The following is a 115343-nucleotide window of genomic DNA, read 5'->3' as shown; positions in this document are numbered from 1 at the left end:
CAGGACGGCGGGTGGCGTGGAGCCGGCCGGGGCAGTGGTGACCCGAAACGCATTGTCGGTGGCCACGGTGACCTCCGACGCACTGCCGGTACTCGACTCGTTGGACAGCACCGCCCACAGCCCGATGCCCACGGCGATGGCGATCAACACGACGGCGGCGCCGATCTTGAGGAGCATTGAGCGGCGCTTCTCCGCCTTGCGGGGGTCGACGATGACCTTCTTCGAGTTCTGGGCCATGGGGTGCTGATGCCTCTGCTTCGTGGTGTGGACGGTTTCGTGGTCGGATGCTTCCCCGAACAGGCTACTTGGTCGGCCCACCGGGCCGACCCGAGGCCGGGACAAACATGGGATGTTAGGTTCTTTGGGTGAGCGATGTGATCCCGCCGCCGCCCCGAACCAGCGAACTCGTCGTCGCCCGGATGCAGGAGTCGATCAGTAGCGGACGGTGGCCGGTGGGGGAGCGGATTCCGTCCGAGCCGGAACTCGTGGAGCAGTTCGGGGTGGGGCGGAACACCGTCCGTGAGGCGGTCCGGGCGCTCGAACACGCCGGGATGCTCGTACCGCGGCGTGGTGACGGCACCTACGTCCGCAGCGCCAACATGCTCGCCGCCGCCATCGCCCGGTGTGCTTCCGAGCGGCGGCACCACGAGTTGTTCGGCGCGCTTCAGGCCATCGAGCTCGAGGCGGCCGCGTTGGCGGCGACCGGCGCGGATCCGGCGCGCATCGCGGATCTGCGCACCTGCCTGAAGCAGGCGGAGCAGGCTCTCGCCCGTGGCGATCTGACGGCGTACACCCAGGCCGACATCGCCTTTCATGCTGCGGTCGTGGCCGCGTCAGGCAATGGTCTGCTGGTGGAACTCCATGGCGGCATCGTCGAGGCGATGCAGCAGATGTGTCCGCGGCTCGTCGACGCCACGGCGGTCGACGGGGAGCATTCCCCGGGGCCTCGGGAACTCGTGGCGGCGGTGGCGGCCGCCGACCCCGCCGCGGCGCGCGCCGCAGTTCATCTCTGCCGCGACCACGTCCGGCGCCTACTCAGGTGATCTCGAAGTCACGCAAGGGGCCCGAGTAGCGTTTGCGGGGTGGGCGCCGGAACTCGCCGGAAGCGGTGCCGGTGTGCACCCCTATCGCGGCCATTGCGGTGAGCATGCCCACACCGGCGGCGACGCCGTCAATGACCGGCGCCCCGATGGCGGCACCGATCCGGTGGGCGAGATCGGCCATGCCGGCGCATCCGAGGACGATCGCGTCCGAATCGTCGGTGCTCAGCGCTGCGGCACAGGACTTTTCCAGGATGTCCGCGGTCGCCGGATTCGTCTCGAGTTCGAGCACCGGGATGTCGCAGGCGTGCACGCCGCCGCAGTGACCGGCGAATCCGTAGTGGTCGACCAGATCGATTGCCCGACCGATGGTCCGGTCGAGGGTGGTGACGATGGAGAACCGGCGGCCCAGCGGGGCCGCCAGATGCATTGCCGCCTCGGCGATCCCGAGAACCGGAGCGTCGGCGATCTCCCGGGCGGCGTCGAGGCCGGGATCGCCGAAGCAGGCGATGAGGTAGCCGTCGCAGCCCGGGTGGTCGTTGATGGCGCGCAGCAGGCCGGGTACCGCGAGCGCTTCGTCGTAGTGACTCTCGATCGACTCCGGGCCCATGGTCGAGGTGACCGCGACGATCTCGCAGTCGGGCCGGGCAACCGATCGCGCGGCGGCGGCGATGACGTCGGTCATCGCCGCCGCGGTGTTGGGATTGATGACGCAGATGCGCATCGCGGGTGGTACCTCCGGTCCGGGGTCGGTTCCGGTGCCGGCCGCGGTGTCATCGGTGTGCACGGTGCCGGCCGATAATGCTGACATGTGGAATCTCCCTGGTGGTCACGTCTCGGGGCGGACGTCCAACGCGGCGGCGGTCTCGATGACGGCGCTCTCGAGGCGTCGATGGTGCGCCTGGGCCACCTCTAGAACCGCCGCGGTGTCGCCGGCGACGAAGCCGTCGAGCATGGTCGCGTGGTCGTCGTTGAGCGCGTCTTGGATGGCGGTGTCCACCGAACGCATGACCTGGAATGGTTCGGTGAGATCCCAGGTGGCCTCGAACATGTTGAGCAGCCGGGGCATTGCGCAGGGCGCAGTCAGTTCGCGGTGGAATGCCCGCGAGATCTCGTGGAAGGCCTTGCGGTCGCTGTACTTGACGGCGGTGACGAGCTCGTCGTGATGGTGTCGGGCGCGCTCGATGCCTGCGGCATCGATGCGGGCCACCGCCTGCGCCAGGGCGGCCTGCTCGAGAGTGCCGCGCACGAAGTAGATCTCGCGTAGCTCGTCGACCGACAGCTGACTCACGTGGTATCCCGCGTTGCGTTGATGCACCACCAGGCCCTCACCCACCAGCGTCTTGAGAGCTTCGCGCACGGGTATCGGACTGACCTGGAAGGCATTGGCGATCTTGCCGGGAGACAGTTGCATGCCCGGCGGTGCACCGCCGGACAGGATCAGTCGCCGCAATTCCTCGCCGACATTCGCACGTGCGCTGTGCGAACGCGTTTCGACCATCTGGGCGATCAGCTGCTCGGTCATCCGGGAGCTCATCGCCGGACTCCGGCGGTCCGGGACGGGTGCGCGTGAATCCAGCCGGCCACCGCCTCGGTGAGGATCTGCTGATTGTGTCGTTTGACGATCTCGTGGCCTTCGTCGTTGAACAGCAACAGTTCGGCGACGGCGCCGCGCGCCCGCAACTCGTCGACCATCTGTTGGGATTCGCTGACCGGGACATTGGTGTCGTGGGCCCCGTGGACCACCAGTAGTGGCGCGCGCACCTCGCCGATCCGGTGGATCGGGGAGAGGTCGGCGAGGAGTTCACGGTCGGAGTCGGGATGCCCGTACTTGGTGTAGGCGGCCACCGCGATCCATGGTTCGGTGTTGCGGAAGAACGACTCCAGGTCGCTCATACCGCAGATCGCGATCCCGGCGGCGAACCGGTCGGGATGAAAGGTCAGGCATGCCAGGGTGAGGTAGCCGCCGTAGCTGCGTCCCGAGCAGTACAGTGCGTCCGGATCGGCGATGCCATGGCTGACGAGGTGATCGGCGCAGTCGGCGGCGTCGTCGATCCCGGCGTAGCGGCCGTAGCGGTCGTCGGCATGCGAGAACAAGCGGCCGAACCCCGACGAGCCGCGCACATTCGGTGCGAACACCGTGATTCCGGCGTCGACCAGCGGGCCGAACAAGAAGTTGTACTCCGGTCGCGTCTGCGCCTCGGGCCCACCGTGAAAGTAGACCAGGGTGGGACGTGGGGCCGCCCGACGTGCTTGGTCCGCCCGGAAAAGCCACCCGGACAACGGCATGCCGTCGCGTGCGAAGAACTCCACCAGTTCCGGGCGCAGCGTGGACGACGGACCGGCACCGACGACCACGTCGTCACGCACTGCGACCACCTCCCGGGTGGTCGTGTTCACCAGATGCACCAGCGGAGAGTGCTGCGGGCTCGAGACGGTGACCGCGATGAGTTTCCCGGCGGCACTGATCGACAAGTGGTGCGCGACGTCGCCGGGCAACGGGATCGGTTCGTGCAGGGTCTGATCGGGCAGGGTGAGGATCTGCAGTTCGCTGCGACCGGAACGGTTCCACAGCAGCGCAACGGTGGACTGGTCGTGGGACACCGCGAATGTGTCGACGCCGATGTCGGGTCGTTGCGCCAGCACCCGGAAGCGGACGCCGTGCTCGGCGACCTCGACGCCGAGCAGCCGGGGGAATTTGGCGTCGAAGTCGCTGACCACCAACGCCTGTACGCTGTCGAGGTCGCGCTCCTCGTCCTGCGGTGGTCCGACGAAGACGAGGGACGGATGGTCGAAACCCTGATCCAGGATGTAGCCCTGATCGGTGACCGAACCGGGATCGTTCGGCAACAGCGGGGTCATGGTGATGTCGTCGTCGACAGTGTCCATGCGCCGCCGGACCAGCAGCATGTCGCGATAGCCGCGCGGACCCACCCGCACGAGCGTCGCGCCCTTCCACGAGTCGATGAGGGCGCCGCCGACGCGGACGTCCAACGTCATCGTGGTGCCCGTGCCCGGATGCACGCGCAGGCTGTGCGCGGTGCCGTCGGGTTCGGTGGCCGTGATCAGCACCCAGTCGGTGTCCCAGCCGACCAGCGACACCGTCCCGAACGAGCGCCCGTCGGGGCGGGTGGCGCCGACCCGAAAGGCCGTGTCGTCCTCGGCGTCGGTGGTGACCACCCACACCTGGTGGTGTTCGCCACCGCTCGGTGCGATCTCCACGGCCAGCCAGCGGCTGTCGGTGGAATGGATCACCCGGCGCACCGGGCCGTTGGCGCGCAACCGCACCCAGCGGAGTTCGCCGACGCCGTCGGTGGACAGCGACCGCTGTGCCGCGCGGGGGTAGCCGTCCCCGTCGTCGACGATGTAGGCGAAGGCCGAGCCGTCCGGCGAGACCGATGCGCCGTAGGTGTGCCATCCCCGCTCGTCGAACCGGACCGGGCTGGTGGGCGCGGACGCCCGCGGATCGATGGTCGGCCCGGACGCGAAAGGTTCGCGTGCGGTCATGGAGCGGTGATCGCTTCCATACTCTGCAACCACATCTCCAGCAGCGCGACCTGCCAGAGCTCGTTGCCGTCGAGGGTGGTGCGGATTCCGTTGGGGTCGTCGAAGAGTCGGTCGAGGGCGGCCGGCCGGTACAGCCCGCGGTCGACCGCCGCGCTCGACCGCAGGGTGTCGGTGACGAGGTCGAGCAGTCCGCCGTCGAGATGCCGGATCCCGGGCACCGGGAAGTAGCCCTTGGTGCGGTCGATCACCGCGGCCGGCAGCATGGACCGGCTGGCCTGTTTGAGGACTCCCTTGCCGCCGTGGGCGAGTTTGAGATCCGGCGGACACGTGGCCGCGAGTTCCACGAACTCGTGATCGAGGAACGGTACCCGCGCCTCCAGCCCCCAAGCCATGGTCATGGTGTCGACCCGCTTGACCGGGTCGTCGACCAGCATGACCGTGGTGTCGAGGCGCAGCGCCGCGTCGACCGCGGTCCGAGCGCCCGGCGCGGACTGGTGGGCGAGCGCGAATTCCCAACTGGGGTCGTACTCGGCGTCGACGTGATACCGCTCGTCGAGAATGTCCAGCACGGCCCGGTGGCTGCGATCGAAGAAGGCGTTGGCATAGGCCTTGGTGGTGTCGGCGCGCGGGGTGTCGCGCAGCGGCGGGTACCAGGAGTAGCCGCCGAGGATCTCGTCGGCGCCCTGCCCGGACTGCACCACCTTGATCGACTTGCTGACCTCCTCGGAGAGGAGGTAGAAGGCCACGCAGTCATGGCTCACCATCGGTTCGCCCATCGCGGCGATGGTGTCGGGTACCGCCGGCAGTAGTCGGTCGGTGCCGATGTGGATCTTGTGGTGATCGGTGGCGAAGGTGTCCGCGATCAGGTCGGAGTAGGCGTACTCGTCGCCGGATTCGCCCCCGGCCGAATCGAAGCCGATGCTGAAGGTGGCCAGGTCGTGCTGCCCCTGTTCGGCGAGCAGCGCCACCACCAACGAGGAGTCGACGCCGCCGGAGAGCAGCACACCCACCGGGACGTCGGCGACCATGCGCCGCCGCACCGAGGTGCGCAGCGACTCCAGGATCTCGTACTGCCAGCGGCGTTCGTCCCAGTCGGCCCGATCGGGATGCGGCTCGAAAGCCGGTTCCCAATAGCGTCGTTCGATGCTGCGGCCGTCGGGTGTGATGGTACGGACGGTGGCGGGAGGCAATTTCCGGATGCCGTTGTAGATCGTGTGCGGTGCCGGGACCACCGCGTGGAAGCTGAAGTAGTGGTGCAGCGCGACCCGGTCGATCGACGTGTCGACATCGCCGGCACGCAGCAGCGCCTGCACCGACGACGCGAAGCGGAGTCGTCCGGGCGTCTCGGCGATGTAGAGCGGCTTGATACCCAGTCGGTCGCGCGCGAGGGTCACCGTACCGCTGTCGGTGTCGACGACGGCGAAGGCGAACATGCCGATCAGGTGATCGACGCAATTGGGTCCCCAGGCGTGGAAGGCCTTGAGGATCACCTCGCTGTCGGCATGGGAGAAGAAGCGATAGCCCTTGGCCTCGAGTTCACGGCGCAGCTCACGGTGGTTGTAGATGCAGCCGTTGAACACCAGGGCCAGCGCCAGCTCCGGGTCGACCATCGGCTGACCACCGCGTTCGGTGAGATCGATGATCTTCAGCCGCCGATGCCCCAGGGCCACCGACCCCTTGGCGAACACCCCGGAACCGTCGGGTCCGCGTCGGGTCATCTCGCAGGTCATCGCATCGACCGCGGAGATGTCCGGAGATGTTGCGTCGAAACGGATCTCGCCACATACGCCGCACATGTCTCAGTCCTCTCCTGTTGCTCCGACACCCTGGATCCAGGTGTCCTTGCCGCCGCCGCCGCGCGACGAGTTGACAATCAAGCTGCCGGCCGGGGCGACGCGGGTCAGCGCCGCCGGCGCGACATGCGCGGTGATCTGGTCATCGTCGTCGCGTAGGTGGATGAACACCCGGAGGTCGACATGATGAGCATAGAAGCCGTTGCCGTCGAATGTCGGATGCGTGGACAACGAGACCACTTCCTGGGCGATGTAGCGCTCGGGTCGGCCCAGGAGATCCTCGCGGCGTCGGGCCAACTCGTCGTCGGTGGCTTCGGGGCCGATGGTGATGCCGGAACCGCCAAGTCCGTCAATCGGTTTGACGACGAGGTCGGCGAGGTTGGCCAGCACGTGGTCGCGTTGATGACGGTCGGCGCACAACCATGTCCGGACCTGGTCGAGGAGGGGTTCCTCGCCGAGGTAGTACCGGATCATCGCCGGTACGTGACTGTAGATGGCCTTGTCGTCGCCGACGCCGTTGCCCAACGAGTTGGCGATGGCGAAGCGTCCCTGTGCCAGCGCGTCGAGCATCCCGGCCCGGAGCGGCTCGTCGTCGTGGCCACGCGAGGACAGCAGCATGTCCTCGTCCATTCGGACGTAGGCCGTGTTCACGGGCAGCCGTCTCGTGCCGTGGTGGCAGATCACGCGCGGCCCGTCCGCGCCGGTGTCGACCGAGATGTCCTCGGGCGTCGTCACCCTCAGGCCGGCCCCCTTGGCCAGCAGGGTGTGCTCGAACCAGGCGGAATCGGTCCAGCCGGCACTGAGCATGATGTCGATGCCGTCGGGGTGCGGTTGCGGGGGCGCCGCCGCGGTGATCGTCGCGGCGAGCATGTGCGGTACCCGGGACACCGACAACGTCGTCTCCGGCATGGGGAGTTCGGGCAGGAACTGGGCCATCAGCGCGCGGTTGGACAACGCGTAGGCGATACCCGACGGCACCCGCAGATTGTCCTCGAGGACGACGAACTGCCCGGGTGCGGGGGAGACGAGGTCGGTGCCACTGATGTGGGCGCGCACCCGCTGCCAGGACGGGATCCGCCCCGTCTGCCGGTACCCCGGTGCACGATCGAGGGCGTCGGGGCCGATGATGCCGTCGGTGATGATGCGCTGTTCGCCGTAGACGTCGACGAGGAATGCGTTGAGGGCGAGGGCACGCTGCCGCAGTCCGGTGCACAGTCGTGTCCAGTCGTCGGCGCCGATGTAGCGCGGCATGACGTCGAGCGGGAACAGTTGGGCCCGGTCCTGGCCGCTGACGCGGAAGGTGACGCCATCGGTGCTCTGTTCGCGTTCGATTCGGAACTGTCGTTTGCGCAGTTCGACCGCGCCCAGGTCGGCTGCCGCGGCCAGTAGTTCGGCGTATCCCGGCCGTGGTTTGGCCGCGGTGTCCACGGCCTCGTCGTAGGACAGCCGGCCGGGGACCTGCACCGACGGCACATCGGTGGGAGGTCCGGGGCGGGGATAGCCGTGCAGGAGCCGACCCTCTGGGTCGTCGGGCAGCGCTGTGTGTGCCAGCGTCCCGGCGGTCTCGGCGAGCAGGCTGTCCACGACGACGCTGAGCCGACCCGTGCTACGCAACATACGTCGTTGCCGGGCCGATGAGCTGCCGGCCCCGATCGCCGCGCCGGTCAGTTCGACGACGGTCTGCCAGTCCCCGGTGTCCTCGAGTACCGGCCGCAGTAACGTCGTGAGCGCGGTGACGACGTCGTTTGCCGCCCGCGGCACGGCCTGGGTGACGTCGATCAGATCCCCTTCGAGTCCCGCCCGGGCGGCCTGCCAGATGGCCGCCCGGTACAGCGTCGGAGAGGTCGGCGACGCCGGCTGGTCGAGGCGATCGGCCTCCCGGATCACGAGTGCGCGGAAGATCGCGGCGATCAGCGTGATGGTGTCCACCGACGGACAGCTGTCGCACACCCGCAACTCGAGGGTCTGCACGTGCGCCGAGGGACGGACGTCGAAGTACACCATGCCGGGATCGGTGATGACACCGCTGCTGATCAGTCGCTCGATCTCGACGTCGTAGTCGGCGGCGGTCGCGACTTCGGGGAACAGGCCGGTGGTCGGCCAGCGCTGCCAGACCAGCGTGCGGACGCTTGCATAGCCGGTGTCGGAGCCGTCGGCCCAGAACGGCGAGCTGGCCGAGAGTGCGAGCAATGTGGGCAGGTGCGGGGTGAGCCGGGTGGCGATGGCGACCGCCTCGTCGCGATCGACGACGTCGACGTGGACCTGCGTACCGCAGATCAATTGTTCACGGGCCAGCAATTGGTAGTCGGCGAGCATCCGCCGATACCGCGGGGTCTCGGTCACCCGCATCTCGGTGGGGACCGCCAGCGGTACCGATCCGGCCGCCACCACACCCATGCCCAGCGTTCGGGCCGCGTCCACCAGGGTGCGCCGGTGGGTGCGCAGGTTGTCGCGCAGATCGGCGAGTTCGCGATAGACGCCACTGTTGGCCTCGATGACGCAGCGCTGGAGTTCGTCGACATACGGGCCGCCCGAAGGCAGGATCTCCAGCAGCTCCGGAGCGCGCGTCGTCAGGCGTGAGGTCCGCAGATCGACCAGGTGGAATTCCTCCTCGACACCGACGCGCCGCACCCCGTGACCGAGGTTGCCGCGCTCGATACCCACCGTCATCGTCCCAGCGTAGAAGCATGTTGCGGTGTGGGCAGAGCGAACGATTCAGGTGCGGGGAGTGACCCAGGTGGTGATGTCGCAATGCACCACTTCGGTGCCGTGCTTGTCCAGGACGCTGACGTCGACCACCACATCGGTGCCGTCGACGAGGCGGCCGAAGTCCACCTCCGTGGTCAGCGTCGCCTCGGCGGTCAACCTGGTGGTGGCCTTGGTCAGGTAGTGGGTCGACATCGCCTTGGGTATCCACCGATGACTCGGCGGGGTGGTCGCCTCCATCAGCATGCCCATCGCCGCCTCGGCCAGATTGCAGGCGGCGATCGCGTGGAAGGTGCCGAGGTGGTTGTGCACCCCGAACCAGTTCGGGCCGCTCACCCGGCAGTAACCGGGGCGCATCTCCGACACGTACGGCAGCACCGTGCCGAAGTATGGCACCCGCGCGACCATGCCCAACGAGAACAAGGTGTGGCCGACGACGTTGTCGGGTAGGCGGCGGCGCAGGGCGTAGGTGGGGGAGGTCATGGCCCTTACCTTACCCGTCGGTAAGGTGAGGGTGGTTCGCCGACGGAACCCTGTTTCGCGTCGACAGAACCCGGAATTTCGCCGAGAGAACCTAGAGCGGGGTGCGTCGGGCCCTGCTCGGGGCGGTTCTCTCGGCGAAATTCCGGGTTCTGTCGACTGCCGTGCCAAGACTTGGCGGGTTGGGTTCTGTGCGGATTTGAAGTTGGGGGGCGACCTGGTGCATACTGTTCGGGTTGCCTTGACCGGTGGACGCAGGATCACTGCGGCCTCGATCGGGTGAATGACTCCCAGGCCCCGGATTCCGGGCCAGGGCGTGTTCCGCGTGCGCCGATGTCGGCCCACGGTCACGACACGCCCGACCGCGGGTGCCGGAGCACAGCCGGTTCGCTCATGTGGCGAACCAACGTACAACGATAGATGAACAGCGTCGATCCCCGAATCTCACGCGGGTGGTCATGTGTCCAGCGGCGAATTGCGCCGGCCTGCCCTTCGGGGCGGCATCAGGTCACGCGGTGTTTGTCTGTCGAGAACAACTGACGGAAGAGGACACAGCGTGGCGGGACAGAAGATCCGCATCAGGCTCAAGGCCTATGACCACGAGGCGATCGACGCTTCGGCGCGCAAGATCGTGGAAACCGTGACCCGTACCGGGGCACGCGTGGTCGGCCCGGTGCCGTTGCCCACCGAGAAGAACGTCTACTGCGTCATCCGTTCGCCGCACAAGTACAAGGACAGCCGCGAACACTTCGAGATGCGCACCCACAAACGACTCATCGACATCCTCGACCCGACGCCGAAGACGGTCGACGCGCTGATGCGCATCGACCTGCCGGCCAGCGTCGACGTCAACATCCAGTAGGCGGGGGGCGAGAAGAAATCATGAGCAATCAGAGCGCGACCAAGGGAATTCTGGGCACCAAGCTCGGGATGACCCAGGTCTTCGACGAGAACAACCGTGTCGTCCCGGTGACGGTCATCCAGGCCGGACCGAACGTCATCACCCAGCTCCGGACCGCCGACCGCGACGGCTACACCGCCGTGCAGCTGGCCTACGGCGCCATCGACCCGCGCAAGGTCAACAAGCCCGTCGCCGGCCAGTACGCCAAGGCCGGTGTCACCCCGCGCCGTCATCTCGCCGAGATCCGCATCGCGGACGTCTCGGAACTCGAGATCGGCCAGGAGCTGACCGCCGAGATCTTCGAGAACGGCACCAAGGTCGACGTCACCGGCACCTCCAAGGGCAAGGGATTCGCCGGCGCGATGAAGCGCCACGGCTTCTCCGGTCTCGGTGCCAGCCACGGCGCGCATCGCGTGCACCGTGCACCCGGCTCGATCGGTGGCTGCGCCACCCCGGGTCGCGTGTTCAAGGGCATGCGCATGGCGGGTCGGATGGGTAACGACACCGTGACCACACAGAACCTGACCGTGCATGCGGTGGATGCCGAAGCCGGTCTGCTGTTGATCAAGGGCGCGATCCCCGGCCGCAAGGGCGGCATCGTGGTGATCCGCGACGCAGTGAAGGGTGGTGCGACCAAGTGAGCACCGAAACGACAACCAAACTGACGCTGGACGTGAAGTCGGCCGACGGCAAGACCAACGGCACCGTTGATCTGCCCGCCGAGCTGTTCGACGCGCCGGCCAACATCTCGCTGATGCACCAGGTGGTCGTGGCCCAGCAGGCCGCGGCCCGCCAGGGCACCCATGCCACCAAGACGCGTGGCGAGGTCAGCGGTGGCGGCGCCAAGCCGTACCGCCAGAAGGGCACCGGTCGCGCCCGCCAGGGCTCGACCCGCGCACCGCAGTTCGCCGGCGGTGGCACCGTCCACGGTCCGCAGCCGCGCGACTACAGCCAGCGCACCCCGAAGAAGATGAAGGCCGCCGCCCTGCGCGGTGCCCTCTCGGACCGGGCACGCAACGAGCGCATCCACGTGATCACCGAGCTGGTTGCGGGGCAGACCCCGTCGACCAAGTCGGCACGGGTCTTCCTCGAGGCGCTGAGCGATCGTCGCAAGTTCCTGGTGGTGCTCGGCCGTGAGGACGACACCGCGTGGAAGAGCGTCGCGAACCTGGGCAACGTGCTGCCGATCGCGCCGGATCAGCTCAACACCTACGACGTCCTGGACTCGGACGAGGTCGTGTTCAGCGTCGAGACGCTCAACGCGTTCATCGCAGCGAACCAGAACCAGAAGGAGGCGTGAGAATGGCTACGCAGGCCGACCCGCGTGACATCATCCTGGCGCCGGTGATCTCCGAGAAGTCCTACGGACTCATGGAAGACAATGTGTACACCTTCCTGGTGCACCCCGAGTCGAACAAGACCGAGATCAAGATCGCGGTCGAGAAGATCTTCGACGTCACGGTCACCAGCGTGAACACCGCCAACCGGCAGGGCAAGCGCAAGCGCACCCGCTTCGGCTACGGCAAGCGCAAGAACACCAAGCGCGCGATCGTGACCCTGGCCGCCGACAGCAAGCCCATCGAGATCTTCGGAGGACCGGTCGGCTGACCGGGACTCGCAGAACTGAGGGACTAGAACATGGCTATTCGTAGATACAAGCCGACGACCCCGGGTCGTCGTGGTGCCAGTGGCGCCGACTTCGCCGAGGTCACCCGTGACCATCCGGAGAAGTCGCTGGTTCGCCCGTTGCACGGCCGCGGTGGACGCAACGCCCACGGCCGCATCACCACCCGGCACAAGGGTGGCGGTCACAAGCGCGCGTACCGCGTCATCGACTTCCGTCGCAACGACAAGGACGGCGTCAACGCCAAGGTCGCCCACATCGAGTACGACCCGAACCGCACCGCGCGGATCGCGTTGCTGCACTACGTGGACGGCGAGAAGCGCTACATCATCGCCCCGCGCGGCCTGAACCAGGGCGACGTTGTGGAGAGCGGTGCCGGCGCCGACATCAAGCCCGGCAACAACCTGCCGCTGCGCAACATCCCGACCGGTACCCAGATCCACGCCGTGGAACTGCGTCCGGGTGGTGGCGCCAAGATGGCCCGCAGCGCCGGCGCAGCGATCCAGCTGCTCGGCAAGGAGGGCACCTACGCCACCCTGCGTATGCCGTCCGGCGAGATCCGTCGCGTCGACGTGCGCTGCCGCGCCACCGTCGGCGAGGTGGGCAACGCCGAGCAGAGCAACATCAACTGGGGCAAGGCCGGCCGTATGCGCTGGAAGGGCAAGCGCCCGACCGTGCGTGGTGTCGTGATGAACCCGGTCGACCACCCGCATGGTGGCGGCGAGGGCAAGACCTCGGGTGGTCGCCACCCGGTCAGCCCGTGGGGTCAGCCGGAAGGCCGGACCCGCAAGAACAAGGCCAGCGATCAGATGATCGTTCGGCGTCGTCGCACCGGCAAGAACAAGCGATAAGCACAGGAGGGAGTTAGAGAATGCCACGCAGCCTCAAGAAGGGCCCGTTCGTCGACGACCACCTGCTTGCCAAGGTGGACACGCAGAACGAGAAGGGCACCAAGCAGGTCATCAAGACCTGGTCGCGCCGTTCGACCATCATCCCCGACTTCATCGGTCACACCTTCGCCGTCCACGACGGTCGCAAGCATGTGCCGGTGTTCGTCTCGGAGTCCATGGTCGGGCACAAGCTGGGCGAGTTCGCCCCCACCCGTACTTTCAAGGGTCACATCAAGGATGACCGGAAAGCGAAGCGCCGGTAATGACTACGCAGACCGATAATCCCACGGCCAAGGCGACCGCACGGTTCGTGCGCGTCACCCCGATGAAGGCACGCCGGGTGCTGGACCTGATCCGCGGCAAGAACGTGGACGAGGCCCTCGACATCCTGCGGTTCGCCCCGCAGTCGGCCTCCGAGCCGGTGTACAAGGTGCTCGCCAGCGCCGTCGCGAATGCGGAGAACAACCTGGATCTGGACCGCCGGAGCCTGGTCGTCGCCACCGCGTTCGCCGACGAGGGCCCCACGCTCAAGCGGTTCCAGCCGCGTGCACAGGGTCGTGCGTTCCGCATCCGCAAGCGCACCAGCCACATCACCGTCGTCGTCGAGAGCCTTCCCGAGAAGGCCGCCGGTGGCCGCGGACGCTCACGTCAGCCGAAGAAGGGAGCTCAGTAGTGGGCCAGAAAATCAACCCGCACGGCTTCCGTCTGGGCATCACCACCGACTGGAGTTCGCGGTGGTATGCCGACAAGCAGTATGCGGACTACGTGAAAGAGGATGTCGCCATCCGCAAGCTCCTGTCCACCGGACTCGAGCGCGCCGGCATCGCCAAGGTGGAGATCGAGCGCACCCGTGACCGGGTTCGCGTCGACATCCACACCGCCCGTCCGGGCATCGTCATCGGTCGCCGCGGCGCCGAGGCCGACCGGATCCGTGGCGACCTGGAGAAGCTGACCGGCAAGCAGGTGCAGCTGAACATCCTCGAGGTGAAGAACGCAGAGTCCGAGGCCCAGCTGGTGGCCCAGGGCGTCGCCGAGCAGCTGAGCAACCGTGTGGCGTTCCGCCGCGCGATGCGCAAGGCGATCCAGTCGGCGATGCGTCAGCCGAACGTGAAGGGCATCCGGGTCCAGTGCTCGGGTCGCCTGGGCGGCGCAGAGATGAGCCGCAGTGAGTTCTACCGCGAGGGACGCGTGCCGCTGCACACGCTGCGCGCCGACATCGACTACGGACTCTACGAAGCCAAGACCACCTTCGGCCGCATCGGCGTGAAGGTCTGGATCTACAAGGGCGACATCGTCGGCGGCAAGCGTGAGCTCAGTGCAGCTGCGCCGGCCACCGAGGACCGTCGTCCCCGCCGGCCCAGCCGGCCCCGTCGCAGCGGTGCCTCGGGCACCACTGCCACGAGCACCGACGCGGGACGCGCGGCGGAGGCTCCGGCAGAAGCGACCGCGGGTGCTGGTGCGGCCACTGAGAAGCAGGAGGGCTGATCATGCTGATCCCCCGTCGGGTCAAGCACCGCAAGCAGCATCACCCCAGCCTGAAGGGCCAGGCCAAGGGCGGCACCAAGGTGACGTTCGGTGACTACGGCATCCAGGCTCTGGAGGGTGCGTACATCACCAACCGTCAGATCGAGTCCGCTCGTATCGCCATCAACCGGCACATCAAGCGTGGCGGCAAGGTGTGGATCAACATCTTCCCGGACCGTCCGCTGACCAAGAAGCCTGCCGAGACCCGCATGGGTTCGGGTAAGGGTTCGCCGGAATGGTGGGTGGCCCCGGTCAAGCCGGGTCGCGTGCTGTTCGAGATGACCTACCCCAACGAGGAGACCGCTCGCGAGGCCCTGCGTCGCGCGCAGCACAAGCTCCCGATCAAGACCCGCATCGTGACCAGAGAGGAGCAGTTCTGATGGCACTCGGAGTGGCAGCCAACGAGCTGCGCGAGCTCAATGACACCGATCTGGTCGATCGTCTGCGTGAGTCGAAGGAAGAGCTGTTCAACCTTCGTTTCCAGATGGCCACCGGCCAGCTCGACAACAACCGCCGTCTGCGGACCGTGCGTCGCGAGATCGCTCGGATCTACACCGTGATGCGTGAGCGTGAGCTGGGTCTGGCGTCGGGACCGGATGGTGATGACGCATGAGTGAGGACCAGAACGTGAGCGCAAGCCAGAACGTCGCGAGCGACCCGCGTGCGAGCCGCAAGGAGCGGATCGGTTACGTGGTCAGTGACAAGATGCAGAAGACCATCGTGGTCGAGCTGGAAGATCGTACGCGGCACCCGCTGTACGGCAAGATCATCCGGACCACCAAGAAGGTCAAGGCACACGACGAGCAGGAAGTCGCCGGTATCGGCGACCGCGTGCGGATCATGGAGACCCGCCCGCTGTCGGCGACCAAGCACTGGCGCATCGTCGAGGTGCTGGAGAAGGCCAAGTAAGGCGTTCTCCGACGCGAGAAGTACACCGAGCGGCCCGTTCCCTTCAGGGGAGCGGGCCGCTCGGCGTCGTCAGGCTGACGACGCCGGGCACCGGGCGGCGTGTTGTCGGCTGCGGCATAATCCGACCATGCTCATGGGTCGGTCCGCGGGTGCCTCATGACCGACTCCGCCATCACCGTCATCTGCCTGCTGGTGCTGCTGTGGGCGGTACTGTCGCGGTTGCTGACCCGCCACGACGTCACCGGCCCACTGTTGTTCGTGGTGGCCGGCTACCTGCTCGCCAACCCCGACTGGGGCCTGCTGACGGTCGACGTCGACACCTCCATCGTGCACACCCTCGCGGAACTGACGTTGGGTCTGGTGCTGTTCACCGACGCCTCGCGGGTCGACGTCGGCAGGCTGCGCCGGGCTGTGCGACTGCCGGCGCGGTTGCTGCTGGTGGGCTTGCCCTTGACGATCGCGCTGGGCACCGTCGGCGCGGAGGTGCTCTTCGGCCAGTTCGGTTGGGGGTTGGCGTTGTTCGTCGGTGCCGCCCTGGCCCCCACCGACGCGGCGTTGAGCGTGCAGGTGATCGACGACGAACGCATCCCGCGACGCCTCCGGCTGTCGCTGAACGTGGAGAGCGGGCTCAACGACGGGATCGCCACGCCGGTGGTGACATTGGCGATCGCGCTGGCGGCGACCGCGCTGGGCGTGGGTGGCGCCGAGGGCATCACGCTCGGCGAGGCCGGCATAGAGCTGGCCGTAGGCGTGGCGACCGGGCTCGTCGTCGGGGGATTCGGTGCGTGGGCGATCAACGTCTCCGCGTCACGAGACCTCTCGTCACCCAAGACCCGGCAGATCGCGGCGCTGGCCGTCGCGGTCGGCGTCTTCGTCCTGGCGGTCACCATCGAGGGCAACGGATTCATCGCCGCATTCGTCGCCGGCATGACATTCGGATACGTCCTCGACCGCGACCGCGTCGAGGACGCTGCGACCAGGAAGGCCACGACCACGAAGGCCACGACCGGGAACGCGGCGACCGACGCGGGCCGCAGCCGCCGGGAGGACTCCACCGTCCTGGAGGTGCTGCCCGAACTCGGCGGTGAGTTGCTCGCCCTGGTGGTGTGGTTCCTGTTCGGCGCCATTCTGATGCCCCTGGCATTCCACGTCGTCGAGGCCGGCGATCTGGCGCTCATGGCCGGGTACGCGCTGCTGAGCCTCACCGTGTTCCGGATGGTCCCGGTCGCGGTGTCGTTGCTCGGCGCGGGTCTGCCGACCCGTGATGTGTTGATCCTGGGCTGGTTCGGCCCGCGCGGTCTGGCATCGGTGGTGTTCGCCCTGCTCGGTGTCGAACAACTCGGCACCGACCCCAGTGCGCAGGCCGCGGTCGCGGCGATCGGGGTGACCGTGCTGGCCAGTGTGGTGCTGCACGGAGCGACCGCCGGTCCGGTGGCCCGCCGGTATCCGCAGGACGAGGCGGCGGCAGGCAGGTCCGATGACGGACATGTGCGGTTGCGGTCCAGTGGCGTGCACCGGTGGCGCCGATGACGGACCGGTCATCCGGGTCCGGCACCGAGCGCCGTGGGCGTGCGCCGTCGCCCCTCATCTATGAGATCAACACCTGGGTGTGGCTCGCCGAACTGGCCGACCGGTTCCACCCCGATGGTCGTCGGAAGCCACTCACGTTGGCCGGCGTGCCCGACGAGATCTGGGACTCCATCGCCGCGGCCGGGTTCGACGCCGTCTGGCTGATGGGGGTGTGGCGGCGCAGCGCACGCGGAGTCGAGATCGCCCGCGGTGATCGCCCGCTGATGGACTGGTTCGCCGAGACGATGCCGGACCTGCGGGCCGACGACATCGTCGGATCGCCGTATGCGGTGCGCGAGTACGTCGTCGACGATCATCTCGGCGGACCCGACGCTCTGGCGACCGCGCGGCGAGCCCTCGCCGACCGCGGAGTGGCGCTGTTCCTCGACTACGTTCCCAACCACCTGGCCCTCGATCACCCGTGGGTCCATCGACATCCGTCCTGGTTCGTCGGGGGAGACCGGGCCGATCTCGCCACCGACGACGGCAGGTTCACCGAAATCGGCGATCGGGTGGTCGCGCACGGCCGCGACCCGCATTTCCCGGCGTGGACCGATGTGCTGCAGCTCAATGCCTTCGATCCGCGCGTGCGCACGGCCACTGCCGCCGAACTACGTCGGATCGCGACGCAGTGTGACGGCGTGCGCTGCGACATGGCGATGCTGCTGATGAACGAGATCTTCGCGCAGACCTGGGGTACGCGGGCGGGCCCGGCACCCACCGACGAGTTCTGGCCGGACATCATCGACACCGTTCGGGCCGAACACCCGCAGTTCGTGTTCATCGCCGAGGCGTACTGGGATACCGAGGCCGCGCTGGTCGCGCAGGGCTTCGACCACTGCTACGACAAGACGCTCTACGACATCCTGCGCGATCAGCCCGACCTGCTGGGGCGTCGGCTGCGGACGACCGACCACGATCGCACGCCGGTCACCGCACTGCGGTTCATCGAGAACCACGACGAGCCACGCGCGCCGGAGGCCTTCGGCGACCGTGACCGGCAGGCCGCGGTGGTGACTCTCACCGTGCCCGGAGCCCGGCTGATTCATCACGGCCAGCTCACCGGCCGCCGACGTCGCCTGCCGGTCCAACTCGGCCGCAGCCACGACGAGCCGGTCGATGTGGAGCGAGCACTGTTCTACCGCGCGCTGCTCGGCATCCTGCGCGACGAGGCGTTCCGGACGGGGAGTTGTCGGTGGTGTGACACCTCCGAGTCGGCGCCCGGTGTGCTCGCCTGGACGCGCCGTGCCGAGCGGAGTTGGCTGATCGTGGTGAACACCCTGGGCGCCGAGGTGGCGGGGCACGTCAGACCCGAGCTGTTCGAGCCGTCGCAGGACGATCCCGAGAGCGCGCCGGCGGGCCGGCGGATGGTCGATCGGTTGTCCGGCGAATGGCTGCCGGTCGCCGACGACGGGCTCGTCGAGGTCCGACTGCCACCGTGGGGTGCGATGGTGCTGCTGGTCGCCGACCGACCGGAAACCGGGTGGGTGCGGTGGCCAGGCCGACGCGTGGCAAGCTCGTGACCGAGACACGTCAGACGAGACCGGGTGAGGCAGTGGCCGCGGCAGCGACGATCGCCACCACGCCGAGACACCAGGCGTGGTGGCCGGCCTGGCGCCGGCGGCTGATCGGGCCGGCCGACGACTCCGATCTGGCACGCATCCGGCGTTTCGGCGCCCGATTCGTCGGTGCCGGCCTGCTGATCTTCCCGGCGGCATTGACCCCGCTGATCGCGTCGCAGGTCGAGGTGACCGCCGCGTGGTGGCCACCGGCGAGTGTCCTGTTGGTGGCGCTGCCGGCGGTGCTCGTCATCGTCGCCACCTACCGGCCCCGCCTGACCCACCTGACCATGCTGGCCACGGCGTGCAGCGGCGGCCTCCTCCTGGCCACCGCGCTGTGGTTCGCGGCCTGGTCCGGTGATGTCGCCGCCGACGGAACCACCTGGAGTGTGTGGCTGGTGCAGTTCCCCGGGGTGCCGGGTCTGCTGTTCGGATTGAGTGGCCATCCGCGCGTCGCGCTGGCCTACATCGTCGGCGCGACGATCTTGACGCAGACCGCCAACCAGCTGGGTCTGACCGGGCAGATCCGAGCCGAGCTGTACCTGGGTTCACTGTTGACCATCGCCCTGACAGTGGTGTTCCTGGCCGTTGCGGTGGTGACGGCACGAACCGCGCAACTCCTCGACGACACCCGCGCGAGCGCGATCGAGTCGGCGGCCGCGTCGTCGGCGGCGGCCGCCGAGGAGGCCGAACGCGCACGGTTCGCTGCGTTGATCCACGACAAGGTGATCGCGATCCTGCTCGCCATCGACGTCGGCCGGCCATCCGGGAGGCTGGTGGCGCAGGCGGTGTCGGCCGTACAGGAACTCGATCGTCGCGACGACGATGACGCGATGCCCCGGACGCTCGACACCGACGAGTTCGCTCGGCGGATCAGAATGGCGATCCGATCGACCGGAGTGGCGGTGGAGCAGGAACTGTCGATCGCATCCGGTTCGGCACTGCGCTATCCCGCCGAGGTCGCGGCCGCCATGATCGACGCGATGGCCGAGGCGATCCGCAACCAGGCGCGCCATGCCGGCGACGACGCCTCCGGCCTGGTCGTCGGCGACCTCGGTGAGACCTCGACCATGCTCGCCGTCGTCGACGACGGCTGCGGCTTCGACGAGACGGAGGTTCGTCCGGAACGGCTCGGGCTGACGTTCGGTATCCGCCGGCGGATGGCATCGGTGCCCGGTGGTTCGGCCGTGGTGCACAGCACGCCGGGACACGGCACCACGGTGGTGCTGCGATGGGACCCGACCAACCGGCCGCACCTGCACCGTCGACGGAGCTGATGCGTGATGGTCGGGCCTGACATCGCGCGGCGCGCATCGGCCGGCCCGACGGTCGACGACACCACCGACCTGTTCGGGCTGCGCTCGCCGCTGGTGGTGCGTGCGCTGCTCGTCCTGGGCGTGATCTATGTGGTCGTCACGGTGGGGACCTGCTGGAGCATTGCCTCGGTGTGGAGTTGGATCGGGTTCGGTGCCGCCTTCCTGATCTTGGCGGTAGACCTGGCCGTACTGACCCATGTGCGGGGTGATCCGGTGCGGGCATGGACCACGATCCTCGCCTTGGGACTGCTGCTGGGCGGGACCGCGCTGGCCTGGTGGTCGGTACCCGGCGCGACGTTCGAGCCCGTCCAGTGTCTGCCGGCCGCCATCACGGGCGTGGTGATCCTGGCGTTGCTGGTGGTCCGCGGACGGATCGGCGCGGCCTGGGTCGGTGCTGTCGGGATGAGCCTGTCGGCGGGGACCTGGGCCGCGGCGCTCGGACTCGGCTTCGCTGCCGGCCTGGTGTTCACGTCGTGGGTGTACCCGGTGATGTTGTTCGCGTCGCTGTTCGGCGTGATGTTGCGGCCTCTCGCCGACACCATCCGCATGCTGCGTGCCCGCGCGGTCCGCCATGCCTCGGAGTCGGCGGCGTCCGGGGCTGCCGCCGTGGAGCGGGAGCGGCAACTGGCGCTGCTGGACCGGCAGGCGCGGCCGCTGTTGGAGCAGGTCGCGGCCGCGCACGATTTCACGCCCGACGAGGTGATCCGCGCACGACTCGTGGAAGCCGGATTGCGCGACGGTATCCGGGCGCCGGCGTGGCAGTCGGCGCGCGTGCGCGCCGCGGTGTGGCAGGCCAGACAACGGGGTGTGGCGGTTGTGCTCCTCGACGACGGTGGCCTGGCGGACGCCCCCGCCCTGCAGTCGCGGCTCGACGAGCTGCTGATCGCCGAGTTGGCGGCGATGGGGTCCGGGCGGGTGACGGCACGGGTGATGCCGCCGGAGCGGCCCGCCCGCGCCAGTATCGTGCTCACCGATCGGTCCGGCGTGCGACGCTACGTCTGTGCCCAGAACGGATACATCACCGGTGGGGCCGGCCCCGATGCAGGCGTCGAACCCACGTGAGGACCGGCGCGGGATGAGCGGGGCCGCGCGACGACTGTGGACGGCCACCCGAGATGGGTTCGGGCGGGGGCGATCGCGCGTCGACGACTCCGATTCGGCGCGGCTCGAGCGGGTGGGCACCCGTTTCGTGGGGTGCGGACTGCTGGCCTTCAGCGTGGCGCAGACACCGGTCGCGGTGCGCAGCGCCCACCTCACCGCCGCCTGGTGGACACCGCTGAGCGTCGTCCTCGTGGTGGGTCCGGCGCTCGCGCTCGTCGTCATGACGTTCTACCGACAGCCCCGCGGCCTGACCTGGCTCGTCGGGGCCTGCGCCCTGGGCTACCTGGCCGCGACACTGCTCTGGTTCGTCGCCTGGCTCGGCGTGCCCGACGACACCGACCGCTACTCTGTGTGGCTGATCCAGTTCCCCTCGGTGGCCAGCATCGCGCTCGTGCTGGTGAACCGGACGCGGTGGGCGGTTGCCAATCTGGTCGTCGCGACATTGTTGGTGCACGCCGCCAATCAGATCGGACTCGACGGTGCGGCGCAGCCGCGCGAACTGCTGAGCGCACCGCTCACGATGGCGCTGAGCGGGGTTTTCATGGCCGTCGCCTATGCGACCTCCCGCAATGTCCGGGCCCTGGACGCGCGGCGGGAGGCCACCATCACCGCGGCCGCCGCGACGGCCGCGGCGGTGGCGCGCGAAGCCGAACGCGCACGGTTCGCCGCGGTGATCCACGACCGGGTGATCGCCTCGCTGTTGGCGGTCGAACAGGGACGTCCGGATCGACGCCTCGTCGGTCAGGCGGCGTCGGCGCTCGACGAACTCGACCTCGGCGACGACCGCGAGTCACCGCCGGTGGTGGCGCCGCAGCTCGTGCAGCGGGTGCGTCAACTGGCCGACGAGGTGGGCGGCGAGGTGACGGTGGCGTTGCCCGCACCCGGACCCGACATCGGCTACCCGGCCGAGGTATGCAGTGCGATCTGCGGAGCGGTCGGCGAGGCCTTGCGCAACTGGGGTAGACACGCCGGCGCGGGCACTCGATGCACCGTCGACGGCGACCTCGATCAGGATGCGATATCGATCAGGGTCACCGACGACGGTGTCGGCTTCGACCCGGTCGCCGTCGGTTCCGAACGCTACGGGGTGGCCGTCGGCATCCGCGGCCGGATGGACGCGGTGGCCGGCGGTTTGGCCGAGGTGAGCGCGGCCCCCGGCGCAGGTACCCGCATCGTCGTCGGTTGGCGGCGACCGTGACCTCCACAGCCGACCCGGGCCGGGCACAGCCGACGGCGCCACCTCAGCCCCGCACCCATCAGCCCCGCACCCCGGCCGCCCCCGACGACTCGGTGGACCTGTTCGGTCTCGACTCGGCGCCGGTGATCTGGTCGCTGGTGGTCTTCGCCGGTGCCTACATCGTGGTGGCGGTCGGCGCGGGTTGGGAGATCCGGTCGTGGACGAGCTGGGCGGGGCAGGCGGTCGCTCTCGCGATCTTCGGTGTGGCAGTCGCGTTGGTCGTCGGTTCGCGTGGGCCGCGCACTCCGACACTCGTGGCGGTCATCGCGACGGTGCTCGTGGTGGGGGCGCTGGGGCTCTCGTTGTGGAATCTGCCGGTGACGGCCTACCGCACCTTGCAGACCTCTCCGCCGGTGTCGGCGATGACCGTGGTGTTCACCATGCTCGCGCTGCATCGCCGGCCGATCTTCGCCTGGGTGGGTGCTGTCTGCGGCAGCGTCGTCGCCGGGCTGTGGGGGGTGTCGCTGGGGTTCGGCTATGCCGGCGGTGCCGAGAGCACCTACTTCTGTTTTCCGGTGCTGGTGATGGCGACGCTGTTCGTGTTGATGGCGCCGCCCGTGGAGGCCCGGATCCGGTCGTTGCGGCAACGCGAGATCGAGCAGGCGGAAACCGAGGCGGCCACCCGCGCCGGCTCCGCGGAGCGCCGGCGACAGTTGCGTCGACTCGACCAGGGGGCACGGCCGATCCTGCGGTGGATCGTCGACGGACACACGTTCACCACGGCGGAGGTCACCGACGCCCGGCTCACCGAGGCGCAGCTTCGCGACGGCATCCGGGCCCGGGCCTGGGAATCCACGGAGGTACGGGAGGCCGCCTGGCAGGCGCGGCGACGTGGCGTGGCGGTGCTGCTACTCGATGACGGGGCGCTGGACGCCCCGGGCGACGCCGCGTTGGCCGTGCGTCTGCGACAGCTGCTGGTCGCCGAACTACAGGACGCGCGTGCCGGTCAGGTCACCGCGCGTGTGCTCCCGTCGGGACGAGACGTGATCGCATCCATCCTGGTGACGAGCAATGGTGGCGTTCGACGCATCGAGTGTCGGGGCGACGGAACGGTGCGTGTCGACTCGGGAACCCTCAACTGAGTTCGCCGTCGAGCCATCGCAGCAGGTCCGGTGTCGGTCTGCGGGCGGCATCGGCATACTCGGGGTGCTTGCGCAGAAAGGCCGCCACCATCGGGCACACGCCCACGATCACGAATCCGTCGGCGCGAGTCTCGTCGAGGGCACGGCGGATCAGGATCGTACCGAGCCCGCGGCCCCCGAATTCCTCGGCCACCTCGGTGTGGAAGAACACCCGCTGCCGGGTGTCGTCGGCGTCACGTTCGCGATAGGCCGTGAACCCCGCCGTGACCGGACCCGATGACGTGGCGTCGTCGACGGCGATCTCGAAGCGTTGGGCAGTGGGTTGATGGGTCACGGTGACCGCGGCACCGGTCTTGTCGGTGGTCATGGTGACGACGATACGGCGCGGCGATCCGGTCGCCGGGGCGAGCTGTGGTGACCGGTACGATCAGGAACATCGATCTCGATGCGCACCATCTGGGTCGCGCGGACGCTGCGGCGCCGACGCGGATCGGCCCCTGGCTCGAACGCTGACTCGCCGGCGACCCCGGTGACGAACGCACCACCCACACGAGAGGAATGACAGAGCAGATGACCAATCCGTTCGACGACGAAAACGGCCGCTTCTACGTCCTGGTGAACGACGAGAACCAGCATTCGCTGTGGCCCACGTTCGCCGACATCCCGGCCGGCTGGACCAAGGTCTTCGGTGAGGACAGTCGGGCGGCCTGCCTGGAATACGTCGAGAAGAACTGGACCGACCTGCGGCCGAAGAGCCTGATCGACGCCATGGAGGCGGACCGCGCCGAGCGCGCCGCCGAGTGACACGCCGACAAGGGCAGCCAAACCAGGAGGAAACCGCCGCGCCCCGGTGACAGACGCGAGCTGAACTGTCATCATTTCCTCACAGGGAACCAGTCGGGTGTGAAGTCGGTGGTTCTCAGGTGCTCCGAAGGCAGGTCAGGCATGGTCGGCGAACATGGACCGTGGGAGACCGCACGATTACGTGCGACCCGTGACGAGATCGCGCGCAGGGCCGAGGTCACCCCGACCCTGACGGCCGTGCGTGTGCACGGCGAGTCCGCCACCTACCGGGATCTCGCCGGCGCCCTTGTCCGGTACGGCCGGGTCTCCGAACACAACGGCCTGGGGCTGGGCTCCACGATCGCTGCCGCGATCCTGCACTGTCTGCCGCGCATCGGCAGACTCGGTGAACCGTCGGCAGTGGTCTACACCGTCTGTCAGGTCCTCGATTGGCTCGCGCGCGACCTCGACGACGGTTTCGGCGGTCTACGCGCCATCGGTTGATGCGATTGTTGCGTGGTCGGCCTTCGGCTCAGCGCGCGGTCGCCGCCTTCCGATAGCCGCGGAGCGCGGGATACAGGCACACCCCGATGATCCCAACGGTCCAGATCGTCACCTTGATCATGTTCTCCGCGATGGGCCCGCCGGCCGCCAGCGATCGCATCACCTCGATCGTGGGTGTCATCGGCTGGTTTTCCACGATGGGCTGCAGCCAGCCGGGATAGGCGTCGATGGGGGAGAACCCCGAATTGAAGAACATCAACACACTCGACACCAACGAGAGCAACGGGACGAGTGGGGCCGACGGACTCGAGCTGACCGCGAGCGCGAGCACGAGAGTGGCGTAGGAGACGCCGAACATCAACGCCACCCCGAAGATGCCGGCAACCGACCAGAAGCCGCCGGTGATGTCGAACCCGATGAACGAACCGACCACGATCAGCAGCGCCGTGACCAGGACGATGCGGAACATCTCGCTGAGCAGGCGGGAGGTCAGGTCGGCCGCGCGGTTGATGGGCAGCACATACAGGCGCGCCAGCAGACCGGTGCCGCGCTCCTGATTGAGCCGGATACCGGCCGCGACGGACCCGAACATCGCGCTCACCAGGATCACCAACGGGACGGTGCCGTAGGTGCTGTCCTGGCCGGTGGCACTGCCGATCGCGTCACCGAGGACGACCTTGAACATCAGCAGTGTCAGGATGGGCACCAGTACCAGCTGCAGGAACGTGGCCTTGTCGCGCACCATCACCGACAGCTGACGCCACGACAGCACCCCGCTCTGGGTGAGCCAGGCGCGGACCGTGCCCTCGCCGGGTGCCGCGACCGGCGGAGCCGTCTCCGGCCGCTCCGTCGCACCCGGCTCTGCTGCCGAGGACCAGGTCGCTGCCGAACCCTTGCTCGATGATCCGGTGGGTGTCTCTGCGGGCACGGCGGTCATCGCACCGCCTTGCGGATGCCGAGTCCCGTCAGGATCACCCCGGCGATCGCGAGCCCGACGCACCACCAGATGGTGGGCGTCAGGATCTCGAGCGTGGCCGTGCCGTCGCTGAGTGCCCGCATCGATGTGGCGAATTGCGAGATCGGTTGATTGCGGACGAACGGCTGGATCCACTCCGGGAACTGATCCTCCGGGACGAAACCGGTGGAGAGCAGGCCGAGGACGAGGATGGGCAGCGACAGCGCCTGGCTGGTCGCCTCGGGGCTGTTCGACAGCAGTCCGAGCGCATCGGCGAGCACCGCGATCAGCAGCCCCACGGTCAGCACCACGGCGAACAGGCCGACCGTATCCAGTACCGAACCCGCTGCGCGCCAACCCATCACCAGGCTGGTGAGGGCGGCGCAGATGACCGAGATGACCAGCAACACGCCGTTGGTGCCGAACCGGGCGAGGGTGGGGATCGCGACGGGCATCGGCATGGTGCGAAACCGGGTGTTGATGCCCTTGGTGGTGTCGACCGATGCGCGCATCGCCGCCGAGGACGCCACGAAGCTCACCGATTGCAACGAGATGATCGGCATCAGGAACGCGGCGTAATCCATGGTGGGATCGGCATCCATGATCGACCGCAGTGGCAGGTAGAAGCAGATGGCCAGCAACACCGGCGCGACGAACGCGAAGATGATCTCGCCGTTGCGGATCATCGCGCGCAACCCGCGGGCGGTGAGCGCCCACCACTGCGCAAACGCGTGTGTTCTGGGGCGGCCCACCGTCACCTGCGTCCGGACAGCCGATGAGGTCGCGCGCGGTGCCACGCCGGACTGGCCCACCGGGGCGCGGTGCACGCCGGCCCGGTGCATTCCGGCCTGATGTATTGCAGCCTGGGGCATTCCGGCCGGGGTCGCGTCGGTGGACGTCATGCCGGTTCGTCCGCGGGCTTCGGTGACGAGGCGGGAGTGGCCGCCCCGGGGTCGGTCAAGGCGAGGAAGACCTCGTCGAGGCTCGGTCGGCGCAGTGCGACGTCGGAGAGACGGATACCCGCGCCGGTGGTGCGGTGCACGATCTCGACGAGGGTGTCCGCGCCGTCGGGTGCGGGCACCGCAACCGAATTGGGGGCCGCGTCGTCGGCGTCCTCGCCGACCGGTGCGTCGGTGAGCAGGTCGTCGAGGCAGGAGATCAGCCGAGGCAGGTCCTCGGGGGCGGCGGGGGTGACGTCGTAGTGGGATGCGCCGGTCGCGGATTTGAGTTCATCGGCCGTGCCCGACGCGATCACGCGGCCGCGGTCGATCACCACGATGTGGTCGGAGAGGGTGTCGGCCTCTTCGAGGTACTGGGTGGTCAGCAGCGTCGTCACCCCCTGATCGCGCAGCGATTCGACGAGCTTCCACACCTCCTGACGGCTACGTGGGTCCAGGCCGGTGGTGGGCTCGTCGAGGAAGACCACCTCGGGTTGGGTGACGAGACCACAGGCGATGTCGATGCGGCGCCGCATACCGCCGGAGTACTCGCCGACGCGACGACCGGCAGCGCGGGTGAGGTCGAATGAGGTGAGCAGTTCGTCGGCACGGGTGCGCGCAGCGGATTTCGACAACCCCATCAGCCGCCCGAACAGGATGAGGTTGTCACGGCCGGACAGCGCTTCGTCGAGGGCCGCGAACTGACCGGTCAGCATGATCGACCGCCGCACCCCGGCGGCATCGGACACCACGTCGTGTCCGGCCACCGTCGCCGTGCCCCCATCCGGTTTGAGCAGCGTGCACAGCATGTTGACGGTTGTCGTCTTGCCGGCACCGTTGGGACCGAGCAAGGCGAGGATCGAACCCTTGGCGACCGAGAAACTGACCGACTCGACGGCGACGTTGTCGCCGAATCGTTTGTGCAGTCCGACCACGTCGATCGCGGCCGGGATCGACGGCGCGACGGTGAGGTCTGCGTTCTCCGACCGCGACTCGGCGGGGGCCGCCGGTGCCCGCTCGGCTCCGGACGGTACGGCGGTGGCTGCGGTGGCGCTGTCGTCGGTGCGGCCGTCCGCGGCCGCAACGGTGGCAGGGGGTGGAGCGGCCGGTACGGCCTCCGGTCGTGCGGAGTCGGCGGCGTCTGTGTCCTCGGGAGTCGCGGCGTCCTGGGTATGTGCGACGTCCTCGGGAGCTGGGGCACGGGTGTCGTCATCGGCCGGGGAGAGGATCTGCCAACTGTCGGCGACGGTGTCGGCGGTATCGCCAGTGGTGGTGTCGGGAGCGGACGTGTCTGCCGGGTGGGTCGTCGGGGACTCGGACCCGGTGGCTGTCGGAGTGAGCGGGGGAAACGCGACCGTGGGCGACTCGTCGCCGGTCACCTTGGCGTGCCGCGCCCGGCGTGGCCGGGACCCGTTGTTCGCAGACACTGCCGGCGGCGGCGTATCCGAGTGAGCCGACCGGTCCGAGTTTCCGTCGGTCCCGGCAGGGGTGACCTCGAGGTCCCCAGACGTCAGCAGATCGGCGGCCCGACCGACATCGACGGGTGCGCGGGGCGTCTGGAAGGTCGTGGACCTGTGGGACGGCTCGGCCATCGACTACTCCTTTCGGGCCACGTCGGTTGCCGGAGCACACGGCCGGTTGCTGTGGGCGATGCTACCCAAACAATCGACACGCCCTGGGACAATGTCGTCGCCGGATACCAAAACATTACTTTTCGCCAGGTCCGGTTCCTACGTTCGGACGACGCGCCGGGGCCGCGCGTAACGATCCGGCGTTCAGATACGAAATTCATCTGTGAACTAGTCGTTTGCCGGCAATTCAGACGATTCGGTGCGGGCTCAACCATTCAACCGAATCATGGTGAAGTAGGAATTGAAGGGTGGATAATGACGCACACTGTTGCGAGGGAACCCGGTTCCCGCGGAACAGACAGCCCGCAACGGTCGTTGCGACGGTCAGATCGATCGGCGCAGGATCGGGCTTGCCGATGAGTCGCTGGATCAGGCTGGCCGACGAACTGGAAGAGAGAGGCGATGGGGTCAGCACATACTTCGCGTGATGCCAACGAGACGGAGCCGGCCCCTCTCGAACTCACCGCTGCTCAGCGCGGTATGTGGTTCGCGGAGAACCTTTCTGCCGACTATTCCGTTACCGTTGCTCAGTATCTCGACATCCGCGATGCCGGACGGGAACTCGATCGCGAACTCTTCCGCCGGGTGACCGTGGAGAGCGGTCGGGCCCGGGAATCGGCTTTCACCCGCATCGTCGAGTCAAATGGCGTCCCCATGCAGATTGTCGACCAACAGATCGACAATGATCTCGATTTTCTCGATTTTCGCGATCAGCCCGATCCGGTTGCCGCAGCGCATCAATGGATGAATGACGACTATCAGCGACAAATGGATCTGCGCGCCGACCGGCTGGTCGTTTCCACGCTGATCCGGGTCGCCGACGATCGGTCGTTCTGGTACGTGCGCGCGCACCACATCGCGCTCGACGGATATGCCGGTCTCATGTCCGTCCTCGACGTCGTCAATCGCTACAATTCAGCGCTCGCCGGTGAGGAGTACGCCCCGAAGCGGGGAGCGAGCCTGGCCGAACTCGTCGCCGACGACATCAAGTACCGCGAGGGCACGCGACGTGCCGCCGACCGGGCCCACTGGGTGGAACGGGTCGCGGACCTCCCCGAGCGGGTCACGCTGGCGCAGCAGGCCGCAGCCGCCGCCCTGTCGCCGCGCAACCTGGTCGCCGGTGCCCAGATGAGCGCCGATGCCCAGGCACAACTCGACCGCGTCGCCGCCGAGCTCACCACCTCGTCGGCAGTGCTGCTGACGGCCGGCTTCTCGGCCTACCTCGCGCGCATGGCCGGCACCGACGATGTGGTCCTCAGCCTGCCGGTGACCGGGCGTTCCACGGCGAAGATCAAGAACGCCGCCGGCATGCTCGCCAACATGCTGCCCATCCGGGCGCGCGACGTATCGCGGCTGTCGATGCGCGATCTCGTCGAGCAGAGTCAGCTCGAACTCACCGGTGCACTGCGCCATCAGCGCTACCGCTTCGAGGACATCCGCATCGATGCCGGTCTGGCGGATGCCAACACGGCGTCCTTCGGTCCCATCGTCAATCTGATGTTCTTCGACAAGCCGATCGAGATGACCGGCGCCGACGTCGAATACCAGATCCTGACCTCAGGCATCCTCGAGGACCTGCGGCTGAACGTGTACCAGGCCAGCCCGGGCGCACGCCTGGTGGTCGACTTCCACGGCAACCCGCACCTGTACACCGAGGATGAACTGCGTGGTCATCTCGAGCGGTTCCTGATGTTCCTCTCCCGGCTGTTCGACGACCTCGACACCCTGATCGCCGACGTCGACCTGCTCGTGGCGGGCGAGCGTGACGAGATGCTCGCGCTCGGAAGCGGTCCCGAACTCGCGCTCCCCGAATCCGTCGACCACCTGCTGACCTCGTTCGAGCGCCGGGTGCGCGACCACGGCGACCGTGTCGCCGTCGAATTCGAGGACCGGCAGTGGACGTATGCGGAGTTCGACCGGCTGCGTGCGGTGATCGCCGCACATCTGCGCACCGCGGGAGTCGGTCATGGGGACCGCGTGGTGGTGTCTCTGGATCGCGGGCCGGAGCAGGTCGCGGCCATCTATGCGGTGCTGAGCGTGGGCGCGGCCTATGTGCCGGTCGACCCGACCCAGCCCGACGAGCGGCGGCGCCTGATCGTCGAAACGGTGTCGGCGCCGGTGGTGATCGACGCTGCGCTGCTGACCGAGATCGGTGTCGACGCGGTGGCGCGCGATGCAGCGGCGGCGCACACCCCCGCCCCCGTCGCCGCGGCCGGCGGGTCCGACGAGGCCGCCTACGTGTTGTTCACCTCGGGATCGACGGGTACGCCGAAGGGGGTGCAGGTCTCGCACTCGGCGGTGCTCAACCGGCTCGCCTGGATGCAGACGAACTATCCACTCTCCGAACGGGATCGCGTGCTGTACAAGACGCCGTTCACCTTCGACGTCTCGGTCTGGGAGTTGCTGTGGCCGTTGGCCGAAGGCGCACGGATGGTCATCGCCCGTCCCGATGGCCATCGCGATCCCGCGTATCTGCTGGATCTGGTCACCCGCCGCGAGGTCAACGTCGCGCACTTCGTCCCGTCGATGCTGGACGTGTACACCGAGGTGCTGCAGAACGAGGGTCACGAGACGTTGCTGCCGGCCACCGTCCGTCGGGTGTTCACTTCTGGCGAGGCGTTGCCGCGGCTGCTGGCCGACCGTGTCCTCGACGGATCCACCGCGGAACTGGTGAACCTGTACGGCCCCACCGAGGCTGCGGTCGACGTCACCGAACACCGCGTGGGGGCCGGTGACGGCCCGGTACCGATCGGTCGTCCGGTGGCCAACACCGACACGTATGTACTCGACACCCGGCTGCGTCCGGTGCCCACCGGTGTCGCCGGTGAGCTCTACCTGGCGGGCTGTCAGCTGGCCGACGGCTATCTCGGCCGGTCCGACCTCACCTCCGATCGCTTCGTCGCCGACCCGTTCGGCGAACCCGGTGACCGGATGTACCGCACCGGCGATCTGGTGCGCTGGGATGCGCACGGTGAACTGCAGTACCTGGGCCGCACCGACTTCCAGGTCAAGATCCGCGGGCAGCGCGTCGAGCCGGGCGAGATCGAAGCCGTTCTCGACGCCATGCCGGGCGTCGACGCCGCGGCCGTGGTGCCCCGCACCGACCTGGGCCCCGGCCCGATACTGGTGGCCTACCTGCGATCCGATGACGCCTCGGTGACCGAGGCCGCGGCGTTGTCGTGGTGTCGCCGTCACCTCCCGTCCCACATGGTGCCGTCGGCGGCGGTGCTGCTCGATCAGTTCCCGGTGGGCACCGCGGGCAAACTCGATCGCAAGAGTCTGCCGGCCCCGGACCTGAAGCCGGTCGTCGGTTACGAGGCGCCGCGCACGCCGGTGGAGACAACCCTGGCGACCCTGATCTCGGAGTTGCTCGGTGTGGAGCGGATCGGATTGCGCGACAATATTTTCGCTCTGGGCGGCGATTCGCTGATGGCTGCCCGGCTGGTGTCACGGGCGCGGGTGGAGCACAACGTCCGGGTCGATCTCACCGATGTGTTCACCTCGGTGGACGTCGGCGAGATCGCCGAGCGCTCCCGGTCGGGCGGGGCCGATGGGCGTCCCGCGCTGACGCGGGTGGACCCACGGCCGGAGATCATCCCGCTGTCGCACGCGCAGACCCGACTGTGGTTCGTCAACCGGATGGAACCCGGTGCCGGCACCTACAACATGCCCGGTGCGGTGCGGCTGGGTGCCGATGTCGATGTCGCCGCGCTGCAGCAGGCACTCGGCGATCTCGTCCAGCGCCACGAGACCCTGCGCACACGATTCGGGTCCCATGGTGGGGAGCCGATGCAGGAGATCCTGGATGCTGCCGACGCGCTCACCTCGGTGGACTCCGAGGTGGCCGATGTCAACGGTCGCCTCGATGAGCTGATCGCGGCCGAGGCGGCGCGGGGATTCGACCTCGCCCACGAGATCCCGTTCCGGGCGCGGATTCTGCGAGATGCCTCCGGTTATGTCGTGGTGGTGGTGCTGCATCACATCGCCGGTGACGGCTTCTCCCTCGTGCCGTTGATCCGCGACCTGTTCGTCGCCTACACCGCCCGCCGCGACGGTGTGGACAATCCTCTTGCGCCGCTGGATGTCCAATACGCCGATTTCGCGATGTGGCAGCATCGTCTGCTCGGCACTCCGGAGGCACCCAGTTCGATCGCGACCGAGGGGCTGACCTTCTGGGAGCAGGAACTCGCCGGCCTGCCGGGGTTTCTGCCGCTGCCCACCGACCATCCGCGTCCGCATGTGGCCACCGGCAGCGGGGGATATGTGGACACCACCATCGACCCCGACCTGGTCGCCGGCGTCCGCGCGCTCGCACGCGACCACAATGTCACCCCGTTCTCGGTGCTGCACACGGCGTTCGCCGTCCTCCTCGCCCGGTGGGCCGAGGTCGACGAGGTCGCGATCGGTACCGCCGTCGCCGGCCGCGATGAACCCGAGACCGCCGACCTGGTCGGCATGTTCGTCAACACGGTGGTGTTGCGCACCGCGGTCGCGCCGGGTGACACGACCGCCGAACTGCTCGATCGCGCCCACTCCACCCGTACCCGGGCGATGCGGCACGCGGCGATCCCGTTCGAACGGGTCGTCGAGGCCGTCGCCCCCGAGCGGTCGGCGGCACATACGCCGCTGTTCCAGGTCTCACTCACCATGCACCCGGGGCAGGCACGTGCGCTCGACGAATGGGCGGACTCGGCGCAGATGCTCGACGCCCGCGTGCAATCAGCCAAGTTCGATCTGTCGATCACCGTCACCGACCATGTCGGGGATTCCGGCTTCGACGTCGAACTCGCCTACGCTGCTGACCTTTTCGAACAGCGGACCATCGAGCGGGTGGCCGATCAGCTGGTCACGGTGCTGCGCACGATGGTGGCCGAACCGACCCGGCGCGTCGGCACCATCGATCTCGTGAACAGCGCCGAACTCGCCGCCCTCACCGAACACCCCAAGACGCCCGCGATTCCCGAGACGCTGCGTGATCTGCTGTTCAACGGTCTGGTGCAGGCCAATCCGTCGGGAGTCGCGGTCAGTGGCGCCGGCACGATCACCTGGTCGACGCTCGAGGCCGGCACGAATCAACTCGCGCGTGAGCTGATCAGTCGCGGCCTCGGGCCCGGTGATGTGGTCGCGCTGTGCATTCCGCGTTCGCACCTGTCGGTGATGGCGATGCTGGCCGTCGCCAAGTCCGGTGCCGCATTCGTCAGCATCGATCCGGCTCATCCGGCAGGCCGTCTCGCGGAGATCCTCGCCGACAGCGAGGCCGCCCTCGGGCTGACCGTTCTCGAGGTGTCGCAGCGGGCGCCCGAAGGTGTGGAGTGGCTCTCGATCGACGACGAGACGATGGAACTGCAACTCGCCGGACACAGCGGCGCGCGCGTGCGCGACGACGAACTGGTTCGCACTCCGGTCATCGACGATCTGGCCTACCTGATCTACACCTCAGGTTCCACCGGCAAGCCGAAGGCGGCCGCGCTGAGTCACCGGGGCCTGGCCACCGTGGTGGCGAATCAGAAGAAGATCCTCCGACTGGATCAGCGGTCCCGGGTGTTACACGTCGCGTCCCCGAGCTTCGACGCCTCGATTTTCGAGATCTTGATGGCGATGTGCACCGGAGCCGAACTCGTGGTGAGCCCGAACGGTGTCTATGGCGGTGACGAACTCGCATCGGTCATCGATCGGCACCAGGTCAGCCATGCGGTGATGACACCGTCGGCGCTGGCGACGCTGGAGCCGGCCGCGGTGCCCAGTCTCGCCCGGGTGATCAGCGTCGGCGAGGCCTGCCCGCCGGATCTGATGCGGCGATGGGCACGTGCGGGTCGCGCGTTCTTCAATCTCTACGGCCCCACCGAGGTGACCATCTGGGCGACGGCCGCCGGACCCCTGCACGAAGGGGACGAGGTCACCATCGGCCGAGCGGTTCCCGGAGTCGGTGCGCTGGTGCTGGATTCGTCGCTGCGTCCGGTGCCCACCGGTGTTCCCGGCGAGCTCTATCTGTCCGGTATCCAGCTGGCGCAGGCCTATCACGGTCGGCCGGATCTGACCGCGACACGATTCGTCGCCGACCCGTTCGGTGCCGGCGCACGCATGTACCGCACCGGTGACCGAGTGGTCCGCACCACCTCGGGTGCGCTGCGGTACGTGGGACGCACCGACTTCCAGCTGAAGATCCGTGGACTGCGGATCGAACCCGGCGAGGTCGACGCCGCCATCGCACGCCATCCGCTGGTCAGTGAGGTCATCAGTCTGGGCGTGCCCGGACCCGGCGGCGACGACGTGCTCGTCGCCTACGCCCGCCTGGCCGACGGCGCCACCGCGGACCCGAAACGCATCCTCGAGCAGGCGGCGGCACACCTGCCCGCCTACATGGTGCCGCACTCGCTGGTCCTCGTCTCGGAGTTCCGCCTCACCACCTCGGGCAAGATCGATCGCAGATCGCTTCCACCGGTGGACTTCTCCGCGTCCAGCGGCTATCGGGCGCCCAGTTCGCAGATGGAGACGGTCGTCGCGGGCGTCTTCGGGCAGGTGCTCGGGCAGGATCGGATCAGCGCCGACGCGGACTTCTTCGACCTCGGCGGCAGTTCGCTGTCGGCGACCAAGGTCACCTCCCGGCTCTCGGCGCTGCTCGATCGGCCGGTGCCGGTGAAGATGCTGTTCGAACGGCCCACGGTCGCCACCCTGGCCCAGGCGCTCGCCGCCAGCCCGACGGGTCACGGCGCGCCGCCACTGCTGGCGCGCAGCCGTGCCGAACTGGTGCGCGTGTCGGGTATGCAGCGCGGGCTGTGGCTGATCAACCGCGCCGACCCGGCGTCGGCGGCCTACAACGTCGCGATGGCGCTGCGGCTGACCGGTGATCTCGACGTCGCGGCGCTGCAATCGGCCACCACCGATCTCGTCCGCCGGCACGAGTCGCTGCGCACCACGTATCCGATGATCAACGGCGAACCGATCCAGGTGATCCTGCCCGCCGACGTCGTCGAGAGCGAACTCACCGTGCAGGTCCGCGAGGTGGGTTCCGCACTGGGGGACGCCATCGGCGAGGTCACCGGCGAAGGATTCGACATCACCACCCGGCCGCCGGTGCGCGCCGTGCTGTTGCGGGTGTCGACCACCGAGCATGTGCTGGTCTTCGTCATTCATCACATCAGCGCCGACGGTGCGTCGATGTCGCCGCTGGCGCGCGACCTGATGACCGCCTACGGGGCGCGGAGCACGGGTGCCGAACCGGCATGGAAGCCCCTGCCGGTGCAGTACGCGGACTTTAGTCTGTGGCTCTCGGAGCGTCTCGCGGTGACCGACGCGGACGGGACCACCGAGGAGGATCGTCAGCTCGCCTACTGGGATGAGCGGCTGGCCGGTGTGCCGGAGCGGTTCGATCTGCCACACGACCGTCCGCGGCCGAAGTCGCCCACCTTCCGCGGCGAAGCGGTGGATCTGGAGATCCCGGCGGCTGTGGTCGCCCAGCTCGAAACAGTTGCCCGGCAACACCACACCACGTCATTCATGGTGATCCACGCGGCGTTCGCGGTGTTGCTCAACCGGATGTCGGGCGCCACGGACCTGGTGATCGGCACCCCGTTCGCGGGCCGCGGAGAGCAGAGCCTCGACGACGTGGTCGGCATGTTCGTCAACACCCTGGCGCTGCGGACACGCATGGATCCGTCCGAGCGGTTCGTGGACCTGTTGGCGCGGGTTCGAAACGAGGACCTCGCCGACATGTCGCACACCGACGTCGCCTTCGACAACATCGTGGCCCGGGCCCTGCCCAAGCCGCCGACGTCGTACAACCCGATCTATCAGGTGATGTTGGCCTTCCAGGACGTGGAGTTCCCGACGCTGCAGTTCGACCGGCTGACGGTTGCGCCGATCGGAGAAGAACTGACGTCGGCGAAGGTAGACCTGCAACTCACCCTGTTCCCGAATGATCCTGAGCGGGACAGTCGTGGCGGCGGCATGCGGGCGCAGTTCCTGTATGCCACCGACCTGTTCGAGCACGCCACCATCGAGCGTCTGGCAGCCCGTTACGTTCAGGTACTCGAATCGGTCACCGCCGATCCCGAACTCCACGTCGGCGACGTCAGCATTCGCCTCGACGACGAGGTCCTCGCCGGCGCCGTCGACGACACGGTGGCCGAGACGGCACTGGCCGACCTCGTCGCGCAGGCGGCGGCCGACGACCCGACGGCGATGGCCGTCGCCGGTCCGCCGACGCTCAGCTTCGGAGATCTCGACATGATGATGCAGGCAATGAGTCCCACTGCGCCCGACGCGGACTCCGCGTTGACGATGGCGGCGATGACGTTGATCCCGGGTCTCGCGGAGGCCGGTCCGGACGAGTTCGACGCGGTTCTCGCCGAATTGCGCGAACGTGCCGGCCGGGCACTGGGCGTGGGTGACCATACGACGGATTCCACCGAGGCGGAAGGCAGCGAACGAACGTGACAGGGATCGGTGTGGGCGCGGTGGACATCTCGACCGTGTGGGGACGACGACCACCGACGCGGGACCTGATCACCATAGCGGCGCAACGCGAACCGCAGTCCGTCGCACTCGACGCCAACGGCGTCACCGTGTCCTTTTCGGAGCTGTCCACCCGGGTGTCGGCGACCGCCTCGGTGTTCGAGGCGCGTGGCATGGACACCGAGGCCGCGGTCAGCGCCATCGTGACCGCACTGATTCCGAAGGATGGGCTCGATCCGGCCGGGATCGCATCGGCGATCCGGACGGCCACCGACTCCATCCGGGAGCGCGCCTGCGCGATTGCCGGTACCACCGACTGGCGGTCGTTGCCGGGCATCTTCCGCTCCGCGGTGCACCGCCACACCGACCGGGTCGCGGTCACCGACCTCGACGGCGGAGCGCTGACCTACGGCGAACTCGACGATCGTTCCGACCGGGTCGCCGCCGGACTGCTCGCCTCCGGCGTGACCGCCGGCGCGGTGGTGGGTCTGGCGACCCCGCGCACCGTGGACGTGATGGTCGCGATCCTGGGCATCCTCAAGGCCGGCGCGGCATACCTGCCGCTGGACACCTCGCATCCGGCCGATCGGTTGGGCTTCATCGTCGACGACGCGGCCCCCACACTGGTGATCACCGACCACGACGGCAAGCAGGCGCTGGGCTTCCTCGACGTCGCGCGGCACACGATCGAGGAACTGATCGAGCACCCGAACGCCGGTGCGGCGCCGCTGCCCGCCGAGGTGGATGATCGCACCGCGGCGTACCTGATCTTCACCTCGGGTTCCACTGGACGTCCCAAAGGCGTTGTGGTGGAACACCGTAGCGTCGTGGCGTTGATGGCGGCCGCACAGCAGCACTATGGCTTCACCGAGAACGACGTGTGGACGATGTTCCACTCCTACGCCTTCGACGTCTCGGTGTTCGAGATGTGGGGACCGCTGCTGTTCGGCGGACGGCTGGTCGTTGTCGACTTCCTCACCACCCGCAGCCCCGACGAGTTCGCCCGGCTGCTGACCACCGAATCGGCGACCGTCGTCTCCCAGACGCCGTCGGCCTACTATCAGCTGGCCGCCGCAGTCCGGCCGGGTGCGCCGAACGACCTCGCCGAGAGCGTCCGCTACATGGTGTTCGCCGGTGAGGCACTGGATTTCGCACAGGTGAAGCGGTGGTACGCCGATCGGCTGGCCAGTGCGGGCCGCGTCGGCCCGGTGCTGGTCAACATGTACGGCATCACCGAGACCACGGTGCACTCGACCTTCCGGGCGCTGGACCCCGATTTCGTGGAGACCGCCAAGGGCTCCGACGTCGGTACGGGACTGCCCGATCTGATCATCCACCTGCTCGACGACCGTCTGCGACCGGTCCCCGACGGTGTGCCCGGCGAGATCTACGTCAGCGGCACCCAGGTCACCCGCGGCTACCTGGGCCGACCAGGTCTCTCCTCGATCCGGTTCGTCGCCGATCCGTTCGCCGCCGACGGAACGCGGATGTACCGATCCGGCGACCTGGCCATCTACCGCGACGGCACCCTGGAATACCTGGGTCGCTCCGATGCCCAGGTCAAGCTACGTGGCTTCCGCATCGAACTCGGTGAGGTGGAGACCGCGCTGCTGTCGACCGACGGGGTCGACGCCGCCGCGGTCGCGGTGAAGCGTCGGGACAACGGCGACGAACTGCTGGTCGGGTACGTGGTGCTCGAGACGCCGGAGGCGGCGACGCCATCGGACGTGCGGATCGCGGCAGCGGGGTCGCTGCCCGGCTACATGGTGCCCGACGTTGTCATGGTGCTCGATCAGCTGCCGCTGACGGTCAACGGCAAACTCGACCGGCGAGGCCTGCCCGAGCCGCAGATCACCGGGGCCGCAGAGTATGTCGCACCGAGCACCGAGACCGAGAAGATCCTCGCCGAGATCACCGCCGACGTGCTGGGCCTCGACCGGGTCAGCGTCGCCGAGTCCATCTTCGATCTCGGCGGGAACTCGCTGGCCGCGGCGCGTATCGTCGGGCGCGCCGGTGAGGCGTTCAACGTCGACCTGTCGGTGCGCGACGTGTTCGACCTGCCCACGGTGCGTGGACTGGCCGAGACGATCGGCGGTCGCGGCGTGGGTATCGCGCCCGTGTTGCCCGCCGAGCCACGGCCGCCACGCATCCCGCTGTCGTTCGCCCAGTTGCGGATGTGGTTCATCAATCAGTTCGACCCGGCTGCCTCGACCTACAACATCCCGATGCTGCTGCGGCTGACCGGGCCGGTGGATGCCGACGCGCTCCGGGTGGCGCTGAGCGACGTGGTGATCCGACACGAGGTCCTGCGCACCGTGTTCCCCGCCGTCGACGGTGTTCCGGTGCAGGTGATCTCGCCGGCCGACGAGGTGGCCGCACGCTTGGACTGGGCGGTCGTGTCGTCGGAGGCCGACCTCGAGGCCGCGATCGGCGCCGGCTTCGACGTCACCGAGCAGTGGTCGGTGCGCGCCCGGCTCTGGCAGGCGGGCGACGACGAATTCATCTTCGGGCTCGTGGTCCATCACATCGCCGCCGACGGCGAGTCGATGGGGCCGCTGGTGGCAGACCTGGTCACCGCGTATGCGGCCCGGGTGGCCACGGTCGAACCGGAGTTCGTACCCCTCGATGTCCAGTTCGCCGACTTCGCGATCTGGCAGCACGAGGTACTCGGCTCCGCCGACGACGCGGATTCGACGGTGGCGCAGCAGTTGTCCTACTGGGACAGTCAACTGCGCGGCCTGCCCGACGTCCTGGAATTGCCCACCGACCGGCCGCGGCCGGCGGTGGCGACCCAGCACGGCGCACAGGTCGGCTTCGAGGTCCCCGGGTGGGTCGTGGACCGGATCGGCGTGATCTCCCACGAATACGGTGTGACGCCGTTCATGGTGGTACACGCAGGACTCGCAGTGCTGTTGGCGCGCTTGTCGAGCTCCGGGGACATCGCGGTCGGCACCCCGATCGCCGGCCGCGGCCAGCGGGTGCTGGACCCGCTGGTGGGTATGTTCGTCAACACCCTGGTGCTGCGGTCGCCGATCGACGCGTCGATGTCGTTCGCCGAGTTGCTCGATCAGGTGCGGTCCACCGACCTCGAGGCGTTTGCGCACGCCGATGTGCCGTTCGAGACGGTGGTCGAACACCTGCAGCCGGTCCGGTCGGAGTCCTTCGCACCGCTGACCCAGGTGCTGTTGTCCTTCGACCAGTCGGTACTCGCCGAATTCTCCACCGGTGTCCTCGCCGAGGACGTCGCCGGGGTGTCGGTGAGTTCGGTACCGGTCGACGAGATCCCCGCCAAGGTCGACCTCACCATCGGGGTCACCGATGCCGGAGATCGCTGGCAGGGCACCCTCATCTACGCGGTGGATCTGTTCGATGCCGACACCGCCGAACACATCGCCGCCCAGTTCGTCCGCGTGCTCGATCAGCTCACCGCCGAACCGACTGTCGCCGTGGGGGACGCCCATCTGCTCGACGACGACGAGGCCGCCGCACTGCTGCCCGTCACCGGCGCGGCGGGCGCCCCCGCCGCGCATCTCGCCGACGTGTTCACCGATATCGCCCGTCGGCATCCGGATCGTCCGGCGGTGTCCGACGACACGGCCGCCGCGCTGACCTACGCGGAACTCGACGCACGGTCCAATCGGCTCGCTCGCTGGCTGATCGCGCGTGGCGTGGCCACCGAATCACTGGTGGCGCTCGCAGTCGGACGATCCACCGAACTGCTGGTGGCGATGTGGGCGGTGGCCAAGACCGGCGCCGGGTACCTGCCGATCGATCCCGACTACCCGACCGAGCGCATCGAGCACATGCTCACCGACTCGCAGGTCCGCATCGGGCTCACCACCGAGCGGGTGCACGACCGGTTACCGGCCGGCCCGGACTGGACCACCGTCGAGGCGCTCGCCGCCGATGTCCTCGACGCCCTCGACCCGGCACCGCTGCGTGCCGACGAACTCCGCACCGCACAACATCTCGACGCCACCGCGTACGTCATCTACACCTCCGGATCCACCGGCGTGCCCAAGGGCGTGTCGGTCACCTATCGCGGCATCCACAACTTCGCCACCGCCGAGGTCGCCCGATTCGGCACCGACCCGTCGGCGCGGGTCCTGGGCTTCGCGTCCCCGAGTTTCGACGCCTCGATCCTCGAATGGCTCCTGGCCTCGGTCGCCGGCGCTGCGCTGGTCTATCGGCCCGACGGCGTGCTCGGTGGAGACATGTTGGCGGAGTTCATCACCGAGCAACGACTCACGCACGTCTTCCTGACGCCGACGGTGCTGTCGACCCTGGAGCCCGGGTCGGTGCCGGACCTGAAGGTGTTGATGTCCGGCGGTGAGGCGGTCTCGCAGACCCTGGTCGACCGATGGTCGGGCCGGCTGGACTTCTTCAATGCCTACGGCCCCACCGAGGCGTCCGTGGCGGTGGCCATGAGCCGTCCGCTGCGCGCCGGGCGGCCGGTGCACATCGGCGGTCCGATCGACGGCGTGGGTCTGATGGTGCTCGACGAACGGCTGCACCCGGTTCCGGTCGGGGTGGCCGGTGACCTGTACGCCGGCGGGGTGGCGCTCGCACGCGGCTACCTCGACCGGCGCGGCCTCACCGCCGAGCGGTTCGTGGCCGACCCCTACGGCGCGCCCGGCGCGCGGATGTACCGCACCGGCGACGTGGTCCGGTGGAGCCGCGAGGAATCCGGGGAGCTGGTCCTCGAATACGTCGGCCGCAGCGACGACCAGGTCAAGCTGCGCGGCCTGCGTATCGAACTCGGTGAGATCGAGGCGGTCCTGGCGTCGCATCCGGCGGTGTCGTCGGCGGTCGTGATCGGCGTGGGTGGTTCGGTGGCCTCGGCGCTGGCCGGCTACGTGGTCGCCGATCCGGCCGCGACGGACTCCGCCGTCGATGTCGCCGCGTTGCGCGATTTCGTCGCCGAACGTCTCCCGGCGCACATGGTGCCGGCCGGCATCCAGGTGCTCGACGCCCTCCCGCTCACGCCCGCCGGAAAGCTCGACAAACGAGCACTCCCGGACCTGCAGATCGACACCGGGACAGCAGAGTACGTCGCCCCCGGCTCCTCGGACGAGGAGCGGCTCGCCCAGGTCGTGGCCGGAGTGCTGGGCATCGACCGGGTCAGCGTCACCGATTCCTTCTTCGCGCTGGGCGGCGACTCGATCACCTCGATCCAGTTGTCGTCGGCCGCCCGAGCGGCCGGACTGTCGCTGTCGCCGCGCGACATCTTCGAACACAAGACGGTCCGCGCGATGGCCCAGGCGCTCGCCGAGGGCGGCGAACGACTGCCGCTGCTGGCCGACCCACACCACGGGGTCGGCGAGGTCGCGCTCTCCCCGGTCGTCTCATGGATGATCGAATCCTCTGACACCGCAGCCGACTTCGCCGACTTCTCGCAGGCGGTGGTGCTGATCGCGCCGGACGGCCTCACCGTCGATGGGCTGAGCAGTGTGCTGGGCGCCGTCGTCGATGCACATCCGATGCTCTCGGCGCGGCTCACCGACGCCGACGGACACTGGGCCTCGACAGCCGGCGTGGGATCGCGTCCGGTGGTGCGTAGCGTGTCCACCCCGGCACCCGCCGGTTCGGTGACGTTGAGCGAGGCGATCAGCGCGGCACACGCCGACGCCCTGGCCCGCCTCGACCCGTCGGCCGGCGTGCTGGTGTCCGCGGTCCTGGTGTCGGCTGCCGACACCGCCCGGGTGGTGCTCGCAATACATCACGTCGGCGTGGACGCCGTGTCCTGGCCGATCCTGATCGAGGACATCATCACCGTGTGGGGGCAACTCCAGGCGGGTGACGCCCCGCAGGTGCGGCCCGAGGTGACCTCGGCGCAGGCCTGGCAGGCCGCGATCGCCGCGCAGGCCGCCGACCGGACCGACGAGTTCGGCTACTGGTCGCAGCGGCTGGGTGCGCCGACCGGATTCGGTGCCGAATTCGACCGGGCCCGCGACCGGTTCGCGACGGTCGGATCGGTGCGCCACACCGTCGCCGCCGACGTCACCGAGGCGCTGGTCACCGTGGTGCCGGAGGCCTTCGGCGGTCACGTCAACGACGCGTTGCTGGCCGCGCTGGCCCGTGCCGTCCGATCCTGGCAGCACTCGGTGGGCATCGCCGACGACTCGCCGGTCGGGGTGCTGCTCGAAGGGCACGGCCGTTACGAGGAGCTCGTCGCCCGGGGCGCCGACCCGCGGCACGCCGACCTGTCCCGGACCGTCGGCTGGTTCACCACCATCGCGCCGATGACACTCGATCCGTCCGCCGATGCCGTGCACGCCGTCAAGGCGGCCAAGGAAGAGCGCCTCGGGCAACCCGACCACGGAGTGGGTTTCGGCCCGTTGCGGTTCGGCGGGGACGAACGCCTGGCCGGACGCGCCCTGCCGTCGATCGGTTTCAACTTCTTCGGCGCGGGCGGTCGCGGTGGCGCCGAGCAGGACCTGGTCGTCGGATTCATGGTCGATCCGGACGCGCCGGCACTGCCGGCCACGGTGTCGGGTGCGATGGCCGCGATGAACGTGCTCACGGTGAACGTGGGCACCCGGCAGAGGGCGGACGGTCGTGAACTGTCCGCGGATCTGCTGTACGTGGACGGCATCCTGTCCGCGGACGACGTCCACGGCATCGCCGAGCGGTGGTCGGCGGAACTCGCGGCGATCGTCGACGCCGTCGCCCACGGGGACATCGGGCCGTCGCCGTCGGATGTCGCGGGTACCGGTGTCACCCAGGCGGATCTGGACCGGATCACCGACCTGCACCCGCGTGCGGCGATCTGGCCGCTGTCGCCGTTGCAGAAGGGGCTGTATCTGCAGTCGGCACTCGCCGACGCCGCCGACGCGGTCGATGTCTACGTCAGTCAGGCGGTCCTGCGGCTCGGCGGCGAGGTCGACGAGGGCCGCCTGCGCAGCGCGGTGCAGGCGCTCGTCGCGCACCACCGGGTGCTGCGATCGGGTTATCTGCGCACCGACGGCGGGGCAGTGGTCGCGGTGATTCCCGAACACGTCGAGGTGCCTTGGCGCACCGTCGATCTGGGTGCGGTCGAGGACACCGAACGCCGCCGGCGGGTCGAGGACGAAACCGCGCGGGAACGCGTGGAGCCCTTTGATCTGGCGCATCCGCCGTTGCTGCGGGTGGTGCTGGTCCGCGACGACTCGGGTGTGAGTGTGGTGATCACCAATCATCACATCCTGTTCGACGGCTGGTCGGGTCCGCTGGTGTTGGCCGACCTGCTGGCGCTGTACGCCTCCGGCGCCACGTACACCGGTCAGATCGCCGGCGGCGACCGGGATTTCGCCGACCATCTGCACCGTCTCGCGGCGGCCGACGACGATGCCGGGCTCGCGGCCTGGCGCGAGGTGCTCGCGCCGGTCGAGGGGGCCACCCTCGTCGCGCCCGGCGTGGAGGCGACCCGGGAGTCGTTGCCCCGCAACCATGCCGTCGTCGTCGACGCCGAACTGACCGCCGCACTCGATCGGCTGGCCCGGTCGCAGGGTGCGACCATGGCCACGGTCCTGCAGTTCGCGTGGGCGCTGCTGGTGTCGCGCCTGACCGGCAACCGGGTCGTCACCTTCGGTGAGACGGTCTCGGGGCGTCCCGCCGACCTCGAGGGTGTCGAGGCGATGGTGGGCCTGTTCATCAACACCCTGCCCGCGGTGGTCGACGTGGACCCGGCGGCAACTGTCGCCGAGGTGTTGCAGGAACTGCAGGGCACCAAGATCAGCGTGCTCGACCACCAGCACCTGGGCCTTCCGGAGCTGACCGCGCTGACCGGCGTCGGGCGGCTCTTCGACACCCTGACGGTGCACGAGTCCTACCCGGTGGACACCGATTCGCTGTCCACCACCGACGCCGCGGCCTCCGGCGGTCTCGACATACTCGAGGCGCAGGTCAGCGACTCCACGCACTATCCGCTCAACATGATCACCGCGCCGATGGGTGAGCAGCTGTCGATCACCCTGAAGTACCTGCCGGATGCGTTCTCCGACGCGCAGGTCGCGGTGTTCGCGGACGCGATCGTGCAGATCCTGCGTGCCGCGGCCACCGCGCCGGCGACCCAGATCGCCGATGTCGAACTGTTGACCGCCGGCACCGGTGCCGCCATGGTCGATCGCTCGGTGGGTGCCGAGGTGACGGTGCCGGACGGCACGGTGGCCGATGCGGTGTGCGCGCAGATCGCGCGGACACCGGACGACGTCGCGCTGGTCTTCGACGACCGCTCCGTGACCTACGCCGAACTCGGCGCACGGACTGCGGTGCTGGCGCGCGAGCTGATCGCAATCGGCGTGGCACCCGGTGTGGCCGTGGGTGTCTCGATGGATCGCTCGGTGGAACTGGTGGTCGCGATCCACGCCGTGGTGGCTGCCGGCGGCCAGTACGTCCCGATCGATCCCGGCATGCCCGCCGACCGGGTGCAGTACATGATCGAGACCGCGGGTGTGGGCATCGTGCTCGCGGGCCCGGCGGGTGCTCCCGCGTCCGTCGCCGGTCTGGGCGCGGCGATCACCGTGGTCGAGGTGGACACCTCCGGTGCCGTCGACCTGTCGGTCGCACCGGTGACCGATGCGGACCGCCGGGCGCCGGTGCGTCTCGACGATGCGCTCTACACGCTGTTCACCTCCGGCTCCACCGGACGCCCCAAGGGGGTGACGGTCTCGCATCGCGCGGTGGGAAACCGGCTGTGGTGGGGGCTGGACGAGTACCCATGGACCACCGGGGACCGGGTGGTGCTCAAGACCCCGTTCACATTCGATGTCTCGGTGCCGGAGTTGTTCGCGCCGCTGATGGCCGGCGCGACGGTGATCATCGCCGGTGCAGGTGGCCACGCCGACCCGATGTACATCGCCGAGCTGATCGCGAAGCAACGCGCCACGTCGGTGCACTTCGTGCCGTCGATGCTCTCGGTGTTCCTGGATGTGGTACCGGCGGAGAAGATCTCGGCGTTGAGTTCGTTGCGCTGGCTGTTCTGTTCGGGTGAGGCGTTGCCGCCGTCGGTGGTGCGGCGCGCACACGAATTGCTGCCGCAGGTGCGGATCGTCAACCTCTTCGGTCCCACCGAGGCGGCCGTCGAGGTGGCCTACGTCGACGTCACCGACGCCACCGAGGTGGTACCCATCGGTGTGCCCGTCTGGAACACCTCGACACTCGTGCTCGACGCCCGCCTGCGGCCGGTGCCGCCGGGCATCCCGGGTGAGTTGTATCTGGGCGGCGTGCAGGTCGCGCGCGGGTATGCCGCACGGCCGGGGCTGACCGCCGAGCGGTTCGTCGCCGATCCATACGGTGCCGCAGGTGCTCGGCTGTATCGCACCGGCGACCTGGTCCGCTGGAACACCGAGGGCGCGATCGAGTATCTGGGCCGCACCGACTTCCAGGTGAAGCTGCGCGGTCAGCGCATCGAACTCGGCGAGATCGAATCGGTGGTCGCCGCGGCGCCCGGGGTGGTGCACGCCGCCTGCACGGTTGTCGAAACCCCCGGCGGGGGACAACATCTCGTCGCATATGTGGCGCCGTCGGCGGTCGACGAGACCGCGGCGCGGGCGGCCGTCGCCGAGGCGCTGCCGGAGTACATGCGTCCGTCGGTGTGGATGCTGCTCGACGACATCGCGCTCAACAGTGCGGGCAAGTTGGACCGTCGCGCCCTGCCGGCCCCGGTCTTCGAGGCCGACACCCATGTCGCGCCGGTGACCGATGCCGAACGGGCGGTCGCGGCGGTGATCACCGAGGTGCTCGGGCTCGATCGCGTCAGCGTCACCGACTCGTTCTTCGACGTGGGCGGCAACTCGTTGTCGGCCATGCGGGTCGCCGCCCGGGTAAGCGACGAGTTCGGCATCGACGTCTCGGTCCGTGACCTCTTCGACGCGCCGACCGTGCGCGCGCTGGCGGCGGCCGTCGCCGGGCGGGAGACCGGTCTAGCGCCACTGGTCGCCATCTCCCCGCGGCCCGCGCCGATCCCGTTGTCGTTCGCGCAGACCCGCATGTGGTTCATCAACCGCTTCGAGCCGGGTACGGCAACCTACAACATCCCTGCGGTGCTGCGTCTGGGCGGCCGCCTCGACATCGAGGCGCTGCGCACCGCCGTCGCGGACACGGTGGTCCGCCACGAGGTGCTGCGCACCACCTTCCCGGCCGTCGACGGCGTGCCGGTGCAGGTGATCAGTCCGGCCGACGACGTCGACGATCGCCTCGACTGGGCCGTGGTGGACACCGAGGCCGACCTCGAGGCTGCGATGACCGACGGCTTCGACGTGACACAGGACTGGCCGTTGCGGGTCCGGCTGCTGCGGGTGGCCGACGACGAGTACCTGCTCGCCGTCGTCGCCCACCACATCGCCGCCGACGGCGAATCGATGCTGCCGCTGGTCACCGATGTCGTATCGGCCTACGTCGCGCGGGCCGATGGGCACGCACCGCAGTTCGCCCCGCTGGCAGTGCAGTTCGCCGACTACGCCATCTGGCAGCACACCGTGCTCGGGTCGCCCGACGAGCCGGAGTCGGTGATCGGCCGGCAGCTGGCGTACTGGACCGGGAACCTCGCCGACGCACCGGATGTGCTGGACCTGCCCACCGATCGGGACCGCCCGGTCGTCGCCTCCCATGTCGGGGCGCGGGCCGAGTTCACGATCCCCGCCGCGCTCGGCGACCGGATCGGGGCCCTGGCCGCCGACCACGGTGTCACGCCGTTCATGGTGGTGCATGCCGGCCTGGCCACCCTGCTCGGCCGGCTCACCGCCGGCGACGACATCACCATCGCGACACCCATCGCCGGGCGCGGATCGGCGGCCCTCGACCCGCTCGTCGGCATGTTCGTCAACACGCTGATCCTGCGCACCCGGATCGACCCGTCGATGCCGTTCGCCGACCTGCTCGACGACGTCCGGGTGACCGATATGGACGCCTTCGCCCACGCCGACGTCCCGTTCGAGACGGTCGTCGAGGCGGTCAACCCCACCCGATCGGAAGCCTTCGCGCCGCTGGCTCAGGTGATGCTGTCCTTCGACCCGGCCGCCTCGGCAGAGAGTGCGGAGATCGACGTCGCCGGACTGTTCGTGCGGTCCATCGAACCGGCCTGGGTGCCGGCCCAACTCGACCTGTCGTTCACCGTCGGTTCGGCGCCCATCGGCGAGGACTGGTCGTGCTCCATCGTCTACGCCACCGACCTGTTCGATCGCGCGACGGTCGACACGCTGGCCCGTCGGTTCACCGACCTGCTCGACGATCTCGTCGCCGCCCCGGACGTGGCGGTGGGTGACGCGGCATTCGTCTCCGATGACGAACGCGGTCTCGTCCTGGAGTGGTCCACCGGCGAGGTCGTCGACGTGCCCACCGAACTGGTGCCCGACGCGGTCACCCGGCAGGCGCAGCGCACACCCGACGCCGCGGCGGTGGTGTTCGACGGCCGCGCCGTCTCGTACCGGGAATTCGCGGCCCGTGCAGCCCACCTCGCCCGCGAGCTGATCGCCGCGGGCGTGGGCCCTGGTGTGGCCGTGGCTGTCTCGCTCGATCGCTCGGTGGAACTGGTGGTTGCGGTCAACGCCGTGCTGGCGGCCGGTGCGCAGTACGTGCCGATCGATCCGGACACCCCGCGTGATCGGGTGGAGTACATGGTCGACACCGCGGAGGCGAGCGTCGTGCTCACCCACCCGGGTGGTGCGGCGACGGCGGCGACCATCGCGGGCCTGACGGTGATCGAGGTGGCGGCCACCGCGGACGCCGACCTGTCGGTGCACCCGGTGACCGACGCCGACCGGCGCGCACCCCTGCACGCCGATGACGCCGCCTACACGCTGTTCACGTCGGGATCGACCGGACGCCCGAAGGGGGTGACCGTGTCACACCGTGCGCTCGTGAACCGGCTGCGGTGGTGCGTCGACGAATTCGAGTGGCGACCCGGCGATCGGGTCGCACTCAAGACGCCGGTCACCTTCGACGTGTCGGTGCCGGAATTGTTCGGGCCGCTGATGGTCGGTGCCACCACCGTGGTGGCGCGGGCGGGCGGGCACATGGAGCCCGAGTACATCGCCGATCTGCTGGCCGCCGAACGTGCGACGTCGGTGCATTTCGTGCCGTCGATGCTGTCGGTGTTCCTCGATGTGGTGCCCGCCGACAAGCTCGCTCGCCTCGATGCGTTGCGATGGCTGCTGACCTCCGGTGAGGCACTACCGCAACCGCTGGCCACCCATGCCCACGAGGTGCTGCCGCAGACCCGGATCGTCAACCTCTACGGCCCCACCGAGGCCACCGTCGACGTCACCTCGGTCGACGTCACCGGCGCGGATGCGGTCACCATCGGTGTGCCGGTGTGGAACACGACGACGTACGTGCTCGATGCGCGGCTGCGCCCGGTGCCCCCCGGCGTGCCCGGCGAACTCTACCTCGGCGGCGTGCAGGTGGCGCGTGGCTACGCCGCACGCCCCGGCCTGAGCGCCGAGCGTTTCGTCGCGGACCCCTACGCCGAGTCCGGCGCCCGGATGTACCGGACCGGCGACCTGGTCCGCTGGACACGGCCCGAGTCCGGTCACGGCTCTGTCGCCGCCCGCGGTGAGATCGAGTACCTGGGACGCACGGACTTCCAGGTGAAGCTGCGCGGACAGCGCATCGAACTCGGTGAGATCGAGGCGGTCATCGCCTCGGCCCCCGGCGTGGTGCACGTGGCCTGCGCCGTCGCCGACGCGCCGACCGGCGGTCAGCACCTGGTGGCCTACGTCGCCCCCGGCACGGTCGACAGGACCGCGGTGGAGGCCGTCGTCGCCGACGCCCTGCCGGAGTACATGCGTCCGTCGGTGTGGATGCTGCTCGACGACATCGAATTGGGCAGCTCGGGCAAACTGAACCGTAAAGCGCTGCCCGCGCCGGTCGTCGAGGCCGGTGAGTACGTGGCGCCGTCGACCGACGAGGAGTCGGCGGTCGCCGGCATCGTCGCCGACGTATTGGGCCTCGAGCGGGTCGGCGTGACCGAGTCCTTCTTCGACATCGGCGGCAACTCGTTGTCGGCGATGCGGGTGGCCGCCCGCGCGGCCGATGAACTCCGCGTCGACGTATCGGTGCGGGACCTGTTCGATGCCCCGACGGTGCGCGACCTGGTCGCCGCGGTCGCCGGACGCATCCAGACGGTGACACCGCTGGTGGCCGCGCCGCGCCCCGACCGGCTCCCGCTGTCCATGGCGCAGGCCCGGATGTGGTTCATCAACCGCTTCGACCCCGCGTCGGCGGCCTACAACATCCCGATGGCCTTGCAGCTCACCGGCGATCTCGATCTCGACGTCCTGGCCGCCGCGGTCGGCGACGTGGTCGAGCGCCACGAGGTGCTGCGCACGCTCTACCCGATCGACGCCGACGGGCCCTACCAGCAGATCCTCGACGCGCCCTCGGCGCGGACCAGAATCGACTGGGCGGTCGTCGACGACTCCGCCGAACTCGCCGCGTCGGCCGCGCGCGGATTCGACGTCACCGTCGACCTGCCGATCCGTGGGCGCGTGCGGCGCTCCGCTGACGACACCGTCGACGTGGTGCTCACCGTCCACCACATCGCCTTCGACGGTTCGTCGACGGCGGTGTTCGTTCGAGACCTGATGAGCGCCTACCTCGCTCGCGTCGATGACACGGCGCCGAGGGCCCCGGCGCCGGCGGTGCAGTACGCCGACTATGCGCTGTGGCAGCGCGCGACCCTCGGCGACGCCGATGACCCGACCAGCCGCCTGACCGAACAACTCGGCTATTGGCGGGAGCATCTGCGCGCGCTGCCCTCGGTGACCGACCTGCCGATGGACCGGCCCCGGCCCGCGGTGATGGACAGTGTCGCCGGCGTGGTGTCGGTGGAGGTCGCCGACGGGCTGGCCGGACGCCTCGACGACTTCGCCCGCGCTCAGCGTGTCACCCCGTTCATGGCATCCCATGCCGCACTGGCGATCCTGATCTCTCGGCTGGCGTCGACCAGCGACGTGGTGATCGGCACACCGATCGCCGGTCGGACCGACGCCGCGCTCGGCGATCTGGTGGGCATGTTCGTCAACACGCTGGTGTTGCGGACGGAGGTGGACCCGGCGTTCTCCGTTGCCGACGTGATCGCCCGTGTCCGTGCCGAGGACCTCGAGGCCTTCGCCCACGCGGACGTGCAGTTCGAGGAACTCATCGAGGAACTCGCCCCCACCCGCTCGACGGCCTTCCCGCCGCTGGCGCAGATCGCGTTCAGCCACGTCGACGGCGATGCCGGGATGACGGCGCTGCACGCGGCCGGCCTGGTGGCGAAGCCGCTCGAGCTGCCCGACCAGACCGCGAAATTCGAACTGTCGGTGGGTGTCTCGGACCGAACCGACTCCGCGCCGATGACGGTCGACTTCATCTATGCGCGGTCGATCTTCGACGAGTCGACCATCCGCGGCATGGTCGGGTCCTGGCTGCGGGTGATCGAGGCGATGGTGACCGACGCGTCGGTCCCCGTGGGCGACATCGACCTGCTCGGTGACGACGAGCGAGCGGCGCTGACCCCGGTGTCGGGCGGCACGCCCGATACCCCGCCGATGGTGTTGCGCGACATCCTCGCCGACGCCGTCGCGCTGCACCCCGACAACATCGCGGTGCGCGATCCGCGCGGTCACGCGCTCACCTATGCCGAGCTCGATGTGCGGTCGAATCAGCTCGCGCGTTGGCTGATCGAGCGCGGGGCGGGCCCGGAGACGCTGGTGGCGGTGGCCATCGAGCGGTCGGTCGAGTTGCTGATCGTGATCTGGGCGGCCGCGAAGACCGGGGCGGGCTACCTGCCGATCGACCCGGACTATCCCGCCGACCGGATCGCCCACATGCTCACCGACTCAGGGGCGGAGATCGGGCTGACCACCACCGCACGGCGGTCGGCGCTCGGCGAGAGCGTCGACTGGTATTGCCTCGACGCCGGCGACATCACCGACGCGGTGGCAGCCCACGCCTCGACGGCACTGGCTCCGGCGGAGAGCAACGGCACTCCGACGATCGACAACATCGCCTATGTGATCTACACCTCCGGCTCGACCGGCACGCCCAAGGGTGTCCAGGTCACCAGCCGCGGGCTCGTCGCCTACGCCCACGCCGAGTCGCGTCAGTTCGACGTCACCCCGGATTCGGTGGTGCTGGGCTATGCCTCACCGAGTTTCGACGCGTCGATCCTCGAATGGCTGCTGCCGCTGTGGTCGGGCGCGACGCTGGTCTATCGCCCGGCCGATGTCGTCGGTGGTGAGCCGCTGGCGCAATTCATCCGCGAGCAGCACATCACCCACCTGTTCCTGACGCCGTCGGTGTTGGCCACGCTCGACCCGGACGCCGTGCCCGAACTGCGTTCGGTGGCCTCGGGCGGCGAGGCGGTGCCGCAGGCCATGCTGGACCGGTGGGGCGCCCGCCACGGATTCTTCAATGCCTACGGACCCACCGAGACGACCGTTGCGGTGAGCCTCAGCGCAGCCCTGACGCCCGGGCAGCCGATCACCATCGGGCGGCCCATCCACGGCGTCGGCATGCTCGTGCTGGACTCGCGCCTGAACGTGGTACCGGTCGGCGTCACCGGCGAACTGTACATCGCCGGCGGTGCACTGGCCCGCGGCTATGTCCGACGGCCCGGACTGACGGCCGAGCGGTTCGTCGCCGACCCGTTCGGACGCAACGGCGAACGGCTCTATCGGACCGGCGATCTGGTGCGCTGGCGCCCCGGCGACGCCGGCGAGCTCACCCTCGAATATGTCGGCCGCAGTGACGATCAGGTCAAGCTGCGCGGTTTGCGTATCGAGTTGGGCGAGATCGAGGCGGTGCTCGCGCAGCATCCCGCCGTGGAGTCGGCGGTGGTCGTCGGCGTGGGCGGTTCGGTCGCCTCCGCACTGGCCGGCTACGTCGTCCTCCGCGACGCCGTCGACACCCAGGAACTGCGCACCTTCGTCGGACAGGCCCTGCCCTCGCACATGGTGCCGGCGAGTATCGCCGTCCTCGACGCCTTGCCGCTGACACCGGTGGGCAAGCTCGACAAGCGGGCGCTGCCCGAACCGGTCATCGAAACCGCAAGCGAGTACGTCGCACCGGAGACCGAGGCGCAGGAGTCGGTCGCGCGGGTCTTCGCCGAGGTTCTCGGTGTCGATCGGGTCGGTGCCACCGACAGCTTCTTCGAGGTCGGCGGCAACTCGCTGTCGGCCACCCGCGTGGCCGCCCGGGTCGCCGACGTGTTCGGCGTCGACGTCTCGGTGCGTGACGTGTTCGAGGCGCCGACGGTACGGGCACTGGCCGCCGCGGTCGCGGGCCGGGAGGCCGGGCTCGCGCCGGTCACCGCGGTGTCACCCCGGCCGGATCGGATTCCGGTCTCGTTCGCACAACAGCGGATGTGGTTCATCAACCAGTTCGATCCGTCGGCGTCCACCTACAACGTGCCGTTGCTGCTCCGGTTGACCGGCGCCCTCGACGTCGGCGCACTGCGCTCGGCGTTGGTGGATGTGGTGGTGCGTCACGAGGTGCTGCGCACCACGTTCCCGTCGGTCGACGGTGTGCCCGTGCAGGCGATCGCGCCGTCCGATGCCGTCGAGTCGACCCTGGACTGGGCCGAAGTGGACTCGGCCGCCGAACTCGAGGCCGCGGTGACCGCCGGATTCGAGGTGACCACGCAATGGCCGCTGCGGGCGCGGCTGCTGCGGGTCGCCGACGACGAGTTCGTCTTCGCGATCGTCGCCCACCACATCGCCGCCGACGGCGAGTCGATGGCGCCGCTGGTCGGCGACCTGATGGCCGCCTACGCGGCACGCGTCACCGGTGCCGCACCGTCGTTCGCGCCGTTGGAGGTGCAGTTCGCCGACGTCGCGTTGTGGCAGCATCGCGAACTCGGTTCGGTCGGTGACGCGAATTCGCCGGTCGGGCAGCAACTGTCATATTGGGTCGACAAGCTCGACGGGCTGCCCGACGTCCTCGAACTGCCCGCCGACCGGCCACGACCGGTGGTCGCTTCCCAGCGCGGTGCGCACGTGTCGTTCGAGGTCCCCGCCGACGTGGTCGACGCCATCTCGGCCGTCGCCGCAGACCGGGGTGTGACCCCGTTCATGGTCGTGCACGCCGGGCTCACCGTGCTGCTCGCGCGGCTGTCGGCGACCTCGGACATCGCCGTCGGCACACCCATCGCAGGACGGGGGCAGCGTGCCCTCGATGCCCTCGTCGGCATGTTCGTCAACACTCTGGTCCTGCGTGCCGAGATCGACCCGGGCATGAGGTTCGAGCACCTGATGGATCAGGTGCGCGCCACCGACCTCGAGGCCTTCGCGCACGCCGATCTGCCGTTCGAGACCCTCGTCGAGCAACTGGATCCGGTGCGCTCGGAGGCGTTCGCACCGCTGACGCAGATCCTGCTGACCTTCCATCAGTCCACGCTGCCGGAGTTCGCCACCGCGCTCGGCGACGCATTCACCGGCACGGGCGACATCGCGGGATTGTCCATCGCACCGGTCGAGGCACCCGAGACGCCCGCCAAGGTCGACCTCACCGTCGCCATCGCCGGCGGCACGCAGGGGCAGGCGTGGCCGGCGCAGATCGTCTATGCCACCGACCTGTTCGACGCCGACACCGTACGTGCCATGGCGCAGCGGTTCGTCCGGGTGCTGGCCGCGTGCGTGGCCGACCCGCAGGTGCGCGTGGGCGACGTCGACCTGCTCGCCGACGACGAGTTGACCGCTCTCGCCGCACTTCCGGCGCCGGTGACCGACACCGTCAACACCGACCGCACCCTGCTGGACCTGTTCGCGGCCACCGTTGCCACTCATGGAACGCGCACCGCGGTGACCGCCGACGGCATGTCGCTCTCCTACGCCGATCTCGATCACCGTTCGGATGCGGTGGCGGCGGCACTGGCCGCGCGGGGGGTCCGGCCCGGTGATCTCGTCGGCATCGCCACCGCACGATCGGTCGATCTCGCGGTGTCGATCCTCGCCGTGCTCAAGGCGGGTGCCGGATATCTGCCGCTGGACACCACGAACCCGGTGGACCGGTTGGCGTTCATCGTGTCCGACGCGTCGGTGGGCGTGGTGATCACCGATGCGGCGACCTCGGGGCACGAGTTGTTCGCGGGGTTACCCGACGGGGTGGTTGCCGTCGACGTCGACGAACTCGCCCGCATCGGGAGCGAACTCGCGGCGCCGGCACCGGCTGTGCTGCCGTCATCGCGGGCCTACGTCATCTACACCTCCGGCTCGACCGGCCTGCCCAAGGGCGTCGAGATCACCCACCGCGACGTCATCACTCTGATGGACACGGCGGCCGGCGACTTCGATTTCCGGTCCACCGACGTGTGGACGATGTTCCACTCCTACGCCTTCGACTTCTCGGTGTGGGAGCTGTGGGGACCGTTCCTGTCGGGTGCACACCTCGTCATCGTCGACCGCGCGCTGGCGCGCGACCCGGACGCGTTCGTCGACCTGCTCGCCGCCGAGGAGGTCACGGTCCTCAACCAGACGCCGTCGGCGTTCTATCAGCTCATCGACGCCCGCCGGCGCAACCCCGTCGATCTGCCGTTGCGCTACATCGTCTTCGGTGGTGAGGCGCTGGGCTTCGAACAGGTGCGGCGCTGGTTCGACGACCATCCGGCCGAGACCGCCGAACTGGTCAACATGTACGGCATCACCGAGACCACCGTGCACGTCAGCTATCGCCCGCTGGATCGCGACCTTGTCGCCGCCGGTGACGCCTCCCTCATCGGGCGGCCCTTGCATTCGCTGGCGATCCACATCCTCGACGAACGACTGCATCCGGTGCCGCCGGGCGTCGTCGGCGAGATGTATGTCACCGGTGGCCAATTGGCGCAGGGCTATCTCGGTCGGCCGGGGCTGTCGTCGACCCGATTCGTCGCCGACCCGTTCGACCCGAACGGTGCCCGGATGTACCGGACGGGCGACCTCGCCCGCCGTGTCGGCGACGACATCGAGTACCTCGGCCGAGGTGACGCGCAGGTCCAGTTGCGCGGGTTCCGCATCGAGTACGGCGAGATCGAGGCCGCGCTGCTCGGCGTCGAAGGGATCACCGCGGGCGCCGCCAACGTGGTCGAGCTGCCGGGGCGTGGTGAGCAGCTCATCGGCTACGTCGTCGCCGAACCGGGAACAGAGGTCGATGCAGCGCAGGTGCGTGACGCGGTTGCCCGCGCGGTGCCCGGCTACATGGTGCCGAGCATCATCGTGGGAGTCGCGACGCTGCCGCTGACCGCCAACGGCAAACTCGACCGCCGGGCCTTGCCGGTGCCCGAACTCGACGGTGCCGGCGACGATTACGTGGCGCCGGAGACCTCGGCCGAGGAGACCCTGGCCCGAGTGGTGGCCGGGGTGCTCGGTGTCGACCGGGTCAGCGTGACCGAGTCGTTCTTCTCGCTCGGCGGCGACTCGATCCTCGCGATCCAGCTGTCCTCGGCCGCACGTGGCGCCGGGTTCCCGGTGTCCCCGCGAGACATCTTCGAACACAAGACGGTTCGGGCCATGGCGCATGCGGTGTCCGCGGGCGGCGACCGGCTGCCGGTGCTGCCCGAACCGGCGGGCGCGGATGTCACGATCCCGCCGGTCGCCGGCTGGATGCTCGAACTCTCGCAGACCGGTGCGGACTTCGCCGACTTCTCGCAGTCGATGGTGCTCGTCGCACCCGACGATCTCGACCGGCCCACCCTGACATCGGTGCTCGATGCGGTGGTCGGTGCTCACCCGATCCTGTCGGCGAGGTTGCGGCACATCGACGGCCGGTGGACATACGAACTCGGCGACGGAGCAGGATGTGTCGTGCACGAGGCCACCACCGCGGCCGCGATCGGATCGGCGGATTTCGAGGAGGCAGTGCGGTCCGCGCACGCCGATGCGCTCGGCCGCCTCGACCCGGCCGCCGGGGTGATCATGTCCGCGGTTCTCGTCGTCGGCGACGGCGGCGCACGGGTGGTCCTCGCGATCCATCACCTCGGAGTGGACGCGGTGTCGTGGCCGATCCTCATCGAGGACATCATCACCGCCTGGGGGCGTCTGCAGGGCGGCGACGAACCGACTGTGCGTCCCGAGGTCACCTCGGCACGGGCCTGGCATGCGGCGCTGGCCGTACAGGCCGACGAGCGCCGTGACGAGATCGGTCACTGGCTGGCTCGCGTGGACCGTGCGCCGACCGACTTCGGCGTGCCCTTCGACGGGCAGCGGGACATCTTCGCCACCGTCGACTCGTTGCGGGTCCGGGTGGACCGGGCGGTCACCGAGGAACTGCTGACCACGGTCGTCGACGCGTACTCCGGCCACGTCAACGATGCGTTGGTCGCCGCGCTCGCCCGGGCGGTGCGATCGTGGCAGCGCGATCGCGGGATCGCCGACGACGCACCGGTCACGGTGCTCGCCGAAGGCCACGGTCGCTACGAGGAAGTGGTGGCCCACGGGACCGACCCGCACACCGCGGATCTGTCCCGGACGGCCGGATGGTTCACCACACTCGTGCCGATGGCCCTCGACCCGGCCGACGACGTGGTGCACGCGGTCAAGGCGGCCAAGGAGGAACGCCTGACCCCACCGGACCGCGGGATCGGCTTCGGCCTGTTGCGGTTCGCCGGGTCGAGTCTCGACGGCGACGACCGCCTCGCCGGTACCGCACTGCCGTCGATCGGTTTCAACTTCTTCGGCACCGGTACCCGCGCGTCCGGCGACGACGTCGTGGTGCCGTTCACGGCCGACCCGGCGGCGCCGGTGCTGCCGGCCACGGTGTCGGGTGCGATGACCGCGATGAACACGCTGACGGTGAATGTCGGCACGCTGTCGGATCAGGACGGTCGCGAGCTGTCGGCCGATTTCCTGTTCGTGCGCGGCGTGCTGACCGACACCGATGCCGCCGACATCGCGTCGCGGTGGCAGGCGGAACTGGCGGCGATCGTGGAGGCGCTGTCGGTCATCGGCGATCCGGGGCTCTCGCCGTCGGACGTGCCGGGCACCGAGGTGTCCCAGGCCGACCTCGACACCCTGGCCGAACGCTTCGGCGGGGCCGACATCTGGCCATTGTCGCCGCTGCAGCAGGGGCTGTATTTCGAGGCCGAACTCGCCGCCGGCCTCGGCGATACCGCCACGGCCGCGCCGGTGGATGTCTATGTGGTGCAGTCGGTCCTCGAGCTGGGCGGCACCGTCGACATCGATCGTCTGCACGGTGCCGCGCAAGCCCTGTTCGCCCACCACCGCGCGCTGCGCTCGGGTTTCGTCCGCACCGGTAGCGGTGCGGTGGTGACCGTGGTGCCGTCGTCGGTCGAGGTGCCCTGGGAGGTCGTCGACGTCGGTGACGGAACCGATGCCGCGGTGGCCGAGCGCGTGGCGCAGGTCGCCGAGGCACAGCGACGTGCACCCTTCGATCTCGAACGGCCCCCGCTGATGCGGTTCGCCGTCGTCCGGCACGGCGAGCGGGCTCATCTCGTGGTGACCAACCATCACATCCTGATCGACGGCTGGTCGGGCCCGCTGGTACTGGCCGACCTGCTGGCGCTCTATGCCAACGGCGACACTTACACCGGTCAGATCGGCTCGGGCGACGGTGATTTCGAGGACTACCTGCGGTACCTCGCCGCGACCGACCACGCCGCCGGGCGGCAGGCGTGGCGTGAGGTGCTCGCGCCGGTGGAGGCGCCCACGCTGGTGGCCCCGGGGGCCGAGGCAACCGCCGATGCGCTGCCACAGGATCTCTCGGTCATCCTCGATGCCGAGACGACCGCCGGCATCGAGGCCGTCGCCCGGGCCGAAGGCGCGACGGTCGCAACGGTGTTGCAGTTCGCCTGGGCGGTGCTGTTGTCGCGGCTGACCGGCAACAGGGTGGTCACCTTCGCCGAGACGGTCTCCGGCCGGCCGGCGGACCTCGAGGGCGTTGAATCGATGGTGGGCCTGTTCATCAACACCCTGCCCGCCGTGGTGGATGTGGACCCGGATGCATCCATCGCGACCGTCCTGGGCCGTCTGCAGCAGAGCAAGGTGGCGGTGCTCGACCATCAGCACCTGTCGCTGGCGGAGCTGACCGGGCTCGCCGGTGGCAATGGTGTCGGCGGCCCGCTGTTCGACACCCTGACGGTGCACGAGTCCTATCCGGTGGACACCGATTCGCTGTCCACCACGGACGCCTCGCTCACCGGTGGGCTGGAGATCCTGGACTTCACCGGCTCCGACGCCACCCACTACCCGCTGAACATGTCGACATCTCCCGTTGCGGGCGAACGACTTTCGCTGACGGTGAAGTATCTGCCGGAGGCCTTCGACGCCACGCAGGTCGGGGTCTTCGTCGATGCGCTGCGGCAGATCCTGCGCACGGTGTCGACGGCTCCGGACACCCTGACCGCCGACATCGGTCTGCTCGGTGCGGCCGGATCCGCGGCGCTCACCACGGTGTCCGGCGGGTCGGGCACCCCGCCGCGGCTGCTGGCCGACATGTTCGACGACGCCGCGACCCGGCATCCCGACCGGGTGGCGGTGGTCGACGGCAATGGTGCCGCACTGACGTACGCCGAACTCGATGCGCGGTCGAATCGCCTGGCGCGGTGGCTCATCGCCCGGGGAATCGGTACCGAGTCGCTGGTCGCCCTGGCGATCGGACGGTCGGTCGAGTTGCTGACCGCGATCTGGGCGGTCACCAAGACCGGTGGCGGATACGTGCCGATCGACCCCGACTACCCGGCCGAACGCGTCGCGAACATGATCGAGGATTCCGGTGCGATCCTCGGGTTGACCGTCCGAAGCGGGCACCTGCCGGGTGCGGAATTCGACTGGGTGCATCTCGACGACGACTCGACCGCCGCAGCGATCGCCGACCTGTCCGATGCGGTGGTCACCGCGGACGACATCCTGCGTCCGGTGCGGACGCAGAACGTCGCGTACGTGATCTACACGTCGGGTTCCACGGGGCGGCCCAAGGGCGTGTCGGTCACCCACGCCGGACTGGCGAACTTCGCCGAACAGGAGAGCGCGCGACAGTCCGTCGATGACGGCCCCGTGGTGCTCGGCTTCGCGTCGCCGAGTTTCGACGCGTCGGTGCTGGAGTACCTGCTGGCGACCGTCAACGGCGGCACGCTCGCGTATCGGCCGTCCGAAGCGGTGGGCGGCCACGCACTGCAGGAATTCATGCAGCGGCACCGGGTGACCCACATGTTCCTCACCCCGACGGTGCTGTCGACGCTCGACCCGGCCGCGCTGCCGGATCTGGCCGCGCTGATGGCCGGTGGAGAAGCAGTGCCGCCGTCGCTGGTCGACGCGTGGGCGCCGCATGTGGCCATCCACAACCTGTACGGGCCCACCGAGACCACCATCGGCATCTCGCTGGGCGCGCCGATGCGCGCCGGGGAACCGGTGCGCCTGGGCGGTCCCTTGGCCGGGGTCACGCTGCTCGTCCTGGACGGCCGATTGCGGCCGGTGCCGGTCGGCGTGCCCGGCGAGCTCTACGCGGCCGGCGATGCGCTGTCGCGCGGGTACCTCGACAGGCCCGGACTGACCGCCGAACGCTTCGTGGTCAATCCCTTCGGTGCCGACGGGGAGCGAATGTACCGGACCGGTGACGTGGTGCGCTGGCGTCGCGGCCGCGACGGTGAGCTGGTGCTGGAGTACGCCGGACGCTCCGACGACCAGGTGAAGCTGCGCGGACTGCGTATCGAACTCGGCGAGATCGAGGCGGTGCTGGCCGAGCATCCCGCGGTGGAGTCGGCTGTGGTCATCGGCGTCGGTGGCTCGGTGGCGAACGCGCTGGCCGGCTACATCGTCGCCGACGGTGCCGGCGACCGTGAGGTCGACGTGACCGAGGTCCGCGAGTTCGTCGGCCGACGCCTGCCGTCGCATATGGTGCCCGCGAGCATCATGGTGCTCGACGCGCTTCCGCTGACCCCGGTCGGCAAGCTCGACAAACGTGCGCTGCCGGCGGCGGTGATCGAGGCGAGTGGCGACGAATACGTCGCGCTACAGACCGATGCCGAAGCCGTCGTGGCTGCTGCGTTCGCCGAGGTCCTCGACCTCGAGCAGGTCGGTGTCACCCAGAGCTTCTTCGAACTCGGCGGCAACTCGCTGTCGGCGACCCGAGTGCTCGGTGCGCTGCGCGAGCAAGGCTACGAGGTGGAGTTGGCGTGGCTGTTCAACGATCCCACCGCCCGCGGACTCGCTGCGCGCATCGAGGGTGGTGCGGGTTCCGGCGAGGTGTTGATCACGTTGAACGCACAGGGCACACAACCGCCGCTGTTCTGTATCCACCCGGCCGGTGGGCTGGCGTGGTTCTACGGCGGGTTCGTGCCCTACCTCGGCGATCGCCCGGTCTACGGCCTGCAGGACCCGCACGTGGTCGCCGGTGAACCCAGTGCACGTTCGGTGGAGGAGATGGCCCGGCGGTATCTCGCCGAGATCCGTCGCGTGTCGCCGCAGGGCCCGTACCACCTGCTCGGCTGGTCGTTGGGCGGATACGTCGCGTACTCGATCGCCACGGCGTTGCGGGCCGAGGGGGAGGAGGTCGCCTTCCTCGGCGTCATGGACTCCTCACCGATCCCGCCGCAACCCGGCGAGGGTTCGGAGCCGGCAACGGCCGGTGTCGAGTTGGGCGGCGACTACGTCGGTGACTTCCTGGGCGGTTGGCGCGACCTGTTCGATCTCGACGACAGCGTTCATGCGGACAGCGCCGACGAGGTCGCCGAGATCATCCGCGAACAGATCGCCTCGATGGGTCTGTTGAGCTTCGATCAGGTGCAAGGCGTCATGGACAGTTTCGCGATCGGTGAATCGCTCGTCGAACAGTTCCGGCCGGCGCCGTACGACGGTTCCTTGCTGGTCTTCACCGCCACTCGTGACAAGGCCGACCCGGCGGCCGTCGCGAACGGCTGGCGTCCGCACGTGGCGGGTGCCGTCGCGAACGTGAACGTCGACGCCGACCATCTCGGCCTCGCCAACCCCGATGCGCTCGAGGTCATCGGACCGGAACTGGACCGGTGGCTTCGCGACGCCGGCGACAGCACGCACAACCCCATCCACACATCACCGGAGGAACACCCATGACGAATCCATTCGACGACGACAACGGCCGCTTCTACGTCCTGGTCAACGACGAGAACCAGCATTCGCTGTGGCCGACCTTCGCCGAGATCCCGGCCGGCTGGACCACGGTCTTCGGTGAGGACAGCCGTGCCGCGTGCCTGGGCTACGTGGAGAAGAACTGGACCGATCTGCGTCCGCAGAGCCTGATCGAGGCCATGGAAGCCGACCAGGCCGGGTCTTCCTGACGTGACGCCGACGCCGACGCCGGCGTCACGTCGCGGTGTCGTGTAGCCGAGATAACGCTTGGACATCAAGCACAGTCGCCACTCCAGCAACACCAGTCACAGCAGTAACATTGTGGTGTACCAAGAATCCGCTCCGACCTGTGGATTCGCACACAATCCGGCGCCAAAGGTTCCCAAAAGGCCGTTAGCAAGGCAAGCTATATACACCTGGCGCCAGTCCACCTGGGAGGCAATGTGGCCGGGCGCACAACATGGAGTTCGGGGGAACGACTGTGAACATGCTTGAACTGATCGAAGACATCCGGCGGCGGGCCGAGATCACCCCGCGCCTCACTGCGGTGCGCTTCGGCGACGATGTCGTCACCTACCGCGACCTGGACCAAGCCATCGCCTCCTACGGCACGGTGACGGACCGCCATGGCATGTCGCAGGATGCGGCGTTCCATGCCGGTCTGATCCACTGCGTGCCGAGCCTCACCCGTATCGACGGAGCGGCCGAGCGCAACCAGGTGATGAGCGAGATCGTCGCCTGGCTCGGACGTGAACTGGGCGGCGACGGAGGCCGTCACCTGCGCGCCGTCAGCTGAGCGGCCCCGGCGCTGTCAGACGATCGCCAGCACCATCAGGATCACGAGCAGTATCGGTGTGCCGATGATCATGCTCGCGATCCCCGCCAGGGTCCCGGCCACTGCCCGCCCCGTGCCGCGATAACGGTTGGGCAGCGGTGCCGCACGTCGGCCCGTGGATATCTGGACAAGGGCGATCACGCCCAGTGTCGTCGCGACGAGCCCGAGGATCGCGCCCACACCCACCAGCGCCAACGGCAGCGCGACCATCGACGTGACCAGCGCGGTGGTGGCCATGGTGGAGTTCGGCCTCGCGTGCTCCATTCGGCCCACGTGCATCGGCAAGGGCGGTGTCACTGCGGTCGCCGCGACCGGTACGGGATACCAGACATCGGCAGCCGGAGGCAGCGGTGCGTCGCTCTCGGTGATCCCCCGTGGTGGCGGTGGAGGCGTGGCCGGTGTCGGTGTCACCCGCGAGTCGGCGTGGGAGTCCGCCGTTGCCGTGTCGTCGAGTACACGATCGCCCGGTGCTCGATCGGCCAGTTCTCGATCGCCCGGTGCTCGATCGCCCGGTTCTCGATCGACCGCTTCGGCATCGCCGGGTTCGGGATCATCATTGTGGAGCGGCCATCGCACGATCCGGTCGGTCATCGGGGGTGGTATCGACTCGGTGGGGTGATCGGTCCCCCGCATGGCGTACCTCCTGGCCGGCGGCCCCCGGGTGGCCGATTCCTCGATGCTGTCTGTTACCACTGCACCCGAAGAACATCACATACCGGTAACGGGTGCAGAACGTGCGATCGCCGCGCTCGGATGAATCGGACGCGGCGACGGCGTGTGGTGCGGAGGTTCGTGCGAGGACTCAGCCGCTGTGCTGATCACCCATGCTGGTCAAGGTGTCCACGGCGTTGGCGGAGAGCTTCCAGTTGGTGCCCACCCGCACGTAGTCGAGTTGGATGTCCACCGGTGCCGGAGCGTGCGGGCTGGCCACCGATACCGTTGCCACCGCGGTGCTCTGGCCCTGCTCGTTCACGTCGGTCACCGTATACACATCCGGTGTGTAGCCGGCGGCGTTGGAGGATTCGGCATACGCCTGGAACGCGCTGATGGTCTCCGGGTTGTTGGTGTCGATGGCACCTTCGAGTTCCTCGGTGGTACTCGCCGGGTCGACTGCGGTGCGCAGCGTGTTCTGCGCGTCCTCGGTGCTCAGGCCCAGCACGGCGTCCTTGGCGGTGCTGACTGCGCCGCTGACGGCATCGCGTGCCTGGCTGGCGGCCTCGCCGGCTGCCGAGGCGACTGCGGCAGATGCCTCGTTGGCGATGCTGCTGGCCGTATCGGATGCCTCGTCGGAGCAGGCGGCCGTGGCCAGGACGGTGGCGCCGGCAAGAATTGCCGCGGCAAGGGGCTTGCGAACCTTCATATCTCGTCTCCTCCTCTTGAGTAAGCCCACACTAACTCATGGCTCTGGCATGACAGGACGGCGGAATTAATCGGACCATGGTCCGGTTATGCCGGGTGACACATCCGCTCAGTGCGCAGGAGGCGCGACATGCAGTTCGGTATCTTCAGCGTCAGCGACATCACCGTCGACCCCACCACCGGGGTCGCCCCCACCGAGCACGATCGGATCACGGCGATCGTGGAGATCGCGAAGAAGGCCGAGGAGATCGGCCTCGACGTCTTCGCGCTCGGGGAACATCACAACCCGCCGTTCTTCTCGTCATCACCGACGACGACACTCGCCTACATCGCCGCGCAGACGCAACGGCTGCAGCTGTCCACGGCCACCACGCTCATCACGACCAACGATCCGGTGAAGATCGCCGAGGACTTCGCCATGTTGCAGCATCTGGCCGACGGTCGCGTGGACCTGATGCTGGGCCGCGGCAACACCGGCCCGGTCTATCCGTGGTTCGGTCAGGACATCCGGCAGGGCATCCCACTGGCAATCGAGAACTATCACCTGCTGCACCGACTGTGGACCGAGGACGTCGTCGACTGGGAGGGGAAGTTCCGGACCCCGCTGACCTCGTTCACGTCCACGCCGCGCCCGCTCGACGGGGTCGCGCCGTTCGTGTGGCACGGATCGATCCGTAGCCCGGAGATCGCCGAGCAGGCCGCGTACTACGGGGACGGCTTCTTCGCCAACAACATCTTCTGGCCCAAGGAACACTTCCAGCGACTCATCGGGTTCTACCGCGAACGGTACGAACACCACGGACACGGCGCTGCCGAGCAGGCGATCGTCGGATTGGGCGGTCAGTTCTACATCCGGAAGAACTCTCAGGACGCCGTCCGGGAATTCCGTCCGTATTTCGACAAGGCGCCGGTGTACGGGCACGGTCCGTCACTCGAGGACTTCACCGACCAGACGCCGTTGACGGTCGGCAGCCCACAGGAGTTCCTGGACAAGACGCTGTCGTTCCGGGAGAGCTTCGGGGACTATCAGCGACAGCTGTTCCTCGTCGACCACGCCGGGCTCCCGCTGACAACGGTGCTGTCCCAGCTCGACGAACTCGGGGCGGTGCTGCCGGAGCTGCGCGCGGGGTTCGAGGCCGGACGCCCCGCCGCGGTACCCGACGCGCCCACTCACGCTTCGCTCGTCGCGGCGCGCGACGCGGCTGCGGTCGACGACGCAGGTGAGCGGGCCCGGATATGACGGCGGTGGATGTGACGCGCATCGTCGCGGTCAACGCCGGACTCGGCGATCCGTCGTCGACTCGCTTGCTCGTGGACCGCCTCGCGGCGGCCGTCGTCGCGGCGCTCGAGGACGGTGCCGGGCAGACCGAGGTGACAGTGCTCGATCTGCGCGACCTCGCGATCGACATCGCCCGGTCGATGACCACGGGATTCGCGGTCGCCCCGGTGCGCGATGCGCTCGAGCAGGTCTATGCGGCCGACGCACTCATCGTCGCCACCCCGGTCTTCAATGCGTCCTACAGCGGTCTGTTCAAATCGTTCTTCGACCTCATCGAGGCGGAGCGTCTTCGGGGCACACCGGTGGTGCTCGCCGCGACCGGTGGCAGTCCACGGCACTCGATGGTGCTCGACCATGCGCTGCGCCCGCTGTTCGCCTATCTGCGCACGATCGTGTTACCCACCGCCGTGTACGCGGCCACCGAGGACTGGGCCGGCGCCACCGGCGACACCGCGCTGCTCACCGACCGCATCGAGCGGGCGGCCGGGGAACTCGCGGCCACGCTCGGAATGCGGTCGGGGCCCGCGGCGCCGACCGCCGACCGGCCGCGCACGGATAACGGCTCCCGGCAGTCGGCCGAGGAAGCCGGTATCGCGAACTTCGCGGCACTGCTCGGTCAACAGTCCTGAGGGTCGTTCACGCCTGACCGGGGACGTTGTGGCGCGGACTCAACCGCGCGGTCGGCAACGCCGGCGCCGGCAGATGTTGGATGTCGCCGGAGTAGCCCGTGACCTCGCCGAACCGATCGCTGTGGTCGGTCCACAGCTGGCGGAACCGCACGATGTCGTCGTGACTGCGGCCGAGAAAGTTCCACCACATGATGATCTGCTCGTCGAGCGGCGCGCCGCCGAGCAACACGACGAGAGCCGGTTGATCGGACTCGTTGCGCAGGTTCAGTGTGGTCGCACCGAGCCCGATGTAGCCGAGTTCGGTCGGCTGCAGCGGGGCGGCCGCGGAGTTCACGATTCGGATCGAGCCGGCGTCCACCAGCACACCGTGCTCATGCGCGGTGTCGATCGGGAGCTCGATCTGCGCGCCCGGGGACAGCCGCAGTTCCGCGCCGAGCAGCGGGGTGAAGGTGTGCACCGGTGACCGCTCACCGAGGAGCTCGCCCAGAAACACCCGGACCTCGACGCCGTCTCGCTCGAGTGCCGGTGGGATGTGGTGGGCGAAATCGCGCGGGGTGTCGGCCGCGGATTCCGGCAGCGCCACCCACAGTTGCACGCCGTGCAGGATCGTCGTGTCGGGAGTCGAGACCTCGGTGTGCGCGATCCCGTGCCCGGCGGTCATCAGGTTGAGTTCGCCGGGGCGCACCATCGCGTGAGTGCCCATGGTGTCGCGATGTTCGATCTCGCCGGAGAACAGCCAGCTCACGGTCTGCAATCCGGTGTGCGGATGGGGTGGCACATCCATCCCGCCGGTGGCCGAGACATCGTCGGGACCATAGTGATCGGCGAAACACCATGCGCCGATCAACGAGCGGCGTCGCTGCGGCAGGGTGCGATGAACCGTCATGGCGCGCGGGCCGCCCAGTGGGACGTCGCGGGCGGTGAGCACCTCCACCGTGACGGACCCGTCGGATGCCGCATCGCCGCGGTGAACGGTTGAGTGGCAATCGATCTCGTCGGGTCGCGGCTCCAGGTTGCTCATTGTTGCGGGCGCTCCACGTATTGTCCGGGTTCCTCGCAGTCAGTGTAGCGAGACGGGTGTCGTTGGCGAGTGAGGTGAACGTCGCGGAAAGTGACACGTTCGCCTCACTCGGCCTGCGGTCTGCTGGGGGGCTCGGCGGGGGTCGCCGGGCTCAGGAGATGGTCGTCGGATCCTCGAACGTCATCGTCAGCCGATCCACGGATGTCGTCATCAGTGCATGCCGGCTCAGGCGCAGCGTCCGCAGTTCGTCGGCGATCGGATGGTTGCCCAATGTCAGCCGTGCGCCGCCGAGTCGGGTGCGGGTGCCGGCAGTGGAGGTCAGCTTCCACGGGGTCATCCGCACCACCCCGTCGAGCTGCGAATAGGCATTGAGGACGGTGTCCTCGGCGTTGTCGGGCATGCGGATCCCCGGGCGGATGGTGAGATCGGCGATGAGATGCCCGTCGGCGGAGACCCGGCCGTGCCGGGTGGGGGAGTCGTGGTCCACGTCGAAGTCGGCCAGGGTCTTGGGGAAGCCCCAGATGCCCCGGCCGGCGGCGAGGGTGAAGTCGCCGTCCACCGGCAGATGGTGGATGAGTGCGCGCGCGTCGCCGCGGGCCAAAGACCGCAGCGCGGACAGCGGCGACGTGGCGGTCTGGCCGGGCTCCTCGACGAGGAAGCAGACGCCGAACTCGTTGTACGGACCGAGATCGCCGTCGATGTAGTCGACGAACACCAGCATGCACATCGTCCGCCCGGGTCGGAGTCGCAGCGGTCGCAGCTCGGTCGCCGGTGATCCGGCCGACCGCATCGCGTCGGTCACTGCGGCGGCATCGGCGGTGAAACCGGCGACGAAGCAGCGGGCGTCGCGGATCTCGACCGGCATCGTGACGGTGGTGCCCAGAACGTCATGGGTGGAGGCGGGCTGCGGCATCGGCGATACTCCTCGAAACTAGAACATGTTCTCATTCATCCTGCCACCTCTACGGCCCGCGAGCGAGAATCGCGCTCGGATCACCCCGGTGCCCCGGGTTCGGTCATCCGGCTGAACCACCGACGATCCGTGCGCAGGCGCCTGGTGCGTTGTGTCATGGTTGTCGGGGAATCGGTGGCGCCGCGGCGCCCGTGAGGCGGGCGCCGAGGGCCGCGATGTCGGGGCGAATGGGAGGACCGGTGGCAGCCGAGGATTGTTCGGTGGTCCGGGTGGGGATGGTCGACGACCATCCCTCGCCGGTGTGGGGAATCGAGCGCATCCTCGACCGTCAGCCCGATCTGGAGTTGGTGTGCTCGGCATCCACGGTGGGTGGCCTGCTGCAGCAGGACATCGACATGGACCTCGTCATTCTCGATCTGCGACTCGACGACGGGACGACGCCCGGCGAGAACGTCGCCCGGCTCACCGAGGAGGGGATCGGCACCGTCGTCTACACCTCGGGTGAGCATCCGGACCTGCTGCGGTCGGCTGCGCGGGCGGGCACGCTCGGCGTGGTGCTCAAGTCCGCCTCGGAGCGTGAGATCGTCGACGCGGTACGCGCGGCGTCGTCCGGGCACGCCGTGCTCACCACCGAATGGGCTGCCGCGATCGATGCCGACCCGGACCTTGCTGCGGTCGACCTGAGTCCGCAGCTTCAGCGGGTGCTCACCCTGTACGCCTCCGGCGAGACGTCCGCCGGGGTGGGTACGGCACTGGGCGTGACCGCGGAGACGGTGAACGAGTATCTCAAGCGCATCCGGCAGAAGTATGCGGCCGCCGGGCGCCCGACCCGAACGAAACTCGACCTGTTCAAACGCGCGGTCGAGGACGGCTGGTTGCCCCTTCCCGGTCGTCGGCCCGCACCGGCGCCCGACCGCTCGTCGCGCCGAGGTGGTATCGGTCGGACGACCGACTGAGGGCCGGCGGGCCGAGGCGGGCATCACATCGCGTCGTGGCGGCCAACGTTCCGACAGCCGGGTCGGTGCAGGTCATCGTGCGAGTCAGAACGACGGGCCGCTCGGATGCCGCGCCGTGTCCCCAGTTCTGGGTCTACCCCCGTCGGCCGTGACGACCTAATCTGCTGGTTCTGTGGTGCGGTCTTGTCGGGGGACTGGAGCGCCCGCATCAGCGGAACTGTTGGTGCCGAGCGGAGGTAGACAGATGACTGCGCGTTCTCGTACGCCGTATCCGGGTCCATCGACGCCTGCCCGCCCGGCCGGTCGGGACGAGATCCGGGACGCCGCGGCCGCCGGTCGGCCGGACCGGACCGTGGCCCGACTGTCGGACTACCGACACGCGGAAGGCGCGATGCCTGACCCACGACGACCGGAGCTCTCGTCCCGCGAGGTCGAGGTGCTGCTCGCCTGGCTGGCGGCTGAGTCGAAAGAGGAAGCGGCGGCCGCCCTGTTCATCTCGGCGTCGACGGTGAGCACTCATCTCGCGCGCATCCGTGCCAAGTACTCGGGTGTGGGTCGAGATGCGCCGACCAAGGCGCACCTGCTGGCCCGCGCCCTCCAGGACGGCTACACCAGCCTCGACCGCTGGTGAGTTCCCCGGCCGGGGAACTCACCGGGTCAGCGTAGGTCGCGGGCGATCGACGGCCAGGTCGCGTGCAGATCGTCCTGCCAGTAGCCCCACGAATGGGTGCCGGTGTTGCGGAACGTGACGTCGGCGGGGATCCGCAACTCGGCGAGACGACCCGCCATCTGTCGGCTGCACTGGTCGATCGCCACCTCGATGGCACCGCCCAGCAGGGCCTGATTGGCCAGGAAGAACGGATCGCCGTCGACAAACGGGTCCTCGAGCCGCTCGTGCGGGCCGGGTAGGCCGGTGCCCGAGGTCATGTAGATCTTCGTACCCCGCAGTTTCTCGGCGTTGAGGTACGGGTCGTTGGCCCGCCAGCCGGGGCCGTCGAGCGGGCCCCACATGTTCTCCAGGTTGCCCCCACCGCGGTCGGCGGTGACGAACCGGATGTACTGCTGACCCAGCGGGTCGCTGGTCCGGGCGCAGCCGCTGAACGCGGCGACCGAGCGGTAGAGGCCGGGGGCGGCGATGGCCAGATTGAACACCGTGGTGCCGGCCATCGAGATGCCGGCGACGGCATTGCGCCCGGTGGTGTTGAACTGTGCATCGATCAGCGGGGGCAGTTCCGTGGTCAGGAAGGTCTGCCATTTGTTGCGGCCGAGCACCGGATCGTCTCGTTGCCAGTCGGTGTAGTAGGAGAATGCGCCGCCGATCGGCGTGACGACGTACACATCCTTGTCGGCGAAGAACTGCTTGTAATCGGTACGCGCGTCCCACGTGGCCGAATCCTCGCCACCACCGGCGCCGTTGAGCAGATACAGCGTGGGGCTCGGCGTGGACCGGTCGCGCGGAGTGAGCACGGTGACCGGGATGGTCTTGCTCATCGCCGCCGAGTAGACGATGAGGGTGACCTGTTGCGGATCGTCGTCGTAGGTGCTCACGATCCGTGACTCCGGTGCCGCCGACGCGGTACCCATGCCCGCGCCCAACGTCGCGACGACCGCCGCGATCACCGACAACACCCCGACGATCAGACGCTGATGTCTCCCCACGATGCCCCAATCCAATTCCACTCGCCCAGATCCCCGTGCTGGGTGGCCGCCCAAGTCTAACGGTTGATCCGGAACGCCTGTGGACAGGCGACCGGGATTCACATGTTCGGCGGTAGGCTCGGTCGCCGCGAGTGTGTTGCGTACGCCGTGTGTGCGATCGGAGTCGTGGCGCGAGAGAAGCGCTCGCGACAGGGCCGGCGGCACCGGCCTGCGGCCCGGTGGGTGGCCGGAGGCACGGATTTGGTCCCCACCTGCGCTTTCCCCTACACTTGTGGGGTTGCCTGCGGCACTGACGTGCCGCAAATCGGCTCGCGAACCCACTGGGATGGCCGTCGTAAGACGAAAACCCCAGGCAGGCGCGTGTCCGGTGGGCAGCGGACCGTGTGCGTCGGGTCGGCAATCCGGCGGACATCAACATCCAGGTCAAGGAGATTGACGAGTGATTCAGCAGGAATCTCGCCTGCGGGTCGCCGACAACACCGGAGCAAAGGAAATCCTCTGCATCCGCGTGCTCGGCGGTTCCTCGCGGCGCTATGCCGGCATTGGTGACGTCATCGTCGCCACTGTCAAGGACGCCATCCCTGGTGGCAACGTGAAGAAGGGCGAGGTCGTCAAGGCCGTCGTCGTGCGCACCTCCAAGGAGCGCCGCCGTCCGGACGGAAGCTACATCCGTTTCGACGAGAACGCCGCCGTCATCCTCAAGGGTGAGAGCGATCCTCGCGGTACCCGCATCTTCGGCCCGGTCGGCCGTGAGCTGCGTGAGAAGAAGTTCATGAAGATCGTGTCGCTGGCACCGGAGGTGATCTGACATGAAGGTGCACAAGGGTGACACCGTGATCGTCATCTCGGGCAAGGACAAGGGCGCCAAGGGCAAGGTCATTCAGGCCTTCCCGAAGGAGCAGCGGGTCCTGGTCGAGGGCGTCAACCGAATCAAGAAGCACACCGCCGCCTCGGCCAACGAGCGCGGCGCATCCTCCGGCGGCATCGTGACCCAGGAGGCCCCGATCCACGTGTCGAACGTGATGGTCGTGGACTCCGACGGAAACCCGACCCGCGTGGGCTACCGCGTGGACGAGGAGTCCGGCAAGAAGGTCCGTATTTCCCGCAAGAACGGGAAGGACATCTGATCATGACTTCTACTGAAACCAAGACCCAGCCGCGCCTGAAGACTCGCTACCGCGAGGAGATCAAGGACGCGCTCAACACCGAGTTCGACTACGCCAACGTCATGCAGATCCCCGGCGTGGTCAAGGTCGTCGTGAACATGGGTGTCGGCGACGCCGCCCGCGACGGCAAGCTGATCAACGGTGCTGTCGAGGACCTCGCGCTGATCACCGGTCAGCGTCCGGAGATCCGTCGGGCCCGCAAGTCCATCGCGCAGTTCAAGCTGCGTGAGGGCATGCCGATCGGCGCCCGCGCCACCCTGCGCGGCGACCGGATGTGGGAGTTCCTGGACCGCCTCGTGTCCATCGCACTGCCGCGTATCCGCGACTTCCGCGGACTCTCCGACCGCCAGTTCGACGGCAACGGCAACTACACGTTCGGCCTCAACGAGCAGTCGATGTTCCATGAGATCAACATCGACAAGATCGATCGGCCGCGCGGTATGGACATCACCGTCGTGACCTCGGCGACCACCGACGAGGAAGGCCGGGCGCTGCTGCGTCACCTGGGCTTCCCGTTCAAAGACAACTCCGTGAAGGACAACTGATGGCAAAGAAGGCTCTGGTCAACAAGGCCAACAAGAAGCCCAAGTTCGCCGTGCGGGCCTACACCCGGTGCAACAAGTGCGGTCGTCCGCACTCGGTGTTCCGCAAGTTCGGTCTGTGCCGTGTGTGCTTGCGCGACATGGCGCACGCCGGCGAGCTCCCGGGCGTGCAGAAGTCCAGCTGGTAACTCCCGATTCTGTAGTACCAACCGGCGCCATATATACGCCGGTAACCACTACGGATTCGCAAGGTCTGCCGATCGGCCCCACCTCCATGACGGAGGTGGGGCCGATCGTGCTATCCGGCAGTCGGTTTGCGTCGCCGTCGTTCCTTGCGGTTGGGACCGTAGCTACGCGAGATGACTCGCGGGCCGACGTCCCGCACTCCCGGATCGGGCAGAACGCCCTTGACCGGTTGATGCACCGGCTCGAGCGCATACTCGTCATCCCAGGGGAATCGGCCCCAGTCGTCGGGCCACACCACCTGCAGCGCCGGGGCATCCGGGAACAGGACGTTGCTCACTCTCATGTCGTCCTTGTCGACGAGTTCGACGAGGCGTAGGGGCACATCCAGAGCGGCGACACAGATCTCTGTGCCGGCCTGCACGAATTCGGTCCAGTCGCACCGATGGAGCAGGTCCCCGAGTTCGTTGATCACCGCGCCTGAGGTCCCGGCGTCGAGGCCGTAAACGATGAGCTCGGGGATCGAATGCAGGGTCAGGCCGGTGGAATAGGCGAAGGCGCAGTCGGGTACCTCGCAGTCCTCCGAGCACTCGGCGCACAACTCCGAGACCGCGGTGACCGACCACCCGTGTGCTCGGATGCGATGAATCGTGTCCTGGACGAGCGGCTCGGGATGCCATCGGGGCAGCCCGCGGATTGCGGCGGCATGGTCGGACATGTTTCGCTCCTTTGTTCGAAGGTGCGATCCAGTAGAGCAGGACGGTCCGACAGGTTTGTCGAGCCGGGATCACCGGATGGGAGGGGCCGGGCCCACCGCCGTCAGCCCGCCGAGCATCGCGCGATCTCGGCGACCTCGTCCTCGGTCGGGGGACTCTTGGGATGGTGGCTCAAACACAGCGGAGTGCTCGTCTTGGCGAAGCCGTCACCCTCGGACGCGACGTAGAACACGCCGGTGCTCAGCCGCCCGACATCGCTGATCGAGCTGCCCTTGGCACGGGCGATCTCCTGGGCCGTGGCGATCTGCACCGGCGCATTGAGCATCCCGAAGAACTGGGTGGCGCAGTTCCCGGGGATCTTGGAGTTGAGTCCCTTGGGCGCCTGCGTGGCGAACACCAGGCCGAGGCCGTACTTGCGAGCCTGCGAGACCAACGCCACCGTACTGTGCAGGCATGCGGTGCCCCGGTCCGACGGTGCGTAGTTCTGTGCCTCGTCCATCACGAAGAGTCCGCCGAGGGGCCGGTCGCCGGCGGGATGTCGCTTGATCCACGCGAACAGCGCCATCTGCAGTTCGTTCACGAAGTTCTGCCGTTTGTCGTCGCCGACCAGGGCGGCGAGGTTGATCACCGAGATGCGGGCGCGATACCCCGCGGCCGGCGTGAGCAGGAGCCCGGGGTCGGCCGGGTCCCCGACGCCGCCGAATAGGGGATCGTAGGCACGGGCAGCCTTGAGGTTCTCGGCCATCTCGGCGGCGTACCGACGTGCTTCGCGCAGCCCGCTCACGTCGTCGGGCAGATCGGTCAACAGATCGATGAATTCGACGATCCCGCCCGAACGCTGCCGACCGAAGTACCGCAGCGCATCCATCAGCACCGCGCGGGACTGGGTGGCCTTGGCGGTCTTGCCGCCGACCATCGCCCTCGGTATGAGTCCGGCCACCGCCGATTCGACCGCGGCCTCGAATTCGTCGGGGTCGTCGGCGACGTCGGCGAGGTCGGGGAGTGGGCGAAAACTCAACGGCCGACCCGACGATCTGCCCGGGGTGAACACCACCACCTCGGTGCCGGAGAGGTAGTCGGCGGCCTTCTGCCGCTCGCCCGCATCCGCCCAGCTGCGCTCGCCGTCGGGCCACGCGAACCCGAGTCGCGACAGGTCGTTGTTCACATCGAGGACGATCGATGAAACACCCTGTAACGCAGCCTCTTCGACGATCCGGCGGATCAAGACGGTCTTGCCGGATCCGGATCCGGCAAAAATGACGGCGTGCTTGCGCAAGGCCTCGAGGTCCACCGTCACCGGGCGCTGCGAGCCGACCGTGGTGCCCAGCGGGATCACTGCGGGGCCGAGGTCCGCAGCCGCGGTCGGCGGCAGTGGGCTCGTCTCGGGGCGTGCGGCTGCGCCGAACACGACGCTGGTGGCCGGCTCGCTCAGCGCGGACACGGCGTAGCGGTCGCCGCTGCGGGCCGGTGTGGGCCGCTGTGGCGCGGCATCGTGGCGAGCGGCCCGGCCGGCGGCGACCGGCGTGCGGTCATCGGCTGGTGCCGACGGTGCGGCGCGGGTCGCCACCGTACGAGAGGCCGGTTCCAGGATGTCCCGGATGAACCCGATGCGCGCCGCCGGGTTGCGGCGTGCCGTCCATTCGCTGAGAAATTCCGAACGCTCCGAACGTATCCGGGCGAGTGCGGTCAGGAGCTTGATGTCGTCTTCGGTCCAGGCCAGCACGTGCCCGCCGCGCGCATGGAGTTCGGCGACCATCTCCTGGGTCTTCGCACCCGACGGCCAGGGATCACGGCGGAGGATCACCAGCGTCCGCGCGGCGCTGCCGAGCGAGAGACCGGCCGCCGTGGTCGCGTTGGCCAGCCGCGCCTGTACCGAGCGCGGGTGTGTCGCCGAGACCGCGCGAAAGCTCCACGACTCCTCGGCGTCGGTCTCCGGATCGAGAATGCGGGTGATGCGGCCGTGCAGCACCGCCTTGGGGCTGGGCTTCGGATCCTGCGCGAAGGCCGCTCCGGCGTCGCCGAGAGCCTCGATCCATGAGGCCAATCCGGCCTGGAGCAGCATCGGGACCACCCGGTCCTCGTCCTCGGGGGTCAGGGCGGGCGCCGCGTCGGCCGTCGTCACCAGCTCGGCAAACCGCTGATCGAGTTGCGCCAGTTCGGGTTTGTCCTCGGTGGTCGAGCTGTGTTCGACCGGCTCCGAGGCGGCCAGCGACGTCATCTCGGCGAAGGCGTCGGCGCGTAGACACGTCCCGATGTGGCGGTCGACGGTCCGCATCAGCTCCCGGGGCGTGAAATCGACCGACGTCGCGAGTGCGGCATCGGTGACCGGCCAGGTGGGATACGGCGGCGTGAAGTCGGCGTCGGCGAAGCACGGCGCAAACCGCTTGGCCAACAAGGTTCGGCCGAAGTCTGCCGAGGCGGGGCGTTGCAGTCGTGGTGGTTGTCGGAACCGGTCCATCGCCGATGCCATCACGTGGGCTTCCAGGTACTCCCAGGCAGCCGTGATCGAGGAGACCACGGCGGCGGTCCGGCTCATCGTCTCGCGGATCGACATCAGGCCATGGGCCACCTTCTCGACGGAGTTCTCGTCATGCCGGTTCTCGGACTTGGCCGCCTCGATCAACGTGTCGATCTGATCGATGGCCAGCACCGCCGCATTGTCGAAAGCGATGATCCGGGAGATGTTCTCGACGATCTCCTGGTAGCCCAGACGTGCGTTGCGGATTCCCCACTGCGCCAGCTCTTCGCCGTCGTCGACGTCGAGGTGGAGGAATGCCTCGCCGAGATCTTTGGTCGCGAAGTCATCGGCCTCGGTCAGCACCAGCGCCCGCAGGATGTGTTGTGAGCGTCGACGATGACGCGAGTGCTTGGTGTAGACGGCGGTCACGTAGCGGTCCAGGATCTCCGGCGTCACCGAGGTCTCCCCGGTCACCGCGGCCAGGTCGTCGACGCCGACGCCGGTGGCGGTCCCGAGTCGGTGCAGCAGCTGGGCCAGTTGGGAGCGATGCGTCGGTGTGGGACGGCTGAGGTCCTCCAACATCGCGACGAGCACCGAACGCCAGAAGTCCTCGCCGTCGAGCAGTTTCACCAGAAAGAAGTATCCGCCGGCGTCGTGCACCCTTTCCCGCACCTGGCCGAGGAGATGTGTCTTCCCGGCACCCGCGGGTCCGCGCACGGCGACGCCGAGTGGGCTGGCCGCCTTGCTGCGTCGCGCGTCGGCGAAGGCGCGCATGATGTCACCCACGGTGGACTCGTGTAGTCCGGCCACGTGCAGGGGCGCCTGCGGTCCCCACACGTCGTCCGGGGTGGCGGCCCAATCGAGTCGAATGGATTCCAGCGCCTGGCGGGTCCGATCGTCCATCACTGCTCCTCGATGGCGAAGAGGTGACACTCCTGAGTGCCCACCACGACGGCGGCCGCCCGATCGGAGTCGCCCAGTAGGGCGCGATCCTCCTGCGGGATCAGACTGACGCCTGGCGTGCGCTGCATGTCCACCAGGGCGTCATCGAAGGTGGTGGTGTCCACGTCGGCGAGCGCGGCGCGCAGCGCTGCCACGGACAGCCATGCTCCGGGTCGTGCGGCCATCGCGGCGTAGGCGCCGCGGATGCGGCCGGGCAGGTTGGGCGCGGCTTGCCCGGTGGCGCCGGCCGTATCGTCCGGCCGGAACACCTCGAACAGCCGGAGGTCCTCGGCGGCGAGGTAGCGTCCGATAGCGGCCATCACGGTGTACAGCGCGCGGATCGGCGGCTGCGCACCTTTCGGGGGTTGCTCGGCGAGTTCGCGTGCACACCATGCCCACCCGCGGTCGGTCAGGATATGTACGAAGCTGTTGCGTGGCCCTTTCACCGAGTCGATGAGCCCCAGGTGGTTCAGCGTCTCGCGGCTGCGCTTGGTCAGTTCGGGTGCGTAGTGCCTCAGCTCGGGGTTGGGGACCTCGCGGGCCTGCGACATGAGCACGAACAGCACCGCGCTCTGCGACGGTGTCAGCGACACGTGTTCCATCGTCAGTGATTCCTTCCGAACGTGGACGGGTGCGGCGAGGTCGGTCCACCGCGTTCGACGAGTGCGTCGTGGATCTCGCCGACGACGCGGCCGACGTCGGCGATTACCTGCTCATTGGTGTAGCGCAACACGAGGCAGCCGTGACGCTGCAGCGCGTTGTCGCGGGCTCGGTCGGCAGCGTACTTGGCCGGTTCGCGATGGTCGGCGCCGTCGACCTCGACGACGAGGCGTTCGGCCTGCCAGTGCAGATCGACGATGGCCATCGGCAGTAGCGGGTCCACGTCGTCGACGCGGCGGTTCCAGCGTCGCCGTGCGGCCCATGGGCAACCACTCAGCGCCCGTTCGAGTGTCTGTTCGGCAGCGCTGTGGGGTGCCGGCATGCCTTCACGACGTCTGATCGTGATCGTCGGCGACGGGGCGGACCCGGCTGCGGCGTGCGTGCTGGTCGTCGACACCGAGGGTCCATGCCGACGTACCGGGGCGCAGCGGGTCACCTCGGGCAGTGTGTCGGCCGGAATCCAGACGGTGACGTTGCCGTGTTCGGCGACCCACCCGACACCGGCGGCGACCGCTGATTGTGCTGCGGCGTCGAGGTCCGGCGGCGCGGTGACGGCGAGTACGACGTCGTCGCGACCGTACGCCCGCCGTAGCAGACGGATGAGTCCGCGGGCTCGATGTGCAGGTGCCGGTGTGGACCGCGGCGCTGATCGGCTGGCTGCCGCGCGTGCCAATTCGACGACGAATGGTCGGTAGTCGGCGTTGGCGTGGCACAGATCTCGGGCGCGCGACTCGGCCACGGCCACATCGAGGGCGGGCATGGCCGTGACGTCGGTGTCGAGCCATGCCGGTGCGAGCGACAGCACGATGCGTTCGAGGGCATCGAGGATGTCCTCGACGACACCCCGTGCCGACGGGGGCGTCGAACCGCAGTAGGTCATGATTATCGGCAGTTCGTCGCCGATCTCGGCCACCAGCACGTCCACGTCGTCGCGCCGCACATCCGTGAGCCGCAGGACACGTCCCGGCCGCCGTGCGCGGGCGATCCAGTCGCTGTGCCCACGTGTCCCCGTGTGCCACTCCGCGGAGGCCGGGGGCGGGGGCGGGGGCGCTGGGATCATCGTTGAGAAATATAACGGTTGCCGCCGAACGGGGCTCACCGATCCGCGCGGTGGGCACGGCGTGCCGCCGGCGCATGGGCGCCCCGACGTCGATCAGCTGGTCACCACGGTGAGCAGAACGGCCGAATCCTGTTGTGCCAGCAGGCCATGACGCTCGTTCGGGATGCCGAGCAGGTCGCCGTCGACACCTTCCCACTTCTCATTCGCCGTACTCAGCGTGACGTGACCGCGCAGGATCTGCAGACTCGCCTCACCCGGACTCTCGTGCTCGGCCATCCGGCTGCCGGCGACCAGGGCGATGACGGTCTGACGCAGATGGTTGTCGGCACTGCCGTACAGGGTCTGCGCGGCGCGCCCGCTGCTGGCGGAGTGCGCGGTGGTCAGGAGCTGGTCGACGAGTTCAGGTAGGCGGGTGGCATCCATACCGTCAACTCTCGCACCGTCTCCGGCGACGAGCGACCGTTCTGGTCGAACTCTGCACGGCGGCCGGTCCGGCATCACACTGCGACGCGCAGGATGCGGTCGTCCCCGGGCGCCGGACGCCCACGCCCGTCGGTGTTGCTGGTGCTCACCCACAGCGATCCGTCGGGGGCCGCGGCCACTGCGCGCAGCCGCCCGTAGGTGTCGGTGAACAGCCCCCGCGGATCGCCGACATCACTCTCGCCCGACGCATCGTCGATGGGAATCCGCCACAGGCGCCGACCGCGCAGGGCAGCCATGTAGGCGTGCCCACCGACGATGGCCAGCCCGGCGGGGGAGGCCTCGCCGGGCGGCCAGGTGACCACCGGGGAGATGAAGCCCGGGTCGTCGGATTCACCCTCGAACTCCGGCCAGCCGTAGTTGCCACCACGCACGATCAGGTTGAGTTCGTCGCGACGGTCCTGACCGAACTCGCTGGCCCACAGCCGCCCGGCGGCGTCGAAGGCCAGGCCTTCGTTGTTGCGGTGCCCCGTCGACCACACCTCGTTGCCGAAGGGATTGTCCGGTGCGGGGCGCCCGCCGTCGTCGACGCGCAGGATCTTCCCGTTGAGTGCGTTCACATCCTGGGCGACGTCGGGCTGGGCCGCGTCGCCGACGGCCACGTAGAGGTAGCCGTCGGGTGCGCGCACCACGGCGCCCCCGTGGTGATTGAACGCTGTGTCGAGCCCGGTGATCAGTGGCCGCGGATTCGAGACCCGTGCGCCGTCGAACTCCATCCGCACCAGCCGGTTGTCGCGCGCGGTGGTGTAGTAGACGAACACCGCGTCCTCGTCCGGACCGATCGAGATGCCCTGCAGGCCCCCTTCGCCGCGCGGGGCGGCGTCGGACACATCCCCGACCGTCCGGACCGCGCCGTCGGGAGTGACGCGCACGATGGTGGCGTCGTCACGTTGGGTCACCAGGGCGGAGCCGTCACGCAGGAACGCGATGGCCCACGGCACGTTCAGCCCCTCGGCGACCGTCCCGGTCACCACGGGATCGCCCGCACCCGACGGCGGGAGATCGGGTGCGGGCGAGTCGGGTGTGGAGGTCGGTGGTGGCGACGGGTCGGCCTCGGTGCAGGCGGCGACGACCAGTGCCAGTCCCGACACCGCTCCGGCGGTCAAGAACTGTCGGCGGTCCATGACACCGATGGTGCCCGAATTGTCGGATGCGTGCCTGCGCCCGCAGGCTGCCGAACCGCAGCCGGTCGGCTACGCGGGTCGTCTCGCAACACGCGGGTCCGCAACGAAGGCGCGGCTCGTCGACCGCTCGCGCGACCCGAGCCGACCCGCGCGATCCGAGTCCACCCGCGCGTTGACCATCCGCCGCCACCCGCTCTGGCGCCGACCGGATAACGTCGCCGAGGTGACGGCGAAGATAATGGCCGCGATCTGGGACGACGATCCGACAGCGGTGTTGCTGACCGGCGAATTCCGCGACGCATGCGCCGCGGCCGGCGCGAGGCGCCTTCAGGTGAACGTGAGTGACGCCGCGGTCGCCGGGGCGATGCGGATCAGTGAACTCGATCCGCCGATCGACGCGGTGGTGAGTGTCTGGGCCGACGATGCGTCCGCTGTGCTCGACCTGCTCGATGCCCGGGTGCGCACGTTGGCTGCCTGGCAGGTCGCCGAACGCGCCCCGCTCGATCCCGCATTGCCCGCCGACGGCACCCGGATCGATGCCCTGGCCAACCTCGCCTTCCTGCGCCGACCGCGCGACCTGCCACGGGCCGAGTGGTTACGCATCTGGCTCGACGACCACACCCGGGTCGCCATCGACACGCAGGCGACGTTCGGCTATACCCAGAACATCGTCGAACGGGCGCTGACCCCGGATGCCCCGGTGGTCGACGCGATCGTCGAGGAGTTGTTCGCAATGGCCGCGGTGTCCGACGTACACGCGTTCTACGGCAGCGGGGGAGATCAGGCAGAGCTCGAACGTCGCATGACGCGGATGCTGGCGAGTGTTGCGCGGTTCGGTGCGCACCAGAATCTGGACGTGGTGCCGACGTCGCGGTACGACTTCGAGGTCGGGCCGCGGTGATCTCGATACGCTCGCTCGCCCAGGGGCTCGCGGGCTGCTCGATCACCAGCAGGGGCGGCCCGTGCCGGTTGAGCAGCGCCGTGCGAGCGGGCGTCGCGAAGGGGCATCGCAACCCCCGAACGCACCGATTTGGGTCTGGCCAGCCAATTCTCTACACTTGAACGGTTGCCTGCCCCGCTGCAGGCCGCTCACCACAACTGAACAGTCGCCGGTGCTGGTGAAAAGCCAGGGGCATCGGCGGCGAGAACCTTATGCACAACTATCCACTTCGTGGAAGGCCCACCGCAGGTCAGGGATCATTTTCCCGCGTCCGGCGCTGTATGGGAACCGCTACGAGAAAGGTTGACGGTCAACCATGACCATGACTGACCCGATCGCAGACTTCTTGACACGTCTGCGTAACGCCAATTCGGCGTTCCACGACGAGGTGGTCCTGCCGTCGTCGAAGATCAAGGTGAACATCGCCGAGATCCTCAAGCGCGAGGGCTACATCACCGACTACCGCACCGAAGATGCGGAGATCGGCAAGAACCTCGTCGTGTCCCTCAAGTACGGCCCGAGCCGTGAGCGCAGCATCGCTGGTCTGCGCCGCGTGTCCAAGCCGGGTCTGCGGGTGTATGCAAAGTCCACCAACCTGCCCAAGGTGCTGGGCGGCCTCGGCGTGGCCATCATCTCCACGTCGTCGGGTCTGCTCACCGACCGCCAGGCAGCCAACCAGGGCGTGGGCGGCGAAGTCCTCGCCTACGTCTGGTAAGGGGAGGCCTACAAATGTCGCGAATCGGTAAGCACCCCATTCAGATCCCGGCCGGAGTCGACGTCACGATCGACGGCCAGGACGTCAAGGTGAAGGGCCCCAAGGGTGAGCTGAGCGTCTCCCTGGCAGAGCCGATCACCGTCGTCAAGGAAGACAACGCCATCGTTGTCAGCCGGCCGAACGACGAGCGCCGCAACCGTTCCCTGCACGGCCTGAGCCGCACGCTGGTGAACAACCTCGTCATCGGCGTCACGCAGGGCTACACCACGAAGATGGAGATCTTCGGTGTCGGCTACCGCGTGCAGGCCAAGGGCAGTGACCTCGAGTTCGCCCTCGGCTACAGCCATCCCGTGCCGATCGAGGCGCCCGAAGGAATCTCCTTCGCCGTGGAATCGCCCACGAAGTTCTCGGTCTCGGGTATCGACAAGCAGCAAGTCGGCCAGATCTCGGCGAACATCCGCCGCCTGCGTCGTCCGGACCCCTACAAGGGCAAGGGCATTCGCTACGAGGGTGAGCAGATCCGTCGCAAGGTCGGAAAGACGGGTAAGTAAGCCATGAGTGATACCGCAACCAAAACCGTTCGCAAGCCGCTCGGCAAGGACGTGTCGACGCGTCGTCGCACCGCGACCGCCAATCGGCACTTCCGTCTTCGCAAGAAGGTCAGCGGCACCCCGGAGCGCCCGCGTCTGTCGGTCAAGCGCAGCTCGCGTCACATCCACGTCCAGCTGATCGACGACCTGGCCGGCAAGACCCTGGCCGCGGCGTCGTCCATCGAGGCCGATGTGCGCTCGCTCGACGGCGACAAGACCGCCCAGGCACGCAAGGTCGGCGAGCTGATCGCCGCCCGCGCGAAGGCAGCCGGTGTCGAGACCGTCGTGTTCGACCGTGGTGGCAAGGAGTACCACGGCCGGATCGCCGCGCTCGCCGACGCCGCCCGCGAGGGAGGGCTGACCTTCTGATGACCATCTACACCAGCTACACCAACATGACCGGAGGGAACCTCTGATGCCCGGACGTCAGCGTGACGGCGGAAACGGACCCGCCGGAAACGACAACAACGCCGCCACCGGTGGCAACAACGACCAGCGCGGCGAGCGTCGCGGCCGTGGTCGTCGCGACGACCGCGGCGGCCGTGATCGCGAGGATCGCAACCAGCTCGAGCGCGTGGTCGCCATCAACCGTGTCTCGAAGGTGGTGAAGGGTGGCCGTCGCTTCTCCTTCACCGCGCTCGTGGTGGTCGGCGACGGCCAGGGCATGGTCGGTGTCGGCTACGGCAAGGCCAAGGAAGTCCCGGCCGCGATCCAGAAGGGCGTCGAAGAGGCTCGCAAGAACTTCTTCCGCGTGCCGCTGATCGCCGGCACCGTGACCCACCCGGTCCAGGGCGAGGCCGCCGCAGGTGTCGTGATGCTCCGTCCGGCCAGCCCCGGTACCGGTGTGATCGCCGGTGGCGCGGTGCGTGCCGTGCTGGAGTGCGCGGGCGTGCACGATGTGCTCGCCAAGAGCCTCGGCAGCGACAACGCGATCAACGTCGTCCATGCGACCGTTGCCGCGCTGAAGATGCTGCAGCGTCCCGAAGAGGTCGCCGCACGTCGTGGTCTGCCGATCGAAGATGTCGCTCCCGCGGGCATGTTGCGTGCCCGTGCCGGACAAGGAGTCTGATCACCATGGCAGAACTCAAGATCACCCAGGTCAAGGGCACCATCGGTACCAAGAAGAACCAGCGTGACAGCCTGCGGACCCTCGGACTGAAGGGCATCCGCAAGTCGGTCACCCGCGAGGACACCCCGATCAACCGCGGCCTCATCAACGTGGTTCGGCACCTCGTGACAGTCGAAGAGGTCAAGCAATGACAATCAAGCTCCACCACCTTCGCCCCGCTCCGGGTGCCAAGACCGACAAGACCCGCGTGGGTCGCGGTGAGGCGTCCAAGGGTAAGACCGCCGGACGCGGCACCAAGGGCACCAAGGCACGTAAGAACGTGCCCGCCGCCTTCGAGGGTGGCCAGATGCCGATCCACATGCGGTTGCCGAAGCTCAAGGGTTTCAAGAACAACAACCGGGTCGAGTATCAGGTCGTCAACGTCGGTGACATCGCTCGTCTGTTCCCGCAGGGCGGCGCCATCGGTGTCGACGAGCTCGTCGCCGCTGGTGCGGTTCGTCGCAACCAGCTCGTCAAGGTGCTCGGCGACGGGGACCTCGGCGTGAAGGTCGACGTCACCGCCAACAAGTTCACGGCTTCGGCCAAGGAGAAGATCGCTGCTGCCGGTGGCAGCGCGACCGAACTCTGAGTTGTCTCACCCGACGCCGACGGGCGGCTCACGGATCACCGTGGCGCCGTCCGTCGGCGTCGGTTCGCCGCTGTCGGTTCGGACAAGCCCGGCACCGGGCCGTCGCGCTGACGAGCACCGATGACGTGACTGTTAGAGTTCAAGCGTTGTCTTGACGCTTCGATCAACGTCGATTGCCGAGCACGTGGGGGATGCGAGTCCTTGTCGCGTGGTCGTTCCTAGGAGGAGTTAGTGTTTTCCCCCCTCGTCGCGGCCTTTAGGACGCCCGATCTGAGGAAGAAGATCCTCTTCGTCATCGGCATCGTCGTGCTGTATCGACTGGGTGCGACCATTCCCTCGCCCGGCGTCGACTATCAGACCGTCCGGGCATGCCTCGACGAGGTGTCGCAGGGCGATTCGGCGAACATCTACTCGCTGATCAGCCTGTTCTCCGGCGGCGCGCTGCTGCAGCTGTCGGTGTTCGCGATCGGCATCATGCCCTACATCACGGCCAGCATCATCGTTCAGCTGCTCACCGTGGTCATCCCGCGGTTCGAGCAGCTGCGCAAGGAAGGTCAATCCGGCCAGGCCAAGATGACGCAGTACACCCGCTACCTCACGGTGGCGCTGGCGTTGTTGCAGTCGACCGGAATCGTGGCGCTGGCCGACCGGGGACAGCTCCTCGCCGACTGTTCGGTCGGCGATCAGATCATCAACGACCAATCCATCTTCGGGCTCGCGATCATCGTGCTCGTGATGACCGCCGGCGCGTGTGTCGTGATGTGGTTCGGCGAGCTCATCACCGAGCGTGGCGTCGGCAACGGCATGTCCTTGCTGATCTTCGCCGGTATCGCCGCACGTATTCCGGCCGAGGGCCGCAACATCCTGGACACCCGCGGTCCGCTGGTGTTCTCCCTGGTGTGTGTCGCCGCGCTCCTGATCGTGGCCGGTGTCGTGTTCATCGAGCAGGGGCAGCGCCGCATCCCGGTCCAGTACGCCAAGCGCATGGTGGGCCGCAAGATGTACGGCGGTTCCTCCACCTACCTGCCGCTGAAGGTCAACCAGGCCGGCGTCATCCCGGTGATCTTCGCCTCATCGCTGCTCTATCTGCCGCAGCTCATCCTGCAGCTGACACAGGACCCCACGGGGGAGCAGTCCAGCTGGCAGCGCTACATCAGTGAGTACCTGACCGATCCGGGCAGCTGGGTCTACATCGTCGTGTACTTCCTGATGATCATCTTCTTCACGTACTTCTACGTCGCGGTGACCTTCAACCCCGAAGAGCGCGCCGAGGACATGAAGAAGTACGGCGGCTTCATCCCGGGTATCCGTCCGGGCCAGCCGACCGCCGACTACCTGGGCTACGTGTTGAGCCGCATCACACTGCCGGGCTCGATCTACCTGGGTATCATCGCCGTACTGCCAAACCTGTTCCTCGAGATCGGTAACAGCGGTGGTGTGCAGAACCTGCCATTTGGGGGCACGGCCGTCTTGATCATGGTCGGCGTGGGTCTGGACACGATGAAGCAAGTCAACAGTCAATTGATGCAACGTAAGTACGAAGGATTCCTGAAGTGAGACTCGTCATTCTCGGCCCCCCCGGTGCCGGCAAGGGTACCCAGGCGGAACTGCTGTCCGAAGCGATCGGCATCCCGCACATCTCCACCGGAGACCTCTTCCGTGCCAACATCTCCCAGGGAACCGCGGTGGGTATCGAAGCCAAGCGCTACCTCGATGCCGGCGATCTGGTTCCCTCCGAGATCACCGTGGACATGGTCCGTGCCCGGGTCGCCGAACCCGACGCCGCGAAGGGCTTCATCCTCGACGGTTTCCCGCGCTCGACCGAGCAGGCCGACGCGCTGAAGGAGATCCTCGCCAAGCTCGACACCGGCCTCGATGCGGTGCTGTCGTTCGTCGTCGACACCGATGTCGTGGTGGAGCGGATGATGGCCCGAGGTCGCGCCGACGACACCGAAGAGGTGATCCGCAACCGGATGGCGGTGTACACCAAGGAGACCGCCCCGTTGCTCGAGTACTACGACGACGAGGTCAAGACCATCGACGCCGTCGGTGATGTTCAGGACGTCCACCAGCGTGTGCTGAGCGCGCTGGGCGCGGGCGTGTCCTGATCGCCATCGCTGCTGCGTACCTCGGTCGTTCGCATGGCTTTTCGTAAACCCAGGCCCGTCCCGTTCCGGACACCCGGCGAGGTCGACGCGATGGCGGCCGCGGGTGCGGTCGTCGGCGCCGCGCTGGTGGCGGTCCGCGATGCCGCCACCGTGGGCGCCACCACCCTCGATCTCGACGATGTCGCCGAGGCGGTGATCCGGGATGCCGGTGCGATCCCGTCCTTCAAGGGCTACCACGGCTTCCCCGGATCGATCTGCAGTTCGGTCAACGATGTCGTCGTGCACGGGATCCCCTCCGCGGATGTGGTCCTCGCCGAGGGCGATCTGGTGTCCATCGACTGCGGGGCGATCCTCGACGGTTGGCACGGGGACTCCGCGTGGACATTCGGGGTCGGCGAACTCTCCACCGCCGACGCCGAACTGTCCGAGGCCGCCCGGCTGTCGATGGAAGCGGGTATCGCGGCGATGGTCGACGGCGCGCGGTTGACCGACATCTCCCATGCGATCGAACTCGGTACCCGCGCTGCCGAACAGAAGTTCGGCCGCTCGTTCGGCATCGTCGCGGGCTACGGCGGTCATGGCATCGGCAGGGAGATGCACATGGAGCCGTTCCTCGCCAACGAGGGCAAACCCAATCGTGGTCCGCGGCTGGTGATCGGTTCCACCCTTGCCATCGAACCGATGCTCACCCTCGGCACCACCGAGACGAGCGTGCTCGACGACGACTGGACCGTGGTCACCGACGATGGGTCGCGCGCGGCGCACTGGGAGCACACCGTGGTGGTCACCGGGGACGGGCCGCGGATTCTCACGACCCGACCGAACTGAGCGCTCGCCTGCGTTGATCGCCGGTGAGCGCCATGCTCCATTGTTACCCTGACCTCCAGGTATTCTCGGACCCGGACGGTGAGCGATGGCCACGATCGACGAAGCGGCCGCCGACGCAAACGCAGTCGACGGCGTCGGCGCGACGGTCGCGACTGCGCGCCGCGTGCTCGTCCGCCTGCCGTTCACGATCGGACTGTGGTGTCTGATCCTGGTCGTCGGGGTGGCCACCGGGTCGCTGTGGGGATCGGCATCGGACAAGACCTGGTACTCCCAGGTCGCCTACGGTGTGCCGGCTCTCGGCGACCATCGGTGGTGGACTCTGCTGTCCGCCGGCGTGGTGGAGACGAGCCCCGGGACGTTTGTGGTCGCGTTGATCGCCGTGGCGGCCGGAATCGGCTGGGCGGAATGGCGTCTGGGAACCGCGCGCGTGCTCGCGGTCGCGGTCGGTGGCTTCGTGGTGGTCGAGCTCATCTGCGCATTTCTGTTGTGGCTGTTGACGCGTGGCGCATTGTCGTGGGAATGGGCCGACCGGCTCGCCGACACCCGCACTGTCGGGGTGATGACGATGGTGATCTGTGCGGTGGCGGTCGCGACGGCCACGGTGCGCTCACCGTGGCGACTTCGACTGCGCGCATCGCTCGCCGCCGCCGTCGCCATCACTTTTCTCTTCGAGGGGACACTGGCCACCGCGGAGTACGTGATCGCCGTCGCGTTGATGCTCTGGGTCGGCGAGAAATGGTTCAGTACAGGGGAGAAGGGTTTCTTCGCACGAACCCGGCGTGAGGTCCGTCTGCTCGCCTGCATCGGCGTGCTCGTCATCGCCGCGGCGAGCCTCGTGGTGTGGATGTTCCCGACCGACGGTCCGTTCGGGCCGACCGACGCGGCCGACGAGGACTCGTTCTGGTCCGTCCTCGTCGGCGTCGTCATCAATGTCGCGATCGCCGATCAACTGCGCCGGGGCCGTCGGTGGGCGTGGTGGGTCGCGATCGTCGTCGGCTCGCTGACCGTGGCGGTCACGCTCGTGGTACTCGTTCTGGTCGTCGTCACGAGGGATTTCGGTTCGCAGGGGTCGGTCACCGTGGGTACGTCGTTGCTGTGGGCGGTCGAACTGGCCATCCTGATCCCGGGTCGGTTCGCCTTCCGAGTGCCATGGCGAGTCCGGTATCAGGGACCCACCCACGGCGAGGAACCGGTGACGGTGGTCAAGGAGTTACTGCACGACCACGGCGGCGGCACGATGTCGTGGATGATCACGTGGCCCGGGAACGAATACCTGTTCTCCGAGAACGGAACCGGCGTCGTCACCTATCAGAATCACCTGGGTACGATGCTGGCGCTGGCCGATCCCGTCTGCTCCGACGACGGCCTGGTGCCCGCGGTACAGGGGTTCATCGACCTCGCCGAGCGCAGCGGCAAGACCCCGTGCTGGTTCTCCGTCGGCGCGGGTACCGCGCGGGTGGTCGAGGAATCGGGTTGGCGCAGCGTGCAGATCGCCGAGGACACGATCGTCGACCTGCCCGATCTCGAATTCAAGGGCAAGAAGTGGCAGCACGTCCGCTCAGCGCTCAACAAGGCCAAGAAACAGTCGATCTCGTGCCAGGTGACACACCTGGCAGGCGAACCGTTCTCGATCAAGGCGCAGGTACGCGCGATCTCCGAGGAGTGGGTGGGCGACAAGGGCTTGCCGGAGATGGGGTTCACCCTCGGCAGCGTCGACGAGGCGATGGACCCGGAGGTGCGGGTGGCCCTGGCGCTCGACGAGGAGGGGAGCGTGCACGGTGTGTTGTCGTGGCTGCCGGTCTACGCTCCGGGCGGCGCGGTGCGTGGCTGGACCCTCGACATCATGCGTCGCCGCACCGACGGTTTCGGGCCGGTGGTCGAGTATCTGATCGCATCGTCCGCGGTCACCTTCAAAGATGAGGGTGCACAGTTCATCTCGCTGTCTGGCGCGCCGCTGGCGCGCGGCGACGAGGACGACACGGAGACCGAGCGGATGGATCGGGTCCTCGACAGTCTCGGTGCGGCGATGGAACCTTTCTACGGTTTCCGCTCGTTGCACGTGTTCAAGAAGAAGTTCAACCCGCGCTACGAGCCGGTGTATCTCGCCTACCGCGACGAGGCAGATCTCCCGCGCATCGGGCTGGCGATCTCTCGGGCGTACCTGCCGGATGCGACACCCGGTCAGCTGCTACGGCTCGCGGCCTCGCGCAACGACTGAGATCGCCGGTGTCCGGCCGGAAGTCAGCTCACGACGGCCGACGCCGCAGCCGAGGTTCGGATGCGGTCGGGCCGGGTGTAGAGCACCATCGACTCGCCCCGCGAGAATCCGACGAGGGTGATGCCGCGATCGTCGGCCAGGTCAACGGCGAGCGACGACGGTGCCGACACCGCCGACAGCATCGGGATGCCCGCCATCGCAGCCTTCTGCACGAGTTCGAAGCTGGCGCGACCGGAGACCTGAAGGATGTGTCCGCGCAACGGCAGCCGGTGTGCGGCGGTGGCCCAACCGATGGCCTTGTCGACCGCATTGTGGCGCCCGACATCCTCACGGAGGACGACGATGTCGCCGGTGTGGCCGTCGATGATCGCCGCGGCGTGCAGACCGCCGGTCTTGTCGAAGACCGATTGCCCCTCGCGCAGGCGTGTCGGGAGGTCGAGTAGCACGTCGGCGTCCACGACGAGTGGGTCGGCCGCGGGATCGAAGGCCGAGCGCGTGGTGACCGATTCGATGCTGTCCTTGCCGCAGACGCCGCACGCGCTGGTGGTGGTGAGGCTGCGCGCCAGGTCGGGCGCCGGTGGCGGCACGTCCGGGGCCAGCGTGACGTCGAGGACGTTGTAGGTGTTGCGGCCCTCGTCGGTGGCGCCGGCGCAGTACCGGGCGGTGTCGATCTGGTCGCCGCGGGTGATCACACCCTCGGAGACGAGGAATCCGAACGCCAGATCGACGTCGTTGCCCGGGGTGCGCATCGTGACGGTCAGGCGGCCGCCGTTCACCCGGATCTCCAGAGGCTCCTCGACGGCGAGGACATCGGCGCGTGTCGATGGCGTCGCGTCGCGTCTGATCCTGGTCACCCGCCGTCGGGCGGTGATACGTCCCACGGTCTCGAGCGTACCGATCCGCCGACGACGTCTCACACGTCGAGTATCAGTGTCACCGGGCCGTCGTTGGTCAGCGACACCTCCATGTGGGCGCCGAACCGCCCCGTGGCCACGGTGGCGCCCATTGCGCGCAGTGCATCGGCGACCGCATCCACGAGTGGCTCGGCCACCGCACCCGGCGCGGCCCCGTTCCACGACGGACGTCGACCCTTCGCGGTATTCGCGTACAGGGTGAACTGGCTGATCACCAGGATCGGTGCGTCGACATCGGACGCCGACGCCGCCCGGTGGTCCGGACCATCCAGAATCCGCAACCGCCAGATCTTGTCGGCCAGTTTCGTCGCCGCGTCGGCGGTGTCGTCGTGGGTGACCCCAACCAGCGCGACGATGCCCTGGCGACCGTCGACGAGATCGAGTTCGCCGACGATGTCGTCATCGACGACGACCGACGCCCGGCTCACCCGCTGGATCACAGCTCGCATGCGCCATAGCGTGCCATGTCATCGGAAACCGGCCGCAGGCCGGTCCGGGCGCGGCCATCCCCGCACAGGGGACCTTGTGCTCTGGCTGCCGCGGGCGGTCGGGAGTGACGATGAACACATGTCGAAAGTTCTCGTCGCCTATGCCAGCAAACATCACGCGACCGCCGAGATCGCCGAGGCGATCGCCGCGGAACTGCGCGCACGCGGACTCGACGCCGACTGCGTCGAGGCGGCCGACGCCACCTGCACGGGATACCAGGCGGTGGTCCTGGGCAGTGCGGTGTACACGGGGCGGTGGCGCAAACATGCCCGCGACTTTCTCAAGTATCACCACGACGCGCTGGCCACCATGCCGTTCTGGATCTTCAGTTCCGGACCGACCGGTGAGCATGCCGCCGAGCAGCTCGAGGAGGAGTCGAAGTGGCTCGAGCCGCACAAGGTGCTCGACCTCGCCGAGTCGGCAGGTGTACGCGGACACACGGTGTTTGCCGGCAAGGTCCCCGACGACCCGCACGGCTTCATGGAGAAGTCGGTCGCACGTAGCACCCCGGGGGCGTTCCGGGATGCCCGTGACTGGGATGCGATCCGGCGATGGGCCGACGAGATCGCCGACGAACTCAGCTCAGCGCATAGGTGACCGTGACGGAGAACGTGAGCGTCTGCTCGCCCGGCTCGATCGGGACCGGTGCGGCGGCCGCGGACGAATCACGCTGCACCGTGGTCGGTTGTTGTTGCCCGCTGGTCGACTCGGTGATGGTCTGAACCTTGCCCAGCGAGTCGCCGGCCAGTGACGCGTACTGTTCGGCGCGTGACCGCGCGTCGTCGAACGCGGCTTCGCGGGCCTGCCGCATCAGGTCCGAGTCGTCGTCGATCGCGAAGGCGACGTTGCCGATCCGGGTGCTGTCACCGCCGGCGGTGGCTGCGGCCGACAGGACCTGCGATGCCGCACCGATGTCGCGGATGGTGACCCGAATGGTGTTGGTGGCCTGGTAGCCGGTGATCTCGCGGGAGGTGCCGGGCGCGGCAGTGGAGTACTGGGGCGTGAGGTTCACCTGTTGGGTCTGGATGTCGCGGCGTTCCACCCCTTCGGCGACCACGGCGTCGGTGACCTCCCGGACCTGGGCGCTCGAGGTGTTCAACGCGCTCGACACGTCCGCCGCGGTTGCCTCCACCCCAATGTCGACGCGCAACGTGTCGGGCGCCCCGGTCACCGTGCCGGTCCCGTTGACCGTCACCGTGCGCGGGTCGCCTCCGCTGCCGCCGTCACCACCGCAGGCCGACACGAACAGCACCGCGACCACCGCGGCGACGGCCGCCGCGACCCGCATCACCCCACGGCGACTCACACCGGCTCCTTCATCAACAGGCCCAGCATCCATCCGACGATCGAGATCACGATGGCGCCGAGGATCGCCGACCAGAAGAAGCTGTCGACCTCCAGGCCCCAGTGGGTGGTGTTGCGGGTGATCCACGCGGTGATCTCCAGCATGAACGCGTTGATGGCGACGTGGACGAGGCCAAGCGTCAGGATGTAGAGCGGAATCGACAAGATCTGCACGACCGGTTTGATGAAGGCGTTGACGACGCCGAAGATCAACGACACCACCACGACGATGCCGAACTTCTCCCAATTCGTCGTTCCCCCGACGAAATCGAGCCCCGGCACGATGAGTGTCGCTATCCACAGGGCGAACCCGGTGAACGCGGAACGAATCAAGAACGCGGACATGGCAGACAGTCTGCCAGGTCGGTCACATCATCCGCGCGGTTGCCACGCATCCGCGCATGTCTCGACAAGCGCGGCTGCGTGGCAGGTGCGCGGATGGCATGGACGGTCAAACATCCGGTGGTTCAACCGATCTGGAGTGGGAAGAAGACCGTGTAGATCAACGTGATGACGAAGTTCACGCCGATGATCGCCACCGTCGAGACCACCACGGTGGCGTTGACACCGTCGGCGACGCCCCGCGGTCCGCCCTTGGCCTCCAAACCGCGCTGGCAGCCGATGACGGCGATGATCACGCCGAAGATCGAGGCCTTGATCAGCGCCAGGGCCATGTCGCGCTGGGAGGCGAAGGAGCCGAAGGACTGCCAGTAACTCCCCGGTCCGACGCCCTGCATGGTGACCGCCAGATAGAACGCGGCGATCACCCCGACCACCACGATGAAGATCGCGAGCAGCGGCGCCACCACCGCGGCGGCGATGACCCGGGGCACCACGAGTCGCTGGATGGGGTCGACGCCCATGGTGCGCATGGCGTCGATCTCCTCGCGGACGGTGCGCGCGCCGAGGTCGGCGGCGATGGCCGACGCCCCGGCACCACCGAGCAGAATTCCGGCGGCGAGCGGCGCGGCCTGCTGGATGACGGCGAATCCGGACGCGGCACCGAGCAGCGACTGGGCGCCCAGCTGATTGATGATGTTGCCGATCTGGATGGTCACGATCACACCGAACGGGATGGCCATCAGGAAGGCGGGCAGCGCGGTGACGCTGACCAGATACCAGGCCATCACCACGGCCTCGCGGACCTTGAGCTGACCGCGGACGAGGTCGAGCGCCATCTGGAGGGTGGCGACGATGGACAGCCGGAAGGTGCGGCCGAGGGTCCGCACCGGACCGAGCGCGTTGTCGGAGAAGTTGGCGGCGAAGGCGTCGAGGGCGGGGTGGCGTGAGGTTCGGCTCAGCGTCATCGCTCAGCCTCCGGGTGCCGGCGACGGAGCGGGCGCCGGGGCCGACTCCGGTGCGCCCGAATCCGGCGCTGCCTCACCCAGCCCACCGGGGATCGCACCGGTCGGGTCGCCCACCTCGGTGATCAGCCAGTTCTGCGACCGGTCCAGCGTCACGGTGTACACCGCGACCGCACTGCCGCCGTCGGGGGTCTGCACACTCTTGGTGTCGACGTCGACCACGGCGTCGACACGGAACATGTCGCCGTTGACCTCCTGGGTCTTGGCGAGCACCAGTTCGGCCGTCGTCTGCATCCGCAGCGGCGTGATGATCTGCTCCATCGCCTGACCGATCACGTCATATTTCTTCTGCAGTTCCGGGCTGACGCCGTCCTTCATCGCCGCGATCCAGGGGGTCAGATCCTGGTAGTCGAGGGTCGCTGCGGACACCGCGTAGCGGCCGGCGACATCCTCGGCCGTCGCCGAATCTGCGGCCTCCGAGGTCATCGCGTCGAGGTCGCTGCGTGCGGACATGTCGCGGTAGATGAACGTCCCGAGTGCGGCGACGAGTGCCACGATGAGCAGCGAGATGCCGAGCGTGCCGACCGAGATGGACAGCTGGCGTTTGGCTTTGCCGGTGCGGGCCGTCGCGTCATCCGTACCTGGCGTCGTGTTGTCGGGAGTGCGGCCGGCCGTGTCGGTGGCCGAATCGACACTTCGGCCACTCCCGGTCTCGCTGGTCCCGGTAGCCTTGTTCTCGGTCGTCTTGTTCTCGGTCGTCTCGGTATCTGTTGACTCGTTGCCGTCACCGGCGTTGTCGATGTGGTCCTTGGTGGACGTGTTGTTCTCGGCCACAGCCGATCTCCTTTGTGCTACGCGGTTGTTTCTCGATGTCTCAGTTCGGCTGGGTGATCACCAGCCGCATGCCGTCGCCGGCACCGAACAGTTCCAGCGCACGTGCCAGCAGTTCGCTCATGTCGATCTGCGGCAGGGTCTGGTTGAGTGCGGTCACGATCGGCATTAGCGGGCCGACGGCATCCATCACCGGGGGAATCGTCTTCTCCAGGTAGGGGTTCAGTTGTTCGAAGAATGGGTGCAGCGTGTTCATCATCGAATCGTGCAGATCGGTGCTGTTGACCAGGTGGGCGGTGGCGTGCAGGGCGCCCTGGAAGTCGGTGACCACCTGATCGAGTCCGCGGGAGAACTGCGGGAGGGTGTCGACGATCCAACCGAGATCGGCGGTGTAGATCTGCGTGTTGGTGAACATGCTCCGCAGTTGCTCCGAGCGCGACAGCAGTAGCGCCGCGACCAGCCGGGTGCCGTCGCTGATGCGGTCCAGGGACGGCTCGGTCCCGTCGAGCGCCTCGGACACCGTCTTCAGCACGCCCGCCATGGGGTCGGCGGCGATCGCGGTCGACATCGTGGAGATCTCCTCGAAGATCCCCGGGATCGACTCGGGTTCGGCGATCTGCTCGGCCGAGATGACCGCCCCATCGGGCAGTGCCGGACCGGCGTAGGTCCCCGAGGTGAAGTTGATGTACGGCTCACCCAGGGCCGACTGCAGGCCGATCTCGACGGTCGAGTCGATCGGGATCTCCTGGTCGCTGTCGTAGTCGAGGATCAGGGTCGCCCCCTGCCGCGCGAGCTGCACCTCACGGACCTCACCGATCCGCACCCCGCTGGCGAACACCCCGGTTCCGGACAGGATGAGTCCGGTGTTCGCCACGCTCATCTGGACGGTCTTCGGTTCCTCGAACGGGCGCCAGTTGTACGCCTGCGTCGCCAGATAGCCGCCGCCGAGGATCAGCACGACGACAAAGGCGACGACGTTGAGGATCAGCTCTCGGATGGTCTGTGGGTTCATCGGGTCATTCCCAACATGCGGAAGACGTTGGCGAGCTGGCCGGCGATCTCCCGGTCGGAGACGTTGTTCTCGATCGCCATGGACCGGATGTTCAGCCCCGGGGCGTTCTTGAAATACGGCACCAGCTTGTCGTTGAGGACGTCGACGAGCAGTTCGGCATTGGATACGTCGGCGCCGGGCCATCCCGGGATGAGGATCGGCTTGACCACCGTGTTGATGAGCCGGGTCAGACTCGAGAGCACCGGCACCAGCGGCATGGCGGGCCCGAGTGCCCGCTGCAGACGGGCCAGCACCACGACCAGATAGGTGGTGTCGCTCATCGCGCGGAACTGGCCGGCGCCTTCGGGGCTCAACGCGAACTGCAGGGTGCCCTTCATGCTCTTGAGCCGCTCGGTGAGCGCGGTGACATTACTCAGGATCGAGGTGATGTCCGCTGCGCTGTCCGCCCACGTGTTCACGGTGTCGGTGAGCACCGCCTGGATCTTGCGGACCTCGGCGGGGTCCTGCGGGAACTGATTGTTCACCGTGGAGAAGGTGCTGCCCAACTGCATCAGGTCACCGCTGCCGAGGAAGTTCGACAGGCTCGCCATCAGCTGTTCGATCTGCACCGGCCGCTGGACCTGGGACTGGGGGAGTGTGCCCCCGGCGGGCAGGGCTGAGCCGATGGCGTTGGGCGGGTTGGTGATCGAGACGTAGGTGTCACCGAGCAGGGTGTCCTGCTTGAGTTCGAGGGTGGCCTGCTCCGAGATCGCCTGCGACTCGTCGACCAGCAGCCGGATCACCGTGTGTCCGGTCGCGGGCTCGATCGCGGAGACCACACCGGAGGCGATGCCGTTGACCACCACCCGCGAACGCAGTGGCAGGTTGACCGCGGTCGGGACCTCCACGTTCATCGTCCAGCCGGTGCGCACGGACTGGGGTGTGGGCAGTTCCTCGGGGGTGAAGTGGTTGTAGGCCGAACACCCGGTGAGCAACCAGCCCGCCATCAGCATCGCGATCAGCCGGAGAGCGGTGGTCCGGCGCGGCGCACGCCGCATCGTCCTCATGGTTTGGCCCCGGTCAGCATCAGGGCCATCGTGATGGCGTCGACCTGCATCCCGTCGGGGTCGGTGACGGTGCACTGGCCCGGGACGAGACGGTTGATGTTCGCGCATGTCAGCTCTGGATTCTTGGCGGGGATGCGGGTGGTCGGTGGGGTGTAACGGATGCGCAGGCCCAACGACTTCTGATCGAAGGAGATGTCGAAGGCCTTGATGAGGACCGGGACGATGCCGAGGATGTCACCGAAGTTCCGCATGCCGGCCCCGACCACGCGTGCCATCGGCACCACGACGTCGAGGGCCGGCCACACGAAGTGCCCGTAGTGCGAGATGACATTGGTCAAGAGGTTGATCGTCTCCGGGACGGCCGCGATGATGCGGACGACGTTGCCGACCGTCGGCAGGACCAGAGGTTCGATCACCCCGGTGATCTCGGTGATGAACTGTTCGAGGAACTCCCAGTTCCCGGCGAGGCCGGTGGACATGGCGCTCACACTGTCCACGATGCGTGCGGTGTCCACGAGCGCGCCGTTGATCGAACTGTTCGCGGGCATCGCGAGCTTCTTGATCAACGCGTTGAGTTCGGGTCCGGTGCCGGAGAGTTCGTCGTCGAGATTGCCGACGAAACCGAGGACGTTCTTCAGCTGATCGGGCCCGCCCGCGGTGGTGAGTTGTTTCGCGACGACCGAGATGCTCTCCAGCGACTCCGAGATCGACACCGGCGTATTCGTCGACAGACGCGGGATGCAGGTGCCCGGGCGCAGCGTCTCGCCGCCGGTGTCGTCACCGATGAGAGCGAGCTGGCGGACCGCGATCACCGACGGCGCGACCGTTGCGGCCTTGACCTCGGCCGGAAGTCGCTGGGCGCCGTCGGCGGTGAACCGTACGACAGCGGTACCGGGGCCGGACTCCACCGAGGTGATGGTGCCGACGGTGACACCGCGCTGGGTGACGTGGTTGCCGGGGAACAGGCCGATGGCGTCGTCGAACTCCGCACAGTACTGCTGTTTGCCGGGTAGGCCGGAGCCGACGACGTACAGGCCGGCGAGAGTCGCGACGACCACCGTGATCGAGATACCGGAGATCAGCCACTTGGAACCGAGGATCTTGACCAGCATCAGCACGTCACCCCCACCATCGGTATGCAGTAGTCCGACGACAGGACCAGATTGCTCTGGTCGATGACGATCGAACCGTCCGGCGCCACCATGCCCTCCAGGCGGGTGATCAGATCGCGCCCCTGTTCGATCAGCGGCGTGTAGCGCTGCAGCGCCGGTCCGAAATCACGTCCGATAGCGTCGATCTGATCGATCAGCGGTTGGATGTCGTCGTCGTAGAGCAGGGCGAGACCGCGCAGACGTTGCAGCAGCAGGCCGGTGTGCTCCAGGACCACGTTCAGACGTGGGGCGAACACCGCGTACTCGGAGATGAAGCTGCTGAGGTTGCGGGCCAACTGGGTGATCACGTCGCCGTTGGCGTTGATCTGCTCGGCATAGTCGGCCGCGAGTCGCAACATCGAGCCGAACTCGTCCTGGCGCCGCTGCAGGTTGTCGAGCATCGAGCTGATCACGCCGATGTTCTTGCGCAACGCGCCGGGATTGGCGGTCAGCGCCTCGTCGAAGTCGGCCATGGTCGTGCGCAGCGGACTGGCGTCGATCTTCGTGAGCTTGGGCTGGATCGTCTGGAAGGTCTGCATGAGGCTGTAGGGCACCGTGGTGCGCGCGGCCGGAATCGGCTCGTCGCCCAGGGGCCCGTCACCCGCCGTGGTCAGGTCGACGAAGGAGCCGCCGACGATGGTGAGCATCTTGACGTCGGCGCGGGTCTGATTGCCGAGGTAGGTGCCCCACCGCACGGCCATCTCGACATCGACCTGGTTACCGGCGAGCTCGATGCTCTTCACCGTGCCGACCGGTACACCGGCAACCCGGACGCTGTTGCCGACCCGCATCTGTCCGGCCTCGTCGAACACCGCGACGACCCGGTAGTGGCCCGGGGTCAACCAGTAGACGCCGATCGCCACCAGCGCGGCGACCAGGGTGACCGCCACACCGGCGATGCCCCACCGCAGTTCTGAGCGTCGGCGACCGCGATTGGACATCGGCTTGTGGTCGGTCATGCGGTTCACCAGGCCGATGCCGAAATCCCACAGTCCGCGGATCGCCGAACCGAGGCTCGACAGCACCGGCACGGATGTGCCGTCCTCGCGCAGGTTCTCGTAGTTCAGCGTTTGCACAAGGTCACCTGACTTCCACGCAGGAACAGCTTCACCTCGGCCGGCACTTCGGCCGCGCCGTGCGAACATGTTCGATCGACCTGTGCCGCGTCGGTCGCCGGCAGGACCGAGTTGATGGACTGCAGGATGCCGGGCGACAGCGAGAGCAATCCGATAGCGGCCTCACCGATCGGCTTGATCTGGTTGAACAGGAAGTCGGCGTCGGGGGTGCGGTTGGGCTGCAGACCGAGCGCGGCGAGCAGGTAGTCGGCCTGGACCAGGAGTTCGCCCGTGTGGTTGGCGAGGCCTTCCAGGTCCGGGGTCCACTCGGCGAGCACGGTGCCGAAACGCGAGATGTACCCGATGATGGGATCGATGTACTGGGCGCGGCCGTCGACCGCCCCGGACAGTTCGGCGAGGTTGTCGACGAGTGTGTTGATCACCTCGGAGCGATTGTCGACCAGCCGCATCATGGATGTCAGCGAGCTGATGAATTCGCTGAAACTCGAGCCGTCGCCCTCCACCACGGCGAGCAGGCTCGCGGAGAAATGGTTGATGTTCTCTGGGCTCATCGTCGCGAAAACCGGTGCGAGACCGTGGAACACCGTCGTGACGTCGAACGACGGGGTGGTCGATGCGATGCCGATGATCTCGTCCTGCGGGATCGGGTCGCCGGGCTGCTCCGGATCCTGCAGGTCCACGTAGCGGATGCCCGTCAGGTTGAGGTAGCGGATGGCCAGGGTGCTGTTGGCATGGACCCGCGCATCGCCGGACAACTCGAACTCCACCCGCGCGACACTCGTCGGGTCGCCCGGGGCATGGTGCACGTCGATGGCCGTGACCTTGCCGATCCGGGCACCGCGCACCCGCACGTCGTTACCCACCTTGAGGCCGGCGGCATTGGCGAAGTCGGCGGTGTAGGTGCGGGTCACGTCCGGCACCGGACGGTCGATCGCATTGTTGATGAACAGGCCTCCGGCGACGGTCACCACCGCGAAGACGACGAGGTACACCAGGGCGCGACGAAAACTGGTCATCGAGGACCCTCCGATCCACCTGTGGGCAGGCGCAGGGCTGCCGCCAGACCGGGCGCCGACCTGAGCACGAGGTCCACGTTGAGCACCGGGCCGTCGGGGGTGTCGGGCAGCGACCTGCGCAACCGTTCGATCAGGGTGGCGATCTGGATGCCGTTGCGGCGGCTGTCCGGGAAGGTCTGCTGGACACGCTGGATGATCTGGGTGAGCACCGGCATCAGTGGTTCGGTCATCCCGAGCGCGTCTGGTCCGAGCAGGCGGGTGAGGTCGTCCATGAACGGTCCGGCGGTGGCCGAGAGGCCCTTCTCGGAGGCCTCCAGGTATCCGGGCGCTCGCGGTGCCTGCCAGTCCATGATCTGTTTGATCGGCGGCAGCAGATCGTCGACGGCACCGCGCACCTGCCCGATCAGCTGCGTGTACTGGGGGAGGGTCTCGGCGGGGGTCACCACCTGCGTGTCGGCGATGTCGCCGGCGATCTGGCCGATCGCACCGAACAGTGGCAGCAGACCGCCGGTGGCCTGGTTGGCGATGTCCAGGACGCCGCCGACATACGGATCGAACGCCTCGTTCTGCAGTTCGCTCAGGTTCTGCAGCAGGGTCGTGAGGGTGGCGTCCTCGGGTTCCGGCGGGGAAAAGCTCGACCCGTCGTGGAGCGGGGCGCCGCCGGGCTGTCCGTAGAGCACCACCGCGGCGATACCGAAGAGGTTCTCGGGCGCGTAGCTGACCATCGCGGTATCGGTGAGGATGTCGGAATCGCCCATCCGTTCGGGGTCGAGCTCGAGGGCGACCTCGTAGGTGTCCGGCGCCGGCGTGGTGACGTCGGCCACCCGGCCGACCTGAGAGCCGTTGATGACCACCGACGCGCCTCGCTGGATGCCCCCGGCCACCGTCGACGTGGACATGGTGATCCGGATCGAGTCGCTCGGGATCGCTCGATCGACCACCACGACCGCGCCGACGACCACCACGGTGGCGGCCAGGAAGGCGAGTGCGCGGCGCCGGTAGGTCGCCGTGTCGGCGGACATCCCGGGAATGCGGAATTCGGCCATCGGTCAGCCTCGGAAACTGAACGGAGAGTTGACGCCCCAGAACGCCACGGTGAGGATCAGATCGAGGATCATGATCGACACCAGACTGGCGCGGATGGCCCGGCCCGAGGCGACCCCGACACCCTCCGGGCCGCCACTGGCGAAGAACCCCTTGTACGAGTGGATCAGTGTCACGGCCACCACGAAGACGACGCACTTGATCGTCGCGAACACGAGGTCCGGAAAGTTCAGGAACTGGTCGAAATAGTGTTCGTAGGCTCCCACCGACTCATCGCGGAACCCGACGACCAGGGAACTGCTCAGATAGCTCGCGACCAGCGCGACGAGGAAGGTCGGGATGGTGGTGAGCACCCCCGCGATGACTCGTGTGGTGACCACGAACGCCATCGCATGCACGCCGATGACCTCGAGCGCGTCGATCTCCTCGCTGATCCGCATCGAGCCGACCTCGGCGGTGATCCGGCACCCCGCCTGGATCGCGAAGGCCACCGCTGCGAGGATCGGCGCGAACTCGCGGGTGATGGCGAACGACGACGCGGCGCCGGAGACGGCGCCGAGGCCGACGAGGTCCAGCGTGCTGTGTGCGATCACCGCCACCGTCGCACCGGCGGCGATGCCCAGCGCGGCCATGACCAGGGCGGTCCCGCCTCCGACGATGACCGCGCCGCGTCCCCACGCGAGGTCGGTGACGGCGCGCACGGTTTGGCGTGGGTAGTGGACGAAGGTGGTGGGTATGTAGCGGATCGTGTAGTAGACGAAGGTGAGGAATTGGCCCACGTAGGCCAGGGACGTGTCCGCGCCATGGACCGCCCTGGCCACCGGTTTGGCCCACGGCGGAGCGTACGTCGATGGCGCGTTCATGAATTTCCCCCGAAATCCTTCGTTCCCCCGAGCGTCGTGTGCGACGACGAACCGAGCGCGTGTCGTCCATCAGCCAACAACTGATGGCGTGTTTCAAGTCATATGTATCATATATGTGGTCAAGTGTCCCACATCACACCGAATTCGTGCTGTGGGGCCGCACACCTCGTTGCCGCTGTATTGCCGCTGTGTCGGCGCGGCTCGACACAACCGCGCATCTGCCACGGTGCCGCGCATGTCGCGACGTGCGCGGCAGCGTGGGGAGTGCGCGGTTGTCTCAGCTCCTGGCGGTTTGGTCTGAACTGCCAGTTCGCGTAACATTGAACGTCGGTGTGCGTCGCGCGCCGGTATCTGCATGTCCTGCACCGAAGCGGTGCAGGTGGGCGGTCCGGCGAGTGCCGGACCCAAGGGAGCCGGTCGGCGACGATCGGTGACCACACACTAACGGATAAACACGGTTTCAACCGGGCTTCGCGTCATGGGATCGCTGGGCGATCTCCGCCGACCGGAAGCCAGGATCGCGGAGGACATGGCGAAAAAAGACGGGGCCATCGAGGTCGAGGGACGAGTGATCGAACCCCTGCCCAATGCGATGTTTCGCATTGAGCTGGAGAACGGGCACAAGGTTCTCGCCCACATCAGCGGCAAGATGCGGCAGCACTACATCCGCATCCTGCCCGAGGACCGGGTCGTCGTGGAACTCTCGCCGTACGACCTCGGTCGTGGGCGCATCGTTTATCGGTACAAGTAGGACTTTCCCCAACCAGGGGTGAGGACGATCGGGCACGGCTTCGTCGTGCCCGGACGAGTCAAGGAGAAGCGGACGTGAAGGTTCAGCCGAGCGTCAAGCCGATCTGCGAGAAGTGCAAGGTGATCCGCCGCAACGGTCGGGTCATGGTGATCTGCGACAACCTGCGTCACAAGCAGCGTCAGGGCTGATCATCGGCACCCCTCGGGGTCGCTTGAGAGTTACAGACCACAATTGAATATGCATCGAAGAGCTGAACATTCTTGTGAAGCCCTCCCAGCACCAGCGTCGACACACGGGTCGACGCCCACCTCCGGTTCAGAGGCCGGAGCCCCGCAGCGTCAAGCACCACAGAAGAGTCGGGGGCGGACTGGGAGCAGACCTCTGAGAAGTGAAGGAATGCCACATGGCACGTGTTGCTGGTGTGGATCTCCCCCGCGAGAAGCGGCTGGAGATCGCACTGACCTACATCTATGGAGTTGGTCGTACCACCTCCAAGGAGATCCTCGAGGGGACCGGCCTGTCGGCCGACCTCCGCGCAAAGGATCTCACCGACGCCGATGTCGCCAAGCTGCGTGAATACATCGAGAACTCGGTGAGGGTCGAAGGTGACCTGCGTCGCGAGGTGCAGGCCGACATCCGTCGCAAGATCGAGATCGGCTGCTACCAGGGTCTGCGTCACCGTCGTGGCCTGCCCGTCCGCGGACAGCGCACCAAGACCAATGCCCGTACTCGCAAGGGCCCGAAGAAGACCATCGCCGGGAAGAAGAAGTAATGCCACCCAAGTCACGTAGCGCAGGCCCCAAGAAGGGCACCCGCCGTCGCGATAAGAAGAACGTCCCGCACGGCCACGCACACATCAAGTCGACGTTCAACAACACCATCGTGTCGATCACCGAGCCGAACGGCGCCGTCATCAGCTGGGCGTCCTCGGGTCATGTCGGCTTCAAGGGCTCGCGCAAGAGCACCCCGTTCGCGGCTCAGCTCGCCGCGGAGAACGCTGCGCGCAAGGCCCAGGAGCACGGCGTCAAGAAGGTCGACGTGTTCGTCAAGGGACCGGGTTCGGGTCGTGAGACCGCCATCCGGTCGCTGCAGGCCGCCGGTCTCGAGGTCGGCACCATCTCCGATGTCACCCCGCAGCCGCACAACGGTTGCCGTCCGCCCAAGCGGCGTCGGGTCTAAGCGGGAAAGGAAGAGGTAGAAGAAAATGGCTCGTTATACCGGCCCCGCAACCAAGAAGTCCCGTCGTCTGCGCGTCGATCTCATCGGCGGCGACCAGGCGTTCGAGCGTCGCCCCTACCCGCCCGGCCAGCACGGCCGTTCGCGGATCAAGGAGAGCGAGTACCTGCTGCAGCTGCAGGAGAAGCAGAAGGCCCGCTTCACCTACGGAGTGATGGAGAAGCAGTTCCGTCGTTACTACGAAGAGGCCAACCGTCGCACCGGCAAGACCGGTGACGAGCTGCTGAAGCTCCTGGAGACCCGCCTCGACAACGTCGTGTACCGCGCCGGACTGGCCCGGACCCGTCGTCAGGCCCGCCAGATGGTCACCCACGGTCACCTCACCGTCAACGGTGTGCGCGTGGACGTGCCCAGCTATCGCGTCAGCCAGTACGACATCATCGACGTCCGGCCGAAGTCGCTGCAGACCGTCCCGTTCCAGATCGCCAAGGAGATCCAGGGCGATCGTCCGGTCCCGGGTTGGCTGCAGGTGGTCCCGTCGACGCTGCGCATCCTCGTGCACAACGTGCCCGAGCGTGCCCAGATCGACGTGCCGTTGCAGGAACAGCTCATCGTCGAGTTCTACTCGAAGTAATCCCAGCCCTACAGCATCAGCTGTTCGGTCCACTTCTAGGCCGTCATATAGCGGTCGGCCACAAGGAGATACACAAGAAATGCTCATCTCACAGCGACCCACTCTGACCGAGGAGATCATCGCCGAGGACCGCTCGAAGTTCGTCATCGAGCCGCTCGAGCCGGGCTTCGGCTACACCCTCGGCAACTCGCTGCGTCGTACCCTGCTCTCGTCGATCCCCGGAGCTGCCATCACCAGCATCCGCATCGACGGTGTCCTGCACGAGTTCACCACCGTCCCCGGGGTCAAGGAAGACGTCACCGACATCATCCTGAACCTCAAGGGCCTCGTGGTGAGCTCCGAAGAGGACGAGCCGGTCACCATGTACGTGCGCAAGCAGGGTCCGGGCACCGTCACCGGCGCCGACATCGTGCCTCCGGCCGGTGTCACCGTGCACAACCCTGACCTGCACATCGCGACCCTCAACGACAAGGGCAAGCTCGAGATCGAGCTCGTCGTCGAGCGGGGCCGCGGCTACGTGCCGGCCGTGCAGAACAAGGCGTCGGGTGCCGAGATCGGCCGGATTCCGGTCGACTCGATCTACTCGCCGGTGCTCAAGGTGACCTACAAGGTCGAGGCCACCCGTGTCGAGCAGCGCACCGACTTCGATCGGCTCGTGCTCGATGTGGAGACCAAGAACTCGATCACCGCGCGTGACGCGCTCGCTTCTGCGGGCAAGACCCTGGTCGAGCTGTTCGGGCTCGCCCGGGAGCTCAACGTGGAGGCCGAGGGGATCGAGATCGGGCCGTCGCCGGCCGAGGCCGACCACATCGCGTCGTTCAGCCTGCCGATCGAGGATCTCGAGCTGACCGTCCGGTCCTACAACTGCCTCAAGCGCGAGGGTGTGCACACCGTCGGCGAGCTGGTTGCCCGGACCGAGTCGGATCTGCTCGACATCCGCAACTTCGGCCAGAAGTCGATCGACGAGGTGAAGGTCAAGCTGCACGCGCTGGGTCTGTCGCTCAAGGACAGCCCGGCCAGCTTCGACCCGTCGCAGGTCGCCGGCTACGACCCGGCAACCGGTACGTGGACCGATGACGCGTCGTTCGACGCCGACTCCGGTGAGGATTTCGCTGAGACCGAGCAGCTGTAAGCCGCTCCCGCGGCGGGCAGCTGCAAGGCTTACTGTCGCCCAACCCTGACTTCCGGTCGAGAGATCGTGAGTTTCTTCTAGGAGAAGAGAAATGCCCAAGCCCACCAAGGGTGCCCGCCTCGGCGGGTCGGCCAGCCACCAGAAGGCGATGTTGGCGAACCTCGCCACCTCGCTCTTCGAGCACGGCCGGATCACCACCACCGAAGCGAAGGCGAAGCGGCTGCGCCCGTACGCCGAGAAGCTGATCACCCACGCCAAGGCCGGCTCGCTGGCCAACCGGCGTGAGGTGATGAAGGACATCCGCGACAAGGATGTCGTGCATACCCTGTTCGCCGAGATCGGACCGTTCTTCGCAGATCGTCCGGGCGGCTACACCCGCATCATCAAGACGCTGCCGCGCAAGGGCGACAACGCCCCGATGGCCGTGATCGAGTTGGTGCGTGAGTCGACCGCGTCGAGCGAGGCCAGCCGGGCCACGCGCGTCGCCGCGTCCAAGAAGGCCGCCGAGGAGAAGCTCGAGGCGACCGAAGAGGTCGTCGCCGAGAGCGACGCCTCCGACGCCGGCAACGTCGTGGAGGCCGTCGAGGCCGACGCCAGCGACGCTCAGGTCGCCAACGCCGAGGCCGTGGCCGAGGCCGTCGACGACGAGTCCAGCGCTGCGACCGCACCCGACGCCGAGGCGGCGGGCGCGGACGTGGACGGCGACAAGAAGTAGTCGCTGAACTCAGCAGAGTTGTCGGAACCCGCCGTCACCGCATCAGGTGACGGCGGGTTCTGTCGTCTTCGCTTCGACATCTCCTACGACGGAACCGATTTCGCCGGGTGGGCGCCGCAGGTGGGGCAGCGCACCGTGTGTGGGGTGCTGCAGGACACGGTGAGCACCGTGCTGCGCGTACCGGTGCGGCTGACGGTGGCCGGTCGCACCGACGCAGGGGTGCATGCGACCGGGCAGGTCGCCCACACCGACGTGCCGGAGGCATCGCTGGACGCCCGGTCCATCGCCGGGGACCCGTCGCGGTTGGTGGGCAGGTTGGCCAAGATGCTGCCCGACGATGTCCGGGTGCGGGCCGTGGAACGCATCAGCAGCGACTTCGATGCCCGCTTCTCGGCCCTGCGGCGCCACTACGTCTACCGGCTCACCGACGCGGTTTTCGGAGCTGAGCCGATCGCGGCTCGCACCACCGCCGCATGGCGTCGGCCGCTCGACCTGGACGCGATGAACGCCGCATCGCAGACACTGGTGGGTCTCCACGATTTCGCCGCGTTCTGCCGGCGTCGAGAAGGTGCGACGACGATCCGCGACCTGCAGAGGTTCGACTGGTCCGCGGACGCCGACGGGGTGCTGACCGGCCATGTCAGCGCCGACGCGTTCTGTTGGTCGATGGTGCGCTCGCTGGTGGGTGCGGTGGCCAGCGTGGGCGACGGCCGCCGGGACATCGACTGGTGCCATGGGCTGCTGGCCGAGCGGACGCGCAGTAGTGACGTCCCCGTCGCCGAGGCACGCGGGCTGTGCCTGATCGGGGTGGACTATCCGGCCGACGACGATCTCGCGGCGCGCAACGAGGTCACCCGCGATGTGCGGTCCTCGGGTGGTTGCTGCGGCGACTGATCGCAGACCTGCCCGATCGCCGGATCGAGACGGTCAGGGCCGCAACGGATATCCGTGCGTGTCGGTCACACTCCCGGTGAGCATGAGGATCCCGTCGATGAGCGCCCACAGGCTCACCGCGAGGATCAGGAACATCCCGACGAGAAAGAACAGCGTCACGAAGCCCACGAGGGTGAGACCGAGTTGGATTCCCCCGGTCTGGTTGTCGCCGATGTAGAAGCGGCCGATGCCGAAGGTGCCGAAGAAGATCTGTAGCAGACCGGCGACGACCTTCGACTTGGCAGAGTACGGAAGGCCCGACATCGGATCCCGGCCGTACGGGGCGTACGGATCGGCGCCCACCGGGACGAACCCGTAGGGGCTTTGGGCGTACGGATTCATCGGGGCCTGGCCCCAGGGCTGATGTGCGGGCCCCGGGGCGCCGTAGGGTGGCGGTGGCCCTGCGGCGGGCGGAATCCCCGACTGCGCGTACGGATCACCGGACCAGGATCCGTACTGATCGCGGTACGGGTCGTTCGGAGGTTGTCCCGGGTGGCTCACCGTGACATCATCGCACGTTCGCAGCGCACGCAGCAGGGCCGGTTCTAGGTCGCGTTGCGCTCATCCTCGATGGCCTCGAGTACCGCTTCGACCGTCTCCTCGTCGCCGGTGAACTCGCCGAGTCGCTGGCCCTCGGACATCAGATGACGCCAGTTGGCCGGGTCGAAGACCACTGCCTCGTTACGGTCGATGAAGTCGATGATGGTCTTGGCGAAGCGATCCGGATCGGCGTGGAACGGGAAGTGGCCACAGCCGGCGAACGTCTCGAACTCCGAATGCGGGATTGCGGCGTGCGCGAGGCGGGCGTGCTCATACGGGATCACGGTGTCCTCATCACCCCAGATCAGCAGGACCGGAAGGCGTTCGGTGAGATAGCAGCGGTCCAGCATGGTGACGACCTGACCACGCCAGTCGACGACCGCACGCAGCGTGCGCAGAAATGCGGACGACGCGGTCGGGTCGGCGAGGTCCCCGAGCACCCGGACGAGGTCGTGGTGATCGTTGAGCAGGCGCTGCGGAGATGCGCCGGCCGGCATGCCGGGGATGTGTGGGGCGGCAGCCAACGTGCGTGCCGCCAGTCGCAGCGAGGGTACGACGCCGGGCACTCGCAGCAGCGTGAGGATCTCCTGCGCGATCGGCATCGTCACCAGTCGAAGTGCCGGGTTGACCTCGCGCGTGACGCCACCGGCCGCAACCAGGACCAGACGTTCCACGAAGCGGGGGAACTGGTAGCTGAACTGCATGGCCACCCCGCCGCCGAGGGAGTGGCCGACCACGGTGACCTTCGAGATGCCGAGGACGACGAGGAGGTCACGCATCCCGTTCGCGAAAGCCGGCACCGAATAGTCGGCGCGTGGTTTCTCCGAGCGCCCGTGGCCGAGCAGATCCGGCGCGATGACGGTGTAGTGCTGGGCGAGCGTGGGGATCACCGAGTCCCAGGTCGACGAGTTGTCGCCGATGCCGTGGATCAGCAGCAGTGCGGGGCCGCTGCCGGCGATGCGGTAGGCCCGTCGATATCCGTGAATGGTGTGGTATTCGATGCGGATCTGGGGGTCGGTGACCGGTCGCAGCGCGGGACTCTTGCCGTTCTGGCCGCGGACTCGGTTCCGGGACCCCGCCGTCGGCGGGGGTGTGGCTCCGGACACGGTGACTCCTTGCTTGATCACGTCTGTGTGATGGCTTCGGGTGCCGATCGATCCGCGGAGCTCGGCGGCCCGGCGGGGTTCGTCGGCATGCTTACCCATGAGTTAACCGTAGTTTGGCACATCTCGCCCGGGATGTTGCATCGAGTTAACCTCGTCCGTCGACGCTGGGATCAGGCGCCGGTGTGGCGTCGGAGGCCACCGGGCTCATCGCCCACGTCATTAGGCTCGAGGTGATGAATCCGTTCGACGTCGATACCTTTCTCGCCACCGGCGGACTGATCGGCTTGTGCATCCTGGTGTTCATCGAGACCGGGCTGCTGATCGGTTTCGTGTTCCCCGGCGACTCGGTGTTGTTTACCGCCGGTGTGTTGGCCGCACAACCGGATCCGTTCGCCCCGTTGTGGTTGTTGTGTATCGCCGTGCCCGCGGCAGCGATCATCGGCGACCAGGTGGGCTACGCGATCGGGCGACGGCTCGGCTCCAGCGTCGTGGAGAGTCGGCTGATGCGGATGGTGGGTCCGGAACCACTCGCGAAGACCCATCGCTACTTCGAACGGTTCGGTGCGCTGACCGTGTTCTTCGCGCGGTTCATCGGGATCGTGCGGACCCTGACCCCGCTGGTGGCGGGATTCACCGGGATGTCGTATCGCGTCTTCACGCTGTTCAGCATCCTGGGCAGCTTCGCGTGGGCGGCGGGGATCATCACGCTCGGGTACTTCCTCGGCCAGGTATCGATCATCCGTGACCACATCGAGGTGTTCATCATCGCCTCGGTGCTGACCGTGGTGGTGCCGACCGCGCTGCACCTCGCCCGGCGCTGGCATGCCGTCCGGCGAACGCCCCGCGACGCCCCGGCTGCAGAACCGGCCCGGGACGAGACCGGCCCCGAGGCATCGACCGAGGAGTCGACCCGATAGCCCGGCCCTCGGCTACGGGTAGAAGGGCTCGTCGCGCTCGGTGGGCACCGACGAGAAGTCGTCGGCGATCGTGGCGGCGAGCTCGACGAATGCGCGGCGTGTCTGTTTGCTGACCAGATCGAGATCCACGTCGGCACCTTCGGAGAGGTGATCGTCGAACGGGACCTTGTGTACCGCGCGGCAGCGGGTGAGGAAGTGCTGACCCAGCTGGTCGGTGTCGATCGTCGACGCACCCGGGCGCGACGAACTCAGCACCACGACCGCGCGCGACACCAGATGTGCGTAGCCGTGCGCCGCGAGCCAGTCGAGCGTGGCACCGGCGCTGCGCGCGCCGTCCATCGCAGGAGAACTCACCAGGATGATGGCGTCGGCGAGGTCGAGCACCCCGCCCATCGCGGAGTGGCTCAAGCCGGTGCCGCAGTCGGTGATGATGATGTTGTAGAAGCGTTGCAGGATGCGCATCACCCCGCGGTACTCCTCCTCGCTGAACGCTTCGGCCATCGCCGGGTCTCGTTCGGAGGCAAGCACTTCGAGTCGACTCGGCGACTGAGACGTGTGGGCGCGCACATCGGAGTAGCGGTACACGTTGGTATCGGCGAGCAGGTCGCGGACCGTCGAGCGCGTTTGTTGGGGTACACGCTGCGCGAGCGTGCCGAGGTCCGGATTCGCATCCACTGCGATCACCCGGTCACCGCGCAGCGACGCGAACGTGGAGCCCAGGCCGACGGTGGTGGTTGTCTTGCCGACGCCACCTTTGAGGGACAACACCGCGATCCGGTAGTCGCCGCGTACCGGGCGATTGACACGCTCCAGGAGTCGCTTGTACTCGAGATCGGCCGACGACTCTCCGGGATTGATGGTTCCGGCGGAGATGGTGTGCACCGCGCGTCGCCAACCCCGGCTCGGAGGCCGCCGGGCCTTGCGGATGAGGGCGACCTCGTCGAGCGCCGGACCGGACTGCGGGTCGGCGTACCCGGGCGGGCCCATCGGATAGCCACCGTACGGTGCGCCGGGTCCCATCGGTGCCGGGCCGGGCGGGGGACCGGGCGGCGCCTGCGGTGGGGCGCCGGGAGGCGCCTGCGGTGGCGGGCCCGGGTGCGTCGGTGCATCCGGCCATGGTGGCGGAGCGAACGAGTCCGGCGGTCGCTGCGGAACGTCGGCCGATGTTCCCGGTTCCGCCCAGCCGGAGCCGTCGCCCGGCCGCTCGGTGTCGGTGTGTGGCCCCGGAGCAGGACGTGGATGCGCGTTGTGCGGGGGCTGCTGCGCTGCCGGCGGGACCGGCGCGCCGGGGCCCCAGGGGGCGCCCGGCGGTATCGGACCGTTCGTCATCGGCGGCGCACTCGGGGGCAGCGGTGCATTCGGCGGCAGCTGAGCGTGGGGAGGCAGGGGGGCATGGGAAGACAGGGGCGAATGTGGGGGTATCGGGCCGCCGGAAGGCGTCGCGCCGGGGGCCACCGGACCGTTCGGCGGCGGCTCGGTTGGCGGTGTCCTGTCGGTTGGCGGTGTCCTGTCGGTTGGCGCTGGGCCCTCATCGGGTGCGGTGCCCTCGTCGGGTGCGCGGCGGTCGGGACGCGGGGCCGGTGGGGGCGCCTGCTCCGGCTCCGGCTCGGCGAACTGAAGCCATGGAGGGGGCGCCGGCACACCGGAATCGTTCACATTCCCGGAGTCGTCGTACGTCATGTGAGAAAAGATCCCCCTGTAGTGGTCGATGGCCGGAAAAATCCATCGCGAGTTCAGAGTCTAACGAACACCTCCCCTCTCGCCGAATGGTCCGATGTCGGCGGCAGCATCGCTGACCTGCCTCATTGGTTGCGCACGACCCGCAATTCGGGTTCAGATCACGCCGTCGCGGAGCAGATTCGCCATGGCGGTGTCGCCGAGGCCGAGGAGGTCGCGATAGATCTCGTCGTTGTGGGTGCCCGGTCGCGCGGGTCCGGCCGATCGGACTCTGCCGGGTGATTCCGACAGCTTCGGCACGATGCCCGGGCCGAGGATGTCCCGGCCCAGCCGCTCGTCGTGGTGGGCGACGAGCATGTCGCGCGCCCGCATCTGCGGGTCGTTGACGACCTCGGCGACAGTGTTGACCGGGCCCACCACGACCCCGGCTTCACCCAAGATGTCGATGAGCTCATCACTGCTGTGCCGCACCGCCCACCGGGCGATGATCTCGTCGAGTTCGTCCTGGTTGACGCCGCGGGCACGATGATCGACGAAGCGCTCGTCGGACGCCAGTTCGGGCCGTCCCATGGCCGCGCAGAGGCGGCCGAACACGGTGTCCTGATTGGCGGCGATCACCACGCGCAGGCCGTCGGCGGCCAGGTAGAGGTTGGACGGGGCGATACCGTCCAGGCGGGTTCCCGATGGCCCGCGGACCACCCCGGCGAGATCGTAGTCGGCGATGGTGGATTCCTGGATGGCCAGGCACGCCTCGGTCAACGCCGTGTCGACGACCTGCCCGCGGCCGGTGACGGTTCGTCGATACACCGCGGCCAGGGTGCCCTGGGCAGCGAACATCCCGGCCAGGGTGTCGCCCAGTGACAGCGCCAGCCGCGGGGGTGCCTCGCCGGGGTAGCCGTTCAGATATCGCAGTCCGCTCTCCGCCTCGGCCACCGACGCGTAGCCGGCCCGCGCCGCCGCCGGTCCGGTTTGCCCGTACCCCGACACCCGGGTCAGGATGATGCCGGGATTGCGGGCGGCGAGGACGTCGTAGCCCAGGTCCCAGCGTTCCAACGTGCCCGGCCGGAAGTTCTCGACGATGATGTCGGCAATCTCGACGAGATCGAGGAAGACCGCGCGCCCGGCCGGGGCGCGCAGGTCGAGGGTGATCGCCTTCTTGTTGCGCGCGTGGACGGTCCAGTACACGCGGTGGCCGTCCTGCTCCGCCTGGCCCCAGGTGCGGATCGGATCCGGCGAACCGGGTGGTTCGACCTTGATCACCTCGGCGCCCATGTCTGCCAGGAGCCTGCCCGCGAACGGGCCGGCGATGAGTGTGCCCAGTTCCAGGACCCGTAGACCGTCGAGTGCGCCGGGTGGGTCGGCGTCGGTGTTCGTCACACTGTCAGCATCGCCGATCGGACCCGGCACACGGTGGGCGGGGCTGCGGCAGCTGCGTGTCGCGTTGACCGCAGCCGACGGCGTCATTCGAACGAACGGAAACCGAGTGTTGTGTGGTTGGTGCCGGGCTGATATGGCAGGATCGGCGTCGACGACCGGTCGCTGCGATGCGCCGGTCGGATCGTAGTGGGCGCCGGTGAGGCGTGCGCACGCTTGGTCGGGGGACCCGAATCCGGACGTGGCGGATGAATCCTGGGGAACCGATTGCGGCCGGGCTGCGTCCAAGCCTCAGCAGGGTCCACGTGTCAGCAGGATGGAGTCGGGGGGAAGATCGCCATGGCCGCATCGGGTCACAGCTCGTGGGACGGGCGGGACGAGGATGTCCACGACCGAGAAGACCAAGCGGGCGACGACGGGGCGGTGGACGCCGCGCACGCGTTGTCGAGTGCACGGTCGCGTTCCGGTTCGCTCGCGGTGGTGACCACCCCGCAGGGGCTGCCCGTCTCGGTGCGGATCGACCAGTCGGCGTTGGGCAAGGAACCCGCGGCGCTGGCCGACGAAATCCTTCGGCTGTGCCGTCAATCGGCGATGGCCGCCGGTATTCGATTGCGCGAGCAGCTCATCGCGTCGGGTGTGGAACGCGATGTCGTGGATGCGATGAAGCTGCCGCGAGCCGACGACCTGGCGCGTGCCGAGCAACTCGACGACCGCGATCTCGACGCCCCGGCGTCCTGGCTGCGGTCGGTGTGAGGGGGAGCCATGAGTTGGGCGATGGATGAACTCGAAGCGCGCGCGAACGCGCAATTGAACAGCCTCTACGAGCTCAATGAGCGCTACGAGGCGATTTCGGTTCGGGAGACATCCGCAGACGACCTGGTGACGGTGGAGGTCGACGGGGTCGGAGCTCTCACCGGTCTGTGGCTGGCGCCCGGTGCGAACGAGATCGGAGGGCAGCGACTCGGCGAGCAGATCGTCGCCACCGCCGCATTGGCAGCCCAACGGGCGTTCGCCAAGCGGGCGTCGATCACCGAGGAGTTCAACGAATCGTTCGCCGACCTGGTGAATTCTCGGCCGCGGACCGACTAGGAAAAATACTCCGCAGACAGTGGAACCGAATGGATCGCCGCTGCGTCCAAAGAGGGAATCGCAGCGGCAGGGCTCGAATTCGCGAGCAGGGAAAGAAGTCACAGCGGTGAACGGGAGGGACAGCGATGAGTGACGTGACAGTCGTGCCGGAAGCGGTCGAGGCGTTCGGGGCGACGAGCGCGGCGATGGCGACCGCGGTCGGCGCCGCCGGATCGATCAACGCGGCGGCCAACACCGCGGTGATGGTCCCGGTCTTCGGCCTCATCGGGCAGGAGTTCCTGGCGTCGTTCATCGTCGCGCAGGCCAATCACCTGCTGTCGGTCGGTAACCTCGCCGCGGTGCACGCGGGCAGTGCCGCGGCGACCTTTGCCGGGCTGGCCCAGATGCAGGGTGCGGACGCCGATTCCGGCGCCACGATCCGATCGGTCCTGTGACCGGCGCAGGAGACCCCGGGCCGATGCCGGTGACGTTCCCGGATGTGCCAGCGATGATGCACATGACGGTGCAGGAGATGATCGACGCATCGCCGCTGGGCCCGATCCTCGACACCAGCGTGGCCGACGTCCTCGCCGGCCACGGGCTGCCCGCAATGCCGGCGATGCCGCCGCCGGGCGCGCCGCTGCCGGGCCTGCCGCCGCTGCCGCCGCTCGACATCACCCTGCTGATCAAGCCGCTGACCGATCTGCTCGGTGGCTTCGGCACCGGCAACCTGTCGGGTGCCGACTTCGATCCGTCCGCGATCTTCGAGGGGCTGTCGAAGGTGCTGCAGACCAGCATGTCCATGGGTTCGGGAGCGGTGAAGGCCCTCGACAAGCTCTGGACCGGCAGCGCGTCGACCGCTGCGGTGGGTAAATCTGCCATCGCGACGGCAGACACCGCGAACGTCTCGACACAGGGCGCCGGGATGTCGATCGACATCCAGACCGCGGCCGGCATCGTCGGTGCCGGGTTGGCCGCCGTGCAGGCGATCATCGCGGCCACCATCGCCAAGATCGCCGGCACGATCCCGATCATCATGACCCCGCCGGGGCAAGGTCTTGCGGTGGCGTTCGCCTCCGAGGGTCTCGCCGAGGCGACCACCCAGGTCGCGGTGACGCGCGCACAGTTGCTCGCACCCACGGCGAAGATGACGGCGAACGGGGCGCCGGTGCCGGTGACCAGTGCGCCTACCACCGCCGGCGCCGCCCAATCGCCGTTCGCCGTGGCGAGTGCCGTACTCGACGGCGTCTCACCCGCCGTCTCGTCGGCATCGGAGTTGCCGTCGATGATCGCGTCGCCGGTGTCCGGGATGCTGTCGGCGGCTCGTGCCGATGCGATGCCCGGATCGACGGCGGCGGGGATCGCCGGTCGGTCCGGCGGCCCGGGAGGCGGTGGAGCCGGCGGGTCCGGCGGTAAGGGACGAGTTGGTGGTGGCGGCGGCGGGGGTGGCGTTGGAGGTGTCGGTGCGGCCTCGGCACCGCTGGCGCCCCGCCCGTTCATGTCCCCGTCGGTCGGGATGACCGAGCCCGCCGCGTCGGGGCCGACCCAGGCGCCCCGCGGCGCCGTCACCTCCACCGGCGCGATGCCGGCATCGATGGCCCCGATGGCCGGTGCGGGCGCCGCCCGGGGAGCGGGGGTGGGCTCGGCCGGTGAGGAGCATCAGGTGCCCGACTACCTGGTGACCGAGGACAACGGCCAACGAGTCGTCGGCGACGTGCCCGACGTGGTGCCAGCGGTGATCGGTCATGAGGACGAACAGCCGGCCCCGCCGGCGTCTCCGGACATCGAACTGCGCCTCGGTCCTCCGTCGAGCCCGAAGCCCACATCCACCGACAGCTGACCGCAATCGTCGGCCTGCTCCAACCGTCCACGCGCCGACCCATCACCGTCCACGACCCATCACCGTCCACGACACAGTGACCGTTCGAACAGACCCGGAACGAGGTAGCCATGGCAGACCCGCAGTTGAACGTCGACCCCACTGAACTCATCACGGCCGCAGGCCGGCTCGATCGGCTCGCCGAGCGGCTGGAGACCTCGCTGGCGTCGGCGGTGCCCGCGCTGAGTGTGCCCGCGGCCGGTCGTGACGAGGTCTCGCAGGTGTCGGCCGCCAGCTTCACCTCGGTGGCCGAGACCTTCGCCTCGGATTCCGCGAAGGGCGTCGAGGAACTCCGCAAGATCGCCGCCGTGCTCCGGGCGCAGGCCGACGGGTACGCACGCGGAGAGGACGACGCCGCAGCGGGATTCCGCATCTGACGTGATCCGACCGCCCGCCCCATCATCAGGAAGGAGAGGTGACAATGACCGGCTTCACCGGTGTCGTCTGGGACGCCCGTACCACCGAGCAGCTCGCCTCGGATCTCGGTGATGGTGCCGGCCCTGCCCCGCTCGCCGAGGCCGGGCTGGCATGGAGTCGGGTCGCATCCGAACTCGCCTCGGCGGCAGCCGAATACGGGACTATCCTGGCCGCACTCGGGGTGCACTGGGAATCCGCGCACACCAGTGAGTCGTTCGCGAACCTGAGTCGGCTGGCGCCCTGGTTCGCCGAGGCCGCCGCAGCCGCCGGTCGCAACGCGGCCCGGGCCGAGGCGCAGTCGGCGGCGGTGACGGTGGCCCGGATGACGATGCCGAACCTGGCCGAGGTGAACCTGGCC

The 115343-nt window shown here is 68.2% G+C and carries 97 protein-coding genes and 1 pseudogene (2 of these 98 running past the window's edge); 59 read left to right on the top strand and 39 right to left on the bottom strand.

Features of this window, described 5'->3' with window-relative positions:
• A protein-coding gene (locus NWF22_RS03500; RefSeq protein WP_160900611.1) for a DsbA family protein crosses the window boundary here: on the bottom strand, positions 1-237 show its start. The gene continues 486 nt to the left of window position 1, outside the view; 237 of the gene's 723 nt are visible here — the first part of the coding sequence; it begins with the start codon at positions 235-237; the stop codon falls past the left edge of the window.
• Positions 238-365: 128 nt separating this feature from the next.
• Between NWF22_RS03500 and NWF22_RS03495 the strand changes: the two genes are divergently transcribed.
• Positions 366-1043 (top strand): FadR/GntR family transcriptional regulator, encoded by a 678-nt coding sequence (locus tag NWF22_RS03495; RefSeq protein WP_160900612.1) that lies wholly within the window; start codon positions 366-368, stop codon positions 1041-1043.
• Here NWF22_RS03495 and NWF22_RS03490 read toward each other — a convergent pair.
• From NWF22_RS03490 to NWF22_RS03465, 6 genes are all read right to left on the bottom strand, one after another.
• Positions 1036-1764, bottom strand: coding sequence for an aspartate/glutamate racemase family protein (locus NWF22_RS03490; protein ID WP_160901388.1), 729 nt, complete (start codon positions 1762-1764; stop codon positions 1036-1038). The genes NWF22_RS03495 and NWF22_RS03490 overlap by 8 nt on opposite strands.
• 105 nt (positions 1765-1869) lie before the next feature.
• Complete coding sequence (locus NWF22_RS03485) at positions 1870-2565, bottom strand: GntR family transcriptional regulator (RefSeq protein ID WP_160900613.1); 696 nt, start codon at positions 2563-2565, stop codon at positions 1870-1872.
• Between the two features lie 8 nt (positions 2566-2573).
• Positions 2574-4547 (bottom strand): S9 family peptidase, encoded by a 1974-nt coding sequence (locus NWF22_RS03480; RefSeq protein WP_160900614.1) that lies wholly within the window; start codon positions 4545-4547, stop codon positions 2574-2576.
• On the bottom strand, positions 4544-6343 hold the full coding sequence (locus tag NWF22_RS03475; RefSeq protein WP_160900615.1) for an N-acetylglutaminylglutamine amidotransferase: 1800 nt from the start codon (positions 6341-6343) through the stop codon (positions 4544-4546). The genes NWF22_RS03480 and NWF22_RS03475 overlap by 4 nt, the downstream gene beginning before the upstream one ends.
• A gap of 3 nt (positions 6344-6346) precedes the next feature.
• Positions 6347-9010 (bottom strand): carboxylate--amine ligase/circularly permuted type 2 ATP-grasp protein, encoded by a 2664-nt coding sequence (locus tag NWF22_RS03470; protein WP_160900616.1) that lies wholly within the window; start codon positions 9008-9010, stop codon positions 6347-6349.
• Between the two features lie 45 nt (positions 9011-9055).
• The gene (locus NWF22_RS03465) at positions 9056-9529 is read right to left on the bottom strand and encodes a hotdog fold domain-containing protein (RefSeq protein ID WP_160900617.1); all 474 of its coding nucleotides are present in this window, start codon (positions 9527-9529) and stop codon (positions 9056-9058) included.
• A 553-nt stretch (positions 9530-10082) separates the two neighbouring features.
• Here NWF22_RS03465 and rpsJ point away from each other — a divergent pair.
• The 17 genes and pseudogenes from rpsJ (at position 10083) to NWF22_RS03380 (ending at position 23238) form a co-directional block, all read left to right on the top strand.
• Entirely contained in the window at positions 10083-10388 is a 306-nt protein-coding gene (gene rpsJ / locus NWF22_RS03460; protein ID WP_003938093.1) for a 30S ribosomal protein S10, read from the top strand.
• 20 nt (positions 10389-10408) lie between these two features.
• A complete protein-coding gene (gene rplC / locus NWF22_RS03455; RefSeq protein ID WP_160900618.1) occupies positions 10409-11068 on the top strand; it encodes a 50S ribosomal protein L3 in 660 nt (219 codons plus the stop codon).
• Positions 11065-11727 (top strand): 50S ribosomal protein L4, encoded by a 663-nt coding sequence (gene rplD, locus NWF22_RS03450; RefSeq protein ID WP_160900619.1) that lies wholly within the window; start codon positions 11065-11067, stop codon positions 11725-11727. Before rplC ends, rplD begins: the two co-directional genes overlap by 4 nt.
• A 2-nt stretch (positions 11728-11729) precedes the next feature.
• Complete coding sequence (gene rplW, locus NWF22_RS03445; protein WP_160900620.1) at positions 11730-12035, top strand: 50S ribosomal protein L23; 306 nt, start codon at positions 11730-11732, stop codon at positions 12033-12035.
• Between the two features lie 30 nt (positions 12036-12065).
• Positions 12066-12902 (top strand): 50S ribosomal protein L2, encoded by an 837-nt coding sequence (rplB, locus tag NWF22_RS03440; protein ID WP_160900621.1) that lies wholly within the window; start codon positions 12066-12068, stop codon positions 12900-12902.
• Positions 12903-12922: 20 nt separating this feature from the next.
• A complete protein-coding gene (gene rpsS / locus NWF22_RS03435) occupies positions 12923-13204 on the top strand; it encodes a 30S ribosomal protein S19 (RefSeq protein ID WP_005170311.1) in 282 nt (93 codons plus the stop codon).
• Positions 13204-13614, top strand: a complete 411-nt coding sequence (gene rplV, locus NWF22_RS03430; protein WP_160900622.1) for a 50S ribosomal protein L22 — start codon at positions 13204-13206, stop codon at positions 13612-13614. Before rpsS ends, rplV begins: the two co-directional genes overlap by 1 nt.
• The gene (gene rpsC / locus NWF22_RS03425; RefSeq protein ID WP_160900623.1) at positions 13614-14426 is read left to right on the top strand and encodes a 30S ribosomal protein S3; all 813 of its coding nucleotides are present in this window, start codon (positions 13614-13616) and stop codon (positions 14424-14426) included. The genes rplV and rpsC overlap by 1 nt, the downstream gene beginning before the upstream one ends.
• A gap of 2 nt (positions 14427-14428) precedes the next feature.
• Positions 14429-14845 (top strand): 50S ribosomal protein L16, encoded by a 417-nt coding sequence (rplP, locus tag NWF22_RS03420; RefSeq protein WP_086534385.1) that lies wholly within the window; start codon positions 14429-14431, stop codon positions 14843-14845.
• A complete protein-coding gene (gene rpmC, locus NWF22_RS03415; protein ID WP_160900624.1) occupies positions 14845-15078 on the top strand; it encodes a 50S ribosomal protein L29 in 234 nt (77 codons plus the stop codon). The genes rplP and rpmC overlap by 1 nt, the downstream gene beginning before the upstream one ends.
• Before the next feature lie 44 nt (positions 15079-15122).
• Positions 15123-15374: pseudogene (rpsQ, locus tag NWF22_RS03410) on the top strand (30S ribosomal protein S17); the annotation flags it as partial.
• A 156-nt stretch (positions 15375-15530) separates the two neighbouring features.
• Positions 15531-16904, top strand: coding sequence for a cation:proton antiporter (locus NWF22_RS03405; RefSeq protein ID WP_160900626.1), 1374 nt, complete (start codon positions 15531-15533; stop codon positions 16902-16904).
• Entirely contained in the window at positions 16901-18466 is a 1566-nt protein-coding gene (locus NWF22_RS03400) for an alpha-amylase family protein (RefSeq protein WP_160900627.1), read from the top strand. The genes NWF22_RS03405 and NWF22_RS03400 overlap by 4 nt, the downstream gene beginning before the upstream one ends.
• On the top strand, positions 18463-19779 hold the full coding sequence (locus tag NWF22_RS03395) for an ATP-binding protein (RefSeq protein WP_160900628.1): 1317 nt from the start codon (positions 18463-18465) through the stop codon (positions 19777-19779). The genes NWF22_RS03400 and NWF22_RS03395 overlap by 4 nt, the downstream gene beginning before the upstream one ends.
• 6 nt (positions 19780-19785) lie before the next feature.
• Positions 19786-20880, top strand: coding sequence for a DUF8320 family protein (locus tag NWF22_RS03390; RefSeq protein ID WP_507237298.1), 1095 nt, complete (start codon positions 19786-19788; stop codon positions 20878-20880).
• Positions 20881-20893: 13 nt separating this feature from the next.
• The gene (locus NWF22_RS03385) at positions 20894-22117 is read left to right on the top strand and encodes a sensor histidine kinase (protein ID WP_160900630.1); all 1224 of its coding nucleotides are present in this window, start codon (positions 20894-20896) and stop codon (positions 22115-22117) included.
• Positions 22114-23238: a DUF8320 family protein gene (locus tag NWF22_RS03380; protein WP_258321314.1), complete on the top strand. Its 1125-nt coding sequence runs from the start codon at positions 22114-22116 to the stop codon at positions 23236-23238. Before NWF22_RS03385 ends, NWF22_RS03380 begins: the two co-directional genes overlap by 4 nt.
• Here the strand turns inward: NWF22_RS03380 and NWF22_RS03375 are convergent.
• On the bottom strand, positions 23231-23605 hold the full coding sequence (locus NWF22_RS03375; RefSeq protein WP_160900631.1) for a GNAT family N-acetyltransferase: 375 nt from the start codon (positions 23603-23605) through the stop codon (positions 23231-23233). The genes NWF22_RS03380 and NWF22_RS03375 overlap by 8 nt on opposite strands.
• A 203-nt stretch (positions 23606-23808) precedes the next feature.
• Between NWF22_RS03375 and NWF22_RS03370 the strand changes: the two genes are divergently transcribed.
• Both NWF22_RS03370 and NWF22_RS03365 read left to right on the top strand, forming a co-directional pair.
• Positions 23809-24042: an MbtH family protein gene (locus tag NWF22_RS03370; protein ID WP_160900632.1), complete on the top strand. Its 234-nt coding sequence runs from the start codon at positions 23809-23811 to the stop codon at positions 24040-24042.
• Between the two features lie 141 nt (positions 24043-24183).
• Positions 24184-24525, top strand: a complete 342-nt coding sequence (locus tag NWF22_RS03365; RefSeq protein WP_160900633.1) for a hypothetical protein — start codon at positions 24184-24186, stop codon at positions 24523-24525.
• 28 nt (positions 24526-24553) lie between these two features.
• On the opposite strand, the gene NWF22_RS03360 is transcribed toward NWF22_RS03365, so the two are convergent.
• From NWF22_RS03360 to NWF22_RS03350, 3 genes are read right to left on the bottom strand one after another with little or no spacing between them, the layout of a single operon-like run.
• Positions 24554-25462 (bottom strand): ABC transporter permease, encoded by a 909-nt coding sequence (locus NWF22_RS03360; RefSeq protein ID WP_160900634.1) that lies wholly within the window; start codon positions 25460-25462, stop codon positions 24554-24556.
• Entirely contained in the window at positions 25459-26382 is a 924-nt protein-coding gene (locus tag NWF22_RS03355; protein ID WP_233750870.1) for an ABC transporter permease, read from the bottom strand. Before NWF22_RS03355 ends, NWF22_RS03360 begins: the two co-directional genes overlap by 4 nt.
• Positions 26379-28010 carry an ATP-binding cassette domain-containing protein gene (locus NWF22_RS03350; protein ID WP_233750871.1) on the bottom strand — a complete coding sequence of 544 codons (1632 nt, stop codon included), beginning with the start codon at positions 28008-28010 and terminating at the stop codon, positions 26379-26381. The genes NWF22_RS03355 and NWF22_RS03350 overlap by 4 nt, the downstream gene beginning before the upstream one ends.
• 441 nt (positions 28011-28451) lie before the next feature.
• Between NWF22_RS03350 and NWF22_RS03345 the strand changes: the two genes are divergently transcribed.
• The 4 genes from NWF22_RS03345 (at position 28452) to NWF22_RS03330 (ending at position 62294) form a co-directional block, all read left to right on the top strand.
• Entirely contained in the window at positions 28452-36485 is an 8034-nt protein-coding gene (locus tag NWF22_RS03345) for a non-ribosomal peptide synthetase (protein WP_160900635.1), read from the top strand.
• On the top strand, positions 36482-61483 hold the full coding sequence (locus tag NWF22_RS03340; protein ID WP_160900636.1) for a non-ribosomal peptide synthase/polyketide synthase: 25002 nt from the start codon (positions 36482-36484) through the stop codon (positions 61481-61483). The genes NWF22_RS03345 and NWF22_RS03340 overlap by 4 nt, the downstream gene beginning before the upstream one ends.
• Complete coding sequence (locus NWF22_RS03335) at positions 61480-61707, top strand: MbtH family protein (protein WP_160900637.1); 228 nt, start codon at positions 61480-61482, stop codon at positions 61705-61707. The genes NWF22_RS03340 and NWF22_RS03335 overlap by 4 nt, the downstream gene beginning before the upstream one ends.
• 251 nt (positions 61708-61958) lie before the next feature.
• Positions 61959-62294: a hypothetical protein gene (locus NWF22_RS03330; RefSeq protein WP_202398165.1), complete on the top strand. Its 336-nt coding sequence runs from the start codon at positions 61959-61961 to the stop codon at positions 62292-62294.
• Between the two features lie 15 nt (positions 62295-62309).
• On the opposite strand, the gene NWF22_RS03325 is transcribed toward NWF22_RS03330, so the two are convergent.
• Entirely contained in the window at positions 62310-62966 is a 657-nt protein-coding gene (locus tag NWF22_RS03325; protein WP_160900638.1) for a DUF4190 domain-containing protein, read from the bottom strand.
• 169 nt (positions 62967-63135) lie between these two features.
• On the bottom strand, positions 63136-63693 hold the full coding sequence (locus NWF22_RS03320; RefSeq protein WP_160900639.1) for an MTB12 C-terminal domain-containing protein: 558 nt from the start codon (positions 63691-63693) through the stop codon (positions 63136-63138).
• Between the two features lie 129 nt (positions 63694-63822).
• Between NWF22_RS03320 and NWF22_RS03315 the strand changes: the two genes are divergently transcribed.
• Entirely contained in the window at positions 63823-64932 is a 1110-nt protein-coding gene (locus NWF22_RS03315) for an LLM class flavin-dependent oxidoreductase (RefSeq protein ID WP_160900640.1), read from the top strand.
• Positions 64929-65600 carry a CE1759 family FMN reductase gene (locus tag NWF22_RS03310; RefSeq protein ID WP_160900641.1) on the top strand — a complete coding sequence of 224 codons (672 nt, stop codon included), beginning with the start codon at positions 64929-64931 and terminating at the stop codon, positions 65598-65600. The genes NWF22_RS03315 and NWF22_RS03310 overlap by 4 nt, the downstream gene beginning before the upstream one ends.
• Positions 65601-65607: 7 nt before the next feature.
• On the opposite strand, the gene NWF22_RS03305 is transcribed toward NWF22_RS03310, so the two are convergent.
• Together NWF22_RS03305 and NWF22_RS03300 are read right to left on the bottom strand one after the other, a co-directional pair.
• Positions 65608-66621, bottom strand: a complete 1014-nt coding sequence (locus NWF22_RS03305; protein WP_160900642.1) for a pirin family protein — start codon at positions 66619-66621, stop codon at positions 65608-65610.
• A gap of 151 nt (positions 66622-66772) precedes the next feature.
• Positions 66773-67534, bottom strand: a complete 762-nt coding sequence (locus NWF22_RS03300; protein ID WP_160900643.1) for an acetoacetate decarboxylase family protein — start codon at positions 67532-67534, stop codon at positions 66773-66775.
• 215 nt (positions 67535-67749) lie between these two features.
• Between NWF22_RS03300 and NWF22_RS03295 the strand changes: the two genes are divergently transcribed.
• Both NWF22_RS03295 and NWF22_RS03290 read left to right on the top strand, forming a co-directional pair.
• Complete coding sequence (locus tag NWF22_RS03295) at positions 67750-68490, top strand: response regulator transcription factor (RefSeq protein WP_160900644.1); 741 nt, start codon at positions 67750-67752, stop codon at positions 68488-68490.
• Between the two features lie 244 nt (positions 68491-68734).
• Positions 68735-69121 carry a LuxR C-terminal-related transcriptional regulator gene (locus NWF22_RS03290; RefSeq protein WP_233750872.1) on the top strand — a complete coding sequence of 129 codons (387 nt, stop codon included), beginning with the start codon at positions 68735-68737 and terminating at the stop codon, positions 69119-69121.
• Positions 69122-69147: 26 nt separating this feature from the next.
• Here the strand turns inward: NWF22_RS03290 and NWF22_RS03285 are convergent, their stop codons facing one another.
• Entirely contained in the window at positions 69148-70074 is a 927-nt protein-coding gene (locus NWF22_RS03285) for an alpha/beta hydrolase (RefSeq protein ID WP_160901394.1), read from the bottom strand.
• A 514-nt stretch (positions 70075-70588) separates the two neighbouring features.
• Between NWF22_RS03285 and rplN the strand changes: the two genes are divergently transcribed.
• The 4 genes from rplN to NWF22_RS03265 are packed head-to-tail and all read left to right on the top strand — an operon-like array spanning position 70589 to position 72045.
• Positions 70589-70957 (top strand): 50S ribosomal protein L14, encoded by a 369-nt coding sequence (gene rplN, locus NWF22_RS03280; protein ID WP_006338051.1) that lies wholly within the window; start codon positions 70589-70591, stop codon positions 70955-70957.
• Position 70958: 1 nt separating this feature from the next.
• Positions 70959-71276, top strand: coding sequence for a 50S ribosomal protein L24 (gene rplX / locus NWF22_RS03275; protein WP_160900645.1), 318 nt, complete (start codon positions 70959-70961; stop codon positions 71274-71276).
• Positions 71277-71278: 2 nt separating this feature from the next.
• Positions 71279-71860, top strand: coding sequence for a 50S ribosomal protein L5 (rplE, locus tag NWF22_RS03270; RefSeq protein ID WP_160900646.1), 582 nt, complete (start codon positions 71279-71281; stop codon positions 71858-71860).
• Positions 71860-72045 carry a type Z 30S ribosomal protein S14 gene (locus NWF22_RS03265; protein ID WP_160900647.1) on the top strand — a complete coding sequence of 62 codons (186 nt, stop codon included), beginning with the start codon at positions 71860-71862 and terminating at the stop codon, positions 72043-72045. Before rplE ends, NWF22_RS03265 begins: the two co-directional genes overlap by 1 nt.
• Before the next feature lie 110 nt (positions 72046-72155).
• Here the strand turns inward: NWF22_RS03265 and NWF22_RS03260 are convergent, their stop codons facing one another.
• The 6 genes from NWF22_RS03260 to NWF22_RS03235 all read right to left on the bottom strand — a co-directional run bounded on the left by NWF22_RS03260 (position 72156) and on the right by NWF22_RS03235 (position 79480).
• Positions 72156-72758, bottom strand: a complete 603-nt coding sequence (locus NWF22_RS03260) for a DUF4262 domain-containing protein (RefSeq protein WP_160900648.1) — start codon at positions 72756-72758, stop codon at positions 72156-72158.
• Between the two features lie 101 nt (positions 72759-72859).
• On the bottom strand, positions 72860-76117 hold the full coding sequence (locus tag NWF22_RS03255; protein ID WP_202398166.1) for a helicase HerA domain-containing protein: 3258 nt from the start codon (positions 76115-76117) through the stop codon (positions 72860-72862).
• Positions 76117-76758: a MarR family transcriptional regulator gene (locus NWF22_RS03250; RefSeq protein WP_160900650.1), complete on the bottom strand. Its 642-nt coding sequence runs from the start codon at positions 76756-76758 to the stop codon at positions 76117-76119. Before NWF22_RS03250 ends, NWF22_RS03255 begins: the two co-directional genes overlap by 1 nt.
• A gap of 2 nt (positions 76759-76760) precedes the next feature.
• Positions 76761-77876 carry an endonuclease domain-containing protein gene (locus tag NWF22_RS03245; RefSeq protein WP_160900651.1) on the bottom strand — a complete coding sequence of 372 codons (1116 nt, stop codon included), beginning with the start codon at positions 77874-77876 and terminating at the stop codon, positions 76761-76763.
• A gap of 93 nt (positions 77877-77969) precedes the next feature.
• Positions 77970-78299 carry a cupin domain-containing protein gene (locus NWF22_RS03240; protein ID WP_160900652.1) on the bottom strand — a complete coding sequence of 110 codons (330 nt, stop codon included), beginning with the start codon at positions 78297-78299 and terminating at the stop codon, positions 77970-77972.
• A gap of 74 nt (positions 78300-78373) precedes the next feature.
• Entirely contained in the window at positions 78374-79480 is a 1107-nt protein-coding gene (locus NWF22_RS03235; RefSeq protein WP_160900653.1) for a PQQ-dependent sugar dehydrogenase, read from the bottom strand.
• A 238-nt stretch (positions 79481-79718) separates the two neighbouring features.
• Between NWF22_RS03235 and NWF22_RS03230 the strand changes: the two genes are divergently transcribed.
• From NWF22_RS03230 to NWF22_RS03180, 11 genes are all read left to right on the top strand, one after another.
• Positions 79719-80381 carry an EthD domain-containing protein gene (locus NWF22_RS03230; RefSeq protein WP_202398312.1) on the top strand — a complete coding sequence of 221 codons (663 nt, stop codon included), beginning with the start codon at positions 79719-79721 and terminating at the stop codon, positions 80379-80381.
• Positions 80382-80736: 355 nt separating this feature from the next.
• On the top strand, positions 80737-81135 hold the full coding sequence (gene rpsH / locus NWF22_RS03225) for a 30S ribosomal protein S8 (protein ID WP_160900654.1): 399 nt from the start codon (positions 80737-80739) through the stop codon (positions 81133-81135).
• A gap of 14 nt (positions 81136-81149) precedes the next feature.
• Positions 81150-81686 carry a 50S ribosomal protein L6 gene (gene rplF, locus NWF22_RS03220; protein WP_160900655.1) on the top strand — a complete coding sequence of 179 codons (537 nt, stop codon included), beginning with the start codon at positions 81150-81152 and terminating at the stop codon, positions 81684-81686.
• 3 nt (positions 81687-81689) lie between these two features.
• Entirely contained in the window at positions 81690-82094 is a 405-nt protein-coding gene (gene rplR, locus NWF22_RS03215; protein ID WP_160900656.1) for a 50S ribosomal protein L18, read from the top strand.
• Between the two features lie 46 nt (positions 82095-82140).
• The gene (rpsE, locus tag NWF22_RS03210; protein WP_160900657.1) at positions 82141-82794 is read left to right on the top strand and encodes a 30S ribosomal protein S5; all 654 of its coding nucleotides are present in this window, start codon (positions 82141-82143) and stop codon (positions 82792-82794) included.
• Positions 82795-82799: 5 nt separating this feature from the next.
• Complete coding sequence (rpmD, locus tag NWF22_RS03205; RefSeq protein ID WP_160900658.1) at positions 82800-82985, top strand: 50S ribosomal protein L30; 186 nt, start codon at positions 82800-82802, stop codon at positions 82983-82985.
• Positions 82982-83422: a 50S ribosomal protein L15 gene (gene rplO / locus NWF22_RS03200; protein WP_160900659.1), complete on the top strand. Its 441-nt coding sequence runs from the start codon at positions 82982-82984 to the stop codon at positions 83420-83422. The genes rpmD and rplO overlap by 4 nt, the downstream gene beginning before the upstream one ends.
• A gap of 231 nt (positions 83423-83653) precedes the next feature.
• Positions 83654-84979 (top strand): preprotein translocase subunit SecY, encoded by a 1326-nt coding sequence (gene secY, locus NWF22_RS03195; protein WP_160900660.1) that lies wholly within the window; start codon positions 83654-83656, stop codon positions 84977-84979.
• Entirely contained in the window at positions 84976-85530 is a 555-nt protein-coding gene (locus NWF22_RS03190) for an adenylate kinase (RefSeq protein ID WP_160900661.1), read from the top strand. The genes secY and NWF22_RS03190 overlap by 4 nt, the downstream gene beginning before the upstream one ends.
• A 33-nt stretch (positions 85531-85563) precedes the next feature.
• Positions 85564-86358 (top strand): type I methionyl aminopeptidase, encoded by a 795-nt coding sequence (gene map, locus NWF22_RS03185; protein ID WP_160900662.1) that lies wholly within the window; start codon positions 85564-85566, stop codon positions 86356-86358.
• Positions 86359-86443: 85 nt separating this feature from the next.
• A complete protein-coding gene (locus tag NWF22_RS03180) occupies positions 86444-88576 on the top strand; it encodes a bifunctional lysylphosphatidylglycerol flippase/synthetase MprF (RefSeq protein WP_160900663.1) in 2133 nt (710 codons plus the stop codon).
• 23 nt (positions 88577-88599) lie between these two features.
• Here the strand turns inward: NWF22_RS03180 and fdhD are convergent, their stop codons facing one another.
• Together fdhD and dtd are read right to left on the bottom strand one after the other, a co-directional pair.
• Positions 88600-89457, bottom strand: coding sequence for a formate dehydrogenase accessory sulfurtransferase FdhD (gene fdhD / locus NWF22_RS03175; RefSeq protein ID WP_160900664.1), 858 nt, complete (start codon positions 89455-89457; stop codon positions 88600-88602).
• 32 nt (positions 89458-89489) lie between these two features.
• On the bottom strand, positions 89490-89939 hold the full coding sequence (gene dtd, locus NWF22_RS03170; protein WP_160900665.1) for a D-aminoacyl-tRNA deacylase: 450 nt from the start codon (positions 89937-89939) through the stop codon (positions 89490-89492).
• A 118-nt stretch (positions 89940-90057) separates the two neighbouring features.
• On the opposite strand from dtd, the gene NWF22_RS03165 reads away from it, so the two are divergent.
• Entirely contained in the window at positions 90058-90576 is a 519-nt protein-coding gene (locus tag NWF22_RS03165) for a flavodoxin domain-containing protein (protein ID WP_160900666.1), read from the top strand.
• On the opposite strand, the gene NWF22_RS03160 is transcribed toward NWF22_RS03165, so the two are convergent.
• The 11 genes from NWF22_RS03160 to NWF22_RS03110 all read right to left on the bottom strand — a co-directional run bounded on the left by NWF22_RS03160 (position 90557) and on the right by NWF22_RS03110 (position 100666).
• Entirely contained in the window at positions 90557-91267 is a 711-nt protein-coding gene (locus tag NWF22_RS03160) for an SIMPL domain-containing protein (protein WP_202398314.1), read from the bottom strand. The genes NWF22_RS03165 and NWF22_RS03160 overlap by 20 nt on opposite strands.
• A gap of 14 nt (positions 91268-91281) precedes the next feature.
• On the bottom strand, positions 91282-91668 hold the full coding sequence (locus tag NWF22_RS03155) for a phage holin family protein (RefSeq protein ID WP_160900668.1): 387 nt from the start codon (positions 91666-91668) through the stop codon (positions 91282-91284).
• A gap of 122 nt (positions 91669-91790) precedes the next feature.
• On the bottom strand, positions 91791-92630 hold the full coding sequence (locus NWF22_RS03150) for an ABC transporter permease (RefSeq protein WP_160900669.1): 840 nt from the start codon (positions 92628-92630) through the stop codon (positions 91791-91793).
• A gap of 3 nt (positions 92631-92633) precedes the next feature.
• The gene (locus tag NWF22_RS03145; protein ID WP_160900670.1) at positions 92634-93461 is read right to left on the bottom strand and encodes a hypothetical protein; all 828 of its coding nucleotides are present in this window, start codon (positions 93459-93461) and stop codon (positions 92634-92636) included.
• Positions 93462-93501: 40 nt separating this feature from the next.
• On the bottom strand, positions 93502-94470 hold the full coding sequence (locus NWF22_RS03140; protein ID WP_160900671.1) for an MlaD family protein: 969 nt from the start codon (positions 94468-94470) through the stop codon (positions 93502-93504).
• Entirely contained in the window at positions 94467-95507 is a 1041-nt protein-coding gene (locus tag NWF22_RS03135; RefSeq protein ID WP_160900672.1) for an MlaD family protein, read from the bottom strand. The genes NWF22_RS03140 and NWF22_RS03135 overlap by 4 nt, the downstream gene beginning before the upstream one ends.
• Positions 95508-95512: 5 nt before the next feature.
• On the bottom strand, positions 95513-96628 hold the full coding sequence (locus NWF22_RS03130; RefSeq protein WP_160900673.1) for an MlaD family protein: 1116 nt from the start codon (positions 96626-96628) through the stop codon (positions 95513-95515).
• The gene (locus NWF22_RS03125; RefSeq protein ID WP_258321313.1) at positions 96628-97743 is read right to left on the bottom strand and encodes an MlaD family protein; all 1116 of its coding nucleotides are present in this window, start codon (positions 97741-97743) and stop codon (positions 96628-96630) included. The genes NWF22_RS03130 and NWF22_RS03125 overlap by 1 nt, the downstream gene beginning before the upstream one ends.
• Positions 97731-98759 carry an MlaD family protein gene (locus NWF22_RS03120; RefSeq protein WP_160900674.1) on the bottom strand — a complete coding sequence of 343 codons (1029 nt, stop codon included), beginning with the start codon at positions 98757-98759 and terminating at the stop codon, positions 97731-97733. The genes NWF22_RS03125 and NWF22_RS03120 overlap by 13 nt, the downstream gene beginning before the upstream one ends.
• A complete protein-coding gene (locus NWF22_RS03115; protein ID WP_160900675.1) occupies positions 98756-99805 on the bottom strand; it encodes an MlaD family protein in 1050 nt (349 codons plus the stop codon). Before NWF22_RS03115 ends, NWF22_RS03120 begins: the two co-directional genes overlap by 4 nt.
• A gap of 3 nt (positions 99806-99808) precedes the next feature.
• The gene (locus tag NWF22_RS03110) at positions 99809-100666 is read right to left on the bottom strand and encodes an ABC transporter permease (protein WP_160900676.1); all 858 of its coding nucleotides are present in this window, start codon (positions 100664-100666) and stop codon (positions 99809-99811) included.
• Between the two features lie 529 nt (positions 100667-101195).
• Here NWF22_RS03110 and infA point away from each other — a divergent pair.
• From infA to truA, 8 genes are all read left to right on the top strand, one after another.
• On the top strand, positions 101196-101417 hold the full coding sequence (infA, locus tag NWF22_RS03105) for a translation initiation factor IF-1 (RefSeq protein ID WP_005170487.1): 222 nt from the start codon (positions 101196-101198) through the stop codon (positions 101415-101417).
• Positions 101418-101491: 74 nt separating this feature from the next.
• Positions 101492-101605 carry a 50S ribosomal protein L36 gene (gene rpmJ / locus NWF22_RS03100; RefSeq protein ID WP_040515091.1) on the top strand — a complete coding sequence of 38 codons (114 nt, stop codon included), beginning with the start codon at positions 101492-101494 and terminating at the stop codon, positions 101603-101605.
• Between the two features lie 215 nt (positions 101606-101820).
• Positions 101821-102189 carry a 30S ribosomal protein S13 gene (rpsM, locus tag NWF22_RS03095; RefSeq protein ID WP_160900677.1) on the top strand — a complete coding sequence of 123 codons (369 nt, stop codon included), beginning with the start codon at positions 101821-101823 and terminating at the stop codon, positions 102187-102189.
• Positions 102189-102596: a 30S ribosomal protein S11 gene (gene rpsK / locus NWF22_RS03090; protein ID WP_160900678.1), complete on the top strand. Its 408-nt coding sequence runs from the start codon at positions 102189-102191 to the stop codon at positions 102594-102596. The genes rpsM and rpsK overlap by 1 nt, the downstream gene beginning before the upstream one ends.
• Before the next feature lie 25 nt (positions 102597-102621).
• Positions 102622-103227 (top strand): 30S ribosomal protein S4, encoded by a 606-nt coding sequence (gene rpsD, locus NWF22_RS03085; RefSeq protein ID WP_160900679.1) that lies wholly within the window; start codon positions 102622-102624, stop codon positions 103225-103227.
• A 79-nt stretch (positions 103228-103306) separates the two neighbouring features.
• The gene (locus tag NWF22_RS03080) at positions 103307-104359 is read left to right on the top strand and encodes a DNA-directed RNA polymerase subunit alpha (RefSeq protein WP_160900680.1); all 1053 of its coding nucleotides are present in this window, start codon (positions 103307-103309) and stop codon (positions 104357-104359) included.
• Positions 104360-104450: 91 nt separating this feature from the next.
• A complete protein-coding gene (rplQ, locus tag NWF22_RS03075) occupies positions 104451-105074 on the top strand; it encodes a 50S ribosomal protein L17 (RefSeq protein WP_160900681.1) in 624 nt (207 codons plus the stop codon).
• A gap of 18 nt (positions 105075-105092) precedes the next feature.
• A complete protein-coding gene (gene truA / locus NWF22_RS03070) occupies positions 105093-105968 on the top strand; it encodes a tRNA pseudouridine(38-40) synthase TruA (protein ID WP_160900682.1) in 876 nt (291 codons plus the stop codon).
• 33 nt (positions 105969-106001) lie between these two features.
• Here truA and NWF22_RS03065 read toward each other — a convergent pair whose 3' ends face one another.
• Together NWF22_RS03065 and NWF22_RS03060 are read right to left on the bottom strand one after the other, a co-directional pair.
• Entirely contained in the window at positions 106002-106508 is a 507-nt protein-coding gene (locus NWF22_RS03065) for a TM2 domain-containing protein (RefSeq protein WP_258321312.1), read from the bottom strand.
• A 44-nt stretch (positions 106509-106552) separates the two neighbouring features.
• Positions 106553-107653: an alpha/beta fold hydrolase gene (locus NWF22_RS03060; RefSeq protein ID WP_373692002.1), complete on the bottom strand. Its 1101-nt coding sequence runs from the start codon at positions 107651-107653 to the stop codon at positions 106553-106555.
• Positions 107654-107886: 233 nt separating this feature from the next.
• On the opposite strand from NWF22_RS03060, the gene NWF22_RS03055 reads away from it, so the two are divergent.
• Positions 107887-108570: a DedA family protein gene (locus tag NWF22_RS03055; RefSeq protein WP_160900684.1), complete on the top strand. Its 684-nt coding sequence runs from the start codon at positions 107887-107889 to the stop codon at positions 108568-108570.
• Positions 108571-108582: 12 nt separating this feature from the next.
• On the opposite strand, the gene NWF22_RS03050 is transcribed toward NWF22_RS03055, so the two are convergent.
• Together NWF22_RS03050 and NWF22_RS03045 are read right to left on the bottom strand one after the other, a co-directional pair.
• Positions 108583-110250, bottom strand: a complete 1668-nt coding sequence (locus tag NWF22_RS03050; RefSeq protein WP_160900685.1) for a MinD/ParA family ATP-binding protein — start codon at positions 110248-110250, stop codon at positions 108583-108585.
• Positions 110251-110403: 153 nt separating this feature from the next.
• The gene (locus NWF22_RS03045; protein ID WP_258321311.1) at positions 110404-111624 is read right to left on the bottom strand and encodes a CaiB/BaiF CoA transferase family protein; all 1221 of its coding nucleotides are present in this window, start codon (positions 111622-111624) and stop codon (positions 110404-110406) included.
• A gap of 336 nt (positions 111625-111960) precedes the next feature.
• On the opposite strand from NWF22_RS03045, the gene NWF22_RS03040 reads away from it, so the two are divergent.
• The 6 genes from NWF22_RS03040 to NWF22_RS03015 form a co-directional block, all read left to right on the top strand.
• On the top strand, positions 111961-112374 hold the full coding sequence (locus tag NWF22_RS03040) for a hypothetical protein (protein WP_233750873.1): 414 nt from the start codon (positions 111961-111963) through the stop codon (positions 112372-112374).
• Positions 112375-112383: 9 nt separating this feature from the next.
• Positions 112384-112710 carry a YbaB/EbfC family nucleoid-associated protein gene (locus NWF22_RS03035; protein ID WP_160900687.1) on the top strand — a complete coding sequence of 109 codons (327 nt, stop codon included), beginning with the start codon at positions 112384-112386 and terminating at the stop codon, positions 112708-112710.
• Positions 112711-112835: 125 nt separating this feature from the next.
• Positions 112836-113144, top strand: a complete 309-nt coding sequence (locus NWF22_RS03030; protein WP_160900688.1) for a hypothetical protein — start codon at positions 112836-112838, stop codon at positions 113142-113144.
• A gap of 23 nt (positions 113145-113167) precedes the next feature.
• Complete coding sequence (locus tag NWF22_RS03025; protein ID WP_160901399.1) at positions 113168-114529, top strand: hypothetical protein; 1362 nt, start codon at positions 113168-113170, stop codon at positions 114527-114529.
• Between the two features lie 110 nt (positions 114530-114639).
• Complete coding sequence (locus NWF22_RS03020; protein WP_160900689.1) at positions 114640-114945, top strand: PE family protein; 306 nt, start codon at positions 114640-114642, stop codon at positions 114943-114945.
• 44 nt (positions 114946-114989) lie between these two features.
• Positions 114990-115343 carry the beginning of a PPE domain-containing protein gene (locus NWF22_RS03015; protein WP_160900690.1) on the top strand. Its footprint extends 693 nt past the window's final position, so only the first 354 of its 1047 coding nucleotides appear in the window; it begins with the start codon at positions 114990-114992; its stop codon lies beyond the right edge, outside the window.

Origin of the sequence: Gordonia mangrovi, assembly GCF_024734075.1 — a bacterium.
Classification (GTDB): domain Bacteria; phylum Actinomycetota; class Actinomycetes; order Mycobacteriales; family Mycobacteriaceae; genus Gordonia; species Gordonia mangrovi.
The sequence above is the reverse complement of the archived record's forward strand: the minus strand, read 5'-3'. Positions and strand labels throughout refer to the sequence as shown.

Bases quoted from the DNA above. Each gene is read 5' to 3' on its own strand.
- NWF22_RS03490 (WP_160901388.1), bottom strand. From the start codon at position 1,764: ATGCGCATCTGCGTCATCAATCCCAACACCGCGGCGGCGATGACCGAC.
- NWF22_RS03485 (WP_160900613.1), bottom strand. From the start codon at position 2,565: ATGACCGAGCAGCTGATCGCCCAGATGGTCGAAACGCGTTCGCACAGC.
- NWF22_RS03480 (WP_160900614.1), bottom strand. From the start codon at position 4,547: ATGACCGCACGCGAACCTTTCGCGTCCGGGCCGACCATCGATCCGCGG.
- NWF22_RS03475 (WP_160900615.1), bottom strand. From the start codon at position 6,343: ATGTGCGGCGTATGTGGCGAGATCCGTTTCGACGCAACATCTCCGGAC.
- NWF22_RS03470 (WP_160900616.1), bottom strand. From the start codon at position 9,010: ATGACGGTGGGTATCGAGCGCGGCAACCTCGGTCACGGGGTGCGGCGC.
- NWF22_RS03465 (WP_160900617.1), bottom strand. From the start codon at position 9,529: ATGACCTCCCCCACCTACGCCCTGCGCCGCCGCCTACCCGACAACGTC.
- rplC (WP_160900618.1), top strand. From the start codon at position 10,409: ATGAGCAATCAGAGCGCGACCAAGGGAATTCTGGGCACCAAGCTCGGG.
- rplW (WP_160900620.1), top strand. From the start codon at position 11,730: ATGGCTACGCAGGCCGACCCGCGTGACATCATCCTGGCGCCGGTGATC.
- rplB (WP_160900621.1), top strand. From the start codon at position 12,066: ATGGCTATTCGTAGATACAAGCCGACGACCCCGGGTCGTCGTGGTGCC.
- rpsS (WP_005170311.1), top strand. From the start codon at position 12,923: ATGCCACGCAGCCTCAAGAAGGGCCCGTTCGTCGACGACCACCTGCTT.
- rplV (WP_160900622.1), top strand. From the start codon at position 13,204: ATGACTACGCAGACCGATAATCCCACGGCCAAGGCGACCGCACGGTTC.
- rplP (WP_086534385.1), top strand. From the start codon at position 14,429: ATGCTGATCCCCCGTCGGGTCAAGCACCGCAAGCAGCATCACCCCAGC.
- rpmC (WP_160900624.1), top strand. From the start codon at position 14,845: ATGGCACTCGGAGTGGCAGCCAACGAGCTGCGCGAGCTCAATGACACC.
- NWF22_RS03405 (WP_160900626.1), top strand. From the start codon at position 15,531: ATGACCGACTCCGCCATCACCGTCATCTGCCTGCTGGTGCTGCTGTGG.
- NWF22_RS03400 (WP_160900627.1), top strand. From the start codon at position 16,901: ATGACGGACCGGTCATCCGGGTCCGGCACCGAGCGCCGTGGGCGTGCG.
- NWF22_RS03390 (WP_507237298.1), top strand. From the start codon at position 19,786: ATGGTCGGGCCTGACATCGCGCGGCGCGCATCGGCCGGCCCGACGGTC.
- NWF22_RS03385 (WP_160900630.1), top strand. From the start codon at position 20,894: ATGAGCGGGGCCGCGCGACGACTGTGGACGGCCACCCGAGATGGGTTC.
- NWF22_RS03375 (WP_160900631.1), bottom strand. From the start codon at position 23,605: ATGACCACCGACAAGACCGGTGCCGCGGTCACCGTGACCCATCAACCC.
- NWF22_RS03370 (WP_160900632.1), top strand. From the start codon at position 23,809: ATGACCAATCCGTTCGACGACGAAAACGGCCGCTTCTACGTCCTGGTG.
- NWF22_RS03365 (WP_160900633.1), top strand. From the start codon at position 24,184: ATGGTCGGCGAACATGGACCGTGGGAGACCGCACGATTACGTGCGACC.
- NWF22_RS03360 (WP_160900634.1), bottom strand. From the start codon at position 25,462: ATGACCGCCGTGCCCGCAGAGACACCCACCGGATCATCGAGCAAGGGT.
- NWF22_RS03355 (WP_233750870.1), bottom strand. From the start codon at position 26,382: ATGACGTCCACCGACGCGACCCCGGCCGGAATGCCCCAGGCTGCAATA.
- NWF22_RS03350 (WP_233750871.1), bottom strand. From the start codon at position 28,010: ATGGCCGAGCCGTCCCACAGGTCCACGACCTTCCAGACGCCCCGCGCA.
- NWF22_RS03345 (WP_160900635.1), top strand. From the start codon at position 28,452: ATGGGGTCAGCACATACTTCGCGTGATGCCAACGAGACGGAGCCGGCC.
- NWF22_RS03335 (WP_160900637.1), top strand. From the start codon at position 61,480: ATGACGAATCCATTCGACGACGACAACGGCCGCTTCTACGTCCTGGTC.
- NWF22_RS03330 (WP_202398165.1), top strand. From the start codon at position 61,959: ATGGAGTTCGGGGGAACGACTGTGAACATGCTTGAACTGATCGAAGAC.
- NWF22_RS03325 (WP_160900638.1), bottom strand. From the start codon at position 62,966: ATGCGGGGGACCGATCACCCCACCGAGTCGATACCACCCCCGATGACC.
- NWF22_RS03320 (WP_160900639.1), bottom strand. From the start codon at position 63,693: ATGAAGGTTCGCAAGCCCCTTGCCGCGGCAATTCTTGCCGGCGCCACC.
- NWF22_RS03315 (WP_160900640.1), top strand. From the start codon at position 63,823: ATGCAGTTCGGTATCTTCAGCGTCAGCGACATCACCGTCGACCCCACC.
- NWF22_RS03310 (WP_160900641.1), top strand. From the start codon at position 64,929: ATGACGGCGGTGGATGTGACGCGCATCGTCGCGGTCAACGCCGGACTC.
- NWF22_RS03305 (WP_160900642.1), bottom strand. From the start codon at position 66,621: ATGAGCAACCTGGAGCCGCGACCCGACGAGATCGATTGCCACTCAACC.
- NWF22_RS03300 (WP_160900643.1), bottom strand. From the start codon at position 67,534: ATGCCGCAGCCCGCCTCCACCCATGACGTTCTGGGCACCACCGTCACG.
- NWF22_RS03295 (WP_160900644.1), top strand. From the start codon at position 67,750: ATGTCGGGGCGAATGGGAGGACCGGTGGCAGCCGAGGATTGTTCGGTG.
- NWF22_RS03290 (WP_233750872.1), top strand. From the start codon at position 68,735: ATGACTGCGCGTTCTCGTACGCCGTATCCGGGTCCATCGACGCCTGCC.
- NWF22_RS03285 (WP_160901394.1), bottom strand. From the start codon at position 70,074: ATGGGTACCGCGTCGGCGGCACCGGAGTCACGGATCGTGAGCACCTAC.
- rplX (WP_160900645.1), top strand. From the start codon at position 70,959: ATGAAGGTGCACAAGGGTGACACCGTGATCGTCATCTCGGGCAAGGAC.
- rplE (WP_160900646.1), top strand. From the start codon at position 71,279: ATGACTTCTACTGAAACCAAGACCCAGCCGCGCCTGAAGACTCGCTAC.
- NWF22_RS03265 (WP_160900647.1), top strand. From the start codon at position 71,860: ATGGCAAAGAAGGCTCTGGTCAACAAGGCCAACAAGAAGCCCAAGTTC.
- NWF22_RS03260 (WP_160900648.1), bottom strand. From the start codon at position 72,758: ATGTCCGACCATGCCGCCGCAATCCGCGGGCTGCCCCGATGGCATCCC.
- NWF22_RS03255 (WP_202398166.1), bottom strand. From the start codon at position 76,117: ATGGACGATCGGACCCGCCAGGCGCTGGAATCCATTCGACTCGATTGG.
- NWF22_RS03250 (WP_160900650.1), bottom strand. From the start codon at position 76,758: ATGGAACACGTGTCGCTGACACCGTCGCAGAGCGCGGTGCTGTTCGTG.
- NWF22_RS03245 (WP_160900651.1), bottom strand. From the start codon at position 77,876: ATGATCCCAGCGCCCCCGCCCCCGCCCCCGGCCTCCGCGGAGTGGCAC.
- NWF22_RS03240 (WP_160900652.1), bottom strand. From the start codon at position 78,299: ATGGATGCCACCCGCCTACCTGAACTCGTCGACCAGCTCCTGACCACC.
- NWF22_RS03235 (WP_160900653.1), bottom strand. From the start codon at position 79,480: ATGGACCGCCGACAGTTCTTGACCGCCGGAGCGGTGTCGGGACTGGCA.
- NWF22_RS03230 (WP_202398312.1), top strand. From the start codon at position 79,719: ATGGCCGCGATCTGGGACGACGATCCGACAGCGGTGTTGCTGACCGGC.
- rpsH (WP_160900654.1), top strand. From the start codon at position 80,737: ATGACCATGACTGACCCGATCGCAGACTTCTTGACACGTCTGCGTAAC.
- rplF (WP_160900655.1), top strand. From the start codon at position 81,150: ATGTCGCGAATCGGTAAGCACCCCATTCAGATCCCGGCCGGAGTCGAC.
- rplR (WP_160900656.1), top strand. From the start codon at position 81,690: ATGAGTGATACCGCAACCAAAACCGTTCGCAAGCCGCTCGGCAAGGAC.
- rpsE (WP_160900657.1), top strand. From the start codon at position 82,141: ATGCCCGGACGTCAGCGTGACGGCGGAAACGGACCCGCCGGAAACGAC.
- rpmD (WP_160900658.1), top strand. From the start codon at position 82,800: ATGGCAGAACTCAAGATCACCCAGGTCAAGGGCACCATCGGTACCAAG.
- rplO (WP_160900659.1), top strand. From the start codon at position 82,982: ATGACAATCAAGCTCCACCACCTTCGCCCCGCTCCGGGTGCCAAGACC.
- map (WP_160900662.1), top strand. From the start codon at position 85,564: ATGGCTTTTCGTAAACCCAGGCCCGTCCCGTTCCGGACACCCGGCGAG.
- NWF22_RS03180 (WP_160900663.1), top strand. From the start codon at position 86,444: ATGGCCACGATCGACGAAGCGGCCGCCGACGCAAACGCAGTCGACGGC.
- dtd (WP_160900665.1), bottom strand. From the start codon at position 89,939: ATGCGAGCTGTGATCCAGCGGGTGAGCCGGGCGTCGGTCGTCGTCGAT.
- NWF22_RS03165 (WP_160900666.1), top strand. From the start codon at position 90,058: ATGTCGAAAGTTCTCGTCGCCTATGCCAGCAAACATCACGCGACCGCC.
- NWF22_RS03160 (WP_202398314.1), bottom strand. From the start codon at position 91,267: ATGCGGGTCGCGGCGGCCGTCGCCGCGGTGGTCGCGGTGCTGTTCGTG.
- NWF22_RS03155 (WP_160900668.1), bottom strand. From the start codon at position 91,668: ATGTCCGCGTTCTTGATTCGTTCCGCGTTCACCGGGTTCGCCCTGTGG.
- NWF22_RS03150 (WP_160900669.1), bottom strand. From the start codon at position 92,630: ATGACGCTGAGCCGAACCTCACGCCACCCCGCCCTCGACGCCTTCGCC.
- NWF22_RS03140 (WP_160900671.1), bottom strand. From the start codon at position 94,470: ATGAACCCACAGACCATCCGAGAGCTGATCCTCAACGTCGTCGCCTTT.
- NWF22_RS03135 (WP_160900672.1), bottom strand. From the start codon at position 95,507: ATGCGGCGTGCGCCGCGCCGGACCACCGCTCTCCGGCTGATCGCGATG.
- NWF22_RS03130 (WP_160900673.1), bottom strand. From the start codon at position 96,628: ATGCTGGTCAAGATCCTCGGTTCCAAGTGGCTGATCTCCGGTATCTCG.
- NWF22_RS03120 (WP_160900674.1), bottom strand. From the start codon at position 98,759: ATGACCAGTTTTCGTCGCGCCCTGGTGTACCTCGTCGTCTTCGCGGTG.
- NWF22_RS03115 (WP_160900675.1), bottom strand. From the start codon at position 99,805: ATGGCCGAATTCCGCATTCCCGGGATGTCCGCCGACACGGCGACCTAC.
- NWF22_RS03110 (WP_160900676.1), bottom strand. From the start codon at position 100,666: ATGAACGCGCCATCGACGTACGCTCCGCCGTGGGCCAAACCGGTGGCC.
- infA (WP_005170487.1), top strand. From the start codon at position 101,196: ATGGCGAAAAAAGACGGGGCCATCGAGGTCGAGGGACGAGTGATCGAA.
- rpsM (WP_160900677.1), top strand. From the start codon at position 101,821: ATGGCACGTGTTGCTGGTGTGGATCTCCCCCGCGAGAAGCGGCTGGAG.
- rpsK (WP_160900678.1), top strand. From the start codon at position 102,189: ATGCCACCCAAGTCACGTAGCGCAGGCCCCAAGAAGGGCACCCGCCGT.
- rpsD (WP_160900679.1), top strand. From the start codon at position 102,622: ATGGCTCGTTATACCGGCCCCGCAACCAAGAAGTCCCGTCGTCTGCGC.
- NWF22_RS03080 (WP_160900680.1), top strand. From the start codon at position 103,307: ATGCTCATCTCACAGCGACCCACTCTGACCGAGGAGATCATCGCCGAG.
- rplQ (WP_160900681.1), top strand. From the start codon at position 104,451: ATGCCCAAGCCCACCAAGGGTGCCCGCCTCGGCGGGTCGGCCAGCCAC.
- NWF22_RS03055 (WP_160900684.1), top strand. From the start codon at position 107,887: ATGAATCCGTTCGACGTCGATACCTTTCTCGCCACCGGCGGACTGATC.
- NWF22_RS03050 (WP_160900685.1), bottom strand. From the start codon at position 110,250: ATGACGTACGACGACTCCGGGAATGTGAACGATTCCGGTGTGCCGGCG.
- NWF22_RS03040 (WP_233750873.1), top strand. From the start codon at position 111,961: ATGGCCGCATCGGGTCACAGCTCGTGGGACGGGCGGGACGAGGATGTC.
- NWF22_RS03035 (WP_160900687.1), top strand. From the start codon at position 112,384: ATGAGTTGGGCGATGGATGAACTCGAAGCGCGCGCGAACGCGCAATTG.
- NWF22_RS03030 (WP_160900688.1), top strand. From the start codon at position 112,836: ATGAGTGACGTGACAGTCGTGCCGGAAGCGGTCGAGGCGTTCGGGGCG.
- NWF22_RS03025 (WP_160901399.1), top strand. From the start codon at position 113,168: ATGCCGGTGACGTTCCCGGATGTGCCAGCGATGATGCACATGACGGTG.
- NWF22_RS03020 (WP_160900689.1), top strand. From the start codon at position 114,640: ATGGCAGACCCGCAGTTGAACGTCGACCCCACTGAACTCATCACGGCC.